General features: G+C 60.9%; 101 protein-coding genes and 2 pseudogenes. 54 read left to right on the top strand and 49 right to left on the bottom strand.

The features are described from left to right. Positions 1 to 198: c-type cytochrome (locus RISW2_RS24160; RefSeq protein ID WP_084615420.1), on the top strand; the 198-nt coding region annotated here is incomplete at its 5' end. Between the two features lie 291 nt (positions 199 to 489). Then, positions 490 to 1,152 carry a L,D-transpeptidase gene (locus tag RISW2_RS24155; protein ID WP_009503854.1) on the top strand — a complete coding sequence of 221 codons (663 nt, stop codon included), beginning with the start codon at positions 490 to 492 and terminating at the stop codon, positions 1,150 to 1,152. 47 nt (positions 1,153 to 1,199) lie between these two features. Here the strand turns inward: RISW2_RS24155 and RISW2_RS14635 are convergent, their stop codons facing one another. Beyond that, the gene (locus tag RISW2_RS14635; RefSeq protein WP_043772563.1) at positions 1,200 to 1,484 is read right to left on the bottom strand and encodes a hypothetical protein; all 285 of its coding nucleotides are present in this window, start codon (positions 1,482 to 1,484) and stop codon (positions 1,200 to 1,202) included. 182 nt (positions 1,485 to 1,666) lie between these two features. Here RISW2_RS14635 and RISW2_RS14630 point away from each other — a divergent pair, with 182 nt between their 5' ends. From RISW2_RS14630 to RISW2_RS24150, 3 genes are all read left to right on the top strand, one after another. Continuing rightward, positions 1,667 to 4,021 carry a heavy metal translocating P-type ATPase gene (locus tag RISW2_RS14630; RefSeq protein WP_043772560.1) on the top strand — a complete coding sequence of 785 codons (2,355 nt, stop codon included), beginning with the start codon at positions 1,667 to 1,669 and terminating at the stop codon, positions 4,019 to 4,021. A 34-nt stretch (positions 4,022 to 4,055) separates the two neighbouring features. Continuing rightward, positions 4,056 to 4,337, top strand: coding sequence for a TFIIB-type zinc ribbon-containing protein (locus RISW2_RS14625; RefSeq protein ID WP_043772558.1), 282 nt, complete (start codon positions 4,056 to 4,058; stop codon positions 4,335 to 4,337). 182 nt (positions 4,338 to 4,519) lie between these two features. Beyond that, a complete protein-coding gene (locus RISW2_RS24150; RefSeq protein WP_040618649.1) occupies positions 4,520 to 5,032 on the top strand; it encodes a L,D-transpeptidase family protein in 513 nt (170 codons plus the stop codon). Between the two features lie 219 nt (positions 5,033 to 5,251). Here RISW2_RS24150 and RISW2_RS14620 read toward each other — a convergent pair whose 3' ends face one another. From RISW2_RS14620 to RISW2_RS14565, 13 genes and pseudogenes are all read right to left on the bottom strand, one after another. Then, entirely contained in the window at positions 5,252 to 6,253 is a 1,002-nt protein-coding gene (locus tag RISW2_RS14620; protein WP_043772557.1) for a cytochrome c oxidase assembly protein, read from the bottom strand. After that, complete coding sequence (locus tag RISW2_RS24145) at positions 6,250 to 8,187, bottom strand: penicillin acylase family protein (RefSeq protein ID WP_068286412.1); 1,938 nt, start codon at positions 8,185 to 8,187, stop codon at positions 6,250 to 6,252. Before RISW2_RS24145 ends, RISW2_RS14620 begins: the two co-directional genes overlap by 4 nt. 24 nt (positions 8,188 to 8,211) lie before the next feature. Further along, entirely contained in the window at positions 8,212 to 8,379 is a 168-nt protein-coding gene (locus RISW2_RS25390) for a hypothetical protein (RefSeq protein WP_009815492.1), read from the bottom strand. Next, positions 8,370 to 9,983 carry an apolipoprotein N-acyltransferase gene (gene lnt / locus RISW2_RS14610; protein ID WP_043772545.1) on the bottom strand — a complete coding sequence of 538 codons (1,614 nt, stop codon included), beginning with the start codon at positions 9,981 to 9,983 and terminating at the stop codon, positions 8,370 to 8,372. Before lnt ends, RISW2_RS25390 begins: the two co-directional genes overlap by 10 nt. After that, complete coding sequence (lspA, locus tag RISW2_RS14605) at positions 9,950 to 10,408, bottom strand: signal peptidase II (RefSeq protein ID WP_009573591.1); 459 nt, start codon at positions 10,406 to 10,408, stop codon at positions 9,950 to 9,952. The genes lnt and lspA overlap by 34 nt, the downstream gene beginning before the upstream one ends. A gap of 28 nt (positions 10,409 to 10,436) precedes the next feature. After that, positions 10,437 to 11,219 carry a ZIP family metal transporter gene (locus RISW2_RS14600; protein ID WP_038008344.1) on the bottom strand — a complete coding sequence of 261 codons (783 nt, stop codon included), beginning with the start codon at positions 11,217 to 11,219 and terminating at the stop codon, positions 10,437 to 10,439. A gap of 12 nt (positions 11,220 to 11,231) precedes the next feature. Then, positions 11,232 to 11,687 (bottom strand): DUF411 domain-containing protein, encoded by a 456-nt coding sequence (locus RISW2_RS14595; protein WP_043772538.1) that lies wholly within the window; start codon positions 11,685 to 11,687, stop codon positions 11,232 to 11,234. A 3-nt stretch (positions 11,688 to 11,690) separates the two neighbouring features. Beyond that, entirely contained in the window at positions 11,691 to 13,064 is a 1,374-nt protein-coding gene (locus RISW2_RS14590) for a M23 family metallopeptidase (RefSeq protein WP_043772535.1), read from the bottom strand. Then, positions 13,061 to 13,687, bottom strand: a complete 627-nt coding sequence (locus RISW2_RS14585) for an SCO family protein (protein ID WP_043772532.1) — start codon at positions 13,685 to 13,687, stop codon at positions 13,061 to 13,063. The genes RISW2_RS14590 and RISW2_RS14585 overlap by 4 nt, the downstream gene beginning before the upstream one ends. After that, positions 13,687 to 14,154, bottom strand: coding sequence for a copper chaperone PCu(A)C (locus RISW2_RS14580; RefSeq protein ID WP_043772530.1), 468 nt, complete (start codon positions 14,152 to 14,154; stop codon positions 13,687 to 13,689). The genes RISW2_RS14585 and RISW2_RS14580 overlap by 1 nt, the downstream gene beginning before the upstream one ends. Before the next feature lie 23 nt (positions 14,155 to 14,177). After that, positions 14,178 to 14,837 (bottom strand): DsbA family protein, encoded by a 660-nt coding sequence (locus tag RISW2_RS14575; RefSeq protein ID WP_018001721.1) that lies wholly within the window; start codon positions 14,835 to 14,837, stop codon positions 14,178 to 14,180. Next, complete coding sequence (locus RISW2_RS14570) at positions 14,834 to 15,256, bottom strand: disulfide bond formation protein B (RefSeq protein WP_043772523.1); 423 nt, start codon at positions 15,254 to 15,256, stop codon at positions 14,834 to 14,836. The genes RISW2_RS14575 and RISW2_RS14570 overlap by 4 nt, the downstream gene beginning before the upstream one ends. 5 nt (positions 15,257 to 15,261) lie before the next feature. Further along, a pseudogene (locus tag RISW2_RS14565) lies at positions 15,262 to 15,827 on the bottom strand (SCO family protein). Positions 15,828 to 16,034: 207 nt separating this feature from the next. On the opposite strand from RISW2_RS14565, the gene RISW2_RS14560 reads away from it, so the two are divergent. The 16 genes from RISW2_RS14560 (at position 16,035) to RISW2_RS14510 (ending at position 25,967) form a co-directional block, all read left to right on the top strand. Next, a complete protein-coding gene (locus RISW2_RS14560; RefSeq protein ID WP_013959865.1) occupies positions 16,035 to 16,463 on the top strand; it encodes a MerR family transcriptional regulator in 429 nt (142 codons plus the stop codon). Between the two features lie 103 nt (positions 16,464 to 16,566). Next, entirely contained in the window at positions 16,567 to 17,145 is a 579-nt protein-coding gene (locus RISW2_RS14555) for a cation efflux transmembrane domain-containing protein (protein WP_043772518.1), read from the top strand. Positions 17,146 to 17,240: 95 nt separating this feature from the next. Next, a complete protein-coding gene (locus tag RISW2_RS24140; RefSeq protein ID WP_084615419.1) occupies positions 17,241 to 17,996 on the top strand; it encodes a transglutaminase-like domain-containing protein in 756 nt (251 codons plus the stop codon). Further along, the gene (locus RISW2_RS14550; protein ID WP_043772516.1) at positions 17,986 to 18,942 is read left to right on the top strand and encodes a cation diffusion facilitator family transporter; all 957 of its coding nucleotides are present in this window, start codon (positions 17,986 to 17,988) and stop codon (positions 18,940 to 18,942) included. Before RISW2_RS24140 ends, RISW2_RS14550 begins: the two co-directional genes overlap by 11 nt. 158 nt (positions 18,943 to 19,100) lie before the next feature. Then, positions 19,101 to 19,499 carry a hypothetical protein gene (locus tag RISW2_RS24135; protein ID WP_244437575.1) on the top strand — a complete coding sequence of 133 codons (399 nt, stop codon included), beginning with the start codon at positions 19,101 to 19,103 and terminating at the stop codon, positions 19,497 to 19,499. A 90-nt stretch (positions 19,500 to 19,589) separates the two neighbouring features. Next, positions 19,590 to 21,029, top strand: coding sequence for a multicopper oxidase family protein (locus RISW2_RS14545; RefSeq protein ID WP_084615416.1), 1,440 nt, complete (start codon positions 19,590 to 19,592; stop codon positions 21,027 to 21,029). Positions 21,030 to 21,054: 25 nt separating this feature from the next. Then, positions 21,055 to 21,522, top strand: a complete 468-nt coding sequence (locus RISW2_RS14540) for a DUF411 domain-containing protein (protein WP_203595078.1) — start codon at positions 21,055 to 21,057, stop codon at positions 21,520 to 21,522. A 66-nt stretch (positions 21,523 to 21,588) separates the two neighbouring features. After that, positions 21,589 to 21,723: a hypothetical protein gene (locus RISW2_RS25830; protein ID WP_009503829.1), complete on the top strand. Its 135-nt coding sequence runs from the start codon at positions 21,589 to 21,591 to the stop codon at positions 21,721 to 21,723. 202 nt (positions 21,724 to 21,925) lie between these two features. Then, positions 21,926 to 22,303 (top strand): c-type cytochrome, encoded by a 378-nt coding sequence (locus RISW2_RS14535; RefSeq protein WP_370526766.1) that lies wholly within the window; start codon positions 21,926 to 21,928, stop codon positions 22,301 to 22,303. Continuing rightward, positions 22,300 to 22,896 carry a DsbE family thiol:disulfide interchange protein gene (locus RISW2_RS14530; RefSeq protein ID WP_043772511.1) on the top strand — a complete coding sequence of 199 codons (597 nt, stop codon included), beginning with the start codon at positions 22,300 to 22,302 and terminating at the stop codon, positions 22,894 to 22,896. The genes RISW2_RS14535 and RISW2_RS14530 overlap by 4 nt, the downstream gene beginning before the upstream one ends. Then, on the top strand, positions 22,893 to 23,405 hold the full coding sequence (locus RISW2_RS14525; protein WP_043772509.1) for a TlpA family protein disulfide reductase: 513 nt from the start codon (positions 22,893 to 22,895) through the stop codon (positions 23,403 to 23,405). The genes RISW2_RS14530 and RISW2_RS14525 overlap by 4 nt, the downstream gene beginning before the upstream one ends. Before the next feature lie 82 nt (positions 23,406 to 23,487). Beyond that, entirely contained in the window at positions 23,488 to 23,769 is a 282-nt protein-coding gene (locus RISW2_RS24130; RefSeq protein ID WP_068286437.1) for a hypothetical protein, read from the top strand. 40 nt (positions 23,770 to 23,809) lie between these two features. Further along, on the top strand, positions 23,810 to 23,986 hold the full coding sequence (locus RISW2_RS24590; RefSeq protein WP_156943861.1) for a hypothetical protein: 177 nt from the start codon (positions 23,810 to 23,812) through the stop codon (positions 23,984 to 23,986). Between the two features lie 60 nt (positions 23,987 to 24,046). Beyond that, positions 24,047 to 24,742, top strand: a complete 696-nt coding sequence (locus RISW2_RS14520) for an SCO family protein (protein ID WP_244437574.1) — start codon at positions 24,047 to 24,049, stop codon at positions 24,740 to 24,742. Continuing rightward, positions 24,739 to 25,230: a hypothetical protein gene (locus tag RISW2_RS14515; RefSeq protein ID WP_043772505.1), complete on the top strand. Its 492-nt coding sequence runs from the start codon at positions 24,739 to 24,741 to the stop codon at positions 25,228 to 25,230. Before RISW2_RS14520 ends, RISW2_RS14515 begins: the two co-directional genes overlap by 4 nt. Then, positions 25,230 to 25,967, top strand: coding sequence for a cytochrome c biogenesis CcdA family protein (locus RISW2_RS14510; protein ID WP_043772503.1), 738 nt, complete (start codon positions 25,230 to 25,232; stop codon positions 25,965 to 25,967). Before RISW2_RS14515 ends, RISW2_RS14510 begins: the two co-directional genes overlap by 1 nt. 103 nt (positions 25,968 to 26,070) lie before the next feature. Here the strand turns inward: RISW2_RS14510 and RISW2_RS14505 are convergent, their stop codons facing one another. The 4 genes from RISW2_RS14505 to RISW2_RS14490 all read right to left on the bottom strand — a co-directional run bounded on the left by RISW2_RS14505 (position 26,071) and on the right by RISW2_RS14490 (position 30,808). Beyond that, positions 26,071 to 26,835 (bottom strand): MauE/DoxX family redox-associated membrane protein, encoded by a 765-nt coding sequence (locus RISW2_RS14505; RefSeq protein WP_211238706.1) that lies wholly within the window; start codon positions 26,833 to 26,835, stop codon positions 26,071 to 26,073. Between the two features lie 22 nt (positions 26,836 to 26,857). Then, positions 26,858 to 27,730, bottom strand: coding sequence for a DUF305 domain-containing protein (locus RISW2_RS14500; RefSeq protein ID WP_043772498.1), 873 nt, complete (start codon positions 27,728 to 27,730; stop codon positions 26,858 to 26,860). Between the two features lie 132 nt (positions 27,731 to 27,862). Next, positions 27,863 to 28,282 carry a Cu(I)-responsive transcriptional regulator gene (cueR, locus tag RISW2_RS14495; protein WP_043772496.1) on the bottom strand — a complete coding sequence of 140 codons (420 nt, stop codon included), beginning with the start codon at positions 28,280 to 28,282 and terminating at the stop codon, positions 27,863 to 27,865. An 18-nt stretch (positions 28,283 to 28,300) separates the two neighbouring features. After that, positions 28,301 to 30,808, bottom strand: coding sequence for a heavy metal translocating P-type ATPase (locus RISW2_RS14490; RefSeq protein WP_043772492.1), 2,508 nt, complete (start codon positions 30,806 to 30,808; stop codon positions 28,301 to 28,303). A gap of 140 nt (positions 30,809 to 30,948) precedes the next feature. Here RISW2_RS14490 and RISW2_RS24125 point away from each other — a divergent pair, with 140 nt between their 5' ends. From RISW2_RS24125 to RISW2_RS25665, 4 genes are all read left to right on the top strand, one after another. Further along, the gene (locus RISW2_RS24125) at positions 30,949 to 31,149 is read left to right on the top strand and encodes a heavy-metal-associated domain-containing protein (RefSeq protein WP_084615415.1); all 201 of its coding nucleotides are present in this window, start codon (positions 30,949 to 30,951) and stop codon (positions 31,147 to 31,149) included. A 298-nt stretch (positions 31,150 to 31,447) separates the two neighbouring features. Then, on the top strand, positions 31,448 to 31,918 hold the full coding sequence (locus RISW2_RS14485) for a peptidoglycan-binding domain-containing protein (protein WP_244437573.1): 471 nt from the start codon (positions 31,448 to 31,450) through the stop codon (positions 31,916 to 31,918). A gap of 141 nt (positions 31,919 to 32,059) precedes the next feature. Beyond that, positions 32,060 to 32,539, top strand: coding sequence for a thermonuclease family protein (locus RISW2_RS24120; protein WP_084615414.1), 480 nt, complete (start codon positions 32,060 to 32,062; stop codon positions 32,537 to 32,539). A gap of 121 nt (positions 32,540 to 32,660) precedes the next feature. Then, on the top strand, positions 32,661 to 33,416 hold the full coding sequence (locus RISW2_RS25665) for a hypothetical protein (RefSeq protein ID WP_043772490.1): 756 nt from the start codon (positions 32,661 to 32,663) through the stop codon (positions 33,414 to 33,416). Positions 33,417 to 33,519: 103 nt separating this feature from the next. On the opposite strand, the gene RISW2_RS24110 is transcribed toward RISW2_RS25665, so the two are convergent. From RISW2_RS24110 to RISW2_RS25660, 3 genes are all read right to left on the bottom strand, one after another. Beyond that, complete coding sequence (locus RISW2_RS24110) at positions 33,520 to 33,744, bottom strand: hypothetical protein (RefSeq protein WP_084615412.1); 225 nt, start codon at positions 33,742 to 33,744, stop codon at positions 33,520 to 33,522. Between the two features lie 167 nt (positions 33,745 to 33,911). Beyond that, complete coding sequence (locus RISW2_RS14475) at positions 33,912 to 34,169, bottom strand: helix-turn-helix domain-containing protein (protein ID WP_043772487.1); 258 nt, start codon at positions 34,167 to 34,169, stop codon at positions 33,912 to 33,914. Between the two features lie 124 nt (positions 34,170 to 34,293). Next, positions 34,294 to 34,545, bottom strand: coding sequence for a hypothetical protein (locus tag RISW2_RS25660; protein ID WP_084615411.1), 252 nt, complete (start codon positions 34,543 to 34,545; stop codon positions 34,294 to 34,296). Between the two features lie 210 nt (positions 34,546 to 34,755). Between RISW2_RS25660 and RISW2_RS14470 the strand changes: the two genes are divergently transcribed. The 18 genes from RISW2_RS14470 (at position 34,756) to RISW2_RS24580 (ending at position 50,771) form a co-directional block, all read left to right on the top strand. Then, positions 34,756 to 35,109 (top strand): hypothetical protein, encoded by a 354-nt coding sequence (locus tag RISW2_RS14470; RefSeq protein WP_043772484.1) that lies wholly within the window; start codon positions 34,756 to 34,758, stop codon positions 35,107 to 35,109. Between the two features lie 43 nt (positions 35,110 to 35,152). Beyond that, on the top strand, positions 35,153 to 35,773 hold the full coding sequence (locus RISW2_RS24100) for a lytic transglycosylase domain-containing protein (RefSeq protein WP_084615410.1): 621 nt from the start codon (positions 35,153 to 35,155) through the stop codon (positions 35,771 to 35,773). After that, positions 35,770 to 36,063: a TrbC/VirB2 family type IV secretion system protein gene (locus RISW2_RS14460; protein ID WP_043772479.1), complete on the top strand. Its 294-nt coding sequence runs from the start codon at positions 35,770 to 35,772 to the stop codon at positions 36,061 to 36,063. Before RISW2_RS24100 ends, RISW2_RS14460 begins: the two co-directional genes overlap by 4 nt. Further along, positions 36,056 to 36,334 carry a VirB3 family type IV secretion system protein gene (locus RISW2_RS14455; RefSeq protein ID WP_043772477.1) on the top strand — a complete coding sequence of 93 codons (279 nt, stop codon included), beginning with the start codon at positions 36,056 to 36,058 and terminating at the stop codon, positions 36,332 to 36,334. Before RISW2_RS14460 ends, RISW2_RS14455 begins: the two co-directional genes overlap by 8 nt. Then, on the top strand, positions 36,324 to 38,687 hold the full coding sequence (locus tag RISW2_RS14450; RefSeq protein ID WP_043772476.1) for a VirB4 family type IV secretion/conjugal transfer ATPase: 2,364 nt from the start codon (positions 36,324 to 36,326) through the stop codon (positions 38,685 to 38,687). Before RISW2_RS14455 ends, RISW2_RS14450 begins: the two co-directional genes overlap by 11 nt. Continuing rightward, the gene (locus RISW2_RS25385) at positions 38,684 to 38,851 is read left to right on the top strand and encodes a hypothetical protein (RefSeq protein WP_164490723.1); all 168 of its coding nucleotides are present in this window, start codon (positions 38,684 to 38,686) and stop codon (positions 38,849 to 38,851) included. The genes RISW2_RS14450 and RISW2_RS25385 overlap by 4 nt, the downstream gene beginning before the upstream one ends. Then, positions 38,841 to 39,995, top strand: a complete 1,155-nt coding sequence (locus tag RISW2_RS14445; protein WP_244437572.1) for a lytic transglycosylase domain-containing protein — start codon at positions 38,841 to 38,843, stop codon at positions 39,993 to 39,995. Before RISW2_RS25385 ends, RISW2_RS14445 begins: the two co-directional genes overlap by 11 nt. Continuing rightward, positions 39,995 to 40,804 carry a type IV secretion system protein gene (locus RISW2_RS14440; protein ID WP_043772573.1) on the top strand — a complete coding sequence of 270 codons (810 nt, stop codon included), beginning with the start codon at positions 39,995 to 39,997 and terminating at the stop codon, positions 40,802 to 40,804. The genes RISW2_RS14445 and RISW2_RS14440 overlap by 1 nt, the downstream gene beginning before the upstream one ends. Before the next feature lie 111 nt (positions 40,805 to 40,915). Then, positions 40,916 to 41,572 carry a VirB8 family type IV secretion system protein gene (locus RISW2_RS14435; protein WP_043772474.1) on the top strand — a complete coding sequence of 219 codons (657 nt, stop codon included), beginning with the start codon at positions 40,916 to 40,918 and terminating at the stop codon, positions 41,570 to 41,572. Between the two features lie 2 nt (positions 41,573 to 41,574). Then, positions 41,575 to 42,270, top strand: a complete 696-nt coding sequence (locus RISW2_RS14430) for a TrbG/VirB9 family P-type conjugative transfer protein (RefSeq protein ID WP_043772473.1) — start codon at positions 41,575 to 41,577, stop codon at positions 42,268 to 42,270. Further along, entirely contained in the window at positions 42,267 to 43,646 is a 1,380-nt protein-coding gene (locus tag RISW2_RS14425; RefSeq protein ID WP_043772471.1) for a TraB/TrbI/VirB10 family type IV secretion system protein, read from the top strand. The genes RISW2_RS14430 and RISW2_RS14425 overlap by 4 nt, the downstream gene beginning before the upstream one ends. A gap of 4 nt (positions 43,647 to 43,650) precedes the next feature. Continuing rightward, positions 43,651 to 44,637 (top strand): ATPase, T2SS/T4P/T4SS family, encoded by a 987-nt coding sequence (locus tag RISW2_RS14420; RefSeq protein ID WP_043772468.1) that lies wholly within the window; start codon positions 43,651 to 43,653, stop codon positions 44,635 to 44,637. Continuing rightward, positions 44,634 to 44,822 (top strand): hypothetical protein, encoded by a 189-nt coding sequence (locus RISW2_RS14415; RefSeq protein ID WP_043772467.1) that lies wholly within the window; start codon positions 44,634 to 44,636, stop codon positions 44,820 to 44,822. Before RISW2_RS14420 ends, RISW2_RS14415 begins: the two co-directional genes overlap by 4 nt. Then, positions 44,819 to 45,223, top strand: a complete 405-nt coding sequence (locus tag RISW2_RS24095) for a hypothetical protein (RefSeq protein WP_084615409.1) — start codon at positions 44,819 to 44,821, stop codon at positions 45,221 to 45,223. The genes RISW2_RS14415 and RISW2_RS24095 overlap by 4 nt, the downstream gene beginning before the upstream one ends. A 6-nt stretch (positions 45,224 to 45,229) precedes the next feature. Next, the gene (locus tag RISW2_RS14410; RefSeq protein ID WP_043772466.1) at positions 45,230 to 46,309 is read left to right on the top strand and encodes a TrbL/VirB6 family protein; all 1,080 of its coding nucleotides are present in this window, start codon (positions 45,230 to 45,232) and stop codon (positions 46,307 to 46,309) included. A gap of 221 nt (positions 46,310 to 46,530) precedes the next feature. Beyond that, positions 46,531 to 47,703 (top strand): ComEC/Rec2 family competence protein, encoded by a 1,173-nt coding sequence (locus RISW2_RS24090; RefSeq protein WP_084615408.1) that lies wholly within the window; start codon positions 46,531 to 46,533, stop codon positions 47,701 to 47,703. Between the two features lie 9 nt (positions 47,704 to 47,712). Then, positions 47,713 to 50,031, top strand: a complete 2,319-nt coding sequence (locus tag RISW2_RS24585) for a ThiF family adenylyltransferase (protein WP_156943860.1) — start codon at positions 47,713 to 47,715, stop codon at positions 50,029 to 50,031. Between the two features lie 23 nt (positions 50,032 to 50,054). Continuing rightward, on the top strand, positions 50,055 to 50,771 hold the full coding sequence (locus RISW2_RS24580; RefSeq protein ID WP_134016891.1) for a hypothetical protein: 717 nt from the start codon (positions 50,055 to 50,057) through the stop codon (positions 50,769 to 50,771). Between the two features lie 61 nt (positions 50,772 to 50,832). Here the strand turns inward: RISW2_RS24580 and RISW2_RS14405 are convergent, their stop codons facing one another. The 27 genes from RISW2_RS14405 to RISW2_RS14290 form a co-directional block, all read right to left on the bottom strand. Continuing rightward, complete coding sequence (locus tag RISW2_RS14405) at positions 50,833 to 52,833, bottom strand: type IV secretory system conjugative DNA transfer family protein (protein WP_043772463.1); 2,001 nt, start codon at positions 52,831 to 52,833, stop codon at positions 50,833 to 50,835. Positions 52,834 to 52,841: 8 nt separating this feature from the next. Beyond that, a complete protein-coding gene (locus RISW2_RS14400) occupies positions 52,842 to 55,175 on the bottom strand; it encodes a relaxase/mobilization nuclease domain-containing protein (RefSeq protein ID WP_043772461.1) in 2,334 nt (777 codons plus the stop codon). Continuing rightward, complete coding sequence (locus RISW2_RS14395) at positions 55,162 to 55,743, bottom strand: transposase (protein WP_043772460.1); 582 nt, start codon at positions 55,741 to 55,743, stop codon at positions 55,162 to 55,164. The genes RISW2_RS14400 and RISW2_RS14395 overlap by 14 nt, the downstream gene beginning before the upstream one ends. 562 nt (positions 55,744 to 56,305) lie before the next feature. Then, positions 56,306 to 56,512: a hypothetical protein gene (locus tag RISW2_RS14390; protein WP_043772458.1), complete on the bottom strand. Its 207-nt coding sequence runs from the start codon at positions 56,510 to 56,512 to the stop codon at positions 56,306 to 56,308. Positions 56,513 to 57,050: 538 nt separating this feature from the next. Further along, positions 57,051 to 57,980 (bottom strand): DUF2493 domain-containing protein, encoded by a 930-nt coding sequence (locus tag RISW2_RS14385; RefSeq protein WP_043772455.1) that lies wholly within the window; start codon positions 57,978 to 57,980, stop codon positions 57,051 to 57,053. A 670-nt stretch (positions 57,981 to 58,650) separates the two neighbouring features. Next, positions 58,651 to 61,998, bottom strand: coding sequence for a DEAD/DEAH box helicase (locus tag RISW2_RS14380; protein WP_084615406.1), 3,348 nt, complete (start codon positions 61,996 to 61,998; stop codon positions 58,651 to 58,653). Further along, a complete protein-coding gene (locus tag RISW2_RS14375) occupies positions 61,971 to 62,780 on the bottom strand; it encodes a hypothetical protein (protein ID WP_043772452.1) in 810 nt (269 codons plus the stop codon). The genes RISW2_RS14380 and RISW2_RS14375 overlap by 28 nt, the downstream gene beginning before the upstream one ends. 242 nt (positions 62,781 to 63,022) lie before the next feature. Further along, entirely contained in the window at positions 63,023 to 63,604 is a 582-nt protein-coding gene (locus RISW2_RS14370; RefSeq protein WP_043772449.1) for a rhomboid family intramembrane serine protease, read from the bottom strand. Between the two features lie 149 nt (positions 63,605 to 63,753). Then, a complete protein-coding gene (locus tag RISW2_RS14365; protein ID WP_244437569.1) occupies positions 63,754 to 64,290 on the bottom strand; it encodes a hypothetical protein in 537 nt (178 codons plus the stop codon). A 155-nt stretch (positions 64,291 to 64,445) separates the two neighbouring features. Further along, a complete protein-coding gene (locus RISW2_RS14360; protein WP_043772445.1) occupies positions 64,446 to 65,174 on the bottom strand; it encodes a DUF736 family protein in 729 nt (242 codons plus the stop codon). A 124-nt stretch (positions 65,175 to 65,298) separates the two neighbouring features. Beyond that, positions 65,299 to 65,601 (bottom strand): hypothetical protein, encoded by a 303-nt coding sequence (locus RISW2_RS24070; protein ID WP_084615405.1) that lies wholly within the window; start codon positions 65,599 to 65,601, stop codon positions 65,299 to 65,301. A 100-nt stretch (positions 65,602 to 65,701) separates the two neighbouring features. Next, positions 65,702 to 66,163 carry a DUF6915 family protein gene (locus RISW2_RS24065; protein ID WP_084615404.1) on the bottom strand — a complete coding sequence of 154 codons (462 nt, stop codon included), beginning with the start codon at positions 66,161 to 66,163 and terminating at the stop codon, positions 65,702 to 65,704. A 1-nt stretch (position 66,164) separates the two neighbouring features. Then, positions 66,165 to 66,551, bottom strand: coding sequence for a DUF6878 family protein (locus RISW2_RS14355; RefSeq protein ID WP_043772443.1), 387 nt, complete (start codon positions 66,549 to 66,551; stop codon positions 66,165 to 66,167). A 122-nt stretch (positions 66,552 to 66,673) separates the two neighbouring features. Next, positions 66,674 to 70,936 (bottom strand): strawberry notch-like NTP hydrolase domain-containing protein, encoded by a 4,263-nt coding sequence (locus tag RISW2_RS14350; protein WP_043772441.1) that lies wholly within the window; start codon positions 70,934 to 70,936, stop codon positions 66,674 to 66,676. 106 nt (positions 70,937 to 71,042) lie between these two features. After that, positions 71,043 to 71,318: a type II toxin-antitoxin system RelE/ParE family toxin gene (locus RISW2_RS24060; protein WP_071974127.1), complete on the bottom strand. Its 276-nt coding sequence runs from the start codon at positions 71,316 to 71,318 to the stop codon at positions 71,043 to 71,045. Continuing rightward, the gene (locus tag RISW2_RS24055; protein ID WP_044353023.1) at positions 71,305 to 71,604 is read right to left on the bottom strand and encodes a type II toxin-antitoxin system RelB/DinJ family antitoxin; all 300 of its coding nucleotides are present in this window, start codon (positions 71,602 to 71,604) and stop codon (positions 71,305 to 71,307) included. Before RISW2_RS24055 ends, RISW2_RS24060 begins: the two co-directional genes overlap by 14 nt. Before the next feature lie 104 nt (positions 71,605 to 71,708). Then, positions 71,709 to 72,365: a DUF6927 domain-containing protein gene (locus tag RISW2_RS14345; RefSeq protein WP_043772439.1), complete on the bottom strand. Its 657-nt coding sequence runs from the start codon at positions 72,363 to 72,365 to the stop codon at positions 71,709 to 71,711. 103 nt (positions 72,366 to 72,468) lie between these two features. Beyond that, on the bottom strand, positions 72,469 to 73,062 hold the full coding sequence (locus RISW2_RS14340; protein WP_009503761.1) for a hypothetical protein: 594 nt from the start codon (positions 73,060 to 73,062) through the stop codon (positions 72,469 to 72,471). A 72-nt stretch (positions 73,063 to 73,134) separates the two neighbouring features. Beyond that, on the bottom strand, positions 73,135 to 75,117 hold the full coding sequence (locus tag RISW2_RS14335) for a ParB/RepB/Spo0J family partition protein (RefSeq protein ID WP_043772437.1): 1,983 nt from the start codon (positions 75,115 to 75,117) through the stop codon (positions 73,135 to 73,137). A 155-nt stretch (positions 75,118 to 75,272) separates the two neighbouring features. Further along, a complete protein-coding gene (locus RISW2_RS14330) occupies positions 75,273 to 75,662 on the bottom strand; it encodes a DUF3768 domain-containing protein (RefSeq protein ID WP_043772434.1) in 390 nt (129 codons plus the stop codon). Positions 75,663 to 75,748: 86 nt separating this feature from the next. Continuing rightward, the gene (locus tag RISW2_RS14325) at positions 75,749 to 75,958 is read right to left on the bottom strand and encodes a DUF6330 family protein (RefSeq protein ID WP_043772432.1); all 210 of its coding nucleotides are present in this window, start codon (positions 75,956 to 75,958) and stop codon (positions 75,749 to 75,751) included. A gap of 23 nt (positions 75,959 to 75,981) precedes the next feature. Beyond that, positions 75,982 to 76,920, bottom strand: coding sequence for an ArdC family protein (locus RISW2_RS14320; RefSeq protein WP_043772430.1), 939 nt, complete (start codon positions 76,918 to 76,920; stop codon positions 75,982 to 75,984). Positions 76,921 to 76,960: 40 nt separating this feature from the next. Then, positions 76,961 to 77,446 (bottom strand): hypothetical protein, encoded by a 486-nt coding sequence (locus RISW2_RS14315; RefSeq protein ID WP_043772428.1) that lies wholly within the window; start codon positions 77,444 to 77,446, stop codon positions 76,961 to 76,963. 1,205 nt (positions 77,447 to 78,651) lie between these two features. Beyond that, positions 78,652 to 79,863: a plasmid replication protein RepC gene (gene repC / locus RISW2_RS24050; RefSeq protein WP_084615403.1), complete on the bottom strand. Its 1,212-nt coding sequence runs from the start codon at positions 79,861 to 79,863 to the stop codon at positions 78,652 to 78,654. A gap of 213 nt (positions 79,864 to 80,076) precedes the next feature. Further along, positions 80,077 to 81,006, bottom strand: coding sequence for a plasmid partitioning protein RepB (repB, locus tag RISW2_RS24045; protein ID WP_067268391.1), 930 nt, complete (start codon positions 81,004 to 81,006; stop codon positions 80,077 to 80,079). Further along, a complete protein-coding gene (gene repA / locus RISW2_RS24040; protein ID WP_040884156.1) occupies positions 80,990 to 82,183 on the bottom strand; it encodes a plasmid partitioning protein RepA in 1,194 nt (397 codons plus the stop codon). The genes repB and repA overlap by 17 nt, the downstream gene beginning before the upstream one ends. 134 nt (positions 82,184 to 82,317) lie before the next feature. After that, a complete protein-coding gene (locus RISW2_RS14290; protein ID WP_043772419.1) occupies positions 82,318 to 83,199 on the bottom strand; it encodes a recombinase family protein in 882 nt (293 codons plus the stop codon). Between the two features lie 226 nt (positions 83,200 to 83,425). Here RISW2_RS14290 and RISW2_RS24035 point away from each other — a divergent pair, with 226 nt between their 5' ends. Next, positions 83,426 to 84,496 carry a hypothetical protein gene (locus tag RISW2_RS24035; RefSeq protein ID WP_043872360.1) on the top strand — a complete coding sequence of 357 codons (1,071 nt, stop codon included), beginning with the start codon at positions 83,426 to 83,428 and terminating at the stop codon, positions 84,494 to 84,496. Between the two features lie 57 nt (positions 84,497 to 84,553). On the opposite strand, the gene RISW2_RS14275 is transcribed toward RISW2_RS24035, so the two are convergent. Beyond that, positions 84,554 to 84,970: a MerR family transcriptional regulator gene (locus RISW2_RS14275; protein ID WP_043772414.1), complete on the bottom strand. Its 417-nt coding sequence runs from the start codon at positions 84,968 to 84,970 to the stop codon at positions 84,554 to 84,556. Positions 84,971 to 85,045: 75 nt separating this feature from the next. Between RISW2_RS14275 and RISW2_RS14270 the strand changes: the two genes are divergently transcribed. The 10 genes and pseudogenes from RISW2_RS14270 to RISW2_RS24010 all read left to right on the top strand — a co-directional run bounded on the left by RISW2_RS14270 (position 85,046) and on the right by RISW2_RS24010 (position 91,496). Further along, positions 85,046 to 85,435 carry a mercuric transporter MerT family protein gene (locus RISW2_RS14270; protein WP_043772411.1) on the top strand — a complete coding sequence of 130 codons (390 nt, stop codon included), beginning with the start codon at positions 85,046 to 85,048 and terminating at the stop codon, positions 85,433 to 85,435. 18 nt (positions 85,436 to 85,453) lie between these two features. Further along, positions 85,454 to 85,759, top strand: a complete 306-nt coding sequence (locus tag RISW2_RS14265; RefSeq protein WP_038068071.1) for a heavy-metal-associated domain-containing protein — start codon at positions 85,454 to 85,456, stop codon at positions 85,757 to 85,759. Positions 85,760 to 85,763: 4 nt separating this feature from the next. Next, positions 85,764 to 85,997, top strand: a complete 234-nt coding sequence (gene merF, locus RISW2_RS24030; protein WP_082033411.1) for a mercury resistance system transport protein MerF — start codon at positions 85,764 to 85,766, stop codon at positions 85,995 to 85,997. A gap of 4 nt (positions 85,998 to 86,001) precedes the next feature. After that, entirely contained in the window at positions 86,002 to 87,426 is a 1,425-nt protein-coding gene (merA, locus tag RISW2_RS14260) for a mercury(II) reductase (RefSeq protein WP_043772569.1), read from the top strand. A gap of 58 nt (positions 87,427 to 87,484) precedes the next feature. Further along, positions 87,485 to 87,685: pseudogene (locus RISW2_RS25655) on the top strand (hypothetical protein); the annotation flags it as partial. A gap of 528 nt (positions 87,686 to 88,213) precedes the next feature. Continuing rightward, positions 88,214 to 88,879, top strand: coding sequence for a multicopper oxidase domain-containing protein (locus RISW2_RS14255; protein ID WP_235939874.1), 666 nt, complete (start codon positions 88,214 to 88,216; stop codon positions 88,877 to 88,879). 17 nt (positions 88,880 to 88,896) lie between these two features. Further along, a complete protein-coding gene (locus RISW2_RS24020) occupies positions 88,897 to 89,826 on the top strand; it encodes a WD40/YVTN/BNR-like repeat-containing protein (RefSeq protein ID WP_233128156.1) in 930 nt (309 codons plus the stop codon). Next, positions 89,826 to 90,320 (top strand): DUF411 domain-containing protein, encoded by a 495-nt coding sequence (locus RISW2_RS14250; protein WP_043772565.1) that lies wholly within the window; start codon positions 89,826 to 89,828, stop codon positions 90,318 to 90,320. Before RISW2_RS24020 ends, RISW2_RS14250 begins: the two co-directional genes overlap by 1 nt. Then, on the top strand, positions 90,307 to 90,681 hold the full coding sequence (locus RISW2_RS24015) for a c-type cytochrome (RefSeq protein ID WP_370526696.1): 375 nt from the start codon (positions 90,307 to 90,309) through the stop codon (positions 90,679 to 90,681). The genes RISW2_RS14250 and RISW2_RS24015 overlap by 14 nt, the downstream gene beginning before the upstream one ends. A 45-nt stretch (positions 90,682 to 90,726) precedes the next feature. Next, positions 90,727 to 91,496, top strand: a protein-coding gene (locus tag RISW2_RS24010) for an IS5 family transposase (RefSeq protein WP_240504185.1) whose coding sequence is annotated in 2 segments (ribosomal slippage) — positions 90,727 to 91,063 and positions 91,063 to 91,496 — 771 coding nt in all. Because the reading frame shifts where the segments join, the coding sequence is not laid out codon by codon here. The last annotated feature ends 30 nt before the right edge of the window (positions 91,497 to 91,526 follow it).

The raw sequence follows: 91,526 nt of genomic DNA, 5'->3' as shown, positions 1-91,526 counted from the left end.
CGACCCCGTTACCGAAGTCCTGACCCTAAAGGCGGGGTCGGGGCCGTCGTGCCGGGATACGAGAGCGACATGCCGGCCTTCGGAGAGGATCTGACAGACGCAGAGATCGCGGCTATCCTCGTCTACATCAAGAGCACCTGGCCTGAGCGACAACGTGAGTTCCAAGCCGAAGTTTCGGCCAATGACACGGGCGGGTGAAGATCGACAGGGTGTCAGGATAGTATCTTTCGACCAAAACCGATCCACCGGGGGACCAATTCGGCAAATCTGTCCTACTCCGCCCCCTGACTCCCGCTTTACCACGCTAATTCGGACCTGACCTGGTTGGCCGTTAACCCGCCCGCAAGGCAAGCATGTGCTACCAGGGTCGCGTGCATGCGTTCACGAAAATTTGCCCTTGAACCTCCAGCCACTAGAAGTCCTATCTATTCAAGGAGAACATATACCGTTCTTGCCATCAATCGTCGGCGGGAACCGAAAGGGTACGAAATGCTGACAAGACGACACTTCATTCAAACGACAACAGCGCTCTTTTCGGCGACTGTGGCCAACCCTGTGTTTGCCGATAGCTGGCCCACCGAAGCGCAGAAGGCTGAATGGGACGCGCAAGTCAGCCCGCCCGGCTTCGATCCGGCCACGTCAAACCCTTGGGGACTACACCCACGTTTCTTGCCTCAGCGTGTGGACGCGAAGGACGGCCTCGTGCCAGGAGACATCCATGTCGATGCGGTTGCGCGATATCTCTACCACATTGAGGAGGGTGGAACCGCGATGCGCTACGGCGTGGCGATCGCGCGGGGCAACCTCTACGAGCCAGGTGTTTATAACATCAAGCGCAAGGTCAGGTGGCCGCACTGGACGCCGACACAGAACATGATCGAGCGGGATCCTGAAAACGCAAGATGGGCCGACGGGATGGAACCCGGCCCTCAAAACGCCTTGGGATCGCGGGCGCTCTATCTCTATGTCGGAGATCGCGACACCTATCTTCGGATACACGGCACACCCTATCCGAGAAGCATCGGCGGTCGCGCGAGTTCGGGTTGCGTGCGGATGGTTATGGCACACATCAACGAGCTCTATCCGAACGTCGAGATTGGATCGACAGCACATCTTTATTCGGCTGAGGACAGTGTTACCGCGAGAAGTTGAATGAGGTAATTAGCTTTGAGCGAAATGATGTGACGTGCGGGTCGTCGTCACGCTTCCCGCGCGACGCAGATCGGATTGCCGTTCACCGTGCGCAGCGGCAACAAGGTCGTTTCAACGGGGCCGCTGTGTTCGTACCAGTAGCACCCGTCTTCCGGCACCAAGCGCGCGGTTGCAACATCCTGATCCGGGGCAGCCATTGCAATCACAGCTTCGGGAACGTTGCCCGGCTGGTCTGCCGAGTCGCCCGATCCAGTCGGCTGGATTGCGCACCCGGCCGTAAGCGACAGCGCCACTGCAAACATTATTTTTTGCTTCAGCATCAAAACCCGCATCAAGCTTCCTTTCGTGTCTGTTTTTCTTTGCATCGGCTTTTCATGCCTCAAGGCGTGATGGAGCCGGTCGCCGCATCCTCTAGCAATAAAACAAACTGAAATACCACCGTATTTTGCTCTTGAAGCTCTAGCTACTGTAGGGGCTATGTCATGGTAAAGCACCCGAATCCAGAGGTCCATTCATGCCGTCCGACACCCATCGTCACGACCACGATCACGCCGAAGATGCCCAGAAAAGCGGCGGCAGCTGCTGCGGGAGCGCCGGAACGTGCGGCGACATCGTTCCGGCGATCCCCGCGCCAGCGTGCGGGCGCAGTTTTCAGGTGTCCGGCCTCGATTGCGCCGAGGAGGTAGCAATCCTGAACAAGGTGGTCGGCCCGAAGATCGGCGGGGCCGAGCATCTCGCGTTCGACGTGATCAATGGACGGATGACTATTCTCGACAGCGCCAAGAGTGTATCGGACGGCGAAATTGCAGAACTGGTCGCAAGCACCGGCATGACCGCCAAGCCCTGGGATGCCGAAAACGCGTCGGTCGACCAGGCGGCCCATCTTGCACGCCAGCAGCTGTTTACGGCGCTCAGTGGCGGCTTCTGGGCCGCGGGATTTCTGTGGCACATCATCGAGACCGGCATGGGGGGGGCACTCGGCCTCTTCGCAGGGCACGGCGAAGCGCCGATGCCACTGGTCGAGGCAGGGCTATTCGCGGTTGCGATCCTGTTCGGTGTCTGGCTCGTGGCACCCAAGGCATGGTCGTCTGCACGGAGGCTGTCGCCCGACATGAACCTGCTGATGGTCGTCGCAGTCGCGGGTGCAATTGGCCTCGGCGAATTTTTCGAGGCGGCGACGGTCGCGTTCTTCTTCTCGCTCTCGCTTTATCTCGAAAGCTGGAGCGTCGGGCGTGCGAGGAATGCGGTTTCAGCTCTGCTCGACCTGGCGCCGCCGACGGCAAGAGTTCTTCATGATGACGGCTCGGAAGCGGACGTTCCGGCTTCTGCGGTTGCTATCAACGCACGTTTCATCGTGCGCGGCGGAGACCGCATCCCATTGGATGGTGAGGTTGTCGATGGGGCAGGGGCCGTCGATCAGGCGCCAATCACCGGAGAGAGTGCGCTGGTCCCAAAGGAACGGGGCGACGAAGTCTATGCCGGTACGATCAACGGCGAAGGCACACTGACGGTGCGCGCCACGAAGGCCGCCTCGGACACCGTGTTGGCCAAGATCATCCGCATGGTCGGCGACGCCCATGCCCGCCGCGCGCCGGTGGAACAGTGGGTGGCGAAGTTCGCCCGCATCTACACGCCTATCGTCATGGCTCTCGCCATTGCAATTGCCCTGTTGCCGCCGCTCATTTTCGGGGGGGCTTGGGATTATTGGTTCTACAATGCACTCGTGCTGCTGGTGATCGCTTGCCCATGCGCTCTGGTCATCTCGACACCGGTCTCCATCGTCGCCGCACTCACCGCCTCAGCGCGGGCCGGGGTGCTGATCAAGGGCGGTGCATATATCGAGGCACCGGGCAAGACCACTGCACTGGCCATGGACAAGACCGGCACGATCACCATGGGCGAGCCCGAGGTGGCGGCGGTGCATCCGCTGGGCAAAGCATCGGCGCGAGATCTGATGACCCTCGCCGCTGGGCTGGAGGCACGTTCCTCGCATCCCTTGGCGCGCGCCATTCTCGCGCGGGCAGAAGCCGACGGCATCAAGGTGTCCGCCGCGGAAGATACCCGAACCGTTCCCGGCAGGGGACTTGAAGGACGCACAGACGGCCGGTCGATCTGGCTGGGGTCGGACCGGTTTGCCGAGGAGAAGGGTTTCGGCGACGCCATTCCGAAGGATTTGCGCGACCGCATCGAAGGGGCTGGCAGCACCCTTGTTGCCGTGGGCGACGACACCGGTGTCACCGGCATCTTGGAATTGCGCGACCGTATCCGCCCGGATGCCAAAGGCATCGTGGCGCAGCTTCACGCGGAGGGTGTGAAGACCATCGTCATGCTGACCGGTGATAACGAGCGGACAGCGCGCGCTGTTGCAGCCGAGGTCGGCATCGACGAGGTCCGTGCCGAGCTTCTGCCCGAAGACAAGGTGACTGCCATCGAAGAACTGGTCGAAACGCATGACATGGTGGCCATGATCGGCGACGGGGTCAACGACGCCCCGGCCATGGCGCGCGCGCATTACGCCATCGCAATGGGTGCCGTTGGTTCGGACGCGGCAATCGAGACGGCGGATATAGCCCTGATGACCGACGATCTCGGCAAGGTGCCTTGGCTGATCGGTCATTCGCGCCGGACAATGTCGATTATCCATCAGAACATCGGTATTTCCTTGGCGACCAAGGGCGTTTTCGTCGTCGCTACTGCGTTCGGAGTGGCATCGATGTGGGGCGCTATTGCAGCCGATGTAGGAGTGTCATTGCTGGTGGTGGCCAACGCCCTGCGCCTGCTGAACAGCCAAGAGGCCAAGGCACCGCCGTCCGGCGGTGAGCAGGTTGGCGAAGGCTTGGCCAAAGGGGCGCTGGCACATGGTCATTGAACTGGGAGAACCCGGAAAGGAGCCGAGACGAGACATGAGCGTGAAGGGCAGGATGATGTGTCCGGTTTGCGAGGTGCCCTTGAGCATGACCGACCGCCAGGGGATCGAGATCGACTTCTGTCCCGATTGCCGGGGTGTCTGGCTAGACCGAGGCGAACTGGACAAGATCATCGAGCGTTCGGCACCCGATGTGGCGCCTCAGCGGGTGCCTGAGCCGCGCGGCTACGACGATGATCGCTGCTACCGGCGCGGAAAGCACGGCGGCGGCAAGCACGGCTATCGCCGCAAATCCTGGCTTCACGAGTTGTTCGATTAAGGCTTGCCGTGGCCTCCCTGCCGGTCGCCCTCAAGGCGCTGCGGTAGGCCCGCAAGGCATTCAGCGGTGAGCAGGTTGGTCCAGAGATGGCAAAGGCCGCGCTTGCCCACGGACATTGATCACGCAGCATTTGCAAGGTAACGTAATGTCCATATCAGACCTCACGAAAGAGGCATCGAGCAGTGAAAACCATCCGATTTCCCCGCCGCGCCGTCCTGTTGGGCGGGTTGGCAGCGTTTTTGTCTGGCTGTGCCAGCAAGTTCCGCAGCTATGGCGGACCCGAGGTGACCCGTGTTCGGCTTTACAAGGGGCAGCGTTTGCTTGTTCTGGACGGAGCCGATCGCGTATTGCAAACCTATCCGGTCGGGCTGGGTTTCGCTCCTGAGGGTCACAAGCAATTCGAGGGAGACGGCCGGACCCCTGAGGGCGCTTACGTAGTCGATAAGCGCAACCCCGAAAGTACGTATCATCTTTCGGTTGGCATCTCCTATCCGAATGAGGCCGACATCGCCTTTGCTGAAGCGCAGGGCCTTTCCCCCGGCGGCGACATCTTCATCCATGGTGGTCCACGCCCAGGCATCGACCCAACGGACGTCCGCGACTGGACAGCTGGCTGCATCGCGGTCACAGATCGGCAGATCGAGGACATCTATGCAATGGTGAAAGACGGAACACCGATCGACATCTACGCCTGATGGGAGGAGATGATCTTCCGTCAGATCAGGCAAATCGTCGGCACAGGGCCACGTTGATCGCTTCGATGGCGATCACGGCCAAAGTGACGCTCGCCGCCGTGGGCCAGCGCAAGCACCCGGTACGCGTAAGGACACTACAATATGTGTCCAGCCGTGGCAGTGGCGAAACAGGCGGGCCCTAGCGGGGAAGAATACGTCTGGTATCATGTCGAATTCAATCTATCCGAGGGCATAGACGATGGTCACGACGGTAATCATGACAACCATGAACATGGCGAATGCGCCAAGGGCGAGGGTACGGCCCATGTCCCGGTTCGGCTTCTCTACTTTCAGACGCAGTTCCTCCGCGGTTTCCGGAAACTCGAGCGCCGCCGCATTCGATTGGCGCATCAGGTCGTAGCGGGACGTCCAGCGCCGTTCCTCCGCCGCGTTCCAGCCGTTCAGCACCAGGATGATTGCCACGATGAGAACCATCGACGACGGGACCCAGATTACGTAGCCGCCGATTGTCTCGTCAGCCAGGGCGCGAAGTCGACCACCGCTCGCTGCGATGATTTCTGATCCATAGAGGGGCACCTCCTTGAGCGTTGTCAGGGAGCCCAGAAAGATGTTGGAAACGATCACCACGAACCCTGACATCAGTCGAGCACCGCGCCGCGCTCCTTCAGGCGAATCACGCGGATCGAACAGCATAGCAAAGTACCAAAGCCCCGCCAGCACCATAGACAGATGTGCCAGCGCTTCCATCGCCGCAATACGTTGTGTAAGGGCGTAGATCATCGGGATCTGCCAGACGAAAAGCGCGCCAATCAACAGGGAGGTGGCAGATGCAGGAAGCGCCAAGAATCGCGGGATGCGCGCACGCCCAATCGCGGCAAGGCGTCGGCGCCATTCCCTTTTCAATCCAGCTTGAAGGCCAAGCCAGGGCTGAGAAACCGCGATAAGAAGCGGTCCTACCAGTCGCAGAAGAAGATGCTCGACCTGATGTACCGAAAACAGACTGTGCCCCAATGGCGCGAGCGGCCCATTCGTCGCGACGAGGACGGCCGCGAGGCCGGCAAAGAAGGCGGTTCGACGCCAACCAGAAACCCTTCCGAGACAGCGAGCGTGTATTTTGAGCCCACGCAAAAACAGCCATGCTGTAAGACCGACAACAATGAGCGACACCGGTGACAGCACATAGCCGAAAGGGTCGTATAGGAATAAGAAGTTCGTGATCATTCGCTCTGGCCCTCGCTCATCCGAGGGTTGTCGGAGGTAGCTGGTGTGAGCCGCGAGATCCCGGAAGCGCCGCCACGGGCCAGTGACAGATCGGTCGACATGGCGAGGTATTCGCCTTGTATCCACGAGGGAAAGAGATTGTCGTAGAATCGAGATAGCGGATGTCCCGACTGTCCGGCGGGCGAGATGTAGTATGATCCCGCTGCTTCCGATATCGACATGACCGCCTGAAAATTGCTTCCGGCACTCACAAGGAATGGACGGTCTTCTACGACACCAAATGATGTTAAGAATTGCGTAAACGGATCGCCGGAAATCGGCGCTTGAAGGGACAGCAGGTTGGTCAGCAACCGACGTGAACTGATCGGCGACCACTGCATGTCCAATCTATGCTCTTCCCCCCAGGTCCACGTCGAGGGATCGCGCCCATATCGATCGAACAGCCAGCCAAGGGCATCATCCAGGGCCACGCGAACCTGCTCCTCGCATGTCTCGCGAGGTGAGGATAGGCGGATGTCACACCAGATCGCGCTACCGCGACGATCGCTGAGTACCGCAAAAAGAAAGTTCGAGTTCGGACGGGTCCAGAGTTGCTCCGCTGTCGGAAACTCGTCCTTCAAAATGCGCTGCTGCAAAGCCCGGACCCAGGTCCAGAACAGCAGAGGTTCCGGTGAATAGCGATCCATTTCGCCATTCCACGACGCAAGCCTGTCCAGTAGCTCACGACGAAGGTTGTCCGCATCGGTGCCTTCGGTGCTGTCTCTGGACTGCACGAACCAAAGCTCTTTCGCCATCAGGGGCAGGAGGGTTCGCGCCACGGAACTTACGGTGTCCCTTTGAACACCGATGGCGCCTTCCGTCGAGAAGATCGATTGCCGCGCTTCAAGCTCCGCCAGTCGAATGTCGCGAAAAGACGACGCCCGAACGGCCTCCGCTCTTGGCCATCGGGCAACGGTCTCTCGGTCAATGGCCAATGCCTCCATGCCCTTCGGCAACATGTCTGCGGCAACTCCGATGGCATCGGTCGCGTCGGCCGAACGCGCGAACAGCTCCAGCATCGTCAGGAAACCTGCCGCCTGCACGGGTGACGGCCCCCTTGGTGCCTCCTCGTCTGGCACGGGAAATGACCGGAAGGCCCAGGCGACGCGCGTATTGCGACCGACAATAACGAAAGGTACGCCCGGCATTGTGGCCCCTATGGCCGGCCCTGTCGAAAATTGAAGATCTGCGAGATACCATTCCGAGGGAAGCGACAGGGAACCGCTGGTATCGGCGGCTAGAATTGGCGTTCCGGTCGCTGTTCGGTCGCCGTCCATCGCCCATGCATCAAGGCGCTGCTCCGGATCAGTCGCAAACAGTTCGGGCACTCTCAGGCGATCCGCCGGTATAATGGCACCTGATATACTCGGCATTCCTTCCCGTGCGCTTCCCGGTCGCAGGCCATTCAGGAAAGACCGGGCAATCCTCAGGCTATCGCCGGGTGTCCAGGCCGCGATCGACCGTTCGTCTGCGATCAGCAGCTCCGGAGAGCCTCTGCCACGCCCGCCTTCTGACACAAGCTCGAGCCACGCATTGACGCCCGCGGCATAGGACGCGAGCGCGTCTGAGACCGCTGGCGCAACGGACAATGTCTCATCGGATGGCCACGATGCTTCCGCTTTTCGCCTTGCCCTTAACAGTTGACCGAGCCTGTCTTGGGCGTGAACGAAGCCGATCGCGAAGTAGACATCTGCAGCGGAAGTTGCGGAGATGTGCGGGACTGCCGAAGAATCTCGCAGAATGTCGACCGGTCCGCCTAAGCCTGCGACCGTGAAGTCCTCGTCGTAGTCGGGAACGGATGCGCTCAGCAGAAAATAGACCAACCCGGAACCAACCGATACCGTGATGCAGATTGCCAGAAACCCGTACAGCAATATGTTGAAAAGCCGTCTCATGTCGGTGCTGTTTCGAAACCCTTCTTAAAAAAAGATGCGCAAGAGGACCACCGATATGAAATAGGTGAGAAGACCGAAGGCGATCGCCGAACTCGCCGCATACTGGAGGATATCCAGCCGGTTTCCTTTTCGGCGTCGCGCCAGATATCCACCCCAGATCGCACCCGCGACAATGCCCGCGATTACCAGCATGACTTTTTCTCCGTTCTTGTTCTCTTGTTGCACCGGTGTGTGCCGACCAGATCTGCAGCCAGTCCCACGGCCCAAGTAGTGAAGATGAGAGCCAGCAGCGCCCAGTCGCCGAAGCGCGCATAGAGGGTTGACGGATGAGCAGAGGGCAGAGCCGCATCTATGACACCGGTTTCTCCGTTGCCGAGCCGCGCGACGAGGTCACCGTTTGCGTCGATGATCGCGGAGATCCCTGTGTTTGCGGCCCGGACGATGGGAAGCCCTTCCTCGACAGCGCGCATGCGTGCGGAGGCGAGGTGCTGCTCCGGTCCAATGCTGGTTCCGAACCAAGCATCGTTGGTCGCATTGAAAATCCAGTCCGGCCGGAACAGGTCGTCGACCACATGCCCTGGGAAGATGATCTCATAGCAGATCGCCACGGCGACCAGCGGCACACCCGGAAGCGCAAGCGTTCGCGGGCCCGGTCCGGGCGTAAAATCGCCCAGACCCGCCGTGAGCCGCTCGATGGGCAACCAGCCGCGGAATGGCACATATTCGCCGAAGGGTACGAGATGGTGTTTCGCGTATCCGGTCAGGATCTCGCCGGTCTCGCCAAAAGCCTGGACCGTGTTGAAATATCGCATGCCATCATCGCTCGGTACACGGTCCGGCACTCCGGTGAGCAGCACGCTGCCGTCCGGTAACGCAGCGGCAATGCGGGCCCGCGCCTCCGTATCCTCATCGAGGAAACCCGGAAAGGCGGTTTCCGGCCAGAGAAGCACGTCGAAATCGCCGGGCCGGGTTGAAAGCTCAAGATAGCGCGCGAAGGTCGCCTCGCGGTTCTCGGGAGCCCATTTCTCCTCTTGTGGAATGTTGCCTTGAACAATGCGCAGGTCGACAGTGGGTGGCTGTTGTGCATCCGACTGGAGGCGAAGCGTGCCGACAGCCCACATCGTCGCTATGCCGGCCAGCGCCATGAGCGAGATGGTCAATCGTTGCCGCCCGGACGCCATGGCAGCCGCGCCGGGGAGTACCGCAACGAACACGGTGAGAAAGCTTAACCCATAGCTTCCGACCCAGGCGGCGGGCTGGCGAAAAGCGGCGTAATCGACCAGAGCGTAGCTGGCGAGGTTCCACGGAAACCCTGTCAGAACGTGACCACGCAACCACTCGGCCACGGTCCAGGAGGTCGCGAACAGGAGGCAGGTCAAGAGACTGCCCATGACTCCGCGCCGCGCGATTTCGGCAAAAAGCGCGGCGGCAATGGCTGGGAAAATCGCGAGACCTGCGGACAATCCCGCGACCGCCGGGATCGCCATCGTCCCAAACCGCTCGGCCTCGACGTAGAAACTTTCCGCGATCCACGAAATCCCGAAACCGAACTGGCCAAGACCAAACGCCCAGCCGACGAGGAAAGCGCGCCCGAAGGAGAGATCGCGAAGACCGACAAACAACGCGGAATAGGCAACGGGAACAAGCAAGAGAAGCGAGAAAGGCGGGAAAGTCAGAACGGTCAGCGCCCCGGCGACGAAACCAAGCGTCATCCGCGAAAGAAAACGGTGGCGCAGAGCGATGCGGTTCAGAATTTCCGGCTTCACGACTTGATCGAACGCCGCGCGCTGATCCATGGCGCGGCGAGCAAGAGCCCCACGCCACTGACTACAAATACATCGGCCAAGTTGAAGGCAGGCCAATGTGTTGTGCCAATGTAGAAATCGAGAAAGTCTGTTACAGCCCGATACCGCACACGATCGATGACATTGCCCAGGGCTCCGCCAATGATCGCGCCATAGGCAAGTGTTTCGACCGCATTTTCGGCGCGAAACAGCATAACCCCCAGCCAAACACAGATGGCAAGAGCGAGAGCGATGAGGCTCCACCACGGCGCGCCGCCCAACATCCCGAAAGTCACGCCGTCATTACGATAAAAGACGAGGTTGAATCCCGGAAACACGGGAATCCCGGCGCTTAAAGTGACGGCATTCGCAACGACAATGGCTTTGGTGATCTGATCGATCGCGAACGCAGCAAGTGCTGCGAAGACGCCGATCATCGGAGATACCTTGTTTAGTGACATTGCCTCATCCCAACCAGACATCAAGGAACAGCATCAGAACGAGCCCGACTGCGAGACCGAGCGTCGCCCTGTTCTGATGGCCGCTGCGATGGGTTTCGGGGATGATTTCGTGGCTAATGACGTAGAGCATTGCGCCCGCGGCAAAGGCCAGACCCCATGGAAGCAGCGGTTCCGACAGTGTGATGATGCCGGCCCCGAGCAAACCGCCAATCGGCTCGACCATGCCCGTCAGCGCCGCGATGCCCCAGGCGCGCAGCTTCGGATATCCCTCGCCCAGCAGAGATACAGCGACGGCCAATCCTTCGGGCGCATTCTGAAGCCCGATGCCGATGGCGAGCGGCAGACCGCCCTCCATACCTCCGGATCCGAAGCCGACCCCCACGGCAAGGCCTTCAGGGAAGTTGTGGATCGTGATCGCAATGATGAACAACCAGACCCGCCGCAAAGACGCCGCTTCGGGCCCTTCGCGTCCCGTCTTGAAGTGCTCGTGCGGCAGCTTTTCGTTCATCAGGGCGACAGCCCCCATGCCCAGAAGAATCGAAACGCATACGATGGCCGCAGGCATCGCGCCGTTTTCGAACATCGGCTCCGCCGCATCCAATGCCGGGATGATCAGCGAAAAGAAAGAAGCGGCGAGCATCACACCGGCAGCGAAGCCGAGCGACAGATCGCGTGTGGCCCGAGACGGGATGCGCCCGAACAGCACGGGAACTGCTCCGACTGCTGTGAGCGATCCGGCGGCAAGACTTCCGAGAAAGCCGAGCATTATCGGAGACAAATTTTCCATGGGCGGGCCAGATTATCCTTCGGCGTAGCTCGAAAAGACTTCCGTCGACCCGTCCTTGCGGATGAGGAAGACATCATAGGCCTCGCGGTCGTCTTCTGGCCCCATGCCGGGCGAGCCATAGGGCATCCCCGGAACAGCGAGGCCGACGGCGTCCGGGCGCTCCTCGAGAAGGCGGCGGATGTCAGCGGCCGGTACATGGCCCTCGATCACGTAGCCGTCAATGAGCGCGGTGTGGCAGGAGACCATGCGCTGCGGCACGCCGTTGTCTAGCTTGAAGCGCACGAGAAGCCCGCCGAACATGTCCTGGCCGGTCGGCACAAACCCGTTCTCTTCGAGATGTTTCATCCACGAGAGGCAGCAGCCGCATCCGTTGGTCTTGCGGACGTCGATCGCCGTTGCCTCTGCGAGGGCCTGGGCCGCTGGGAACAGGGCGAGCGTGATGGCAAGAGCTTGGGTCATGCGTTTCATGGGTCAGAGCCTTTCGGTTGTCGTTTTGGCAATCTCGCTGCCGAGGTTTTCATTCAGAAGCGCCCGCGCCTCGGCCAGACGCGAGAGCGCGGCGGTATCATCCGCATCGCTCTCGGCCGCTTCGGCGAGCCGGTCGTCAGAGAGGGGGTCAGTCGGGCGCCCATCCACGAGCACCTCATAGTGCAGGTTCGGACCTGTCGCCGTGCCAGTCGCGCCGACGCGGCCGATCACGTCTCCCGCCGCAACGCGTTGGCCTTGTGCCAAGTCTTCCGGCACGGCGCTCAGATGCGCGTAGCGCGTCATGGTGTCGGAGCCGTGCAAGATTTCGACCACGCGACCATATCCGCCGCGCCAGCCGATGAAATTGACCCGCCCCGGTGCCGTCGCTTGAACCGGTGTCCCACGTGCCGCTGCAAAATCGACGCCGGTGTGCATCCGGACGTTGCCAAAGACCGGATGCGTGCGGCGTCCGAACACCGAGCTGAGGCGCGCGCCCTCGACCGGCTGTGCAAAGACGCGCAGCACCTCGCCATCGACGTAGATCGTCGCCTGACCGCTGCCGTCGTCCGGCCATACGATCTCGTAAAGCGAACCGCCGATCTCCAGTGCGGCGAAGGCGAGTTCGGGCTGTCCGATCCTGTCCTCGCCGACCCGCGCCTCACGCCAGAGAAGCCTTAGTGTTTCGCCGCCGGACATCTCGCGGCGGAAATCCACGGTCCCACCCAGCATCTGCGCAAGGTCCACGGAAAAACGGGCGGGTATGCCGGCTTCGTCGAGTGCCGCGAAGATCGAGCTGTCGATTACGGCTTCGCCGGCAAGGGTTACGATCTCCGGATCCGGAGCCACGACCTGTGTGGACAACTGCTCGCCGAAAACCACCTCGATCCGAACCCCGTCCTCGACGGCGAGTGAGACGGTGCGGGGGCTGCCGTCCATGGTCGAAGCAACAGTGACCGAGTGCCCCGGCCGCAGCCGTCGCAGATCGTATTCCGCGCCAAGCGCGAGGGCAACTTCGGCTCTGTCAGGTGCCGCAAGTCCAGCTTCGGACAGCAAGAAATCGAGCGTCTCGCCAGCTGCAACGTCGCGCGACCATGTCGACAGCGGTGGCTCGATCGCCCGTACCGGCCTGTCGGCAACAGCGACCTGCAGAAGGGGCAGCGGGCTGAGATTGTGTGCATCGTCTGCCCATGCCGTCACGGGCAGCGTCACGGGAATGTCAACGTTCTGGGGGACTTCAGGACGTTGGGGCATCCAGCTACCTGCCTGGACAAGTTCCGGCGGCACGGGTTCTTTCGACAAAAGATCGAAGATGGCGATAGCCGCACCCGAAACCGTCCCCGCAATTGCAACACAAGCCGCCAAAGTTCTGAGCCTCATGTCGCCCCCTCCGTTTCTTCTTCCAGCGCGCGGCGAATTTTCGGCACCGCGAATTCTCTGGGTTCGTGATAGTCGATCATGGTGACGAACCGCCCAGAGGCTGCGAACAGGAAGACGCTCGCGGTGTGGTTCATCGTGTAATCGCCGCTTTCCGTCGGCACCCGCACGTAGGTGGCGCGGAAGCCGTCCGCGACGCGCGCGATCTGCTCTTCCGGTCCCGTCCAGCCGCGGATCGCCGGATGGAAGTAGCCGACATATTCGGCCATCGTTTCGACAGTGTCGCGCTCGGGATCGACCGTGATGAAAACCACGTTCATCTCGTCGGCCTCGTCTCCCAGATCGTCGAGCCATCCCGAAATGTCCGATAGCGTGGTCGGGCAGACATCGGGACAGTAGGTGAAGCCAAAGAACGCCATCGTCGGTCGCCCGATGAGGGCTTCCGGCCCGACCACGTTGCCCTCATGATCCGTCAGACGGAAGTCCATCTCGGTCAGGGCCACAGTCAGCTGCCCGACAGGTGCGGGTGCACCGGGTCCGTCGACCCGCCACCAACCGACGAAGAGCATCAGGGCGACCGCCCCAACAACGGCCGCGCCGTACCCCAGGATCGCCCGTCGCCGCATCAGTCCTCCGGCCCCCGCGCGGCGATGCCGAGGATCGGCACCTCGACCGTCACTTCGCCTCCGTCGTCGAAAAGCAGGGTCAGCGGAAAAGTGTCCCCTTCCGTCATTGGTTCTTGCAGCCGCATCAGCATTGCGTGCAGGCCCCCCGGTTCGAGCGCGATGCTCTCGCCCGGGGCGATCACGATCTCCCCCGCCGGGCTCATGGAGCTCACACCTTCGGCATTGGTCTTCGTCTCGTGGATTTCGGGCATCATCGCGAGCGGTGTTGTAAGGCCGATCAGCGTCACCGGCTCGTCGCTAGTGTTGCGGATCGTCATGTAAGCGGCCCCGGGACGGTTCATCCCGATGGAGGCGCGGGACCACGCGTTCTCGACGACAACATCCTCGGGTCCGGCCAGCGCGGGCACCGAGAGCCCTCCAAGGGTCAAAAGCGCGGCCAGTGTGCCAGTCAAAATATACTTTTTCATCGTTCTGATCCTGCCCTTTCCATTCAGCTTTGCGCGGCAGCGACTTCGGCGGCCACCAGACGACGCAACTCTGCCTCCCCGAATGGATCGAGCGGCTTGCCGTTCACAAAGAATGTGGGCGTCTGGCGAATTCCCACGGCCTCGACGTCAGCACGATCCTGGTTAAGGATCGCCACGACACCGGGTGCCAGCATTTGCGTGCGCGCGGCTTCGGCATCGAGTCCGGCCGTGGCGGCGATCTGAAGGATCAGGCCAGGCGCCGGGGCACCGTGCGACGCCCATCTCGGCTGTTCCCGCAGAACGGCCTCGAGCACCGGCACGTAAACGTCCTGCATGCGCGCCGCCTCGAGCACGCGGATGGCTTCCTCGGATGCCGCGCCGTGGAAGGGCGTGTAGCGGATCACGACGCGGACAGCTTCCCCATGCTCGGCCATGATGTCCTTCACGATGGGATGAAAGGCGCGACAGGCCTCGCAGGCCGGATCGAAGAATTCGACGATCGTGACGGGCGCATCCGCAGGCCCGAGGATGGGCGAGTAGGGGCGGATCATCGCCTCCGCAAGTTCCGGAGCAACGGGCTCCGCTTCGGCCACTGGGCCGGGGCGGATTGCAAACCAGGTGGCTCCGCCGAAACCGGCGGCGCCGAGGGCAAGAACGGACAGGATCAGGCCGCGTCGATTCATGTTCGTGTGTCCTTCAATGAAAGGGCCGACAGCGCCCCGATCAGCGCGAAGGCGGCGAGCGCCATCAGCGGGATAGGGATGCCGACGACCAGTTGGTTGTCATCGGTGCAAGAGGGGCCGGTGGCCGTGCAGGGCTGGACGCGTTCGGGAACAAGACCGACGTACAGCCCCATGTGCCAGAGGGCGATTGCGCCGCCGCCAAGCGCCAATGCGATGCCGTAGCGCCCCACGCGGCCGTCCCGCCACCAAAGGCCGAGCCCGAGGACAATGGCCAAGGGGAACATGAAGGCGCGCTGGAACCAGCACAGCACACAGGGCGTCTGCCCCAGCACCTCGCCGATGAAAAGCACGGCAAGCGAGGCGACGAGCGCGATGATCCACGCCAGCCCGAGGGCTGTTTCTCCGGACATACGGTTCATGTCGGTCAGATCCTCTCTTCCAGATCGGCGAGGATCTCTTCGGCGGAGGTGCCGTAGGGCCACGAGTCGGCGAAGCCCGCGTCGGGATCGAAGAGGAACAGATGCGACGTGTGGCCCATCGTGTAACCATCCGGCGCCGCAGCCTCTTCGACGCGTTCGAAGAAGATCGGAAAGGTCTCGGATGTGGCGGCGATCTGTTCCGGCGTGCCGGTCAGCCCGATGATGCCCGCATCGAACAGCGGGACGTATTCGGCGAGTGCTGCGGGCGTGTCTCGTTCAGGGTCGATTGTTATGAAAATCGGCTGGACCTTGGCGGCATCGTCGCCCAGACCGTCCATCACCGCCGCGACCTCGGATAGGGTCGTCGGGCAGACGTCGGGGCAGTTGGTAAAGCCGAAAAAAACCAGCATCCAGCGCCCCGCAAAGTCCTCCTCGGTTCGAACCATACCCTGGTGGTCCGTCAGTTCGAACTCAGCGAAAAAGGCGGTTCGGCGTCGGTTCGGGCGCTATCGGCACGATAATCGGACCATAGCAAAAGCCATATGAAGGCAAGCGCTGCCACGCCTGCCAAAACCCAAAGAAACTTCTGTGCCGATGTAAGGGACAATCCTGTTCGCCTGATTTTGATTCTTATTGCCTGTGCGGATACATCCTCTAGCTGCTAGAGGTTCAAGCACGAAATCATGGTATAGCTTGAACTCACGCGTCTGTGAATCCGACACTTGTTTATTCCGACGGCAAAACCTACACAAACTGTATCTTTTTCATGGAGGCGAAAATGCTCACGATCGGTACTCTGTCAAAGAAGACTGGCACAAAAGTGCAGACCATCCGGTACTACGAACAGATCGGACTCATGCCCGAACCTGGCAGGACCGAAGGCGGACAGAGGCGCTACGACAATGCACAGCTTGATCGACTGTCCTTCATCCGCCACTCGCGGCAACTCGGCTTCTCGCTCGATGCGATCCGCGAGCTGCTCGACCTCAGCGACCATCCCAATCGGCCCTGTGATGAAGCTGATGCCATCGCGCGTCGCCAGCTCAAACAGGTGGAGCAGCGCATGGCCCGCCTGAAGGCGCTGCGCACGGAACTGAAACGCATGGTTCACGAATGCAGCGGCGGGCGGACGGGAGATTGCAAGGTGCTTGAGGTGTTGCGGGACCATTCGGAATGCCTGACCGAGCACGAGGAAATCGGGGCCTGAAGGAATTCAGCCAACATTCCGGCTGGAACGCAGATCAGCCGCAGAAGTTAATGTGTCGTACAACACAAGCTGGAACCACAAAATGGCCGCTAGACAAGATTCAATGGAGAGACGGACGCTTTGGATCGTTCTGGCGCTCAATATCGGTTTGGCCGTGGCCTTTTTCGCAACAGGCGCCTTCGGCGACTCAAGTGCCCTGATCGCCAACGGGCTCGATAACCTCTCCGACAGCTTCGTCTACGCGATCAGCCTTTTCGCTTTGTCCCGATCCGCCAAATGGAAACGCGGGGCGGCGAACGTTTCCGGCGGGCTGCTGATCCTGTTCGCTGCAGGCATCCTCTACGATGCGTGGCGCCGCTACATCGGTGGGTCAGATCCGCTCGGGACGATCATGATTGCAATGGCCCTGATCGCGGCGGCTATCAACGCAGTCTGCGTTTGGCTGCTCGCTAAGCTCAAAAATCCGGACGTCAACATCCGCGCGGCCAACACCTTCAGTTACAACGATTTCGCCGCGAACCTCGGTATCGTCGTGGCCGGTGGCCTCGTCGCCTGGCTAGGAACCAACTGGCCGGACCTCGTCGTCGGCGTGATTGTCGCCGGGATCGCGGCCTGGGGCGGTATCGATATTCTACGCGACGCACATGGCGAACACCACAAAGCGGTTCACACGGGCAAATAGTTGCGGGAGATTCTTTCTGAAGAAAGGGTTGAAGCTATAGTGACTATAGCAATTAGGTTTGTTCCAAGACGATTCGAGGAGCGACTCCGTTGCAGATGACCGACCCCCTACTTGCACCCACCAAACTACTGGATTTTGACGCCGCGCCTCTTGCGCATCTAATTGAGACCCGCGGCTGGCGCGGCTTATCCGAATACGATCGGATCGGAGCTGCCTATGATTTCGTTCGGAATGAAATCGCGTTCGGATACAATCGAGCCGACGACATCCCCGCATCCGAAGTGCTTTCCGACGGCTACGGGCAGTGCAATACCAAAGGCACGCTCTTGATGGCGCTGCTGCGTGGTGTTGGCATTCGTTGCCGGTTGCATGGGTTTACTATCCATAAAGGCTTGCAGCGCGGTGTTGTCCCTGAGCTGGTGTATCCGCTTGCTCCGCAGGAAATTCTCCACTCATGGGTCGAGATCGAATTTCAAGGTGCCTGGATCAACCTTGAAGGCTTCATCCTGGATGACGCTTTCCTCAAAGTCCTGCAAACGTCTTTCTCGGACACGGACAGTCTCTGCGGTTATGGCGCGGGCACGGATTGCCTTGGCGCGCCTCCCGTCGCCTGGAACGGAGAAGATACCTACATTCAGAAAACCGGCATCGTGCAGGATTTCGGCGTGTTTGATACGCCGGACGCCTTCTATTTGTCCCATGAGCAATCCTTTGGATGGCTGCGTGGCGCCCTTTACCGTCATATAATTCGCCACTGGATGAATGCGCGCGTACGTGGTTTCCGCAGCGGCCGCCTGAAGACTGACCGACGCGCGACACACGCGCACGCGGAGCCTGCCAATGCCACATGACCACGGGCACGCGCATTTCGATCCGGATTCCGGCGATCGGCGGGTTGCCATCGCCATCTGGGCAAACGGGCTACTTACCGTTGCGCAAGTCGTCGGGGGCATATTCTCGGGCAGTCTGGCACTGATCGCCGATGCGCTGCACAACTTTTCCGATATGGCCTCGCTTGTCATTGCCTTCGCCGCACGCAAGATCGCGCGCCGCCCAGCCGATGAGCGCATGACCTTCGGCTATGGTCGGGTCGAAATCGTCGCAGCCCTGGTTAACTACACCACCCTGATTTTGATCGGCTTCTACCTGATCTACGAAGGTGGCATGCGCATGATTGATCCACCCGAAGTCATGGGTTGGACCGTCGTCATTCTCGGTGGAATTGCGCTTGTGGTCGACACGCTGACCGCAATGCTGACCTATTCGATGCAGAAGGGCAGCGTGAACATCCGCGCGCTTTTCCTGCATAACCTGTCGGACGCGCTTGCTTCGGTCGCGGTTATCGTCGCTGGGTCGCTGATCATCCTTTACGACATGCGTTGGGTCGATCCTGCCATCACCATCGGCATCGCCATCTACATCCTGTATCTGTCTTTCACTGAAATAGGCGGCCCAATCCGAACCCTGATGCTCGGGAGCCCGCCGGACATCGACAACGAGGCCGTCGTCGAAGCGATGCGGAAAGTCGAAGGCGTCGCCGACGTCCACCACGTCCATCTCTGGCAAATGCAAGAGCACGAGGCTGCGCTCGACTGCCATGTCGTCGTGGCAGCCGAGGGGTGGTCGAAGATTGAAGAGATCAAGAGCGCGATCAAGAAGCGGCTGAAGGGAGAATTCGGCATCAGCCATTCCAGCCTCGAATTCGAGCACGAGGATCGCGCTCATCAGAACGCCGATCTCTATGGTCACGGTAATTCGAGAGATGGGGAGGAAACTCATACTCACGAGAAAAGATAACCGAGCATGAGGATATCATTTCCTCATTTGCGACGGCAAGTTGACGTCGACCAACGTCAAGTGGACTGATGAACCTTTGCATGAGCAACTGGCTGCGAAGGGCAGTAACGAAGGTCTGAGGCGGATACACTACAGGGGTATCACGTCCAAGTTACAGAATGTCACTTGACCTCCCCTTGCTGGAAGGTTGTAGCAGCAACTGTATGACCTGCGTTTTTCGCCTTGTTTTGATTCTCATGCTGACCTTCGGTGCAGTGACTGCGCCGGATATGTCGTCGGCCAGTATGTCAATCACGGCTATGGCGCAGATGGAACCCACCGAAAGCGCCGATGGCCTCTGCAATGGTTGCGATCCCGCTGGATTTGCTGACGGTACTGCCTGTGAAGGTGGGTGTCCTGTTCCTTGCGGCTCCAGCGGTACGGCTGGCCTCCTTGCCAAGATGCCGTCAGAGCGGCTCGCGATGCCCTTTGGTACTGCCATCCGGGGTGCCGAACCTTTGATCCCAGTCGGCGCAAATCCGTCGCTTGATCCGTTCCCTCCCAAACTGCCTGTTTGAACCTGATACCGGCCTCGCCTGCTGCGAGGCCTGATTGTTGCCTTGGTCGAAGCTGGCTGAGTGCGACCCTTTCAGATCAAGGCAGTTGCGATGATTCTCCACAGACCGATTTCACGAAGGCACGTGCTTCGCACAGGTGCCGCATTCACAGCCCTATCCGCTCTGTCACCTGCACGAATGGCAATGGCCGATCCAACTGGGGACCCATTCGTCCTACGCGCGGCATCCGGACAGGCCGCCCTGCGCCCGTCACCATACGGCCCGACTAATGTCTGGAGCTATAACGGGTCCGTCCCCGGCCCTGAAATCAGGGTCCGGCGGGGCGACCGCGTGCGGGTTCTGGCTCAGAATGGGTTGGATGAAGGGACCACAATCCACTGGCATGGCATTCGCACGCCCAATGCGATGGACGGAGTGCCGTTCCTCACGCAGGACCCGATCCCGGTTGATGGCGATTTTCTCTACGAGTTCGATGCGCTGGATGCGGGCACGTTCTGGTACCATCCGCACCAGCGCAGTTCGGAACAGGTCGGACGCGGCCTTTACGGGCCACTGATCGTCGAGGAGGCGGACCCGATCCGCGTGGATCGTGACCTGACCTGGATGCTGGACGACTGGCGCATGACCCGGGACGGGCAAATTGCGGATGACTTCGGCAACCGCCACGACGCGACGCACGGCGGTCGTATTGGTAATTCCGTGACCATCAACGGCCAGATACCCGACCGCATCGCGGTGCGGCCCGGTGAGCGCATCCGCTTGCGGCTAGTCAATGCGGCGAACGCGCGGATATTCGGGCTGGATTTCGGTGGTCTTGCACCGGTTGTGGTCGCTTTGGACGGTCAACCCGTGACTCCCCATGCCCCTGACAGCGATATTGTGGTGATCGGACCAGCCATGCGTGTTGATCTGGTGATCGACATGACTGGCAAGCCCGGAGAAGTCGTCACCGTCACCGATGTCTTCTACGAAGGCCTCGAATACCGTCTGGTCGACCTCGTCTACGGGCCTGACAGGCTGCGGGACAGTGTGCCGGATTGGTCGATGGACCTGCCGCCCAACCCGCTGGCCGAACCGGACATGGCGTCGGCCGCGCGGCACCAGATCGTCTTCAACGGCGGAATGATGGGGCAGATGATGATGGGCAGCGGTATGGGGTCGATGATGGACCAGATGCGCGAGGGCAACATGTGGTTCATCAACGGAGAAGCCGCGACGGGTCATATGATGGACCCCTTGCTGGTCCTGCCGCAGGGCACGTCGCACGTGTTCGAGATGGATAATCGCACCGCCTGGCACCATCCGATCCATTTTCACGGGCATTCGTTCCGTGTGATCGCCCGCAACGGACAACCGACTCGGTATCGCGAATGGCAGGACACCGTCCTGATGGCACCCGAAGAACGGGTCGAGATCGCCTTCGCCGCGGACAATCCCGGTGACTGGATGTTCCATTGCCACATTCTGGAACACCAGGCGGCGGGCATGATGGGCGTCATCCGTGTCGAACCTGGCACGACCAAAACCTGAAACTCACACACTTAGGACCATGAAAATGAATGAACCGATAAAGAAGATACTTGGATTTGCCAGCCTCGGCACGGCAGGTGCCGTCGCCGTCCTTGCGATGAGCCTGAATGCCGCGCCTGCCGCGGCGCAGGAGGTCACGCTCTACAAGAACCCACAATGCGGATGTTGCGAGAGTTACGCGGACTATCTGCGCGAGAACGGTTTCACGGTGGAGGTGAAGCCGACCCACGATCTGGCGCAGATCAGCCGCGATGCGGGCATCCCGGATGACTTCCAAGGCTGCCACACAGGCTTTTTGGACGATTACGTCATCAGCGGCCACGTGCCGATTGATGTCGTCAACAGGCTGCTGGAAGAGCGCCCGGAAATTGCCGGTGTGACTCTTCCCGGCATGCCATTGGGGTCGCCGGGTATGGGCGGCGCGAAACAGGAGCCCTTCAAGATTTACACCGTCGAGGAAGGTGTGAGCCCGACCGTATATTCGGTCGAATGATCAATCGCGCGGTCTGGTGCGAACCCGTGCCAGACCGGTTTCAAGGGAAAACAAAGGATGGAATGCATGATGATGGACGGTGGAATGATGGGCGGCGGCATGATGATTGCGATGGGCCTCGTCTGGTTGCTGATCGTGGGTGTGCTGGTGCTCGCGGCGATCGCCTTGGTCAAATACATCCGCTCGGACAGCGGAAAATAGAGATGTGCCAGAATGCGGATTGAGGGTGCCAGCAGCGGCGACAGCCTGTTGTCGATGGGGTTGGTCTGGGCGCTTTGCGTCCTGCTTGTCCTGTCGTCGCTCGCGGCACTCATCGTCCTCTGTAGGTGGCTCGTAACAAGAAGGCGGAAACTTAGTGAAAAACACGATTAGGCTCTCGGCTGTCCTGCTCGCCACAACGGTTTTGCCCGTAGCGGCGCAGAGCGACGTGCTCATGGGCGAGCGCCTTTATCAAGAGAATTGTGCCAGTTGCCATGGGGCAAACCTGGAGGGGCAATCAGATTGGCGCACACGATTGCCGAACGGCAGGTTGCCTGCCCCGCCGCACGACGCCTCCGGCCATACCTGGCATCACCCCGACCGCGTATTGCTCGACATCGTGAAACGCGGACCGGCGGCGATTGTCGGGAACGGGTACGAAAGCGACATGCCCGGATATGAGGATGTGCTGACAGACGATGAGATCACGGCGATCATTGACTACATCAAGAGCACATGGCCCGACCGGATCCGCGCGTCGCAGGAAAGCCGATCCCTTGCCGATGAGCAGGCGCAGCCATGACGGAAGAGGTCGAGGGAAATGCCGACCCTGTGTCGCGACGTAGTATCTCCGGGTTCGTGCTGGTTCCGCTGATAGCTTTTGCCCTCATGGTCCTGTTCGGTTGGGGGCTTTTCAGGGGTGGCGACGACTTGCCGTCGGCACTTCTCGGCAAACCCGTGCCCGACTTCGCGCTGCCCCCGGTGCTCGGCCGAGAAGAAGGTCTTTCGACGCAGGACCTGATCGGACACGTGTCACTGGTGAACGTCTTCGCCTCGTGGTGTGTGCCCTGCCGTGCCGAACACCCGTTGTTCATGGAGTTGAGTGCAACCGGTGAGGTGCCGCTCTACGGAATCAACTACAAGGACCCGCCCGATCAGGCGCGCGCCTGGCTCGACGAGTTGGGTGATCCCTACGCGCGCATCGGGGCCGACATCAACGGACGCGCCGGTATCGAATGGGGCGTCTATGGCGTGCCCGAAACCTACGTCATCGCGCCCGACGGCACCATCGCCTACCGCCATGTTGGTCCGATCACACGAGCAATCCTGCAGGAAACGCTGCTGCCGATCGTCCGTGACCACAAAACCCAATCCGCCAAGGAGAAAACGCCATGAAAAATCTGAAACCGCCGCTGATCGCCTGGGCACTGTCCGTCGGCGCGGCTTTCGCGACACCGCAAGGGTTTGCACTTCACGACACCCCGCAGCCTGTCGCCAATGTGCGCTACGAGAAAGATGACGGCAGCCGCGGAGACATGGAAGATTTTCGCGGCAAAGTGATCCTCGTGAATGTTTGGGCAACCTGGTGCGTCCCCTGCCGCGAAGAGATGCCGACGCTCGATGCGCTTCAGGCGGAACTTGGCGGCGACGACTTCGAAGTGGTTGCCCTTTCCATCGACCGGGCCGGATCACAAATCGTTCGGCGTTTCTACGACGAGATCGGTGTCACCAATCTCAATATGTATGTCGACCAGACCATGCTTTCGATGACCGCGCTGCGCACCGTTGGCCTGCCGACGACGATCCTGATCGACGCGCAGGGGCGGGAGCTCGGGCGACTGGTCGGCCCGGCCGAATGGGATGATCCCGAGATGGTGTCCTTTTTGCGAAGCTTTATTGAATGAATCCCAGCAAAAGTCCACTGCTCACCCTTGACCTTCCAGTTACTGGAATGACTAGCTTTTAATCATCGAAAGGACTTTCCGGATGACCGAAATATCACCTTCCAACATTGCGGGTGCCGCCAACATCGAAAGCGCAGGAAATTGGCCCCGGTGGTTGACGCGCAGACGATTGCTGTTCGTCGGTGCGGCAACCGTGATGGGGGGCGGCATGGCCCTGAACTGGGGATGGCTCACCGCGATCGGGCTCGCGCCTGTTCTGGTCTCGCTGGCCCCCTGTGCCGCGATGTGCGGCCTGGGTCTGTGCATGAAGGGCGGGTCTGGAAAGGGATGCTCCAACTCGCCGGACGGGGCGTCTCCCGACTGAGTTCTTTCGATAACCACACGATCAACCCAAGGAGAAAACCATGAGAAAAACACTTACAACTTTCGTCGTTGCGACGGCCCTTACCGCAAGTGCATTTGCCGTCAGCGCCCAGGAACAGACCACGCCGGAAACGGGCGAAATGATGCAGAATGAGGGGGCCATGCAAGGCGGCATGATGGACGGCGGCATGATGCCGTCGGAAAAGTCTGACGGCTAGATTTGCCCAAATGCCTGTCGGTAAACGGATCGGCAGGCATTTATTGTAAGGATACAAGAATTGACAGCACTGACACGGCGCGCCGCTTTAGCGATACTCGCGGCCACGATTTCGTCTCCGGCCTTCGCCAATCATCCGGGGGAAAACCTGGATGCGCGCATGTTCGAGATGGAGCCCTACTTCCAGGCCATCGATGCAGCGCAGGCTCCGAGTTTCGAATTGCAGGATCCCGAGGGGAATCCTGTGCGCCTGTCGGATTTCAGCGACAAGGTGGTCATCCTTCATTTCATCTATGCCAACTGCCCGGATATCTGCCCGCTCCATGCGGAAAAGATCGCGGCCATACAGGCCTCGATCAACGACGGGCCGATGAAGGAGCTTGTGCAGTTCATCTCGATCACGACCGATCCTGTGAACGACACGCCAGACGTGTTGCGCGATTACTCGGACCGGCATGGGCTCGATCCAAGCAATTGGGTTATTCTAACCAAACGTCCCGATCAGACTGAAAATGCAACGCGCGTTCTGGCGCGGGACTATGGGCTGGAGTTCACGATGACCGCCGACAGCGACATGATGATGCACGGAGCGGTCACCCATGTTGTGGACATCGGAGGGCGGTTCGCTGCAAAATTCCATGGCATGGACTTCAAGAACGTGAACCTGATCCTCTATGTCAGCGAGTTGATCAACAACGCCCAGCATCGACGCCGGGAGCTCAGCTGGTGGGACCGGCTGACAGGTGTGTTTCAATGAGTGTCGTCGCGACTGGCGTCAGGCTGTCCTCAACAGACGGAATTTCCCTGACAGCTCTGCGTCGGTATTTTTCGGTGGTCATCCCGGCCAACTTGATCTGGGAGTTCGCGCATATGCCGCTCTACACGATCTGGAACGAGGGCACCTGGGGTGAGATTGTCTTCGCAGCCGTCCATTGCACGGGTGGCGATATCCTGATCGCCATGAGCGCGCTGATGCTTGCCCTCATGCTGTCGGGCCGGGGCTGGCCCCTGGTCGCCTCGACGCGGCGGTCTGTGACCGTCCTGACGGTGGTGTTCGGGCTCGGATACACGCTGTTCAGCGAATGGCTCAACATCGTGATCCGCGCCGCCTGGGCCTATTCGGACCTGATGCCAATCATTCCGGTCCTCGATGCGGGCCTGTCACCTGTGTTGCAATGGATCGTGGTCCCGCTGGTCGCGTTCTGGTGGGCCGTGTGGCCCTTCAGCACCGAGCGTGACGCGTGATGGACATCTCCGGCATCGGCATCTTCGCGGCCTTCCTGGCGGGGGCCATTTCGTTCCTGTCGCCTTGCGTCCTGCCGCTTGTGCCGGGCTATGTCTCGTACATCGCAGGGCAGCCGGATTTGCGCATGACGCGGTCGGTCGGCTTGCGGGCGCGCGCCGGGGCGCTCGGGTTGAGTGCCTGCTTTGTCTTGGGCTTTTCGACGGTCTTCGTCGCACTTGGAGCCGGGGCCAGCGCGCTCGGATCGCTGCTGCTGACATGGCGCACCGAGCTGAATTATTTGGGCGGCGCGATCATCATCCTGTTCGGTCTGGTCATGCTGGGTGTCTTTCGACTGGAGGCATTCTCCCGTGACACCCGGTTCAATCTCGATATTCCCGGCGGTCGCCCGCTCGGGGCCTATGTGCTGGGGCTTGCCTTCGCTTTCGGCTGGACGCCCTGCATCGGTCCGATCCTCGGGGCTATCCTGACGCTCAGCTCGACCTCGGGCGGCATGTCGGACGGCATCTCGCTGCTGACGATTTATTCCGCGGGGCTGGGGGTGCCGTTCCTGTTGGCGGCGCTGTTCACCGACGCCATCGCCGCGCGGGTCAGGCAGATCGGCAAGGCCGGTCGCTGGCTCTACAAGGGCGCGGGTGTTGCCATGATCATCATGGGAGTTGCCATCATGACCGGGCAACTGTCACGGTTTGCCTATTGGCTTCTGGGGACGTTTCCCTTTCTCGCGACGATCGGCTGACGAACCTCGAACCAGCTCTTGGCGTGATGGCTGATAAGTGGGGATCATCTCCCCCACTCAAAAAGGTCGTACACGCCGCGCCCCTATAGAGGTCGCGGGGCCGTCAGCCGATCAGGTAGACCCGGATCGGCATCCAGATACCCATGATCATCATCATCAGGTTCTCGGTGAGCGAGACGAACCCTAGTGGCACGTTGCTGTCCCCCCCGACGCAGGCGCATTTCAACTCGCGCTTGTCGATGTACACGGCCTTGAAGACCGAAACCGCGCCGACGGTGCCGATGAACAAGGCCACGGGTGCCGACAGCCAGGTGAGCGCCCCGGCGACCATGAGGATACCGGCGAAGGCCTCTCCGAAGGGATAAAGATAGCCGTAGCGCACCCAGCGGCGCGCCAGCAGGTCGTAATTCAGGAACATGGTCGAAAAGCTCTCGACATCCTGAAGCTTCTGCACTGCAAGCAAGCACATCGAGATCGAGACGAACCATTCCAGCGCGCGCAGGCTGAGGATGGTTCCAAAGCTGTACCATGACAGGCCGAGCGCCATCAGAAACGCGACGGCAAAGATCGCGATCACCGGCTGATAGGAGGTGTCCGAGCGCTCGCTTTCCGGCGCGTCGAGGCCGAAATGGACCCGCAGATCGTCGTAGCCGCCAATCCGCTTGTCGCCGATCCAGGTCTGCGGCGTGGTCTCGACCCCGTGCTTTTCCATGAAGGCATCGGTTTCCTCACGTGTCGTCAGGTGATGATCCTCGACCTCGTACCCTTCCCGTTCAAGCAGGTCTTTGGACTTGAGACCATAAGGGCAAAGATGATCCTGCATGACCATCCGGTAGAGTTGGGCTGATTTCGATGCGTCTTTCGGCATGGTGTTTCCTCCAGTTTCTGGTTCAGGCACCGCAACCGTAATATCCGCGATACCCTGCACGCAGACCGGACCCAAGTTCGAGAACGAGATCGGCGTCCTGCATTTCGCCACTATTTGCGTCCAATGTGCCGGGTCCGCTCGGCGCGCTCAACGCCACTGTCATGCCTTCCGTGCCCCAAGTGCTTCCGGCGTCGCCAGCCTCCAGCCGCACCAGATCGCCGCTGATCTTGGCGAGAGCTACACTCCCACCGTCGATGCGGCCCACCGCCAGCGCAGGCCTGCTTGTGGTGGTGTAGGTGAACGTGCACGCGGCGCCGCCGGGAAACATCTGCGCAATGTCCTCCGAAGTAAGAAATTCGAGGTCGAGAATGGCGACTTCCGGGGTTGATAGCGCCTCGTCGAGGCTCACGATCTGCGCCGGTCCGCTTTCTGACTGTGCCGGACTGTCACCGTTGGCGTCGATATCGTTCACCAGATAACGCATCTCGGCGATTTCCTTGTCCTGCGCATAGATGATCTCATCCGCCAGCTTGCGCACGCGCGGGTCCGAGATATCGGCGCGGCTGGAGGTCATGATCGCGATCGAGTGGTGCGGGATCATTGCCCGCATGTAGCTGCTGTCGCCCACCGTCACCTGGCTGCGGACCAGCCAAAGCGAGGCGGCAAAGACCACAGCGGCACCGATGAAGATGGCGGCGTTAGCCATTTTGCTGGAATACATCGACAGCATGAAGCCCAGCATGATGATCGCCATGGTGGCTCCCATCAGGAGAGCCATGTAGGCCCGCGTTTCCGACCAGAACACATGCGTCCAGAGGTAGGTATTGAGATACATCAGACCGAACATGACGACGGTAGATGTGGCGATCATCGCGAAAAAGCGGCCATATGACATGAAGTTGTCCTCTCTCGAAATCGTGAAGTCTAAAGGTGGAACAACTTTCCCGCGCTGGAATGTTCCGAAATAGCTGCAGCCAGTCGCACCTTATGGGTGGCGCTGCCCGCTGCGGGACGTATCTAAGCCCGCTTAATCCGCTGCCCTGGCGGTCCGGGTCTTATCCTCTTCCATCGCCAGATCTGCGAGAATCGGACAATCAGGCCTGTGATCGCCAGCGCAGGCATCGACAAGGTGCGACAACGTCGCGCGCATCTCGGTCAGTTCTGCGATTTTCCGGTCGATCCGGTCGAGGTGTTCCTCGGCGATCTGCTTGACCTCCGCGCTGGCGCGGTCGGTATCGGCATAGAGTTTCAGCAGGCTCCGGCAGTCCTCGATGGTGAAGCCAAGCGCACGCGCTCGCCCGAGAAACGCCAACTTGTGGACGTCGCTCTGCCGAAAGCTGCGATAACCGTTCGCGCTGCGCAGCGGCTCGACCAGCCCGATGTCCTCGTAGTAGCGGATGGTCTTCGCAGGAAGGCCGGACAGGTCGGCCACGTCTCCGATATTCATGATCGTTTTCTCCTTGTTTCATTCCGCCGGGAGGGGGGACATGCGGGGGGCAGTCGCGGCCTTCGCCGCGTCGTCCATCGCCGGGCGGACACGGCGCAGGCGCAGCGCGTTCGTCAGTACGAAGACCGAGCTGAGCGCCATTGCCCCAGCCGCCAGCACCGGCGACAGCAGCAGGCCCGTTACCGGGTAGAGCAGCCCCGCCGCCACCGGAATGAGGGCTACGTTATAGCCGAAGGCCCAGAACAGGTTCTGGCGGATGTTGCGCATCGTACGCCGCGACACTTCCAGCGCGTTGACCACGCCGCGCAGATCGCCCGACATCAGCACCACGTCGGCCGATTCGATGGCGACGTCGGTGCCGGTGCCGATGGCGATGCCCACGTCCGCATGGGCAAGCGCGGGCGCATCGTTGATGCCGTCGCCGACAAAGGCGATGTGCTGGCCCGTGCCGCGCAGATCGTCCAATGCCGCGACCTTGCCATCCGGCAGCACACCCGCGATCACATGGTCGATGCCGGTTTCGCGCGCGATGGCTTCTGCCGTCTCGCGCTTGTCGCCGGTGATCATGGTGACTTTCAGGCCAAGATCGTGCAGCGCCCGGATGGCGGCCGCGCTGGATGGCTTCACCGGATCGGCCACGGCGATGACGGCGGCAACGCGTCCGTCGATGGCGGCGTAAAGCGCAGTGCGGCCCCGCTCGGCCAGGCGGCGCTCTTCGTCGACCAACGCGCCGATGTCCAGCCTTTCGCGAGCCATCAAACGGTCGGCGCCCACCAGTACGTCCCGGCCCGCGACTTCTGCCCGGACACCGTGGCCAGTGATGGACTTGAATTTCTGCGCGTCGTGCCGGGCAACGCCCTCGGCCTTCGCCGCCCGCAGGATGGCCTCGGCGATGGGATGTTCCGACCGCGCCTCGACCGCCGCGACCAGAGCCAGCACCTCGGCCCGTTCAAAGCCGTCGGCCAGCACCAGATCGGTCAGTTCGGGGCGTCCTTCGGTCACCGTGCCGGTCTTGTCCAGCGCGACCACATCGACGGTCGAAAGCTGTTGCAGGGCGTCGCCCTTGCGGAACAGCACACCCATTTCGGCGGCACGGCCGGTGCCGACCATGATCGACGTCGGCGTGGCCAGCCCCATCGCGCAGGGGCAGGCGATGATCAGCACCGATACTCCGGCGACCAGCGCAAAGGACAAGGCGGGCGACGGTCCGACCAGCAGCCAGATCATCACCGTCAGCAGCGCCAGCGCCATGACAGCGGGCACAAACCACAGGGTGATCCGATCCACCAGACCCTGGATCGGCAACTTGGCACCCTGCGCCTCTTCGACCATACGGATGATTTGCGCCAGCGTCGTATCCGCTCCCACGCGTGTCGCACGGAACTGGAAGGCACCGGAACCGTTGACGGTCCCGCCGGTGACGGGATCGCCCAACGACTTGGCCACAGGCACCGGCTCGCCGGTGATCATGCTCTCATCGACGCGGGCGCTGCCTTCGGTCACTTCACCGTCCACGGCAATCCTCTCTCCGGGGCGCACGAGCAGGATGTCGCCCGCGGCGATGCGCTCGATGGCCACGTCCTCAGGCTCTCCGTCCACCAGCACGCGGGCGGTCTTGGCCTGAAGGCCCAGCAGCTTCTGGATCGCGGCCCCGGTCCGGCCCTTTGCGCGGGCTTCCAGCCAGCGGCCCAGCAGGATCAGCACGACAATGACCGCCGCCGCCTCGAAATAGACCGCGCGCGACCCTTCGGGCAGCAGCGCGGGCGCGAAGAGCGCCACGAGGGAATAGAGATAGGCCGCCGAGGTGCCGACAGCGACAAGGCTGTTCATGTCCGGTGCGCCCTTGAGCAGCGCGGGAAACCCGCGCGTGTAGAAGCTGCGCCCCGGCAAGAACAGGACCATGGTGGTCAGACCGAACTGGATCAGCCAGCTGGCCCGGTGGCCAATGGTTTCGCCGATCAGGCCATGCATCCCGGGGATCAGGTGCGCGCCCATTTCCAGCAGGAACACCGGCAGGGCGAGGGCCGCCGCCATAGCGGTCCTGCGGGCCAGCCTGCGCGCCTCTTCATCCTTGCGGGCACTCGTGTCTTCCGGCGCGCTGTCCTGCGGCAGGGTCGCGGGATAGCCTGCGTCAACCGCCGCCTTGAGCAGGTCGGCGACCACGACCGCGCCTTCGAGATAAGTCACCGTGGCGGTTTCCGAGGCCAGATTGACGTTCGCGTCCAGCACGCCCGGCATCGCCGCCAGCGCCTTGTCCACCCGCCCGACGCAGGACGCGCAGGACATGGAGGCCACGTTCAGACGAACGCTCTGAGTCCGGACGGGATAGCCGATCTCTTCCAACTTCTCGACGATGTCCGAGATGCGCTCCGGCCCGTCGATCTGCGCCTGGGCCGTCTCGCTGGCGAGGTTGACGCGAACGTCGCTGACACCCGGCAGGCCGGAAAGCCCACGCTCCACCCGCCCGACGCAAGAGGCGCAGGACATGTTTTGAAGGGAAATTCGGACGCTGTGCGGACCGGACATGGAAAACTCCTGATTCTGATCCTCCCTCACATAAGGGTTCCATTCACTGGAAGGTCAACAGGTGCATCGAGGAATTTTTTCGGGCATTGACCTTCCCATAGGGCAGCGGCCTAGATGGCAGCAGCAAGAAGGAGATCGTGATGATCAGGTTAAGCGTGCCGGACATGAACTGCGGACATTGCAGCGCGTCGATAGAGAAGGCCATTGTGACGATAGACCCACACGCGACTGTCACCTTTGACCTGACTGCGCGTTCCGTCGAGGTAGATAGCGCATTGGATGAAAGCGCTCTGAAGGCAGCGATTCATGATGCGGGCTACGGATCGGAAAGACTGACTTAGTCCCGGCAATTCCAGTCAATACTGAAGTACTCACTACCATTTTCGCGTCTTCTGTCTGACTGGTGAACGTTGCTATGTATCTATTGCGCAACAGTTTTGAGCGCTCGCAGCGAGAATTCGCCTGCCTCGCTAGATTGTGCCAAACCTTCCCGCGCTGTAAGCGTTTGACGACAGCCCGTCGGTGGTGGCCGTCAACTACTCTGCCCATGACGCGCGCAGCTTTGGGGGTCCTACAGCCCTACTCGCGCAATGCCGTGAGGGCGAAACGTCTGTGGTATTCGTCCAGGACGACTTCTTGATGAGTGCCATACGCCGGGATTCGTTCGACATCACCTACCGAATCGACAGCAATCCTGCGCAATCGACGCGCTGGAACGAGTTGACCAATAACAAGGGTGCCGGGCTCTTTGGCTCTGGCTCGGAGGGGTTCCTGCGCGGCCTCTATGATGCCGAGAGTTTTTTCATCCGGCTCACGGACGGCAATGGCCGACGCTACGATGCAGAATTTGATCTCGCTGGAATCGAGGAAGCGATTGAGGCAGTGGCTGGCGCCTGCGGGTGGTCGACGCTAGATCTCTCGCCAGACGACTACCGCGCGATCCAGACTCTCCTGAACGCGGGCGGGTTTAACGCAGGCACCCCGGACGGCGTTTGGGGCAATGGATCACGCAACGCGATGCGGGCGTTCCAAAAACAAAGCGGCCTGCCCATCACCGGCGCAGCCGATCGCGCAACCCTGGAAGCACTGGGCGTCCAGCCCGGCGAATAGCAACCTTGCCCTACACAGCCCCGCCCGCAAATCATCCGTGACGTGATGCGGTGGCCCACGGGCGACTTCACAGGGCTTAGGTCTTCCGTACGGGATCATCCGTTTATGTCTCGTCACCTCTGCTCAAAACAGGTCTGCTCTATGCGCTTTCTACTCGCCCTCCTTCTGTTCTCGTTTGTTGCCGCCCCGCAGGCCCATGCTGATCGCTTGACCGGCGTTGCCAGCGTGATCGACGGCGACACACTGGAAATTCGTGGGCAGCGCATCCGGTTGCATGGGATCGATGCTCCGGAAAGCCGGCAGCTTTGCGCCACGGCTGAGGGTCAGCGCTGGCGGTGCGGACAACAAGCGGCACTGTCTCTCGCCGACAGGATCGGTCGCCGGCAGGTCAGCTGCACCGTGCGCGATATCGACCGCTATGGCCGCTTCATTGCGGTCTGTCATCAAGACGGCTCCGATCTGAACGGCTGGCTCGTGCGTGAAGGGTGGGCGGTCGCTTATCGCCAATACAGCCGCGACTATATCCGCGATGAGAACGAGGCCAGTTCCGCACGGCGCAATATCTGGTCCGGACGCTTTGACATGCCGTGGGACTGGCGCCGCGCGCAACGTGGCGGATGACGACGGGCGGCTCGGTCACCTCGCGATCTTGCTGACCGCCGCAACCGCAACACGCATCATCAATGTTGCAATAGTATATTTTCGTATGTATGCTGGATGAAGATTGTCAAGGGTTCTTGCCATGCGTTTCGAATTCAAAAACCTCCCTCTGGCGGCCCTTTTAGCTCTCGCCTTGACTGGGCCAACAGTTCCGACGCAAGCCCGCGCCCAAACCTATCAGATCGATTGCGCCATCCTGCTGTGTTTGTCCGGTGGGTGGCCGGCTTCCGTGCCATGCGCTCGCGCTCGGGCCGAGTTCATCCGGCGCATCACACCTTGGCCGGTGGAGCCGCCGCTGCAGATTTGGCGCTGCCCCATGGGTGCGTCTTACGATGGGCCTACCAGGTCGCGCCCAACAGACCGGATCTTCGATGCCCTATATGGTGGTGCAGGAACCCCATCAAACTCTTCAGCCTCGCTCTTTGATCAGGCCGCCACAGCAGGCGGCATGCTCGAGTTCAAAGGCTCAAACGCGGCCTGGGACAGCCTCGTAAGTGCTGATTATGCCCTCCAGCTCGTAGAAGACCGCGCCGACATCGATATCAGCGGGCCGGAATTCAACTTCGTGCGTTCCATCCGCGTCTTTGACGTTCGTTATGCCCGCCAGCACGAATCCGGGCGAGATGGCGTCTGCAACCGCAGCGCCGTCGTTGTCCTCGGCACCTACGGGATCCAGGGCGATTTTTCCTGGAGGTCGTCGTCTCCCGCAGCGCTTCCTGCTGCGCACGCCGGTCTCGAGCGGTGGGGCGAGCACTGCCCGAGCATTTATCACAGATCAGTCTTCGTTGAGTGGCGTGACTATAGCGGGAATTACGGCTTCGAGCAGGTCAATTACTGACTGTTGAGCCGCAGCGATGTCGCGCAGAGTCCTGTACGAAATCAAACCTGCAACGCAGGCATACTCACACAATCGAGGGCCATAGAGGCCATATTCTACCGTGTCAGTCGTTGCGACAGGGCAGCTGCGTGAGAGACGCGAAGTCGATTTCAGCTTTATCCGCATCGCAGAGATCCGGGAAAATCTTTGAGACGCGCTGCGGGCCATGCATGTCCCACCGGATTGCCAGAGCACCTGTGTTCCAGCGATAAATCCAGCCGACAATGGTTTCTTCATCGGCTGCAATCAAATTGGCAATCGCGACGCCTTCGATCTTATCTTCGTTCACTGTTTACTGACTTCCTGCTATTTGGCGTTGCGGATAGCAGCTCAGATCCCAGAGCGTTTGCTGCAACCGTATGCCGGGCCTCGTTAAAATCGGTTACTGTTTGTCCTCGCGGTAACGAATTCACACCGGGAGAAGTCAGCTCCCGTGTTCTCGATTGATGAAATTGCTCAAATCCGGTGGTCGGGCTCCGTCGCGGCTTCGACGGTCGCCAAAACCTCGAAAGGGTCAAAGCCGATGGCGCGCGCAAGGACGACCAGCTCGACGACGTCGACCCGGCGCTGGCCGCTTTCAATGCGCGCCACGAGGGATTGATGGCACTTGAGCTTGATCGCCAAGTCTTCCTGACCGAGTCCCGCCTTGATGCGGGCGTCGACCAATGCTTGGCAGAGTGCCACCTGTCCTGTGCTTCTGATTGTCTTTGCCACGCGTCACATACCTTTTGTGACGTCGCTAGCGGATGAAATCTGTTATCTAAAAAATGGATACTTACGGATGTTGTCGACATCGTATTTTCGTGAGTTGCCAATCTCGTGCTACCCACGCGACCCATCAATCCCCTACCAATTGCAGAAATCGACCATAGTCTTCACTGACTTCGCGCGCTTCTTCGAACGCACGAGCCCGTTCACTGTCGAGGCAGCGGAAGTAGCTCTGGATATCCTGAATATAGTCTTCGAAATCACCACGGATAATATCCGCATAGTTCCGCGCGGCCTGCGAATCGCTTGGCAGAAAAGGACGGGGTGGCGCGAAGCAGGATTCCGCCAAAACCGGTCTAGGAACGCAGGCCAGAAGGACCATAGCTTGTAGTGGAATCAGACTTTGCAACCTTGGGTTTCTCAAACCTGTTATCTCCTTGATCGCAAGCGTAGGCCGTGACTAGTGTTTGCGTGACCAAACTACAGCTAAAGCACGATATTATATCTTGCGGCTAATAGTATACTATCGTAACTCTGGGCTTCAAGTGGGAATGCCTGGGGTCGCGCCATTGGAGAAAGCGTGAGCCGGGCCATGAACTGGGACATCGAAGCACCAAATGTGGTTACGGAAGCCAGGTTCCGCGAGCTCGTGGAAAGCGGCTATAGCGCAGAAATCCTGTGCCAGGAGTCGGCACATAAGAAAGGCCCCAGCTATTACGGGGTCTGGATCATGCGCGTTGTCTCTGATGACGGGGTGGAAAAGCTCCTCGTCACCGCCCGCACGCGGACGACCTACAACGATATCAAGATCCGCGAGTTCAAGACGATCTCCGGCGTGGTGTCATTCTTCATTGGCCTTGGCTTTGCGCATGTCGACCTGCCGCTTGAAGCGGGGACAAGCCGGAGCCACAAGCTCGCCCAATCAGACAAGGACGCTGGCAGCTAACCTCGTCTGTCTCTGGCTGGTCGCAGCACCTGCCTCAGCTCAAATGGTCCTGGTCATGGAGAGCGACGGCTCCCTGACCCCATCCCGGTCTCAGAGCGGTTTTGCCCAGAACTACAATGACGGCGTTGGTCAGGGATCGGCGTCCGATGGTTTGGCTATCCTTGGTGAGACGGAAGCAGCGCCCAAACCTGACGCGCTGAGGTTTGCGGCACTCGCTCAGCCAGCACCCCTGCCCCGCGCAGACGTTCTCTTGGGCATCGAGGCAACAGCCCTGCGTTATGCCGGCCATCCCGGTTTGCGCCGCGCGAGACTGTCCGTCACGGATTGGCTGGCTCTCTACCGGGCCAATATCGAGGTTGAGAGCGCCTATCGGCAGGATGCGATCTCACATGCGGGCGCCATTGGCCTTGGTCAGCTGATGCCCGACACCGCGCGCGACCTCGGCGTTGACCCGCGTGACCCTCAACAGAACCTCGACGGCTCTGCCCGCTACCTCGCGATGATGCTGGAGCGCTTCGGCGATCCGCATCTGGCGCTGGCGGCCTACAACGCCGGTCCCGACGCCGTGCGCCAACACGGTGGCATTCCCCCTTACCGAGAAACCCAGAACCACGTGGCCCGCGTCATGGCTGTCGTGGCCCGATTGGAAGGATCGAATTCATGAAACAGATTTCAAACCTCTTGGTCGCCTCGCTGGCGCTATTCCTGCTGATTGCCGAACCCGCCCTCGCCCAGAGCATTGATCTCTCCCCGATCCAGAGCCTGTTGCAGGGCATCGTCGATGCGCTGACCGGCCCACTTGGCGTTGTCATCGCGACGCTTGCCGTTCTCGGGGTCTTTCTCAGTTGGTTCTTCAACATCATCGATCTGCGCCAGGCGCTCTGGGTCCTCGTGGGCATCGCTGGTGTTGCCGCCGCCCCCACCATCGTTGCCGCGGTCTTTGCCGGTGGCTGAGCGCGCGCCTCTCTTTCTCGGCCTCGTGCGCCCGCCGAAGCTTCTGGGCCTGCCCATCATGTACGCGATGGTCTGGCTCTTCGGTTCGGTGCTCTTGTTCGTCTGGGTCCAGCACATCGGGGTGCTGGGCGTGGCCGCCCTACTCTACCCGGTTCTCTGGAAAGCTGCCGATTGGGATCCGCGCTTCATCGACGTGATGATGACAGCCTTGCAGGAGACACCGCCCACGCGGAACCGCTCAATTCATGGCGGGGACAGTTATGCCCCGTGATGCTGCGCTCGATGCCCGCACAATGACGCCAGACTGGTATGCGCGCGAGACCCGCCTCGCGCATATGCTGCCCTATGTGAGCCTCGTCGACGACCAGACCGTGCGGACCCGGGTGAACGAACTCTTCCGCTGCATCCGGCTCGAGGGGATCAACAGCTATACGACGGACGACGCCTATCTCGACAAGGTGACGGCGCTTTTTGCCCGCATCGTCGCGCAGCTCGGTCCGGAATTCAGCTATTACGTCCACAAGGTCTCCAAGGCCATCAAACCTGATCTCGACCCGATCCGTGAGGACAGCTTCGCAGGCGAGGTTGACCGGCGCTGGCGCGCGAAACTCGAGACCAGCGGGCTCCGCGACAAAACACTGACGCTCACCGTCATTCACCGCCCGCCTCCGAAAAGCCTCCTGCCGTTCCTCAGCCGCAGCGCGCCGGACCGGCTGAAGGAAGAGACCCGCAAACGCCAGCAGCGCCTCGGTGAAGCCGTGAACGTCTTCCTCTCGGGCCTCACCGAGCTCAAGCCGCGCCTGCTGTCGGCTGCATCGGGGGAATTAGTGGGGTTTCTGGGCGCGCTCAACACGGGCACCGAGCTGCCGCTCTACCCGGCCAACACCTACGGCTTTTTGTCCGTCAACGTCGCCAATACCCGCGTGACGTTTCACGGCGACCATTTCGAGCTTTCCGAGGGCGTCGTGGGCCACCGCTACGGCAAGAGTTTCACCATCGGGGAATACTCGGAAGGCACCTCCTGCACCATGTTCGACATGCTGAACCTGCCGGTCGACATGATCGTGACGCACTCCTTCACGCCGATCAATTCGAACCTCATGGCGGGCCGCATCAAGCGGCAAAAGCGCCAGATGCAGGCCAGCCAGGATGCGGCCCTCTCCCTCCTGGAAGCCCTCGACATCGCCGCCGATGATCTCGAGGCCAAGCGCCAAAGCTTCGGCGAGCATCACATGGTCGTGACGCTCTTTTGCGACACGCTCGAAGAACTGCAAACCCTCAGCGCGGAGATCGTGAACGCCGCCGCAACCGAAGGCGTGAAGATGATCGGCGAGCGGGTCGCCGCAAAGGCCCATTACCTCAGCCAGCATCCCGGCAACCAGCCCAAGCGCGTCCGCGCCAGCGCCGTCACCAACCGCAACTTCGCGGATTTTGCGGCCTTCCACCGGACACAGCTCGGCAAACCTGCAGCACTTACCCCCTGGGGCCGGGTCGTCACATATTTGCCCACGCCGGAGCAGAGCGCTTACCGGTTTTCCTATCACGAGCAGGGATCGCCCGACAAAGAACCGACCAGCGGGCACACCCTGATCATGGGGCGGCCCGGGTCGGGCAAATCGGTGCTCTCGGCCTTCCTGATGACCCAGGCCCGTCGCGCGGGCGCCCGGATCATCGTTTTCGACTACCGCCTCGGGATGGAGATGGCGGTCCGCGCGAATGGCGGGCGCTACGCCTCCCTGAACGCCGGTCAGCCCACGGGCCTCAACCCACTCTGGACCGAGACCGATGCGCGCGGCACCGCCTGGCTCTCGGACTGGCTTGCCACGCTTCTTTACCGCGCTGACAAGCCGCTGACCCCGGCGCAGACCAACCGCATCCAGGAAGTCGTGCGCCAGAATGCCCAGGCCTCCAATCCGGCCCTGCGGAACTGGCGGGATTTCGCATCGCTTTTTGTGTCTACGGATGACGGCGGCGATCTGCACCAGCGCCTGCTCGAGTGGACCGAAGACGGCCGCTACGGCTGGATCTTCGGGCAGAGCCTCGAGGACACGTTCTCGCTCAAGGGCGATGTCGTGGGCTTCGATCTGACCGGCATTCTCGACAGCGAGGCCGACAAGGAACGGATGGCGGTCCTGTCCTATCTTTTCCGCCGGGTCGAGCGCGAGATCGAGGACCGCCGCCCCACCATCATCGTGATCGACGAGGCCTGGAAGGCGCTCGACAACGCATATTTCGCCGAACGGTTGTCGAACTGGCTCGTGACTGCGCGCAAGCAGAACACCGTCGCGGTGATGATGACGCAATATGCCAGCCAGCTTGAGCGCACCCGGACCGGCAAGACCATCGTCGAAGCCGTTCCGACGCAGATCCTGCTGCCCAATATCCGCGCACAGCCTGCGGACTACGCCATGCTGAACCTCACGGAGAAGGAGCTCGACGTCCTTCTCAACACGGGCAGCAACAGCCGCCTCGCGCTGATCCGCGACGATCAGGGCTCAATCGTCATCGATGCCGATCTGAGCGCGCTTGGGCCCAATCTCACCATCCTCGGCGGCATGGAGAAAGGCGAGGCGCTCGTCGGCGCCGATTACCGCGACCGCCCCGACTTCTGGAGGCTTTCATGATCCGTATTCTTATCGCTTTGGCTGCGCTCGGCGCGCTGGCCTCCTGCACCCAGTACCGGGAGCCGCAGGCGAACTGCTTCACATTCCTTGCGTCCACTGCACCCGTCGCGCCTGATTGCCACTTCACGCCCCTGGGTACCCCGGAGGGCGACATTGAAGTCTAGCCTGCCTCATATCCTGGCGTTTTGCCTGCTGCCCGGTCTCGGCATCGCCCAAGGCGTGCCGACCGATGACAGCGGGCTGACCGCGCGTGACATCGTCGAGACAGGCGATCGCGAGGCCGACTTGGCCGTTCAGGCGGACAAGCTTGCTGCGCGCGAACTCATTGCCGAGATCGAACGGGAGCAGCTGGAAACCCTGCAACGCATCCTCGATGCCCAGACCAGCTTCGGCGGTCAGGGCTTGCCGGCTATGGTCTCGGGGCTGGAAAGCGGCAGCGGGGATCCGGCCCGGTCAGTCGAGGCGGTCTATGGCAATGCCGACATCGACCCCAATCCCGGCGGTGCGCAGATGTTCGGCGACGCCGCCGAGAACATCGAGCAGCTCATCATCCGCGTCGCCCAGGAAACCAGCGGCTTTGCGGGAGTTGGCCGCGCAGGGCTCTCACCCGTCCAGTGGCGTGCGTTGCTGCAAGCGCTCATCTGGCAGGAAAGCCGTTTCACCATTGGGGCACAGTCTCCCGTCGGTGCCTATGGTCTCACCCAGATCATGCCGGGCACCGCCAGCGATCTGGGCATTAACCCGGAATATTACAACAGCCCTTACCTGCAGGTGCATGGCGGCGCGCGCTATCTCGCGACCCAGCTCAACACATTCGATGGCAATATCATCAACGCGCTCGCGGCCTATAACGCCGGACCAGGCCGGGTTTTCGAGTATGGCGGGGTCCCACCCTTCCGCGAGACCCAGCACTACGTCCAGGTGATCCCCGAACGCTATAACCTCTATTTGACCCGTATCGGCGGGATCGAAGCGCTTGGCACGATCGACCCCGCGCTTCTGGCCAATGCTAACCTCTCAATCACCGGACACGGCGCTGCCTTCTATGGCAACAACTCACCAGCCGCGATCCACCAAGCCGCCCTGCGCATCCGCGATATCGTCGAACGGATTTCCGAAACCGAGGACGTGCAGGAGAGCGTCGCGCTCAACACCTATGCCCGCGCCGAACTCGTGCGCCTCGTCGCTGCACGCATCCGGCTTCAGGCTGCACGCACCCGAGTCCTCTCTGCCGAGGAGCTGGCCCAGGCCAGCGCCCGCATGGCCGAAGGCGCGTTCATGGATTTTACGATCAGGGAGATTGAATGATGGGACATCTGCTCTTGAGAACAGCTTTGGTCACAACGCTTGGCATTGGCTTGCAGTTCAGCGCCCTACCCCCTGTCGCAGCACAAGGCGTGCCCGTCGTCGATACCCAGAACATCGCGCAAAACATCCAGCAGCTCCGGCAGATGATCGAGGACGAGATTCTGCAAAACGAGCAGCTGACGCAGCTCCGCGAACAGCTTGCCACGCTCACGGACCAACTCGCGGAGCTGCAAAGAACCTACGAGGCCCTCACCCGCCTCGCCGAGCTTCCAGAAATCATCCGGACGGAAATGGAAGACGAGTTGAACGGTCTGCTCGACCAAGAGTTCGGGGACATCCTCGCCACGATTGAGGCGATCAAGACTGGGGATTTCTCGGGCCTCTCGGGCTCCGGCGCAGGCGAGATCGAAACCCAGATGGACCGGGTGCTGGCCGATCTCGGCTTCGATGAAGACACCCTCTCGGACATGGCCACGAGCGGCAATCCCGGGGCCAACCGCGTGGCGACGCAGGCAACAACCGGTGCCCTTGTCTCGGCGGCGGCCCAGAACAGCTATGAGGACGCCGGCCAATCGCTCGAGCGGGTAGACCGCCTTGTCGGGCTCATCGACGACATGGACGAACTCAAGGAAAGTATCGATCTCAACACGCGCGTGACTGCGGAGCTCGCCATTGCACTGGTCGCCATGTGGCAACTCGAAGCCATCCAGACCGTGGGCGATGGCACCGGCGGCGTGATCGATGCCGCCACCATCGCCGAAGAACAGCGCTTCATGGATTTCACCTTGCCGGACCTCCGGGCAGACTAAGGCGTTTCGAAATTGATCCCCCAAAACAAATATCGGTTTTCGCGTTCGAGCGCAGCGAGAGGCAGCGAAGAACCGCTTCAACTCATTTCGAAACGCCGAGCGGGGGCATGAATGGTGGCGACTGAACAAGAAATCATCGAGGAAGAACTGGTCTACGGTGCCCTGCGCCGCGAACGGCTCTGGCAACGCCTTGGCCTGATGGGCCTTGTCTTCGGTATCATCGGCTGCCTGAGTGCCGCGGCTGTCTCGATCCTCGATGTCGACCCGCCCCCCGTCGTTGTCCCCTATGATCCCGCCACCGGCTTTGCACTCCCCGAAGCCTCGGTGGGCGCCTCCTCGGTGACCGCCAACCAGGCGATCATCGAGGCGGAGGTGTTCCGCTATGTGGCCGACCGGGAGGTCTATAACCAGCTCGACAACGATCTGCGCATCCGCGGCGTCCTGCGCCGCTCGGACGGAGCTGCCGAGAGCGGGCTGCGCCAGATTTGGAACAGCGCCAACGAGAATTATCCGCCGACGGTCTATGGCCCCAATGCTCGGCTCGACGTGGAAATCCTCAGCATCAACCGGATCGGAACCAACCGCGCGACGGTCCGCCTGCGCAAGCGCCTGACGTCCATTAACGGCACCCAGACCGGCCTCTTCACTGCGACGCTTCTCTTCGAGTTCCGCCCGGAGACCCGCCGCTCCATCGATGAGGTCTGGACCAATCCATTCGGCTTCACCGTCCTCGAATATTCCATCCGCTCCGACAGATTGGAGAACTGACGTTGTTGTTTATAAGATCGCTTATTTTTGTCATTGCCCTGTTGCCCGGCTTCGCCTCTGCCGAAGCCATCCCGCGTGGCGGTCCCAACGACAGCCGGGTGCGCTTGGCCACCTACCAGGAGGGTCAGGTCTACCGCCTCAGCGTCTCGCTCACCCATGTCACCACCATCGAGTTTGGTGAGGGTGAAAGCATCCGCTCGATTATCGCGGGCGACACGGAAGGGTTTGAGATCGATGGTGTGCCAGGTGGTCAGGCCTTCGCGATCAAGCCTGTGGCGCGCGGCGTCCATACCAATGTGACCGTCTACACGAACAGGCGCAGCTACTATTTCAACGTCGAGGAGGTCCGCAGCCCAACCTTCTATGTGGTGCAGTTCCGCTATCCGGAGGACGATGCGCGCCCGACCCGGGCCATCGCCGCCCAAGCGCCGAACTACAACTACGGCGCCAGCGCGCGGACCGAGTTCACGCCAACGCGCATCTGGGATGACGGGACGTTCACGTATTTCGCGTTTCCAAGAAACGCACCTGTGCCCGCGATCTTCCGCTACGCGGGCGGCCGTGAACGCACGGTCAACACGCAAACCCCTGAGGACGGTGTGATCCGCGTCAGCGGCGTAAACCGCCAATGGGTCCTGCGACTTGGCGAAGAGGTGGTCTGCATCGAGGCGATCCCGCCCGCGGAGGCCGCCTCATGAGCGATACCGAGAACACCGAGCTGGAAAGGCGCCTCGCCGCCCTTGAGAAAGGCAGTGCCCGCGCCCCCACGGCGGCGCAGCGCCGGTCGCCCCTTCTCGCGCTGATCGTGGTCCTCGTCATCGGCGCAGGTGGTGCCCTGCTTTATCTCCTCTCACAGCCCGACGAAGAGGAAGCCTTGCCGACGGCCACCCCGGACGTCTTCCAAAACGAAGGCGACGGCTTTGGCGCTATCGAGACCTTGCCCCCGCCGGAGCCCGAGGTTGTGTTTGTCGGACCCGATCCAGTCGAGCCCAACGCGGAGCTTCTGGCGCAGATCACCGCGCTGCAGGCTCAGATCGAGGAATTGCGCAACGCCCCCGAACCGGTCGTCGAGGAAGACACCGCCGCCGCAGAGGCGATCGACGCGCTGACCGCTCAGATCGCGGCGCTACAAGCCGCCTCGGAAGCAGCACAGCAACGATTTCAGGATGAACTGACGGCGCGGGATCGCAGCCTTGAGCAACTCCGCATGGATCTGGAACTGGCCCAACTCGAGGCCAGCCGACCGCAACCCGCGCCAGTGGGCCCCACGGAAGATGAGCTGCGCGCACGCGAGCAAGAGCGACTGCGCCGCGAGGAAGAAGCCCGGCGCATGGCCGAACTGGAGCGCCGCGCCGCGGAGGAACGCGCCTTCCAGGAGCGGCGCATCGCCTCGCCCACCATCGCCTTTGGCGGCACATCCGGAGCGAATGAAACGGCTCTGACCGAACGCACTTTTGGCGAGGTGACGGATTTCGTGCTGAACGGGGCGCTGCCCTCGACGGTGACGCAGGCCGAAGTGATTGCCAATCCCTCCAACACGATTCTACAGGGCACCATGATCCAGGCCGTCATGGAAACCGCCCTCGACAGCTCCCTGCCCGGCCAGACCCGTGCCGTGGTGTCCGAGGATGTCTACAGCGTCGATGGCGTGCGCCTCTTGATCCCCCGCGGATCCCGTCTCGTCGGGCGCTACCGCGCTAGCGTCGATATCGCGCAGCGCCGCGTCACGATCGCCTGGGACCGGATCATCCTGCCCGCGGGCCAAACCGTCCAGATCAGCTCCTTCGGAGGTGATGAACTGGGCCGTTCTGGCGTCACCGGCTTCGTGGACACACGCTTCGCCGAGCGTTTCGGGTCGGCCGCCCTGATCTCACTGATCTCCGCAGCACCCAGTGCCGCCGCCTCCGAAGTCCAGGATGAGACTGCCGCCGACGCTCTCGAAGACGTGGGCGATGATCTGGCGGATGCGACGGACAGCGTCATTGGCGATTACCTCTCCATCGGCCCCGTCATCTATGTCGACCAGGGCGCCCGCGTCACGGTCATGGTCGACCGCGATCTGGAGATATTCTGAGCCTATGTCACTAAGCTATCTCGAAACCTCGCTCGACCGGATCGACGCCGCCGCCCGCGACGATGTCATCGAGATTTGCATCAACCCAGACGGAACCTGCTGGGGCGAATTCCAGGGCGATCACTTCATGCGCGCGCTGGACCAGAGGCTGACGGGCGTTCAGGTCAGGGACCTCGGCAACCAGATCGCCTCATCGGCAAATACCACGATGAGCAAGGACCGCCCCATCGTCTCGGTCTCGATCACCTACAAGGGGCGCCCAATCCGCGCACAGGTCATCACCCCGCCCGCAGTGCTCTCGGCCATGTCGATCAGCCTGCGGTTCTTCTCAAGCCTGCCACTCGAGGGCATTGCGCTCGATTTCCTCTACGGAAAAGAGCGCAAGCTCGAAGACCTGCGCGTCGAAAAAAAGCGCGCCTTGCGCGCAGTGGTGGCCGCGGGTTTGATCGATGATGCGCTGGCCTTCTGCGTCGAGAACAAACTCAACATGATCGTCTCGGGTGGCACCTCCACCGGCAAGACCGTCGCCGCGCGCAAGATCCTCTCTCACGTACCGGCCGAGGAACGCATCGTGACCATCGAAGAAGCGGCCGAGCTTTTACCGACCCAGCCAAATGCCGTGACCCTCATCGCCAATCGTGACGCGGAATTCCAGACCGCCGATGTGCTTCTCACCGCCACGCTGCGCATGCGCCCCGACCGGATCATCCTGGGCGAGGTGCGCGGCAAGGAGGCCATGACCTTTCTGGAAGCCATCAACACCGGCCATGGCGGGTCCATGACCACGCTGCATGCCGAAACCCCGCAATTGGCCGTGCAGCGGCTCGCGATCGCAGCACTCAAGACCGAAATCCCGATGACCTATGCCGACATGATCCAGTACATCGAGAACTCCATCGACGTGATCATCCAGGCCGGGCGCCATGACGGCCGACGCGGCATCACTGAATTCTATCTTCCAAGCGCAACCCAGATCGGAGCTTCCCAATGAAGACCTTTGAGTACGACATTCTGTTCTTCCAGGTGAAGAAACAAAAGGACTACGACGCGATGCGAAGCGCCTTGAATGAGCGCGGCACAGAGGGATGGGAATTCATTACAGCTGAAGCCGGTGACTACGGCTATACCACGTTCTGGAAGCGTGAATCTTTGGCGACGAAGGTGGCTTCAGAATGATGCGGGTCGTTGCGACGGCAGGCTTTCTCGTCGTTTTCGGCGCGACCGCTGGCGTCGCTGAACGGAACCTGATCCCGACGCTCGACAACCCGCCAGATGTCTGTCCTGACCAGCCTCCAGAGCCACAGTGGATGCAAGGCATAGATGTGCGCGAGTCCCACAAACGGCTCCTGATTCAACAAATTTATCGTGCGCAGAGCATGCAACGCATTGTTGAAGCCCAAAGCTGTGAATGTCCCACGCGGTATCCGCCCTGGGAGGCAGCTGAAGGCGTCTTCGTCGAGAATTTCGCCGCATCTGAATACTGGGACATCGTGGAAGCGACGTCAGAATACCGACGGCAGGCAAATGATCTTCGGCGCGAAGCCATGCCAATCTGCGAAGCTGCTGGAAATTGGTAGGGTTTCATGAGCGTCGTCACCTACTTCGTGGAAACGGCTGAAGGCTATCTCAATACCGCTGCCGAGACGCAATTTGGCGCAGTCGCAGCAACAGTCGGAACGATGCTCGTACTCGGCACCACCCTCGTTGTCATTCTGGTTTTCATTAACACGATCTACCAGTATCGCGCCATGGACGGGCGCGCGGCCTTTTGGCTCGCCGTGAAAGTCGGGCTGATAGGTGTCTTTGCAACCAACTGGGTTCAGTTCAACATCGTTTCCGCGGCGATCTTGAATGGGATCGACAGTATTGCTGGATCGCTTGTAGCCTCGGTTGGCGGCGGATCACCCGGCCCGTCCGGCACCTTCGCAGAGGAGTTCGACGACCTGATCGCGGCGCTCGGGGACTATTTGAATGCCGCGGGGTCTGAACTGAACTGGATGGCCGGTGCCCTGTTGGACACCCTTGGGGTTTTGCTGCTCTCGATCCTCGGTGGCTTGGCGGCGTTCATCGTCGTTGCGTCACGGCTCATGATCGCGCTTCTGATCGGGATTGCTCCGGTCATGATCTTCCTGACCCTTTTTGAAGTGACCAAGGACTATTTCGCGCGCTGGCTTTCGGCGCTGATTTCTTTTGCGATATACCCCATCGTCGTAGCCGGCGTGTTCGCGACCATCACTGGTGTCTCGCGTGCACTTCTTGCTGAGTTGGGCGACCCGGAAGGCGCTTCCAACATCGGCGCGCTCATTCCCTTCTTCATGATGGTGCTCATGGCAAAGGGCTTCATCATAGCCACGCCCTTCCTGGTTCGGGCGATCTCCGGCAACATCATGATGCCAGCTCTCTCGGCCGGGTTCGGCGGCAGCTATGCATTCGCCAGAGGGCTTGCAGGTAGCCAACAGGTTTACAACCGATACGCCATCGGAGGTGCAACGGGGGCGGAGTATGCAGCCTTGCGTGCGCGCCAATTCTTCGGTGTACAAGCGTTGCCTACCCGACCCAATACTGCGGGAGGGCCAACCGCTGCTCCTCCCAGCGACGGGACCGGCACAGGAGCCCGAATGCTGGCGCAGCTTTCAAGGTTGGGACGCCTTGGCAAGCGGTGATGGCCCGAAACGAAGTGGACATCTGCGCATCCCATCAACGCGGCGGCGCAGGTTCTAAAAACAGACCTTTGTCAGTACTAAAATTTTGATGATGCCTATTGCGAGACACAACATGTTGTTGAAAGGTTATCCTCGATCAACTATGGTAAGAACAAAGCATAAACTTGTTCGATTCGGTGGGAGGCGCGTCACTCAGGTTTTCAAGCTAAGGAGCAGTACTGATGAGCGTCGAAACTTCGCATTTCAAAGTCGCCAATGGTGACATGAGCCTAATCAAAACACAGAGTGGCCGTTATATTCTCGTGGACATAAATATTACTGCCGCTGCTGATGATAAAGATGAGGTTGCGCCTGATGTTGGAGCACAGCTTCGCAAAGCGCTTGACCGTGACAGCGACGGACGTCTGTTTGTCGATGCATTCTTGCTGACGCATCCGGACATGGATCACTGCTCTGGACTGCAGAACCATTTTCATCTCGGCAAAATTGAGGATTGGTCGCCCGAAGACGACAAGATCGTAATTCGCGAGATGTGGTCTTCCCCAATTGTTTTTAGACGTGCCAGCAGTACCAACAAACTTTGCGCTGACGCAAAGGCTTGGGCGACAGAAGCGCGTCGACGCGTTGAAATGTTCCGCCAGGACAAAGATATAGAAGACGGAAGCAGAATTTTGATCCTGAGCGAGGATGCGGACGGTAAGACGGATGATTTGGCTGAAATTCTGATCAAGACAGGCGAGACATTTTCCGAGATTTGCGGCGTAGCAGATGACAGTTTCAAGGCGGTCTTGTTGGCTCCGCTGCCGGTCACGGACGATGAAGACGAAGAGGAGTTACTCAGCAAGAATAACTCTAGTGTCATCACTCAGTTTACGCTTGCGAAAGATGATACCGAAAACGCCGCACAGTACCTGTTTGGTGGTGACGCCGAAGTGGCGATTTGGGAGAAAATTTGGGCGGAATATTCTGAAACTCCCGAGGTTCTTGCATATGATGTATTGATCGCGCCCCATCATTGTTCTTGGCGGTCACTGTCGCACGACAGCTGGTCCAAAAAGGGAAAAGATGCGGTAGTTTCTGAAGATGCCCGATCAGCTCTTTCGCAAGCAAACGGCGGTGCAATAATCCTCGCGAGCAGTAAGAGTATCGTCGACGACGACAACGACCCGCCCTGTATCCGCGCAAAGGAGGAATATGAAGCCATTCTGAGCGAAGCGGATATCAATGGGGAGTTCCGGTGTTTAGAGGACGAAAAAGGTGACAAGCCGCTGAAGATGGAAATCACCGAACATGGTCCAAAAGTTGCCTCCCTGAAAATGGCAGCCGCTATCTCTTCATCGTCCGCTCTTGGAGTCGAGGCACATGCTCATGGTTGTGGGTCAGACTTGGCATGAGTCAGCTGCATGGTAACCGTCGATGATCTTCTAGCCGTTCCCGTAGCCATTGCCCGTGCCATTCGCACACTGGACAGGCACCCTCAAGTAATCGGCATAGCTATTGCGTCGCGGGCTGATGACGAAAGTCCGGTGGATGTGACTCTGCAAATCAAATCAGAACTTCCATCTCGGTTTCGAGGCGAAAGCCCGTCGGGAGTACGACGTGTTGAACCCGTCAAACTATCGTTTCCTGTCTCCTACCCTCTGTTTGCACCGCGCCCGAGTTTACGGGAAGACTTTGACCGGTCCCATCCTCACTTACAGCCAAATGCAGCCGGTTCAGCGCCCGAACCCTGCCTCGTTTTCGGATCTCCACGTGAGCTAATTCAGTCCGGGGGCGGTATTCTTGCGCTTCTCCAGCAACTTCTGGATTGGCTCGATCGAGCAGCGATGCTGAAACTAAATGATCCAAAACATGGTTGGGAATTTGTTCGGCGTGACCACTTGAACGACCTTATTGTTGGAGATGCCTCGCAGATCCGCAGTGTGGTCAAACGTAGGTCCGGCGGGACTTGGCACCGTACTTGGGTTTTTGCCCAGATGGGTCAGTCCGACCCCTACTATCGAATCTGTCTAAAGGGCGATGAGCAGGTCAAAATTGATGAAAAGACACTTAAATCCCTTGGACAGGTCCCGAAAAGTGACAACGAATGGACGGGATATAGCCTTGGACTGATTGTGTGGCCCGGCAAGCATCCAAACGGTAAGCCAATCATCTGTGACCGCTATCTCCCAGAGACAGTAGGCAATGTTGCGGAGTTATACGAACGCGCTGAACTCTACGGCTGCGGCAAGATGCTGGCAGAGAGGATGAAGTGGCTGCGTTCGAAGCTCGACGGCTATACCATCAAAAAGGCGTTGCCAGTCACAGTGATATTGATCGCCCGCCGGCCGTTCAATCTCATTGGCCAAGCCTCACCTCTTGAAATCTGCCCATATGTGATAGAATTCAAATCTGTGGATGATCTCAAGCCGACATCAAATGCGATTGTCCGTTTGGCGGGCCACAGAGATTCGATCTCGATCGATGTCTTAAGAAGAACCTCGCATGGTGATCCCAGCTCGCAATGGCTTTCATGGTCCATGCTAGGTTGTGGAAGCTTAGGTTCGAAAATTGCGATGCATCTCGCGCGGTCAGGCCGTGCCCCGATATCGGTCATAGACAACGACACCATGGAACCGCACAACTACGCGCGACATTCCTGCTTGCCGTATTCTGCTGATTTGGATTCGATGTTCTACTCTTCCAAGGCTGGGGAATTTGCACATGACGTCAGCAAACTTGCGCAGGAGACGGATGGGTATCGGATTGATGCCAACACTGTGCTGCGTACCAAAGAGTTTCGCAGAAAGCTGAAGCTCGAAAAATCCAAAGCAATATTGAACACTACCGCCTCTGCGGTTCTGCGGGAAACCCTGAGCTCTACAGATTGGGCGCAGGGCAAGACACCACGGGTGATGGAAGCAAGCCTGATGGGTGATAGTGACATTGGTTTCTTCTCGGTGTCAGGCCAGCGCGCCAACCCCAGTAGCAGCGACCTGATGACCGAGTTCTATCACCATTTACGTAGCGACGACGCTCTCCGATCTAAAGTGATGGGCCAAAGCGCAGACGAGATCATCATTGGTCAAGGATGCTCGAGCTTCTCGATGATCGCCTCAGACGCTCGGCTTTCTATGTTGGCGGCTCCGCTCGCGACGCTAACAAGCGACGTACTTTCCGGGAGGTATGTAGATGAAAGTGGGCAATTCAACATTGGGCACCTACAGGCCGATGGGCTTTCCCAGAATTGGGAAAGCCACAGCGTCGAACCCTATACCATCGTAAAAGGACCCAAGATGGATGGGCTTGAAACGCGGCTTGCCCGCCGGGTTACGACAGAGATTGACGCTGAAATTGCGCGCAAGCCGGGATCTGAAACCGGCGGTGTTTTGGTCGGGCGCTTCTCGGCCATCGGTAACGTCTTCCAAGTCGTAGATACGATTCCAGCTCCGCCCGATAGCAGATTTTCCAAAACGGAGTTTGTTCTGGGTACCGAAGGTTTGAGTGAGCAGCTCGCACAATTGTCCAAATTTTCGGGAAACACTCTCTACGCGCTAGGAACGTGGCACAATCACCTTGCGTCCACTGGTCCCTCTGCAATTGATTTCAGTACAGCAGCCAAGCTCGCGATTGGACAGCTGTTTCCCGTTCTGATGATTATTAGAACCCCAACTGGGTATCGTCAGCTTATCGCAGAGGCGGTGGGCTTGTCCTCCGAACACGGAGGAAACGAAAATGCCTAATCTTCATCGAGAAGGTCATGCAGATGGATAAGATGTTCGGTATGGACCGCTACGATAGGATTGCCCGTCTCAATCCGGCGCTTTTGACGCTGTTGCCCGCGCTCCTTTTTGTCTTTGTTTGGTTCCCAGCTGTTTGGACCCAATTGGGTGCCATAGCTGCATTTGTCATCACTTGCGGGGTCCTGTTCGCGTTGACGCGGTTGGCGCGTAAGTCTGGTCAAAATGTTGAGCGCAAACTGGGCAGCCGAGTTGGACGTCTCCATACTGCGTCTTTGCTTTCCCTTTCCGATGATCGTTTACCCAAGACCATGAAGACGAGGTGTCGCTCATACATTGAGAAACATAGCAAAATTATCTTGCCGAGTTTGGTTGATGAGACCCAGGACCCAAAGAACGCTCAGGATGACCGCTTGCTAGCAATACGTTGGTTGCTTGAGCACACCCGTCCGCAAACAGAAGCAAGCCTCTTGTTGAATGAGAACATTGCGTATGGGTTCGCGCGCAATTTGCTCGGGTTGAAACCATTGGGCATTGCAATCACCACCACGGTGGCTCTTGGCAGTGCATATTTCTTATATGATCTAGAGATCGGGTCGACTGCGTTCGTTCTCGGAGCACTGCTTTGCGGAGTCGCAATTATTGGACTTTTGATGTGGGTTTTTTTGGTGACGAAGAGCTCGGTAGAACACGCGTCTCAGGTCTATGCCGAAAAAATTCTGTCGCTGTGCTTAGAACACTGAGCGAATGCGACACGTCAGACCTAAATATGCGGCTGCAAACATCCTGAACGCGCCCGCCATCCTATCGAGCAACTAGCTTTTGACCTCCATCCTCTCGCAACATCGCTTCCATGTCGTCCAAGCCATCGACGGCGGAACGCATCTGCGCCTCATCTTCCACGCCCATTGTCTCGGCATCCGCGACCGGGCCCTCAAAAACCATCTCCATTTGCCGCTGTTCCTCTGCAATGACAGCTTGAACGACGGGCGCGGTCTTCTTTGAGACGACGTCGGGTTGGCCAGACGGTCGACCTTCAACAGCCTCGCGTGCCCGCTCCACATCAGCTTCAGAATCACGGGGCCCGCTTGACGGCGGTGTCATCGGCATGGCGCGCATACTCAACGGCAGATTGCCCTGCTCCCCCCCTCCCCCCGGCTTCGGAAACGGCAACTCGCCTGATTGCGCCGCGTGGATCGCCTTGAACAGCCGATCGTCAAAATATTGGATCCGCTTTGCCCGGACCGGCATCTGGGCATCGATCACCATGACGATCTCGTCGAGCGGCAGGCGGCGCGCCTCATCTTCAGGGAGCAGAGAACTTTCTTCGGTCCGTGTGGACTGGCTACGGCCCTCAAAGGGGTTCTTGCCGATGGATTGAGACCGCGTAACGACGGTTTTCGTGGTCTTGCCGACCGCCTTGCTCAGCTCCTCGACGGTCTTTTCATCGGAGGGTGTGAGGTAAAGTTTCACGCCCGCGTTGCCCTGCAGCGCACGGCGGGTGTTCTCGCCATAGATTTCATCGAGGGCGGGGATGGTTTGGGTGACCACAGCGAGGTGACCACGATAGGTCCGCAGCGTCTCGATGCTCTCGACCACGATGGGCATCTTGCCGAGGCGATTGAACTCGTCGAGCATGATCATCACGGGCCACGGCTCGTCTGGCCCGGGATCCTTTTCCTGCATGGCGGAGAGCAGATCGGAGAAGAAGAGTCGGATCAGCGGCGCGAGGGGTTTGACCATTAGCGGCTGGACCACGAGATAGACCGAAAAGGGCTTCTTGCGGATCGTCCGGAAATCAAAGTCCGAGACTGCCGTCGCCTCATCGATGGCCGGGTTCTGCCATTGATCGAGCCCCGATGTCATCAGGAGCGAGACATAGGAGGTCAGCGTGTCGTTGTTGGTCGAGGCCAGCCGCGTGAAGATCAGCTTGGCGGCCCTGTTGTCCACCTCATGGCCCCGCGCGAAATACTCCTTCTGCTTGTTCCCGCCCGAGGCGGCGATGCGGTAGATCTCGCCCAAGGTCGGACGCTTGCGCTGGAAGGCCAAGAGCCCTGCCGCCACGAAGAGATCGATTCCGCCCTTGAGGAGGCCCTGCACCCGGTCGTTGTCGCTTTGCAGGAACAGCGTCGCCAAGAGCTGCAATTCCATCTGCTGGCGCGCGGGATCTTTCAGCTCAAAAATGCGCAGGAGCGGGTTGTAACGATGCGTGCGCTTGCCCTCCCAATCGGTGGGGGCAAAGCGATAGACCTTGTCGCCTTGGGCAGCGCGATGCCGGGCCGTGGCCTCGAAACACTCGCCCTTCACATCGAGCGTCACGGCGGAGCCTTGCCAGGTCAGCAGGTTCGGAATGACAAAGCCCGTGGTCTTGCCGCGGCCCGTGGGGGCCACGATCAGCGCATGGGGGAAGACCTTGGAGCAGATGTAGTTGGCGCGGGAGCCCGGCGGCCCCAGCTTGCCGAGGATGAACCCGGTGCCCGGCGCCCCGAAGAAGCCATTGGCCTTCATCTCGCGCGGGGTCTGCCAATGGGTCTGGCCAAACCGTGTCAGGGCGGACCCCGAGAGGGCGAGGCTCAGCATCAGGCCGGCGGCGGCGAAGCTGCCGATGATCAGGTGAATAAGTTGCGCGTCCTCCGAGCGGCGATCGAGGATCGCCATGTAGTTCTGCGCGATATAAGCAAAGTCGATCTCGGCCCCGAACCCGAGATCCTGGTAGGTCAGCACCGCCGAGGCGATGGTATAGCCCATGGCCCCGGTCACAAGCGTCACCAGCAGGACGCCCGTGGCGATCCGCGCCTTTCCCATGGCGGCGCTCAATGGACCTGTCCCCGCTCGGTCTCGCCATCCACGTCTGTGGTGCGGTGTTTTTCGTATTCGGTGTCGGCAAGATCATCGACCACCTGGCGCAAGGCCTCCGTGTTGGCCGTCGCTGCATTCGATTGCAGGTAGACCTTGGCGACATAGAGCCGGTCGAGGCGGTCCTCGAGAACCTTGTCCAGCGCATCGGCATCGCCAGATGTGAGCCGGTCGAGTTGGCGAACGTCCAGCACCCGCGCGATCTCGCCACGGAAGGCGTCCCGCTCCGCCTCGGTCTCGAAGGGCGCGGACAACTCCCCCGCCCGCTCATGGTCCAGAACACGCGCAATCTCGTCTGCGAGGCGGTCGGTACGGGCAGACTGCGGCGCAGTTTCACCGCGGGCTGCGAGGAGTGCGTCGCGCGAGCCAGACCCGAGCCCGTCGCGCATCTCGGTTTCGCGGCGGACCTGATTGATGGCCTCCGTGTCGCGTATCTCGACGACGGCAGCGTAGGTCGCACCGAGCCCGCGAGCGAGGTGGGACGGCATGTCCGGATAGCGCGCGCGCAAGTCATCCGTGACTGCATCTGCAACGGGCATGCGGACGTCGCGTGCCTCCATGATCCGGTCGACCTCGCGGGTGATCTCGCTGGCGCGGGCCGCATCGGTGATGGTCTCCCTGTAGGGCTCAGACCGGTCGATCACATCGCCGGGACGTGCGAGCAAGTCCGGGTGTGCCGCGAGATATGCGCGCTGCTCGGTCTCGATTCGGCGCTCCGCCCTTGAGACAACCTCCCAGTCCCGGTCCTCGATCTGCTGTGTGGTCAGGCCCTCTGCGCGCATCTCCTGACGGATTGTCCCTTCCACCTCCCGGACCGCGTCCCGGTGATAATGGAACCGCTCGCTGACCGGTTCCGCTTCCATGACGCCATCCCGGCGCAGCACGTTCTCGCGCTCCAACAGCGTGCCAAGTTCGACGTGCACATCGTTGAGAATGTCGCGCGCCTGTTCCAGATCGGCGCGGCGTTCGAGGTTCAGATCCCGCGCCTCCGCCACCTTGGAGAGATCATTGGCGATCCATTGATGCTCGAGCGCTGCATTTGAGGCGCCCGTCTCGATCCGGGCCACCACTTCCGATGTGCTGATCCCGGTGCCCCGTAGTGCCGCGTCAATGCGCGATCTCAGGTCGGGCTCGGCCAGTCGCTCGCGCTGGCTGGCGTCAATATTGGCTTCGGAATAGATCCCGCCCTCCGAGGGGGTCTCTGACAGCGTGGATGATCGCAAACCGAGAGGCTGCATGTGCTGGACCTGCGTCTGGATCTCGATGAGGCGTTTTTCCAGCACGGGACGTTCCGCGTCAGACTTCTCGGCGATCATGCCCTGCACCCGCGCGAGCTTCTCCGCATAGAGGCTTCTCAGATCCTCGAAGCTTTGTTCCTCGGCCATATACACATCTCCTGTTCGGTCCATCTGTCCGCCATGCGCGAGCACCTCGCCCGCGCGGAAGAGTGCCGCGGCAATATCCTCGCGGGCCTCTCTGGAGGCTTCCGCAGCAAGCGAATGGTAGACAGTTCTGGTGTTGGCGATCTCCGCCAGCGTCCGGGTCAGGTCCTGCCCCACACGCTCCCGCTCAACAGGCGCGCGACCCTCTTCTTTCGCCGCATAAACCTCGCTGGTGCGGGCTGGGTAATGCACAACCCCGCGATCCACCCGGCGCGTGGCCTCCAGGCGCACACCATACTTCTCCGCCTCCTCGACCATGGCGAGGCGGAAGTCGTCATAGTTGAAGCGGTGGTTGCGCCCCAGAAAGAAGAACTCGCCTTCCTGCGAGCGGCGGTTCAGCACCAGATGCGCATGCGGGTGATCGCGGTCCTCATGCACCGCGATGATGTAGTCGAAATGCCCCGCGTCGGTCTGGAAGAACCGCTCGGCCACGTCCGTCGCGATGTCGCGCACATCCTCGCCGCGCGTGCCGATGGGGAAGGACATGAGCATATGGGTGGTCTGTCCGAGCTTGGGCTTGAAGCCCGCATCCCACCGTTTGGCAAAGCGCTCGGTCAGGTCCTTGATGTCACCCGCCTCGAGCTTCGCTTTGCCATCCAGGAACCCGCTACTGTCCACGATATGTGTGGACTTGGTTGTGAGGTACTCGAGCTGGTTTGCGAGCTGCGATTTGGTATGCGTACCCCCGCCTCTGATCGCCTTGAAGACCGCTGGCCGGTGGCCTGCTGCCGCGCGCGCAAGCTGGGTCTGCTTGGCCACGTGCAGCCCCTGCATTGAGCCCCGGACGCGGCTCCAGCCATCCCGAAAGACCTCGCCCGTGACGGCATGGACGGCATCATTCAGCCGCATGGGCAAACTCCCTCAGCGCGGCCGTGGCCTGCAGCTGCATTGCGTCCCGACGGCGGCGCAGGAGCAGGTCGATCTCGTCAGCAGAATCCAGGATGAACCGCGCCAGCCCGCGCATCTGCGCGAGGCGCAATTCGGTGAACTCCGAGCCAGCCCTCTGCCCCTGCCGGTTGGCCTGCGTCATCTGCTTGGCAATCTGCGCGACTCCATTGCCGACCTTGTGCAGCGAGGCGCGGTAGCGCGCCATCTCAGCAGCCATCTGCGCGTCCGGAACGAACACCCCACCCGCCGCCTGAATGAGCCGCCGCAGCCCCTCGGCCCGGCTCTCGATCCCCGCCTTCGCCAACACCGCGTCGAAGGCTTCAAGCTCCGCGGCCGTCACCTTCACACTGACCGCTGAGACCGGAATTGCGGCATCCGTCTGGCGCTCGGCATCGGCTTTCAGGACGTAGCGCACGGCCCGCGATGTGACCTCGAAACGCTCGGCCAGCTCGGACGTCGACACACCCTCCGCGGCCTCGCGGACGATCTGCATCTTCTCGATCTCTGTCAGGCGTTTTGTTCGGGACATGCGGAAGAAAGACCCCCTATTTCCTGCCACCTTCCACCAAGGCTGCCCCTACCTTACGATAATATATCATGCTGTCAATTATATACTTACGTCGCATTCAGGCTCAGGCAGCCTTGGTGTCCGCTTCCCCCGCGGCCCGCAGGGACGCGGCTCTGCCGCCTTCACCACCGGGCGACCGACCTGTCCTAGGGGTCCCGTCCACCAGCCCCGCCCGAGGATCTGGCCGAACACCACGTGTTCGGACGGAACCGCGGGCGGGCGCAAACCCCACCGACAGGGCGGACAGTCAGGGTCAAGGAGGGCCAGATTTGGGTCCCCAAATCTCTGCCGCAAAAACCGGGAGGCCCTGGCCGATAGGTTTTTGTGGATGGCCCCCTTGAGGCTGACTGGCCGGTCTGTCGCGGCCAGACTAATGCGAGCGGCGATCGTCCTTTGAGCGCACGGCGCCCGGCACCAGGGGGAGGTCGCTGTCGGCGATCACCCGCGCCGGTGACGGCATCCCTGGAACAGGGACAGGGCCGCCCCAAGATCGTCCTGGGGCGGCCCATCCTCGTCAGAGGATTTAGTCCTGGGGATCTTTCGCGCTCGGTGGGAACATCACCAGCTCCGAGACCGCGACCGGGAAGTCGAGCTTGAGGCTGAAGAACTCCGAGTCGTCCCCGTTGCGGGTGTTGCGGAACATCGCGCCGACGCGTTGGAAGCGGGTGCGCTCCTGGCCATCGGTATCGGTGAACTTGACGGGGACGGTGGCGACGTAGTGGTTGGTCATTTGGGTTACTCCTTGTTGCGATGGGGATCACCCGGCACGGGGGCAAGAGGCCCGGTCGCAAGCGCAAATGCGGAGGGTCCGCGGCCAGCCGTGGAAGCCGTATTTGTGCTTGCCGAAGCGTGAGCTGAGGGCACGATTGGGCCGACCCCGTGCGATCCACATCTATGAGCAAAAAGGAGTGATCCGGATGACCTTTGCCATCACGCAGCCGCCACCATCCGCGTCCGCGTCCCGCCGAGCCTGGCCGGGGTGCTGACGGAGCCCGCCCGCGTGGATGCGATGTTCCGAAACACGCCCCGAGGGACGTGCAGGTGTTCAGCCTCATATGCGACGTCTCGACCCCTCGCGTCTTGCGCTGCTGACGATGTGCGTGAGGTGCGTACCATCCCCAGCCCATACCGATGCGGATGGGCCGCACTCTGACGGACCGGGTAGAGGGATGACGGTGCTGGCTGCTGCGAGCTGCCGATCACACGTGACCGACCGCACGCGCCATGAGACATGACGAAAGGGCCGCGCCAAGCGCGACCCCCTCTCTTCAATCCTGTGCAGTCTTCTTAGCCGGGTCAGCAACCCGCATGACCGTCAGGCCTTTCGCTTCCGCCTTCTGCCCGAGGTTCAGCGCGACCCCGTTGCCGCCGAAGAGTACAACCCCCGTCGCCGCGAACTTGTCGTCCAGCATTTCGTCGTTGCACTTGAACGGCGCCGCCCGCCCATGCGCGGACCAGCGCGGATCGAAGCGCGCTTGTGCGACCCCGCGTGCCCGAGCCCACCGAGCCGCAATCATCTCCGCCCCGTGCTTGCCACCCTTGTGGCAGAGGAAGATCTCCTGATTGCGGTTCTGTTTGATCCGTTCGCGAACCTTGTCGAGTGTGTTGAAGATCACATCGACATCTGTCCAGTCGGTGGCTCCTGAGACGATCAGGGGCACCCCCTCGACTTTCGATTTCTCGGCAGTCTCGCGGTCGTGCTGCTCCAGGAGCTGCCGCGCCTCGAAGACCGCCCCGGTCTCTTGCGCCCGGACGCTTGCGCGCGAGCCGGCTGCCGGGATGAAGGCGTGACCGGTCTCGATCTCGTAGCATTCCGCCGCCGCCTCGCTCATCACCTCGATGGCGCTGACAATCTCGCGCAGGTGCAGAAAGCGCGCCTGCGCCTCTTCAAGCGCCGTCTCGGCAATCTCCGATCCGTCGTGGGATTTTGCCAGCGCGCCGATCTTGTCAGCGGTGCGGTCGACCTCCTTGCCAAGCGCCACCTTGCGGCGCTGCAGGATCGTCGCGAGCCCATGGGCCAGCGGTTCGATTTCTGCTTCAAGCCCGGTCCCGCGCAGCTGCCCGAGCAAAGCCTCGAAGCTCTCGCGGATGATGTGGTCGGTCAGGATGTGATCTTCCGGGATCGGCAGCTGCGCGTCCTTCTCGGTCAGTCCGAAAAGCTCGATGGTCTCGTAGGTGTTTGCGGTGTCGTAAGCCATGTTTGGTCTCCAGTATTCGGTTCCTAGGCCACCACGTGAGTGTGGGGGCATGGCCGAATGCCTGGTTTCCGAATCTGCCCGGGTCAGGGACGGCGTAGCCGCCGGCTTGCCGGGCGCAAAAGTTTTCCGTGCGCAACACCCGACACATGCGCGCCCTCACGCACGGGTCCGCCCCGCGCCACGGGCACCGCCCTCGCCGAAAAGTTTTGCGATCCTTGACGCGGGCTGATTTGGGGGCCATCCGGAGGATATGCTTCCACGCTCATGTGTGTGTGTTTTGACGGTAGGTTTGCCCGACCCGAGCAGGCAAACGGCCCGACCGGACGCGGAAGACGGATGGAGCGGCAGGATCGTTTTGGCCTCGGGCCAAAACAGACCGGAGCGCAATCCGGCGGAGCGGCCGGGGAGGGACGTGCTCGCGAGGCGGGCAAACCGGGATGCCAGGCGCAACGCCGCGGTGAGGCCGCATGGCCGAATGCGCGACGGACCGAAGGGCCGTTCTCCCCTGCGACACGCGAAGCCGAGCTGGGGAGGCCGCAAGGCTTAAGCCAAGGTTGAAGTGCAGGCGACCACGCCGCCAGCTATACAAAGTACCTACTCCAGCATGCGACATGATGGGCAGGAAAGCGGACTTTCGATGTGCCTGCTCGACGCTCACTGTACCCTTCTGTCACAACTGGGTGCTGTCGAACGGACCCAGGTCAATATTCGAGAACGCCTCTATTGCCTGCTTGAGGTCCTTGCCCGCGCGAACCCTTTCCTTGAGATTTTCGAGCGTCTCGCCGCTTTCTGCTGCAGCCACATGCGGGCGTACCTCATCGAACGCCCGATGGGTCGCCCTTCGAGGCAAGGCTCCCCCCGACATCGAAAATGCTGCCATCTCTGCATCTCGAAGCCCTCGTCGAACGCAGACATGAGCGAGGAGGAGGGGGCCCGCACCCTCCACCGTATTCGGCTCAGATCCTCCTGGCGTGAATATCTGCATCATACGAGAAGGCAAACCCATCACGTGCGCCAGGTCGGGGATCATGCGAATGACAAACTTGCGTGCGTCAGGCGAGAACTCCGCCGAAGCCCCATTCGGCGATATCGTCTGCTGGATTTCTTTCAGTGGCGCGCCGTCCATCCATTGTCGCAGAGTCGCCTCAAGCTTGGGAACCGCGTACCTCGCTTTCTCTTCATCCGATGCCAAGTCTCCATAGGTCTTCCCAAAGAGATCTTCGAAGGTCGAGGGCTTAATCATTCGGAAAAGGTGACCCGGATTGGCCTCCATCCATGAGAACATCCACTCGCAGATCCCGGCCACCGTGCTTGCCATGTCATCTTGGGCGTCGGCAAGCGCGTCAGACAAAGCTTTGAGCACGTCCTCTGGGAGACCCACCATGGAGGCGAGGTCTCGGTATCTCTGATCCAGCACGACAGCATCTTCATCGGCGCCGGACATGACAGACAGGGCTGCCTCCGTACGGCTCGCGACCCACTGTTCGTCACCCGCCTTACGCTTTAGGAACGCCGTGAGGCTCCGGGACAGATCGACCCGAGGCGAGCCTCCATCTTCGCCATCTGAGGGCGTTTCCATTAGACGGCTGACGACATACCGTTCCAGATCTCCGGCGTCCTCCGCCTTGTGATGGACACGGTCCATGACGGCTTCGAATGGATCCTCGAGCACCAAGCACTGATCGGACTGGCTGAAGACCTCCCGGAGCTGCGTCCATTGCTCACCAATCGTTCCCTCTTCATCTGACAGGGGAACAACCTTTCCAGGAACAATCAGCACGATACCCGACGCGCTTTGACCCGCGCGTCCTGCCCGCCCAGCGGCATTCAGCAACGCAGCGGCATCGAGAAGATCGCGACGGTTCGTTTCACGATCAAAGCGGCTGTCTTCAGCGATGATCACCAAATCGGCAGGAAGATTCATCCCCTGCGCCAAGGTCGGGGTCGCTGCGAGTACCCGCAGGCCGTCGTCCCTACCGTAAAGCCTCTCCGCCAAATCTCTTTCGTAGGGAAGCAAAAGGCCGTGATGCGCCGTGGCAGCGCTTTGCAGAAGACCGTCCTCGACGGCGAGATATACATCGCCCGCGTCGCCCATTTCATCGACTGCCGTTTCGTATAGGTCCTTTTCGGCTGTAGTGAGTTCGGTCGGTGGAGCGCCGATGAGCGCCGATGCCTTTTTGGCGATCGACCATGCGTTCGGGATTGACTGGGAGAAGACGAGGGTCCGGAGTCCAGCCTTTGATGCCGATGCCGCGATGTGCGACGCAAGCTCGCCTGAGTTTGGGGTTAGGCTCCAGTAGTTGTTCGCCGTCAGCAGAACCTGATGATCCAAGAGCGAGAGCAGGGCGTAATCGTCGCGTTTCATCGAGGCCCATGTCTGTTTCAGACTGAACAGTCCTAATGGGGACGCGTGTAGATCCCTCTTGAGCCCTACAGGCGGAAATTTTGTCGTCTTACTCCTCCACGCCTCCCCAATTTTCTGGTTCAGATGTTCGATTTCGTTTGCCTGATAGACGACGCAGCCCCGCAACTGCCGGGTTGGTTTCCAAACGTCGTCAAGGGGGATTGATCGACGCCCTTTCAGTTCTCCCCCAGTCAGCTCCCCAAGCCATTCAGCGATTTCTGCCGTGTTCTTCATCATCGCCGATAGGAGGACGAGGTCAGCCTCCGGGGCGATTCGCGTGAAGCGAATTAGGCAGAGCATCGCGTCGATGGCTCGCCGATCCCCGTCAGTCTTCGGATGAATCAAATGGCATTCGTCGAAGATCAGCAATCCGACATCCGCGAAGCTATCAGGCTCAATGTGACTCGCGTAGAGGCATGCCTCCGGGGTCATGACGAGTATGTCAGGCAACTCTTCGAGCAGCGTGCCTTCCTCAAACTCCTCTGCGCGCTGTCCCTTAACGTTGGTGTTCGGGAAGGCGGCCCGCAGATCCCGGGCCGTCTGATCGACCAGCGCATGGGTCGGCGCGAGGAAAACCACCTTCAGGTTTCGCAGGAGAGCTGCGTGGATCTTCAGTTGAGCGGTAGTCGATTTACCTGCGCCTGTCGGAAAGCCAACAGCACAGGATGTACCCGGTTCGAGATAGCCTCCCCTGATTGCGGCAAGATGGTTAGTCCAGAGGTATGGCCTCTTCTTCGCGATTCGTGCCATCGAATGATGCCAGCGATCCGCAGGCACACCGTCCGGCGGGTTGATATTGATGACTGCCGCCTCGAGAAGTGCCGAAGTCGCCGTTTCGAGAAGCCGCGCCAGGTGGAACGGACCTGGAAACGAGGCGATCGGCATCGGCGGCGAGCCTTCGATTGCAATGGCATCGTCTGGTCTCGCTGACCTGGCGACGCCACGAAAGATCGCGGCAGGTCGGTCCCGATCCGCGTCCGAAATGCCTCCCAAAACAGCCGCGAGGGCACGGACGCCTTCGAGAAGTCGATGGTACAACGCATTCGCGGCTCGCGTGCCATCGACGCCTTCGCCAGCGACCAGCTCGGTGACCGGACGTCGCTCCTGGTTGAGGATTGTCCCAATCATTCCGCGCGCTAACCAGCCGAGGTTCAGTACGAGTTCGTGCTGAAGCCGATCTTCCGCCGGTGACCGAAGCGCCCGCGCGACCTCGGTGGCGTCGGCAGACGAGCCTGCGATCAAAAAAAGCAGCATTGCGGAGACGTCGGAACTGATCGCGTCCGCTGTGAATGTAGTAGTCCTCGAAGCCAAGCCGAGAAGAGCTTCGGCCTGATGAACAAGTTGATGCGCGGACGCTGCCACGAAGCTTGCAGCGCGACGGTTTTCGCGCTCAGGACTCGTCGTAACCAACACCTCATTGGTCGCGGCAAGCCTACGCGCGAACGCGATGGTCTCGCTGATGTCGCCCGCAGGGGTCTCGGTATCGCGCAATGCGATGCGGGCAGACACGATCTCAGCAAACGCTTGCGACAGTTGTTCCGGCAACCGATTTCGATCGAGGCCGGGAAGGTCTGGGGCGGATCGGATCAGATCGGCCGTTCTCTCGTCATACATTGAATGGCGGCCTCCTCGGCATCGATGATGGCGGTTGCCCTGACGGCGATATTTTCGAACCAGGGCCGGAGATTCTGAACTTGGAAGGCCTCCGCCCGGCGACGGTCGATCGCGCCGGAGACTGCTGCCTCGTAGCCCTTGTAGAGAGCCTTGAGGCCTTTCTCCGAAGCGTGCGTGTCGTCGATCGTTACCGCAACCCGGTAGGCCCGCTTCTCCGTCCACAAGATGGCGGCAACCACGGCATCGGGATTAGGATGCCCGGCACCCGCAAGCAACGTTGAGACACCATCGACGAGTTCGGCATCCCGTCTGCCCGTCTCAAAGTCTTGAAACTCGGGCCAAACCCGATCCCGGACCATAGTTCGAGCATTCCCCGTTGCCTTCTCCTCAGAGATCACTACTCGCGCGATCTCCGTGTCTTCGAACTCAACCAAGAGCCCATCGAGGCCCTTGTCCGCATGTCGCATGTGTGGCGACCGGATCATGCCCGGCCTCCCTGCGCGGTGCGCGGCAATCCACGAGATCACTTGGAACATCCAACCATCACGATGGGCCGGATCACCACTTGTGCCAAGCTTGAGTAGGTTCCGCGCACTTTCATAGCCGCCCATTGGGTAGTTGATGTCAACCAAACCGTCCTCGTGCAGAATGCGCTCGGCAACTCTGGCTTGGCCGATGGCCACGCGAGCAAGCAGCCCGGCCAACGCATTTTCGTCTTCGACCGTCCATGTAGACCCGGACCATAGATCGCCCTCTCGGATCGGTGTCAGCGCAATTACCATAGTGATCAGTCATTCTGTTCGGGGTCGAGTATTGCCCAGAGGACATCGATGCGGTGAATGTTAATGGATATTCCTAACCTGGTTAACATTACGCGGAGAATGGGTCGCAAACACCAGAATTGCAACGATCGCAGGAAGCCTCGGTCAATTCGCAACTGAAATAGAAAAATTAGATATTTAATATCGTTGCGTCGCAGTATTGGACCTCTCATTGAGCGGCAGCTTTGGGCAGGTGTAGCGCTTCAGTCCAGATCGACACCGCCGAGGCGCGGCGCATGGACATGCGTCCGGACAAGGGCTGCAGCGGCCGCGCCCGCGATGGCGCCGAAGAGATGCGCCTCCCACGAGACGCCGGGTTGGCCCGGAAGAACGCCCCAGAGAATGGAGCTATAGAGGACACCGACCACCAGTGCCGCGCCCAGCGTGATCAATGAGCGATCCACGAAGCCGCGCGCGACGAGGAAGCCAAACCAGCCGAAGACCAACCCTGACGCACCGATATGGATGGCGGAGCTTCCGAACAGCCAGACGAGTCCGCCGCCGAGGCCGATCACCACTGCGTTCACCGACAGCAAGGCCCTCGTGGTCGTGGCCACCAGCAGCCCACCCATCACCAAGAGCGGCGGGGTATTGGCCATAAGGTGCGCGAAGCTTCCATGCAGGAGGGGCATGGTGATGACACCATCCAATCCGCTGACGTGCCGGGGGATCAGGCCGAAGGCCGGGTTCAAGCCGTAGCCGGTGATCCAATTGACGACTTGGACCGCCCAGAGCAGTGCGACAAAAGCGGCAAGCGCCGCGGCGCGCCGCAAGAAGGCGCGCATGTGATCCCGGTTCATCATGTTGGCGACAGTAGACGTCACCACAGCACCTTCAACGGCTTTCGCGCGCTGCACAGGATGCCACCTCCAGGAAAGGGGGGTTTGAGGCGGCCAACCTCGGTACGGCTCAAGCCAAGAGAATGGCTCCGATGTTACACGGTGTTCCCCGGGCGAAAGGGCTGCGGTTCACGCTCGGGGCGCTTCAGGGCTTCGGCATACTTGCGGGAATTGTCATCGATCGTGCTGTGCCACAGCTTCGCGACAAACGCCCGAGCGTCTTGGACCGTCATATCGTTCAGCGATGAGGACAACGCCATGAAAAGCTCATCCTCGCTAATCGCAGCGGCGCGGTGCATGGCGTCCGCGTAAAATGACGGGTCGTTCAGGACCTGTTCGTTTAGCGGCATCAGCGCAAGGTTCTCTTCCGGGATCGCCATGAAGATCGTGTCCTGCAGGTCGGTCAGATACGCACGCCGCGATGTGGACACCGGCTTTCCCGCCGCCTTGGCCTCCAGATATGCCTGCCTTGTCCTGTCGAGCTTTGCTCTTGCATGGGTCAAGATGACTTCACGCTTTCGGGCGGGTAGCGCGAATCCGGTGCAGCGCTCGATATGAGCAAGAAGCTCTGCAACCTCTGCTTCTACATCAAAGCTCTCGAACCACGGAGCTTTTCCCAGTCTCACCACCATGCGCCTACCCTCGTCCATTCAATAATATATTATCGTATATCATATTCAGCAGATCGCAAGCGGGTGGCGTCCTTCACGCCAACGGACATGGAAAAAGGGGAACCGTGATCCCACGGTTCCCCTTTCAGTGCAAATCGTCTAGTCTCGCGCGCTGATCATGCGACCAGCGACAGCCCCGCGCCTGCGTCCTGCGGCTGCTCACCGCTGTCGATGAACGGGATGATCGAGAAGGTCTGCCCGCCGCGCTGTTCTTCGTTCTGCACGGCGTTGACGCGCAGGTCGCCATCAGGCGTGCTGATCAGCAGCGACAGGTAGTCGTTGCCCGTGCGGCTGCTTTTCGCCATCCACGCCGAGCCGACGCGGATCGGCGTGCCCCGGGGCGAGCTGACCTCGACACGGTAATCGGGGTGGGTTTCCTCGGATTTGTAGCTGTTCTCGATCAGCATGAACTCCAGATCGAACATCATGTTGGCGATGTAGCCGGTGAAGGCGTTGTCGGCGTCCATGGCGGTGAGCTCCCCCGAGATCGAGCCGGATTTCATCAGGCCGTTCGAGACCAGCGGGATGATCTCAAACTCGCCGCTCTGGGCCGCGCGCGCTTCTTTCGTCTGCACCGCGTTGACCCGGAACGGACCCAAGCCGACATCGATCTGCATCGAGATGTAGGGGTTGCCGCTGGTATTGCCGGTCTCGTTCCAGGCCGTGCCGATGCGCACTTTGCGGCCTGATTTGTTGACTGCCGTCACGTCAAAATCCGGGCTGCGTTCAGACATCTTGGCCCGCGCCTCCAACTGGATGGCGATGTCAAAGCGCGTCGAGTGGATCATGCCGGTGTACTGAACGGCTGCGGTCTCGACATTGCGGGTGAGGGTTCCTGCGAACATGGGATGGTTCCTTTTGGATTGGCCGGTGCCTGACGTTCTTGCCAACGCATCCGGGATTGCTTTCTCGACCCCTTGAGGGATCACAAATCAGAAAGCCTGCTTTACTTTCAGCCCCGCCCACGGGTCAGATCTGCCGTCCGAGTGGGAATGCACCCACGCCTCCGGGTGCTACGCCCCACCCCTGGCCGTCTGGTCTTGATTGGCTGCCCGGATTTTCCGCGCCGTCCTCCAATCGCGCGATGAAGAACTCCGCCTCTTTTCCGTTCAACCGGTGCCCGCCCCGGTCGGTCAGACCGATGCAGCTACCATTCGGCACATAGGTGATGAGGTACTGACCAAGCCGGTCCTTGTGGACAATGTAGCCGGTATTGGCCCAATGCACTGTCTGGCCGGCATCGACGGCCGCCTTGATGTCATCGAGTGTCATGGCGTCCTCCTTACGAAGAATGGTGGGGAAACGACGCAAGAAGCCCGATCGTCCAACCGGGCTTCCATGCAGCATTCGTTTGGCAAACGACCGAGATCTGTCAGGCACCTTGCGCGGCTTGCGTCGCGCGTGCCGCCATCCAATCCTTCAGGCCAAGAACCGTTCTTCCGGCGGCGACCTCGGAGGCCCAGGCAACCCTTGGGTCGCCGCAGGGCTCATCGCCAGAATGCCGGTCGATATGGCCATTGGCCATCCATGGCTCAGGCTGGATCCGTCGCAGCCAGTCCGCCATGCTCGGAATGCGGCCCTGACAGTCTTCGCGGACATGCTGCTCGCCGATCCAGCGCACGGGGATTTCTCGACCAGCGCTATTGGTCAGGGTCAGGCCGAAGACACGTTCGGCCTCGAACAGGCCTTGAGCGTGGTGGCGCATGGCTCGGTGCGTGAAGAGCGCGAGATGCTCTTTCGAGGCATCGAACCAATCGTGCACAGCCTGATAGTCAGACGGCACCCCGCCGAATTTCCGGGCAGAGCTTTCGGCATGATGAAGCGGATGGGCCATCTCAAAGACCCTCGACATAGCTGTGCGAGCATTCGACATAGCGGTCGGCATGATCCAAGGTGATACTGTCGGCGGTGATGTCCCAGGACAGCGTGCCGTAGCCGCCCTCGTTGTTTTCGAACCCCGGGTGATGGTGATAGGCGAGCGACCAGGCGAAATCGCCAACTTCTGTGACAAGCGGCTCCGGCAGGTTGACCTCTGCAGGCTGCACCGTCACATCCTCGACACTGCCGGAGTCGCCATAGCCTTCGTAATCGACAGCGACCTCGCTGATGCCAAGCGCACGTAGTTGCGCGAGCAGCTCCACTCTGGATGCCTTCAAGGTGGTTTCGCGCTCTACACGCCACTGAGCCGCCATTGCGGCATAGTCGATCTGGGGATTGGTCATGGGTCTGTCCTCTTATCTGAATTTGGGGGGGCCGGGCCTGGCATTGGTCAGCGCGCGCCCGGAAAGCGCAGCCCGGGCAAACCCCGATCCGCGACGCCCGACCGAAAGCTCGCTTTGACTTTTCAGGCGGCTTGTTCTGACGTCATGGCGGCTTCCTGCCCCACGATCCGGGCCAGAATGCTTCCCGTGTCGATCCCGTCCCCATGCGGCAGGAACACCCGCAGCTGGAAGGCGATGATCTCGGTGAAGCAGCCGAGCGCCTTGAGGCCATCAATCATGCTCCGATCCGCGCCGCCCAGCTCGAGGCGCATCTCGCCTGCGACACGGCGACGGGTCAGGGTCAGACCCCGGCCCAGATCGACAGGCGCGGTGGTGCCGAGGGCGGCGGTCAACATCTCCTGCGGTGCTTGCGGGTTGGACACGAGGAAGCTGGCGCGCAGCGCGGCCGCCCCTTCCTCGCTCAGCGTGCGCCCGATCATGGCGGTCGCCCCATCGGGCGTGACCCGGTAGATGCGCTCATTGGATATCGGAATGTCCTTCCAGATCGGCAACAAGAGCCCGGTCAGCAGGTAGAGCTTGGTTGTGGTGGTTTTTGGCAGGGACGCTGCCTCGGCATCCCAAAGCCGTGAGAACTCAGGCTTGCCGATGTCTTCCCAGGCCGAGGACTCGAACCGCGTCTCCTCCAGGTAGCTCGACCCGTTTGGCCGCACAACCTTGCGCATCAGCGTGACGATGTCTTCGTCATACATCTGCATCGGGCGTGCCGAGATGAGCGCCGCGCGACCGGAGGCGCGATTGACCATCGGCAGCTTGTCGGGGTTGCGCGACAGGGCTTCATCCGCTGACAGCACGTGGACCGGGTCCGTCACCTCAAGTCCGATGATCCGCGTCACGGCGCCGGATTTCGGGCAGGTCCAGAGATCCTCCGTGGAGACCTGTTCGATCTTTTCGCCACGCAGGGTTTCGACGCCGAGATCGAGCATGCCCGCCGCGCGCGCCCGCTCAGACTGATCGGCAATCCGCCTCATGAATTCCGCAAAGAGCGCGTTCTGCATGTGGATCGGCAGGGCCAGAACCCGGTTGAGAAAGCGCTGGATCGGGGGAAGCTCCTCAAGGAGCACCCCGTCCTTGTCGATCAGCCGCAGGGCTGTCCAGTCCGTGAAGTTCTCGTAGCTCATCGCCTCAGCGCGCCCGGCGGCAAGATCGGCGAAATACCCACGCAGCGCCGCCCGCGCGATCGGGCTTTCGAGATTATCCTCCTCGCGGAACATGCCTTGCGAGCCGGTCTCGCGCTGGCCCTTGGTCAAGGCCCCCAGCTGGTCGAGGCGCTTGGCTATAGTCGAGGTGAAACGCTTTTCGCCATGCACATCCGAGGTGCAGACCCGGAAGAAAGGCGCGCTGACCTGGGCAGAGCGATGCGTGCGGCCGAGCCCCTGGATGGCCGCATCGGCGCGCCAGCCGGGCTCCAGTAGATAGTGCCGCCGCCGTTTCTGGTTCTTCGCCGTTTGCGCCGCATGGTAGGACCGGCCCGTACCGCCCGCATCGGAGAAGATCAGGATATCCTTTTCGCCGTCCATGAAGGCTTGGGTTTCGGATGAATTGCTGCTGGCGGCGCGCTTCTCGATGAAGAGATGACCATCCTCGGCCTTGAGGGGCCGGATCGACCGCCCCGTGACTTCTGCCACGGCCTCATCGCCAAAGGCCCAGAGGATCTGATCCAGCGCCGAGGGGATCGGGGCAAGCGTCATCAACTCCATCATGGCCGCATCGCGCAGGGCGAGCGCCTCGCGCGAAACAACGAGCGCGCCGGTCTCATCCCGCAAAGGTTCCGCCACCATGTTGCCGTCGATCTCGACCAGCTTTTGCGCATGAATCGGGAAGGCCTGTTCGAGGTATCCCAGAACATAATCGCGCGGCGTCAAGGCACCCTCGACGAGTTCATCCTCCGGGTCCATTGTCTCAAGTCGGCGTTTCAGCAGGCTCTCACCCGTCGAGACTACCTGGATGACGCAAGCCTTGCCCGCCGCCAGATCGTCCTTGATGGCGTGGATGATGCTTGGAGCCTTCATGCCCATTAGGAGATGGTTGAAGAAGCGCTGCTTCGTGCTCTCGAAGCGGGACTTGGCCGAGGCGCGTGCGGCCGACGCATTAGTTTCCCCCGAGGCGTCGTTGACGCCGGTCGCAGTCAACGCCGCCTCGAGATTGTGGTGGATCGTCCGAAACGCGCCCGCATAGGCGTCGTAGATCTCGATCTGGGCCGGGGTGAGCGCGTGTTCGAGCACGTCATATTCCACCCCATCAAAGCTGAGGGCACGCGCCGTGTAGAGCCCGAGCGTCTTGAGATCGCGCGCCACCACCTCCATGGCGGCGACACCGCCGGCTTCCATCGCCGAGACGAAACTCTCGCGGCTCGGGAAGGGGTATTCCGGCCCCTGCCCCCAGAGCCCCAGCCGCGCGGCATAGGCCAGGTTGTGCACGCTCGTGGCCCCCGTGGCCGAGATGTAGAAGACGCGGGCGCGGGGTGCTGCCAGTTGCAGCCGCAGGCCAGCAAGGCCCTGCTGGGAAGGTTTGACCCCCCTGCCCTGCTCGGACCCGGCCGCGTTCTGCATGGCATGGGCCTCATCGAAGGCAAGAACGCCGTCAAAGTCTTCACCCATCCAAGCGAGGATCTGGCTCAGTCGCGTGGTGCCGCATTTGCCCGCGGACCGCAGCGTGGCGTAGGTGACAAAAAGGATCCCGTCGCCCATCGGGATCGGCTGGTCCGGTTTCCATTTGGAGAGCGGCTGGATGTCGGCGGGCGAGCCGCCGAGATCGGTCCAGTCGCGGATGGCGTCCTCGATGAGCGTGGCGGATTTGGAGACCCAGATCGCCTTTCTGCGTCCGGCCAGCCAGTTCACGAGAATGAGCCCTGCGCATTCGCGCCCCTTGCCGCAACCGGTGCCGTCGCCAAGGAAATAGCCGAGGCGATAGGCCCGTGCATTAGGGTCATCATCGGCGCGCGTCAGCTTGGTCTGGTCGTCATCGATGGTAAACCGACCGGGCAGATCGCGCCCATGGGCATCATGCGCCATGATGATGGTTTCCAGCTGCGCCTCGGAGAGATGTCCCTCCCCGATCAACCGTGCGGGCAGCCGCAAGTCATCACTGCCCGTGTTTGAGGGCATGGGCGGGGCCACAGAGGCCATGGCGATGCTTTCAACGAGCGGCGTGGGATGTTCCTGCGCACCCGCAATCTCGATCCGCTGAGGACGGTAGCGCGCATAGATGTCCGAGATGGGCGTGTTGTCGCGAGGGGTCTCAAAGCTTGTGAAGCTGAGCGGACAGACGGCATTGGCCAGGGGTTTGGAGGCGGCGACAGGCGCAGCGGCGGCCTTGCGCGGAGTAGATGATGGAACGGTCGGCTGAGCATGAGGGATCGCCGCTGCCTGTTGTACGGGGCGCATCTCGGGCCGGGTCGCGGCCACGGCGTCGACAAAAGGAAGGGCTTCATCCAGATCCCGCACACTGGCGCGGATCATCTCGCCGTCCTCCTGCACCTTGTCGAAGACCATGAGTTGGGTTTCGACAGAGGTGCCAAGCTTGCGGTAGACCTGCCCCGGCATCGTCAACGCCAAGCGCAGCGTCAGGAGACCGCAGGCGCGTGACCAATGCGCGGCATCGCGTTCGGGCGTGAACCCCGGCGGCATGATCGCCACCAGCCGCCCACCGGGCGCGAGACGCTTTGCAGCCGCGATGAGATGTTTGGCGGCGATGTGCTTGTCCCGCGACCGATCGACCGAGGAGGCGAAGGGCGGATTCATCACCACGACGTCGGGTAGAACCGGCGTCTGCAGCAGATCATCGATATGCTCGCCGTCATGGCCCGTCACCTCGCCGCCGAAGAGGGCCCGTAGGAGGCGCTGGCGAAAGGGGTCGATCTCGTTGAGCAGAAGCGTGGCACCGGCCCGGGCGGCGAAAGCAGCCAGGGCACCGGTGCCAGCCGAGGGCTCCAGCACGGTCTCGCCCTTGCGAACGGCTGCCGCCCGCACCGCCATGGTCGCGAAAGGCAACGGCGTGGAAAACTGCTGCAGCCGGATCTGCTGCTCTGACCGGCGGGTTTCCGTCAGCAGCCGCGAGGCAAGCAGCTTTGCAGCGGCGATGTCACCTGCCACGCCGTTCCCACGCAGCAGCACCTGGACAGCCGCGGCCTGCATCAGGTCATATGCCATGCGCCAGTCCCAGGCACCGCCGGCATCGCTGCCAAGAAACGTCTCGCGCATGATGCGCGCCAGCGCTGAACTGCGCAGGGGTTGGTGGTCGACCTCCGCACCGATCTGCACGAGGGCAGAGGCGAGGTCAGTGTCGGAGATTGAGAGAGCCGGATTTGCCGGTTTGGGCTTGGACATGGGGGTTTCCTTTGGATCAGGGTCTGAGTTCCAAAGGACAAAAAGCCCGCTCTACACTTTGAAGGCGTAGAGCGGGCAATTTCTTAGCGGGGGGCCGGCACCCCGATCATGGCCACTGCTGCGCAGCATGAAGAACGCGCAAAATGGTCACCATCTCAGGGCTTTCAGCATAAACCACGATGTAGTTCGGCCGAACAACCATCTCCCTAGTCCCGTCCACACGGCCCGCGCGGTACATCTGAGGGCGTTCTGGAAGGAGGGACGTTTTGTGTTCAATCTCGTCTTTGAGAACTTGGGCGGCATCCGGGTTGTCGTCAGAGATGTAGTCAATGATTGCCAGCAAGTCGGCTATGGCCGTGGCTTTCCATTCAAGATTTGGCAAGGCGCTTCCCGTCAATCAATGCCTGGGCGTCTTGCATCGCCTTGGCATGGGGCGTTGTGGGCCTTGGATCGTCCAGCGCTTCCTGTACCTTCGCCCTGAACCAGGCGTCATAGGCATCCGGATCAGCGGTCAATCCGGCAGGCAATCCGCCTTCTGCGGCCACGCGGGTCAGAAGAATACGCACCGCATCGGAGAGCGTCAGACCGACGCCCGCAAGTGCGTCCGAAGCCTGTGCTTTCAGCTGATCGTCAACACGAACATGAAGCATGGATGTTTGGGCAGGCATGGATGGTCCTCCAGTTGATGGGAGTGATGTATCTCATTTGAGATACGATTTCAAGTCGGCATTATGTGCGCGCGTGGTTCCGTGGTGTTGTCTCAGCGAGAAACTCAACCACCCTGCCTCGCCAGGAACTCCGCCAGCACCGGGCTGGCAGCACCTTTCGCGGAGCTGAGTAGCTCCGAGCCCGCCAGCGTCGCTTTCGACAGGCGCACGAGCCCACCGGTTTCCTCGATGCGGTAGCAGCGGCGTTTTTGCCGCCCCCGCTTGTAGTGCGTCGCGGTGACGATCTGGCATGTACTGCCATCGGTGAGCGTCACGGGCGTGGCGAGCCTGATCTTGTCGCCTTCCTCGTAGTCCGGGATCGCAGCCCAATCCCGGCAGCGCTGTCGCCAGTCCTGGGCGTAGCTGTCCGGGTCTTTCAGGTCGGAGAGGAGCTCGATCAGCCCAAGCGGAGCACGAGACTCGTTCGGGCCAGCACTTTCCTCCATGTCCTTGTAGCCCCAGCAGCCGTCATCGTATCGGGTGAGGAAGACAGCCCCGAACGTGATGGAGCCATCCGCATCGGTGACATAGGTCGCGTCTTCGACAGCGGTGCCGTCGAGATTGGTGACCCTTGCCGCCGCGTACCAAGTCGAACCCACCTTGCAGGCTTTGACCAGTTCCGTCTTGCGCCTTTCGCCCTCGAAGGTGCACAGCCGAGCAATCTCCGCTTTCTCATCCGCGTAGGTCTGGACGCGGCCGTCGGTGTAGAAAAGCCATCCCATCTCAGAGTCCTTTCTCTCGTTTGGGAAAATTGTTGTCGCCAATGTCCCGAGAGGGCCGCAGGCCCGGCAGGGTATTGGCGATGCTTTTTTGAGAAAGGGCGCGTTACGCCGCCCTCCGGTCATCGATTTCCATCAGCGCATCGAGCGGCACGCGGTAGGGCTGCATTGCGTCGAAATCCTCGCAATTGCCGCAGTTCTGCACGATCGCGAAGGTGTCGCAGGCATCTTTGAGGATGACCCGGAAGGTGCCGCCGAGGCCCGAGGGCACCTCGTAGGTCCCGCCGATGAGATAGTCCGAGGCCCGGCGCACGAAGACGCGGATACTGTGGCCATCGGTGGCGAGCCGGATCGCCCCCTGCCCTCGGTCGATGAGCACCTGCACATCGTCCAGGATGTCGGTGTAGAACTGGCCGGTCAGATCGCGAAACGCCATGCGGCGCTGCGCCATCCAATCGGTGTCGCGAAACGGGTTCATGCCGTCGGCAAAGGCGAAGGACGGATCGGCCTGTTCGGTGGTGACGATGCGGGTGGTTGTGCCGTCGATGCCGTTCGAGCGCAGATGCACGCCGTTGCCGACGATGAGGATCAGGGCGGGCCTGTCAACGGGCCCGTTCCAGTTGGGCAGGAAGGTTTTGCAGGCACGCGCGTGGGCGATCTGCGCTGCGACAGCGGAGGCAGAGAACTTGAGAATAGCCATGGGGATGTCTTTTCGTTGGGTGTGGGAGGGTCGACCCGCGCAGGGAATGCCTCGCGCGGGTCGCGTGAGGACTCAGGCCGCGTGCGAGACCTCGCTGTCAGGCTCGGGGGTTTCCGCAGCGGGCTCCGCCTCATCAAAGGCGATACCGGCGGTCTGCATCATCGGCGGGCACCAGGCGGCTACTGCAGCGCGCTGCGCGTCCGTCAGTGTGGCGAAGGGTTCAGCGAAGAGCTTGTCGCAGAAGGCGACGATCTCCTTCTTGCTCGATGAGGCGAGCGTCACCGCCTCCTGGGCAAGACCCAGATCTTCGCCGAGGATCTTCAGGAGCCAGGCCTTCTTGAAGCGGTTGAAGAGCGCCGCGTTCGGCGTCCAGTGGGCGCGGATATCGGGCATGATCTCGATCTCGAACGCATGCATCAGGCTGTCGCGCGATCGATCCCGCGCGAAGCAGGACTGCGTGGTGCTGGCCGTGGCATAGGCGACGAGCTTGGCCTTCTCGCCGGCCTTCAGCGCGCGAAACGCCGCAAACTGATCGGCGGGCGCGCGGGCCTCATCGAGCCAGGACAGATCAAGCGCATCATGCGCCGCCGCCACCTGCTCGAGCGAGGTCTCGTCGATCTCGTCCATCTTGGCATGGCTGCGGTATTCCTTGCGGGCATCGATCTTGATCGCCTGCGTGACACTGATGCCGCTGGCCAGAACGTCACTGACCAGCTTGAAGAGCGTGAGATCGAGCGTGGCCTCAGGATGCAACGCCATCGCGGCCCCAAGCGCCATGGCTCGCTCGGTCTTGAGGTCCTCAGCCAGTGAGGCTGGATAGGTGATTTCGCCGGCGTCCGGGGCCTCCTCCCCGGTCGGGCTAGCCGAGGAGCCGCGCGCGCCCTCCTCTTTGACGGTGTCCTCGGGGCGGACGAGACCAACATGGAGCGTGATCTGCCCACCCTGCCACGACGCGATTACCCCAGACCGCGCTAGGTCCTCGGCGCTGTAGGCCTCCTGCAGGTCGCGGGCTTCCTCTTCCAAGGCGTCCACGCGCTCGTAAAGCGCGTTGTAGGCACCGTCCTCGAGCCCCTCATCCTCCATCTCGAGTTGCAGTTTCTCGAGTTCGGCGGTGATCTCATCGATGCGCTTTTGCGCAGCCTCATCAGGCTCGATCGGGCCGGGATAAACGCGGCCGTAGTCGGCCATGGTCGCGTAATCATAGCGGACCATCGCATCGGCCCAGGCAAAGCCCAGCTTTATGCGGGCCTCTTCGGCGGCGGCACCGAGCTTCTCGAGCAGGATGGTTTCGACCAGCGCTGCATCCTCCAGCACGGAATGCTCTTCCAGAAGGTCAGCCGCGACGGCGCCGCCGCGGGCCTCGTAGTCCGCGCGCACGAAAGCCCCGATATCATCGCTGACCTGCACACCGCGGGATTTGAGCGCCTGACGGACCGTGTAGGCCTGCAGATAGCCGCCGTCTTTTGTGAGCGCCTCGAAGACCTCGCGCTGCGCCTCCTGGCTCGGGTGCTCGGCGAAGGCTTTCATCGTGTCGAGCGTGATCACCTTGCCCCGGGCCGCGGCGCGGATGTCGGGGTGGATAAGGCCATAGCGCAACCGGCCTTTCACGGCCGCCACCGTGGTGCCGAAGGTCTTTGCGATCGTCTCGGGCGTCTGGCCGTCGACCTCCATCATCCGGGCGAAGGCCTCGAACTCGTCGATGGCATTCATCGGGGCTTGCGTGATGTTCTCAGCGAGTGACAGCGCTGTGGTCACGTCGCAATCCTCCGGCACAAGGCGGCAGTCGATCTTGGTTTTCGCGGTGAACCCCTTGGCGGCCTTGTCAGCGACCAGTTCCTTCAGGGCGGCATGGCGACGACCGCCTGCGAGTACGGCATATTTACCGTCGATCCTCTGAACCAGGAGCGGCTGGAGGAGACCCAGCACGGCGATGCTGGCTTTCAGATGCGCGATGTTCTCGGTGTCGTAGGTTTCCGGCGAGTTGCTGCGCACATTGGCGGGATGCGGGACCAGATCGCCAATGGCGGCGATGAGAGGGGCAAAGCTTGTGGTCATGGGATATCCTTCCAGGTGGGTGAGGTGTGGCCCGCGCCTTCACGCGCGTAACCAATCCCCGGCTTCAGGGATCACCACGACAAAAGGCCCGCTTTGCCTTTTTGGGGGCAGCGGGCCTTCAACGTCTGGGGTGTCAGTGGGAGGAGTCCCCTACCCTACCAGTCGCGCGCCATCATGATGGTCAGCACGCGCATGGTGGTGGCGGGGTTGTCCGGGGTCTCAGCCCCGTAGCGGAAATCCGAATCTGCCTCATAGAGATCGATCTTCCAGAACACGGTCTCGCCCCGGATCTCGACCGCGCCAAAATCGTGCCATCCCTCGGGATCATTCTCAGGCTCGAATCTATCGAACGCACCGGTGGCCTTCACCGCCTCGGCCATGAAGCCGTCACCGGCCTCCATAAGCGAGCGGGTGACATGCATTCGGCCCTGGGTGGGCTGCGCGGGCGGCACTCCAAGGCACGCGAGCTTGCGAAACGCGTCGTTTTGCGCCGCGATCACGGTCGGATCCGGACGGTCTGGCTGGGATTGAACGGTCATGGACATGGGATCTCCTTTGAGAAGTTGAAACACCCTTCCCGAAGCCCGCTTCCACTTTTCCGCACGGCGGATGAATCGAGGCCGAAGGCGCCCTACCCTAACAGCCCTTTGGGTCGGTAATTCGGGTTGGGGATGGTTTCGATCCAGCCGCCCTGTTCCTTGATGGTCTCGAGCGCTGCCGAGAGTGGATAGGCACCCTCGGACGCGCTCCACCAATAGGCACTGCGCTTGAAGGCGATGATCTTGCGGCGGCCGTCAGCGAAGCAGGCCACCCGCAGCGTCTTGGGTTCCTTGCGTGGCATAGGTGTCTCCGTTCTCGCTGTGGTCAGGCGGCCTCGGCGCGGCCCCCTGCCCTGCCCGCCTCCGACCGTGCGATCAGGTAGTCGCAGGCACGTTGCGCATCGGCGGCGTGCTTGAAGATCGCTCCCTTGTCCGACCGAAGAACGCGCAACCAGTTGTGGAGGTAGGCGGCATTCATCTCGAGCGTATGCGCCGTGAAGCCGAGCGTCTGACCCAGGAACACCGAGGTCAATTCCGCGACGATCTCCTCGCGCGCATAGGACGTGTTGCCAAACTTCGAGAACCCGAAATCGCGGTTCAGCCGATGGCGCGCCTTGGTGGCATGGGCCAGCTCATGGGCCCAGACCCCGTAGAAATTCCGCGGGTTCTCGAAACGCGCGATCGACGGCATGTAGACCTTATCCACGGGGGGCAAATAGTACGCCTCCGTTCCTGTGAAGACGGTCGTGATGTCGATGGCATCGAAAAACGCCTGCATATGCGGGATGGGCTCGAAGGGTGGATGTTCAGGCACGGGCTCCGGGTCGGGGTAGAAACTGTCGGGCAGACCCTCGATCTGGCAGGCATTGAACACGCGGTAGGATTTCTGGAAGCGGAAGATCCGGGCCTCCTCGGAACGATCATCGTTCTCCCTGTGCTGATCCTCATCGCCGGCGTCTTTCCGGCTTTGACCATAGTAGACCACGACGGAGGATTTCTCTCCCTTGCGCACCTTTGCGTCCAACGCATTGGCCTGCGGCAGCGTCATCCAGAAGGGCGAGCTGTGGCCCGCCATCACGGTTCGCATGGTCAGCAGGAAGTTGTTCACTCCCTGGTAGGGTTCACCGCCCACGCGCAAGGGTCTGGAGCTACCGCCAGCCGTCCAGGGCTTGCGCCAAGGCAGAACGCCGCGCTCGATGATACGGATGATTTCGTTTGTGATGGCCTCAGAGGCATCGAATTTGGGCGTGCGGGATCGGGCCATGGCTGGCGTCCTTTCGTGTGTTGGTGAGAGGGAATGGTGATCAGATTGACTGACGGGGCCGCGGATCGTTGATGATCCTGGCACCGAGCTTTTCGACCATATCGATGTAGTCGGTCAGCGACACGGACCTGCCGGGCCCCCAGGGTTCAGAGTCGTCCGATCCGTCCCGCGTCACCCGCGGCAAGTTCGCGAAGGCGATGACATCGGTGACGGGTCGGATATCGATGAACGGGGTCCCTCGTGCGACCGCAAGAGTGGCCAAGGGAAAGCGCTCGATCGGCGCGAGGGTCGACACGGTGGTCCAACCGAGATGGATGAATGTCCCGCCCTCGCCGCAGATCACATGCGCATTCGGCAATGTCGCCGCCTGCCTGAGATGGACGAGATCACGCAGGACAGTCTCGCGTTCGAGCCGCCGTGCCAATTCTAGCTGGCCAGTTCGGCGCAGTTCCTTGTGTCGCCACCACGAGGCAGCGATTGCGCGCAGCACGCGCAAGACACCTGTTTGCATGGGAATGCCCTTCATCAGGAACGGCAGACCGGAACCCGGCCCGGACCCATCTGAGGGACCCCAAAGGCCCTCATCCGTCAGTCACAAAACCCGAAGAACACTTTTACTTTTCGTGGACCAAACCCATGAAACACCCAACCGCCACCGAACTGTACTGGTACGACGGGATCAGAACTTCCACAGGGCCCATCGGCTAGACCTGTGGCGGTTCCTTCTTCACGAGATAGCCCAGACCGCTCAATCGGTCCGCAACTGCCAACTTCTTCGTAAAGCGTGCTGATGCTTTGGCTTCCCGTCGATGTAGCGGATCGGCACCCTGGAAAGGGAAATCATGTCGATGAAGGCTGTTATGGGCATGATTTCTCATCGCGAATACCAAAAAACGCAATAACCTATTGTTATTAAATCATTTTCCTCCATCTGACGGATCAGATCATTCCGCAGCCAACATCAATGCACTCTTTTGAAGAGTTCGGGTGTCATGAAATCAAGAGTTTGAGTTGCAACCGCTGTTCTGCGATGTCCTCGTCGTCCACTACGACCAAATCAGCGGAACGCCGGACCGCTGGCAACCAGCTGCTGCGCTTGAGGAACCGATTGCGTCGTTGGCCATGTCGCCATTATTGAAGTGACTGAGAAGTTACCGGCTCCCCCTTCCCCGCGCGCGGGAATTCGAGGATCGAGCCCTTGGTCAAACGGTTTTGGCAACCATCGATCGTCTGCTCCTTGTGCGCTACGGCCCGTAGCCACGATATCATGCAACAGACATCCACAACCTACCTCTCAGGCATTAGCACCGATGAAGGCCAAGCGAATATCCGAGGCCAGGACCCAAATCGCCGTCAGCAGGCGCCGGATAGCGTAGAGCCAATTGTTGAGGGTATTCATCATCAGATCTCAGGCATCGAAAAGGGCAGGGGCCGCGGAGGCGCGCAACTGCTAGGTTGGCTGCAGCGCAACGCTCTGTATGTTCTTCGCTAGCCGCCTTTGCGCTACTAGCAGCGATGGTCACCAGCTGAGGTTTTACCATGATGATCGGGATGCCCTCGTCATCAGAGCTTCGCCGGGACGAAGGCGAAAGCCACTTTCACGATCTCAAATACCGCCACACCTCAACCCCCTAACTTTTCTCTCTCGAACACCGTTTGTGTGCCGAGAGCCTACTTAACAGCTGTTAAGTTATGCCATGCCAGCCGCACGAGATCGGAGTTTAACAGCTGTTAAGCCGCGTTCCGCCGGCCAATCAATGCCATGACCATTGGGCCACAGGAAAACTCGCCTGCCGCAGCTTTGGCAGTCAGAGCTCGCAAGTATCCACCAGGCGATCTTATGTCGGCGAAGCGTTCCAGCATGGCAGCAACGACGATCGACGCTTGCTCCGGACCCATGAACCGCTGTGCTTCTTCCCATGCAGACGCACTGATTCCCATGGCTGGCCGCACATGGCACGCCGCATCGAAGAGCTGATGCCAATGCCGGATCTCACCTTGGTAGAAGGTCTTAAGCGAGGGACATGCCGCGATCACTAGGTGCAGCGGGATCTTTGGCAGGTGTCTTGTGTCCTGTTCATCGACGTCAGCCACAGGCTCATCCGTGTCCACATCTGGCACACCCGCCGCCGCCCCGCTTTTTTCTAAAGCAGGTTCAAGATCTATAGATTCTTTATTTGAATTATGATGGTGACGCTCAGAATGGGCATCATTGGTGTTCATTTCTTCTGTTTCAGGGCCATCAATGATGTTGCGTGCCTGGTCAAGGAGAGCTTCAAGGTCGGCTCGATAGGCCGCGAGGTCCTCAATTGAAAGCTTGCGGCGAAGCGCGCGGGCTGTGAGTGCAGCCTTGTCGCGAAGCTGATCCCAGAAGCCTAGGCCGGGCTGTATCTCGTCTCCGAACTCGGCGAGGGCCGCGAGGTCGCGTCGCATGAGGCTTACGACCTCTCTCAGGCGCCTGACGCGCTCCTCAGCCTCACGTACGGCCTCTGCGGCCCGTGCTATCTCCTCGGACTGACTGTAGAGCGGGGAAAGATCGAAGCCAAAGGCAACGCGATCTTCGCCGTGCTTGCGGACGTAACGCTTCCCATTGGGGCTATCGCGCCGCTGGAGCAAGCCAGCCTCGACAAGACGCGCGAGGTGACGACGCATCGTGGAGCAGGGCATACCATTCAGGCGCTCACAGATCGCCTTGTTCGAGGGGAAGACGACCATCTCGGCGTTCCCGCCAAGCGCATCGTCCGGAAAGAAGCTGAGGAGCCCCTGCAAAACCGTCAGATCACGTTCCGAGACCCCAAAGGCCGCTTGCGCCTTGGAGAGCTCGCGCAGGAGTTCCCACTTGTTAACGGGTCTGGCTGGAACAGATGCCTCGGGTCGCTCAATGACGCGCAAATGGGCCTGCGAAATCGGCCGCATAAACGGCGAGATTGGTGTGTACTCCATGAAAATATCCACGAAGACAAAAATTCTAGGGCCCGCGAATCGCTTTGCGCTTGCGGGGTAGGGGCCAGAACGCTACATTCAGAAGTGCGAAAACTGAGATTTTGTAGCGGGCTGATCCCGGTGCGAAACCTTACAAAGGTCTCGTGAAGCTAGCTTCTCGGGGCCTTTTTCTTTTTGCCTGTATCGTGCCTCCTTCTTGTTGGTTGCTCTTCCTCAGTCTCCTGAACGCTTCCAGCGCTCATGAAGCTCGGTAATCAGCTTTGGGGCGTTGCCCTCCAACCAGCTGATAAAATCAGGTTCATCCGTAGTTAGATCAAGTTTGAGCTGCTTGCCTTGGCGGCCGGTCTTGACCGTCGCAGCTCCAACACCGGGGATCGCCAAAGCAGGCACACCCTTTCTAGACGGGCTTGCTTTCTTCTCTGCTCTCTTCGCAGCTGCCAGAACTGCGAGAAACGCACGCTCAGAAACCTCATCGACCGAGCCGGAACTTTCGGACTTGGCTGCATGAGCTACGGCTTGCAGTTGGTCTCGATCACCGTCGTAGGCACCCAAAGCCTTTTTGAGCTCTTCCCATCTCGGGCGACCAATCCCGGGAGCCGCACCAATTGCCTGGATGAGTTCCTCGCCGACCGTCCGAACGACACTCAAGAGTTGTGAAACCCCAGCTTCGTGGAGGTTAAGGACTTCGGCGACACCTCGATTGGTGCGCTCAGCCCCTTCCAAATGATCACCGTCCAGAAGTGCCGTCGCAACGAGCGCACGCTCAATAAAGCTCAGATCACGACGCTCTTGGTTCTCGAGAAGCTGATCTCGAAGCGCTTGATCACCTTCAACCTCTGTGACGATGGCTCGAACTTTGATACCGAGTTCGCGACATGCTTCCAAGCGTCTGCGGCCATAGATCAGGTTGTAGCGATCGCCTTCCAGTGGGCGGACCAAGACAGGCACACGCTGACCGTTCTTGGAAATAGAGTTCTTCAGGCCCTCAACGTCAATCTGAAGCCTGTCATCCAACCGTCCTTCGGTAACAATCTGCGCCGGATCGATCTCAAAAACACCGCCACGCAGTCGGCGCCCTTCAAGAGCGTCAGGAGCGTTGCGAAGGGTCTGCAGCGGCAGGCCAAGTTTAGGCTTTCTTGCCATTCCGCCCCCATGTGTTCTGGATGATTTCAGCGATCTCATCGTTCACTGCGTTCATAGATTCGATCGCACGATCAAACGTCTGACGCGTGAAGTCCTTCTTGTCAGCTTCGTAGAGCGTTTGCTTGGTCAAGCCGGCATCAGAAATTGCGGTCGACTCAACCATGTGATTGGTCAGGACCGACCTCCCAAAGAGCCCGCGAATGAAGGCGATGACTTCGGTCTGTGGCGCGTCGCCGACTTTGTATCGCGTTGGCAAGAAGCGAAGCCAATCGAAGCGCAGATTGGCGCCTGCATCCCTGATTACTCCAAGGAGATCCGCAGTCATTCGCAGGAATTGGGACATCGACATAAGGTCAAGCATCTGCGGGTGAACCGTCACGAGCACACCCGAGGACGCGGAAAGTGCTGACATCGTCAAGAAACCAAGTTGCGGCGGACAGTCGATCACAACAACGTCGTAGTTCGCTTCAACACTATCGAGTGCGTCATGAACTCTCGCGAAGAACGCCTTCGCTCCGCCTCGCTGGATCGCAGCAGGCGTCTCGTGCTCGAACTCCATGAGTTCAAGGTTGCCCGGGATAAGATCAAGGCCGCGGATGTAGGTTTTGCGGATCACTTCGGCGATCGGAACCGGATCGTCATAGCGAACGGCATCGTAGAGGGTTCCGCCCTCCATGAGGTCGAGTTCTGGCTGGATTCCGTGAAGAGCCGAAAGAGATGCTTGGGGGTCGAGATCGATCGCAAGAACCCTGTACCCCTTGAGCGCCAAGCGCTGAGCGAGGTGAGCAGACGTCGTCGTTTTGCCCGATCCGCCCTTGAAGTTCACCACTGAAACGACTTGAAGCTCGTCACCGTCGCGACGTCCAGGCACGTAAGTTCCAGACTTCTTTGCATTTCCTTCAAGCGTCTGACGGATTTCCCAGATATCGTCGAGCGTATAGCGACGATGACTTCCAGCCGTCGTCTCGACGTCAACGATCTTTCCTTCTCGATGAAGCTTCCGAAGATAGGTATGGTCGACACCAAGGAGTTCAGCAGCTTCGCCGCTGGTCAAAGTGCGCATCACCTTCTTTGCATCCGGTGGGAAGTGTGCAGCGCGCTGAGCATGCAGGTTCGACGCGAGAAGTTCCGCGTAGTGCCCGATGGCGATATCTAGATCCTGTTCTGCTTCGCTCATGTCTGCCCCGATCCGTGGGCGCGTTTTTTATGTGACCGCGCGTTATTTTTCGAGACTATTGCCCGACCACCCAGATTCGTGCAAGCACTTTCTAGATTTAGTGGCAATCCGTCAGGCCAACACAAGTGTCGTGTTCAGAGGAGCCCCAACTTTTCCGCACGCTCAAGCAGCATTTTGACCGAAGACGGCTGCCAGCTAGTGCGGCCTCGAGGGGTGCGCTCACGCATCGATTCCAGCCGGTCGCAGATCGCCTGCAGTGTGATTTCCGGGTCCGAGCCTTTGATGGCAGCCACGATAGCTGGCAGGCGGTCATCGGTTTCGCGGCGTCCGGCGCGGCCAAGCACTTCATCTAGCAGAAACCCGTCACGGACATAGGCTTTCACAGCACGGAGTAGGCGGCTTTGGGTCCAGTGCCGGTCGTGGGGCAGGGGGCCATTAATGATTCGCAAGACATCTTCCCAGGCCATATCCGGCCGTAGGCGTCGCACGTGGGGCACCCAATCCTGCGCGGTTTCGTTCAGGCGCTCCATGTAGCCGTCCTGTCGCGCCAGCCGCACCTTGCGCAGCGCGGCGGGGTCTTTGGTGCGAAGCCCAGGATTGCCACCAACGCGACCCTTGGCGCGCGCAGAGGCAAGCCCGGCCTTTGTGCGCTCACGTATCAGCGCGCGCTCGAACTCGGCCGCGGCGCCCAGAACCTGCAATGTGAATTTTCCTTGAGGGGAGGCGGTGTCGATTGGATCCTGCAGCGAGCGGAAGAAAGCTCCCTTGGCCTCCAGACGTTCGATCACCTCCAGCAAGTGCGACAGAGACCGCGCAAGCCGATCAATTCGCACGACAACCAATGTGTCGCCGCTCTGGACGCGTTCGAGCACGCGCGCAAGCACAGGACGCGCGCGATTGCTGCCTGAGGCGTGCTCTTCAAAGATCTCGGCACAGCCCGCCGATTGCAGCGCCTCGGACTGGGGCAGGGGGGTCTGATCCTCTGTGGATACGCGCGCATAGCCTATCAGGGGCATGAAATCGGGCCGTTTGCAATTTAAGGTATGGCTACTAAACGACCGTTTGTAAACGAATGCAAGAGCGTGCTCTGTGGCACTGCTCATCAGAAATCCCTTAGTTTGCATAGGCTGAGCGCGATCAGAGAGTTCTGGCAGACCGTGCCGCGCGCATGCAATATAAGGAGCGCGGGCGCATTCCGACAAAACCCTTGGGTAAAAAGCAAAATTCCAGTATTTTGCACATATGAAGCCTCAAGTGCCTGCCTTTCATGATGAATCGGACGCTCTCTTCCTCGACGCTGAGGAGGTGGAACAGTCGTCCGAAGACGATCTTTGGTTCCTGCCCGGTCCGATGGAAGAGGAGCCGGATTACTTGCCACCAGGACCACGGGCCGAACTGCGTGAAGGCGAGGTCCTCGACGATTGGCGGAAAGCAGAGGCAGGTCATGCCGCGCGTCTTGCCCGTGTGGCCGGTCGCGTCGGCGCGCTGGACGACCGCCTGAAGCGCAGCCCGGAAGGATGGCGGCACAGGCTTGCCCTGATCGAGGCTGCCGACCTCAGCTGGTTCGCGGGTGACCGCATTGGCCCGGATCGCATTGCTATTTGGATATCCATGCGCCTGTCAGGCGTTCAAGAGGACCCCGCAGCACTGGCGCGTGTCGGTTGGGCGGTACGTCGTCTGACAGGGGGACCAGGCCCAGAGGTGGACCTTTCTGCCTTCCTCGATCGTCGCGATCCCGAGAACATGGTCGATGACGCCGAGCCTTTCGCGGATCGCGCGGGCGGTTGGCTGAACCTGATGGCGCAAGCCGCCGAGCTGCACCCGATAACCCGTGCCTGCGCGGGTTATCACCTCTGGAGCCTTGCGGGCCTTGGGCAGCAGGGCGATCGAATGGAAGCGGCAGTCACGGCCGCGCGGATCGCGGCCAGCGAGGGCAAGGGAGCAGTCTTTGCACCTCTGGCCATGGGTGGGGCAGGGGGGCTGCGCGCTGGCGGCCCACCCGCTGATCGTTTGGCGCGTTGGCTTGAGGGGATGGAGACGGCATGTCTGACAGCAATGCGGCACCTAGACGATGTCGAAGCATGGTCAGCGCGGGCGGAAGCCGAAATGACACCGCTTTCGGGCAAGACCCCGCGCGCCTTGCGCGCTGTGCTTACCGAATGGCCCCTTGTCTCTACCCCGATGGGCGAGGTCCTGACCAACGCTAGCCGTGCCGCCGTTCAACGCAATATTGCCTGGATGGAAGCGCGAGGCCTGATCCGCGAGGTGACCGGCCAGGGGCGATTCAAGATATGGGTAGCGGCACGATCTTGAATCTTCCAGTTCGATGCATGGGAGCTTCAAGAGTTCGGGAAGTTCGTGTCATAGTTTTCAGTTTCCAGAAATCGCGTCGAGCACCGGACAGTTGGGGACTTCGGCGCCAGAACACCTGGATGCCGTTGCAGCGAGGACGGATTCGATCCGCCGGAGATCCGCGATCTTCGCCCGCACGTCCGCAAGGTGACGTTTTGTCCGCTCCTTGACCTCGGCGCAGGTCGGCGCGGCACCATCGTCGAGCCCCATCAGCCCGCGAATGTCCTCCATCGAGAACCCGAGCTCGCGGGCGCGCAGGATGAAGCGAAGGCGCGTGGCGTGTGCGGCGGAATATATCCGGTAGCCTGCGGCGCTGCGCGGCGGGTCGGGCAGCAGGCCGGTTTTCTCGTAATAGCGGATCGTCTCGATGTTGCATCCGGTCGCCCGGGCCAGGTCGCCGCGTGTTAAGCTGCTCTCGCTTTCGTGATCGATCATGGGGGTTTTCCTCTTGAGCCTGTAGCTACTACAGACCCTACACCCATCGTCAACCACAGACGAAAGGTGCGCGACATGGCGCTGACAGACGACAGAACTGACACCTCAGCAGCGGATCGCCCCGCCCGAAAGGGCTGGCTTGCGGCGGGCGGGGTGATGGGCGCCTTTCTCGCCTCGGCCTGCTGTGTCGGACCATTGGTGCTGCTGACCCTCGGTATCTCGGGGGCCTGGATCAGCAACCTGACGGCGCTGGAGCCCTTCAAGCCGATCTTCGCCGTGATTTCGCTCGGCTTCATCGGGGCGGGATTCCGGCAGGTCTATTTCCGCAAACCGACCGTCTGCGAGCCCGGTTCCTACTGCGCGCGCCCATCCTCGGCGCGCATCACCAAGTCCGCTCTCTGGACCTCCCTGATCCTCGTCCTCGCTGCACTCACCATCGACTGGTGGGCTCCGCTTCTCTACTGATCTCGAAAGGACACCCTCATGAAGACGATCCTTGCCCTTGTTCTGTTCGGCCTGACCGCCACAGCACCCATCACGGCCATCCCTGCCGTCGCGCAAACCGTCGCCGCCGAGCAGACCCTCACCTTCGCGGTGGACAATATGACCTGTGCGCTGTGTCCGGTCACCGTGAAGCGCGCGATGGAGGGCGTCGAAGGCGTGCACGCGGTCGAGATCGACTTCGAGGCGCGCACCGCTACTGTCGTCTTCGACACCGCCGCGACCAGCGCAGAGGCGATCGCCACCGCGTCGGCCAATGCAGGCTACCCGGCGCGCGTCTCGGGTTGACGGGATGACCGAGCGGACAGACCGCAAGCTGATTGCAACAGGTGTCGTCGGCACCGTCATCGCAGCGCTCTGCTGCTTCACGCCGATCCTGGTCGTTCTTCTCGGCGCCGTGGGCCTGTCGGCCTGGCTGGGTTGGCTCGACTATGTGCTGCTGCCCGCGCTGGCGTTTTTAATCGGCCTAACCATCTATGCCGTCTGGCGGCGGCAGCGGCGCAGGGCATCTCAAGAAAATGGATGAGTTCATGAAATTCGAAACCAAGGCGCCCACGGGCGATTTCGACCTCGCCGTGATCGGCGCCGGATCGGCTGGCTTCTCCGCCGCGATCACCGCCGCCGAGGGCGGCAAGCGCGTCGCGCTGATCGGGCATGGGACCATCGGCGGCACCTGCGTGAACGTGGGCTGCGTGCCCTCCAAGACGATGATCCGCGCTGCGGAAGCCCTGCACAGTGCGCAGTCGGCGCATCGTTTCCCGGGCCTCAGCGGAGAGGCGCAGGTCGCCGACTGGTCGGCGCTGGTTGCGGCCAAGGACGATCTTGTCGCTACACTGCGCCAGAAGAAGTACGCCGATCTGCTGCCGGGCTACGAGGGTGTGACCTATCTCGACGAGGGTCCAGGCCGTCTCGTCCCCGGCGGGGTCGAGGTCGGCGGGCGCAGGATCACGGCTCCCAAGGTGATCGTCGCCACCGGCGGTCGACCGGCCAGGCCCGACATCCCTGGGGTCCGGGACGTACCAACGCTCGACAGCACGTCGCTGCTGGATCTGGACCAGTTGCCCGAAAGCCTGATCTTCCTCGGCGGCGGCTATATCGGCGTGGAGCTGGCGCAGATGATGGCGCGGATGGGCACGCGGGTTACCATCGTCTGCCGTTCGCGCCTGTTGCCGCGCACCGAGCCGGAGGTGGCGCAAGCGCTCACCGAGGTCTTGCGCGCCGGGAGTGTCACGGTTCTTGACGGCGCAACCTATCACGCCGCGCGGCGCGACGGAGACCGTGCGGTGCTGACCGTGACGGTGAATGGCGCGGAGCGCGAACTGACGGCCGACCGCCTCGTCCTGACGACGGGGCGCGCCGCCAACACCGAGGGGCTGGGCCTCGCGGAGATGGGCGTCGAGACCGACGCACGCGGTGCGATCCGGGTTGGCGACGACATGCAGACCACAAAGCCCGGGATCTTTGCCGCGGGTGACGTCACGGACCGCGATCAATTCGTTTATATGGCCGCCTATGGCGCCAAGTTGGCCGCCCGCAACGCCGTCATGGGCGGGGCCGAACAATACGACAATGCGGCGATGCCCTGGGTGGTGTTCACTGATCCGCAGGTCGCCGGGGTCGGGCTGACTGAGGCGCAGGCGCGCGCGGCGGGTCATGACGTCAAGACCAGCGTGCTGACCCTCGACAACGTGCCTCGCGCGCTTGCCGCGCGCGATACGCGCGGGCTGATCAAGCTGGTCGCGGACCGGGCGACAGACCGTCTGCTTGGCGGCGTGATCATGGCGCCGGAGGGGGCAGACAGCGTGCAGACGCTGGTCATGGCGCTTAAGATCGGTATGACGACGAAGGCACTCGGCGAGACGATCTTCCCCTATCTGACAACGGTCGAGGGGCTGAAACTCGCCGCGCAGACTTTCGACAAGGATGTCGCGAAGCTGTCGTGCTGCGCTGGATGAAACGAGCAGATTTATCCAGCTTGGACCCTCAAGCGTGTCTAAGACGAGCAAGGCAGGCGAAATGACCCCACTTTCGGGCAAGACCACGCGCGCCTTGCGCGCCGTGCTTACCGAATGGCCCCTTGTCTCTGCCCCGATGGGCGAGGCCCTGACCAACGCTAGCCGTGCCGCCGTGCAACGCAATCTCGCCTGGACGCAAGCGCGAGGCCTGATCCGGGAGGTGACGGGGCAGGGGCGGTATCGATTGTGGCGCATGTGAGCAACCAAATGGGCACCACCAGGAGCGTTTTTGCACAAGTAGAGACAAATGGCAGTAAAGGTTCGCTGAGCACTATTGCACGGGTTGCGGCAAAGTTAAAAAGCGGTGCTTGGGGTAGGTCAGGGGCGTCCTGATACCGGATGCGAAGGGGTGACAATTAAGCTTATTGTGCAAAACTCGATGGATCTGGGCCTGATGCTGATCACGGACTAGATCCCCAGCTGCAGGAATATTGACAAGATCTTCGCCAGTCATCTGACCGCACAATACAACAAGGGCCAGTATTCCAACGAATAACCGGTGCGCATGTCAAAATCATGAGGACCGTGAACGGGATCGGCTACCCGAATGGGTTTTCCGGTGGCATCGATCGATCGGTTGAGAAATAACAGCGTCGATTTTTGCTATGACATTGGTGTAATAGACCCACCTGAAAGGCTATCCTTCCTTGACATGATTGCTCAATTAAGGGCTACGTGACACCCCGTGGACAGACGGGGTCAGTTTATAGAGTTGGGCGACCGCCCCATGAAGCCGAAACAGCTGGGCCCGGCGATGCGTGCCGACATAATGCTCGATTGCCCTGCCGACCCGGGAACCACGCTTCCAATCGTCGACCGCGCCTATCGCGATAATGAATTCAACCTGCTGGATGTCGTCTTTGACGACACGCCCTTGCGTGCCGCGCCGCCGGAATGGGAAATTGCCCTTCCAGCCAATCCGCTTGCCGAACCTGATCTGAACGCGGCCCGTCGTCACGAAATCTTGTTCACCGGGGGTATGATGGGAGCAATGGTCGAGCGCCAGATGGGCCTAAGCCAGTCCGGCAGTATGATGGGCGGAATGATGGGTGGCGTCGTGGGCGGCGGCATGTGGTTCGTCAATGGCGTTGCGGCCGAAGGGCACATGCTCGATCCTTTCCTGACATTGGAGCGCGACGCGAGTCATGTCCTCCAGATGACGAACGCCACGGCCTTCGACCATCCGATCCATCTGCACGGCCACTCCTTCCGCGTCATCAGCCGCGATGGGGTGCCGACCGATTTCCGCGAATGGCAAGATACCGTGCTGATCGCGCCACGCGAGCAAGTGGAAATCGCCCTGGTCGCCGACAATCCCGGAGACTGGATGTTCCATTGCCACATCCTCGAGCACCAGGCGGCCGGGATGATGGGCGTGATCCGCGTCGCATGAGCAGAGGAGCAAGCAGATTGAAATCGATTGAGATTGGATGTCGGCCAAACCGGCGCAAGGTTCTTGCTGCCGTCCTCGGTAGCGGCTTAGCCACGGTGTTGCCAAGGCTTGTGCAGGCTGCAGTCGATGGTGATCCAGCGGCTCTGGCCTTTGATGGTGATACCATCCTGCTGGCAGATCGAGGGTTGTTCGTCAGTGACGATGCCGGCCAGACTTGGACCGCGGCAGAGACACTGGGGAACGTGCTGTCGCTGGCGACCCATCGCGACCGGCCCGGCCGTGTGGTTGCGGGGTTGGCCGAGGGCGGTGTCAGCATTTCCGAAGACGGGGGCGCTTCGTGGCGTATCTTTGAAGCTAGGCTGCCTGACGGAGAAATCACTGCCGTTGCTATCGCCTCGCGGAACCCGGACATGATCTATGCCTCGCTTCGCGGCGACGGGTTGTGGAAGAGCGAAGACGCCGGTGCAACCTGGTCGCTCGCCATGGACCGCCCCTGGCTCGACGACGCAGAGCGGGAACTTCTTTCTCTGGCTTCGGTCGAGCTTGAGACCGGCATGGGCGGGATCTGGATCTATGCGGGCACCGAGGTTGGCCTAACGCGGGTGCCCGATTGCTTTTGTCGCTGGCAGGACGTGCAGCCAGGCAATGCGATGGACGCATTGGTTGCGGGTGAAGCCCCACCGTCCGAAGCGCCATTGCCAGGAGGTGAACCGATCCTGTCGCTGGCCAGTGCCCCCTCGGCGCCGGAAGTGATGTATGCCGCGCTGCGTTCGGGCCTCTGGGCATCGCAGGACGGCGGAGTCATCTGGCAAAAGCGGGCGAGCAAAGCTGCGACCGCTGTTGCGGTTCATCCAAGAGACGAGACCTACATCGCTGCCCTGTTGGGCGGCATCTTGAAAATCAGCCGTGACGGCGGCGCAACCTGGATCGAAACAGGAGAACGATGATGGAGAAAATGATGCAGAGAAGAAACGCGCTTGGTCTGATTGGCAGCGGCATTGTCGGAATGGTGGGCCTGACCACATCGGCCTGGGCGCAAGCGACAGGCGATGTGGCGCCCGGTCTGGCGGGCAGCGAAAGGCAGATCACCATCTGGCGCGATCCGGGCTGCGGCTGCTGTGATGCCTATGGGGATTATCTCGAAGAACACGGCTTTACCGTAACGCGTGTGGATGACCGCGACTTCGACAAACGCTCGGTCGAAGTCGGTGTGCCCGCCCAGGGCATCGGCTGCCACTTGGCCGAGATCGACGGCTACTATGTCAGCGGTCTCGTCCCCGTCGACATCATCGAGCGGCTGCTGGAAACCCGTCCGGCGATAACGGGTATCACCTTGCCGGGAATGCCCGCGAACGCACCGGGCATGGCTGCGGTCAAGTCAGGCACGCTCAGGACCTACGCCTTTGGCCCGGAAGGAATCTCAATCTATGCCGATGAATAAGGGGCCGAAAGATCGATCGGCGAAGTGTACGGTCAGGCGGTCAGTGCACCTCGCTGCCCTAGTGTCCGCGCTCGCGACCACCGGCGTTGTGGTGCTGGCCCAATCGGAACCGGTTGACCCGCGTGTCGAGGGACTGACGTTTTTGGGAGAGCCCGTGCTTGCATCCCAGGTCATGGCAGGGCAACAGCTTTATGCGGACAACTGCGCCAGTTGCCATGGTGCCAGCCTCGAGGGTCAGCCCGATTGGCGTCGTCGTCTTGACACAGGAAGAATGCCGGCCCCGCCGCATGATGACTCAGGCCACACTTGGCACCATTCAGACCGCATGCTTTTTCAGATCACTAGGGTCAGGACCCATTGATCTTCCTTTTTCGGCATGATTCAGCCTCCGCAAGGAGACCGATCAATGAGCAACCTTTTCTGGCTGACGGATGCGCAGATGGCCCGTCTGGAACCATTCTTTCCCAAGAGCCATGGCAAGCCGCGTGTCGATGACCGGCGAGTGCTGAGCGGCATTATCTTCATCAATCGCAATGGCTTGCGGTGGTGTGATGCACCGAAGGAGTATGGTCCACCCAAGACCCTCTACAACCGTTGGAAGCGATGGGGCGACAAGGGTGTCTTTGCCCGGATGATGGAGGGGCTGGCCTCCGAGGCGGCCGTTCCGAGGACGGTGATGATCGACGCGACCTATCTGAAGGCGCACCGCACGGCGACCAGCCTGCGGTCGAAAAAGGGGGGCCAAGCGATCAGAGGGGTCGTTTGATCGGCCGGACCAAGGGCGGCATGAACACCAAACTGCACGCCGTTACCGATGCCGATGGACGTCCGATCCGCTTCTTCATGACCGCAGGCCAGGTCAGCGACTACACGGGTGCTGCGGCCCTGCTGGATAGCTTGCCATCTGCAGAATGGCTGCTCGCCGACCGCGGCTATGATGCCGACTGGTTCAGAGATGCGTTGAAAGACAAGGGGATAAAGCCCTGCATCCCGGGCAGGAAGTCGCGCGGCAAGCCTGTCAAATACGATAAGCGCCGCTACAAACGCCGCAACAGGATCGAGATCATGTTCGGCCGCCTGAAGGACTGGCGCAGGGTTGCCACGCGCTACGACAGGTGCCCGAAGGTCTTCCTCTCCGCCGTCGCCCTCGCCGCAACCGTCATGTTCTGGCTATGACGAGAGAATGAGATGCCGTAACGGGGCCTG

It is taken from the genome of Roseivivax isoporae LMG 25204 (assembly GCF_000521865.1).
Lineage (GTDB): Bacteria > Pseudomonadota > Alphaproteobacteria > Rhodobacterales > Rhodobacteraceae > Roseivivax > Roseivivax isoporae.
This window is presented reverse-complemented; position numbering and strand designations above follow the sequence as displayed.

What these genes read in the sequence shown, in the direction of transcription:
- RISW2_RS14255 (WP_235939874.1), top strand. Translation starts at nt 88,214, where the DNA reads ATGAAGCCGAAACAGCTGGGCCCGGCGATGCGTGCCGACATAATGCTC.
- RISW2_RS14505 (WP_211238706.1), bottom strand. Translation starts at nt 26,835, where the DNA reads ATGCCGAAAGACGCATCGAAATCAGCCCAACTCTACCGGATGGTCATG.
- RISW2_RS24140 (WP_084615419.1), top strand. Translation starts at nt 17,241, where the DNA reads ATGACCGACCCCCTACTTGCACCCACCAAACTACTGGATTTTGACGCC.
- RISW2_RS14580 (WP_043772530.1), bottom strand. Translation starts at nt 14,154, where the DNA reads ATGAAAAAGTATATTTTGACTGGCACACTGGCCGCGCTTTTGACCCTT.
- RISW2_RS24135 (WP_244437575.1), top strand. Translation starts at nt 19,101, where the DNA reads ATGTCACTTGACCTCCCCTTGCTGGAAGGTTGTAGCAGCAACTGTATG.
- RISW2_RS14335 (WP_043772437.1), bottom strand. Translation starts at nt 75,117, where the DNA reads ATGACCACAAGCTTTGCCCCTCTCATCGCCGCCATTGGCGATCTGGTC.
- RISW2_RS14345 (WP_043772439.1), bottom strand. Translation starts at nt 72,365, where the DNA reads ATGGGATGGCTTTTCTACACCGACGGCCGCGTCCAGACCTACGCGGAT.
- RISW2_RS14315 (WP_043772428.1), bottom strand. Translation starts at nt 77,446, where the DNA reads ATGAAGGGCATTCCCATGCAAACAGGTGTCTTGCGCGTGCTGCGCGCA.
- RISW2_RS14390 (WP_043772458.1), bottom strand. Translation starts at nt 56,512, where the DNA reads ATGACCAACCACTACGTCGCCACCGTCCCCGTCAAGTTCACCGATACC.
- RISW2_RS14460 (WP_043772479.1), top strand. Translation starts at nt 35,770, where the DNA reads ATGAAACAGATTTCAAACCTCTTGGTCGCCTCGCTGGCGCTATTCCTG.
- RISW2_RS25830 (WP_009503829.1), top strand. Translation starts at nt 21,589, where the DNA reads ATGATGATGGACGGTGGAATGATGGGCGGCGGCATGATGATTGCGATG.
- RISW2_RS14270 (WP_043772411.1), top strand. Translation starts at nt 85,046, where the DNA reads ATGGCGCTGACAGACGACAGAACTGACACCTCAGCAGCGGATCGCCCC.
- RISW2_RS14550 (WP_043772516.1), top strand. Translation starts at nt 17,986, where the DNA reads ATGCCACATGACCACGGGCACGCGCATTTCGATCCGGATTCCGGCGAT.
- RISW2_RS24155 (WP_009503854.1), top strand. Translation starts at nt 490, where the DNA reads ATGCTGACAAGACGACACTTCATTCAAACGACAACAGCGCTCTTTTCG.
- RISW2_RS14440 (WP_043772573.1), top strand. Translation starts at nt 39,995, where the DNA reads ATGGGACATCTGCTCTTGAGAACAGCTTTGGTCACAACGCTTGGCATT.
- RISW2_RS24015 (WP_370526696.1), top strand. Translation starts at nt 90,307, where the DNA reads ATGCCGATGAATAAGGGGCCGAAAGATCGATCGGCGAAGTGTACGGTC.
- RISW2_RS14530 (WP_043772511.1), top strand. Translation starts at nt 22,300, where the DNA reads ATGACGGAAGAGGTCGAGGGAAATGCCGACCCTGTGTCGCGACGTAGT.
- RISW2_RS14590 (WP_043772535.1), bottom strand. Translation starts at nt 13,064, where the DNA reads ATGAGGCTCAGAACTTTGGCGGCTTGTGTTGCAATTGCGGGGACGGTT.
- RISW2_RS14625 (WP_043772558.1), top strand. Translation starts at nt 4,056, where the DNA reads ATGAGCGTGAAGGGCAGGATGATGTGTCCGGTTTGCGAGGTGCCCTTG.
- RISW2_RS14570 (WP_043772523.1), bottom strand. Translation starts at nt 15,256, where the DNA reads ATGAACCGTATGTCCGGAGAAACAGCCCTCGGGCTGGCGTGGATCATC.
- RISW2_RS14425 (WP_043772471.1), top strand. Translation starts at nt 42,267, where the DNA reads ATGAGCGATACCGAGAACACCGAGCTGGAAAGGCGCCTCGCCGCCCTT.
- RISW2_RS14275 (WP_043772414.1), bottom strand. Translation starts at nt 84,970, where the DNA reads ATGATCGATCACGAAAGCGAGAGCAGCTTAACACGCGGCGACCTGGCC.
- RISW2_RS14630 (WP_043772560.1), top strand. Translation starts at nt 1,667, where the DNA reads ATGCCGTCCGACACCCATCGTCACGACCACGATCACGCCGAAGATGCC.
- repA (WP_040884156.1), bottom strand. Translation starts at nt 82,183, where the DNA reads ATGAGCGAAGCAGAACAGGATCTAGATATCGCCATCGGGCACTACGCG.
- RISW2_RS14375 (WP_043772452.1), bottom strand. Translation starts at nt 62,780, where the DNA reads ATGGTAATTGCGCTGACACCGATCCGAGAGGGCGATCTATGGTCCGGG.
- RISW2_RS14595 (WP_043772538.1), bottom strand. Translation starts at nt 11,687, where the DNA reads ATGAAACGCATGACCCAAGCTCTTGCCATCACGCTCGCCCTGTTCCCA.
- repC (WP_084615403.1), bottom strand. Translation starts at nt 79,863, where the DNA reads ATGGAGTACACACCAATCTCGCCGTTTATGCGGCCGATTTCGCAGGCC.
- RISW2_RS24130 (WP_068286437.1), top strand. Translation starts at nt 23,488, where the DNA reads ATGACCGAAATATCACCTTCCAACATTGCGGGTGCCGCCAACATCGAA.
- RISW2_RS24145 (WP_068286412.1), bottom strand. Translation starts at nt 8,187, where the DNA reads ATGAGACGGCTTTTCAACATATTGCTGTACGGGTTTCTGGCAATCTGC.
- RISW2_RS14325 (WP_043772432.1), bottom strand. Translation starts at nt 75,958, where the DNA reads ATGCCACGCAAGGAACCCAAGACGCTGCGGGTGGCCTGCTTCGCTGAC.
- RISW2_RS14360 (WP_043772445.1), bottom strand. Translation starts at nt 65,174, where the DNA reads ATGTTCGCAGGAACCCTCACCCGCAATGTCGAGACCGCAGCCGTTCAG.
- RISW2_RS14555 (WP_043772518.1), top strand. Translation starts at nt 16,567, where the DNA reads ATGGAGAGACGGACGCTTTGGATCGTTCTGGCGCTCAATATCGGTTTG.
- RISW2_RS14500 (WP_043772498.1), bottom strand. Translation starts at nt 27,730, where the DNA reads ATGTCATATGGCCGCTTTTTCGCGATGATCGCCACATCTACCGTCGTC.
- RISW2_RS24055 (WP_044353023.1), bottom strand. Translation starts at nt 71,604, where the DNA reads ATGCCTGCCCAAACATCCATGCTTCATGTTCGTGTTGACGATCAGCTG.
- RISW2_RS14545 (WP_084615416.1), top strand. Translation starts at nt 19,590, where the DNA reads ATGATTCTCCACAGACCGATTTCACGAAGGCACGTGCTTCGCACAGGT.
- RISW2_RS14450 (WP_043772476.1), top strand. Translation starts at nt 36,324, where the DNA reads ATGCCCCGTGATGCTGCGCTCGATGCCCGCACAATGACGCCAGACTGG.
- RISW2_RS14620 (WP_043772557.1), bottom strand. Translation starts at nt 6,253, where the DNA reads ATGATCACGAACTTCTTATTCCTATACGACCCTTTCGGCTATGTGCTG.
- RISW2_RS24065 (WP_084615404.1), bottom strand. Translation starts at nt 66,163, where the DNA reads ATGGCCCATCCGCTTCATCATGCCGAAAGCTCTGCCCGGAAATTCGGC.
- RISW2_RS14385 (WP_043772455.1), bottom strand. Translation starts at nt 57,980, where the DNA reads ATGGCTTACGACACCGCAAACACCTACGAGACCATCGAGCTTTTCGGA.
- merF (WP_082033411.1), top strand. Translation starts at nt 85,764, where the DNA reads ATGACCGAGCGGACAGACCGCAAGCTGATTGCAACAGGTGTCGTCGGC.
- RISW2_RS14290 (WP_043772419.1), bottom strand. Translation starts at nt 83,199, where the DNA reads ATGCCCCTGATAGGCTATGCGCGCGTATCCACAGAGGATCAGACCCCC.
- RISW2_RS25390 (WP_009815492.1), bottom strand. Translation starts at nt 8,379, where the DNA reads ATGCTGGTAATCGCGGGCATTGTCGCGGGTGCGATCTGGGGTGGATAT.
- RISW2_RS24590 (WP_156943861.1), top strand. Translation starts at nt 23,810, where the DNA reads ATGAGAAAAACACTTACAACTTTCGTCGTTGCGACGGCCCTTACCGCA.
- RISW2_RS24585 (WP_156943860.1), top strand. Translation starts at nt 47,713, where the DNA reads ATGGTAACCGTCGATGATCTTCTAGCCGTTCCCGTAGCCATTGCCCGT.
- repB (WP_067268391.1), bottom strand. Translation starts at nt 81,006, where the DNA reads ATGGCAAGAAAGCCTAAACTTGGCCTGCCGCTGCAGACCCTTCGCAAC.
- RISW2_RS14600 (WP_038008344.1), bottom strand. Translation starts at nt 11,219, where the DNA reads ATGGAAAATTTGTCTCCGATAATGCTCGGCTTTCTCGGAAGTCTTGCC.
- RISW2_RS14250 (WP_043772565.1), top strand. Translation starts at nt 89,826, where the DNA reads ATGGAGAAAATGATGCAGAGAAGAAACGCGCTTGGTCTGATTGGCAGC.
- RISW2_RS14340 (WP_009503761.1), bottom strand. Translation starts at nt 73,062, where the DNA reads ATGGCTATTCTCAAGTTCTCTGCCTCCGCTGTCGCAGCGCAGATCGCC.
- RISW2_RS14365 (WP_244437569.1), bottom strand. Translation starts at nt 64,290, where the DNA reads ATGGTGGTGAGACTGGGAAAAGCTCCGTGGTTCGAGAGCTTTGATGTA.
- RISW2_RS24125 (WP_084615415.1), top strand. Translation starts at nt 30,949, where the DNA reads ATGATCAGGTTAAGCGTGCCGGACATGAACTGCGGACATTGCAGCGCG.
- RISW2_RS14395 (WP_043772460.1), bottom strand. Translation starts at nt 55,743, where the DNA reads ATGTCCCGAACAAAACGCCTGACAGAGATCGAGAAGATGCAGATCGTC.
- lspA (WP_009573591.1), bottom strand. Translation starts at nt 10,408, where the DNA reads ATGATCGGCGTCTTCGCAGCACTTGCTGCGTTCGCGATCGATCAGATC.
- RISW2_RS14415 (WP_043772467.1), top strand. Translation starts at nt 44,634, where the DNA reads ATGAAGACCTTTGAGTACGACATTCTGTTCTTCCAGGTGAAGAAACAA.
- RISW2_RS14420 (WP_043772468.1), top strand. Translation starts at nt 43,651, where the DNA reads ATGTCACTAAGCTATCTCGAAACCTCGCTCGACCGGATCGACGCCGCC.
- RISW2_RS24035 (WP_043872360.1), top strand. Translation starts at nt 83,426, where the DNA reads ATGAAGCCTCAAGTGCCTGCCTTTCATGATGAATCGGACGCTCTCTTC.
- RISW2_RS24090 (WP_084615408.1), top strand. Translation starts at nt 46,531, where the DNA reads ATGAGCGTCGAAACTTCGCATTTCAAAGTCGCCAATGGTGACATGAGC.
- RISW2_RS14265 (WP_038068071.1), top strand. Translation starts at nt 85,454, where the DNA reads ATGAAGACGATCCTTGCCCTTGTTCTGTTCGGCCTGACCGCCACAGCA.
- RISW2_RS24100 (WP_084615410.1), top strand. Translation starts at nt 35,153, where the DNA reads ATGGTCCTGGTCATGGAGAGCGACGGCTCCCTGACCCCATCCCGGTCT.
- RISW2_RS24070 (WP_084615405.1), bottom strand. Translation starts at nt 65,601, where the DNA reads ATGACACTCGATGACATCAAGGCGGCCGTCGATGCCGGCCAGACAGTG.
- RISW2_RS25660 (WP_084615411.1), bottom strand. Translation starts at nt 34,545, where the DNA reads ATGGTCCTTCTGGCCTGCGTTCCTAGACCGGTTTTGGCGGAATCCTGC.
- RISW2_RS24120 (WP_084615414.1), top strand. Translation starts at nt 32,060, where the DNA reads ATGCGCTTTCTACTCGCCCTCCTTCTGTTCTCGTTTGTTGCCGCCCCG.
- RISW2_RS14370 (WP_043772449.1), bottom strand. Translation starts at nt 63,604, where the DNA reads ATGCGCGCCTTCTTGCGGCGCGCCGCGGCGCTTGCCGCTTTTGTCGCA.
- RISW2_RS14485 (WP_244437573.1), top strand. Translation starts at nt 31,448, where the DNA reads ATGAGTGCCATACGCCGGGATTCGTTCGACATCACCTACCGAATCGAC.
- RISW2_RS14525 (WP_043772509.1), top strand. Translation starts at nt 22,893, where the DNA reads ATGAAAAATCTGAAACCGCCGCTGATCGCCTGGGCACTGTCCGTCGGC.
- RISW2_RS14540 (WP_203595078.1), top strand. Translation starts at nt 21,055, where the DNA reads ATGAATGAACCGATAAAGAAGATACTTGGATTTGCCAGCCTCGGCACG.
- RISW2_RS14405 (WP_043772463.1), bottom strand. Translation starts at nt 52,833, where the DNA reads ATGGGAAAGGCGCGGATCGCCACGGGCGTCCTGCTGGTGACGCTTGTG.
- RISW2_RS14575 (WP_018001721.1), bottom strand. Translation starts at nt 14,837, where the DNA reads ATGAATCGACGCGGCCTGATCCTGTCCGTTCTTGCCCTCGGCGCCGCC.
- RISW2_RS14355 (WP_043772443.1), bottom strand. Translation starts at nt 66,551, where the DNA reads ATGACCAATCCCCAGATCGACTATGCCGCAATGGCGGCTCAGTGGCGT.
- merA (WP_043772569.1), top strand. Translation starts at nt 86,002, where the DNA reads ATGAAATTCGAAACCAAGGCGCCCACGGGCGATTTCGACCTCGCCGTG.
- RISW2_RS14515 (WP_043772505.1), top strand. Translation starts at nt 24,739, where the DNA reads ATGAGTGTCGTCGCGACTGGCGTCAGGCTGTCCTCAACAGACGGAATT.
- RISW2_RS14490 (WP_043772492.1), bottom strand. Translation starts at nt 30,808, where the DNA reads ATGTCCGGTCCGCACAGCGTCCGAATTTCCCTTCAAAACATGTCCTGC.
- RISW2_RS14350 (WP_043772441.1), bottom strand. Translation starts at nt 70,936, where the DNA reads ATGTCCAAGCCCAAACCGGCAAATCCGGCTCTCTCAATCTCCGACACT.
- RISW2_RS14560 (WP_013959865.1), top strand. Translation starts at nt 16,035, where the DNA reads ATGCTCACGATCGGTACTCTGTCAAAGAAGACTGGCACAAAAGTGCAG.
- RISW2_RS25665 (WP_043772490.1), top strand. Translation starts at nt 32,661, where the DNA reads ATGCGTTTCGAATTCAAAAACCTCCCTCTGGCGGCCCTTTTAGCTCTC.
- RISW2_RS14510 (WP_043772503.1), top strand. Translation starts at nt 25,230, where the DNA reads ATGGACATCTCCGGCATCGGCATCTTCGCGGCCTTCCTGGCGGGGGCC.
- RISW2_RS14435 (WP_043772474.1), top strand. Translation starts at nt 40,916, where the DNA reads ATGGTGGCGACTGAACAAGAAATCATCGAGGAAGAACTGGTCTACGGT.
- RISW2_RS14635 (WP_043772563.1), bottom strand. Translation starts at nt 1,484, where the DNA reads ATGCGGGTTTTGATGCTGAAGCAAAAAATAATGTTTGCAGTGGCGCTG.
- cueR (WP_043772496.1), bottom strand. Translation starts at nt 28,282, where the DNA reads ATGAATATCGGAGACGTGGCCGACCTGTCCGGCCTTCCTGCGAAGACC.
- RISW2_RS25385 (WP_164490723.1), top strand. Translation starts at nt 38,684, where the DNA reads ATGATCCGTATTCTTATCGCTTTGGCTGCGCTCGGCGCGCTGGCCTCC.
- RISW2_RS14585 (WP_043772532.1), bottom strand. Translation starts at nt 13,687, where the DNA reads ATGCGGCGACGGGCGATCCTGGGGTACGGCGCGGCCGTTGTTGGGGCG.
- RISW2_RS14470 (WP_043772484.1), top strand. Translation starts at nt 34,756, where the DNA reads ATGAACTGGGACATCGAAGCACCAAATGTGGTTACGGAAGCCAGGTTC.
- RISW2_RS14410 (WP_043772466.1), top strand. Translation starts at nt 45,230, where the DNA reads ATGAGCGTCGTCACCTACTTCGTGGAAACGGCTGAAGGCTATCTCAAT.
- RISW2_RS24095 (WP_084615409.1), top strand. Translation starts at nt 44,819, where the DNA reads ATGATGCGGGTCGTTGCGACGGCAGGCTTTCTCGTCGTTTTCGGCGCG.
- RISW2_RS14380 (WP_084615406.1), bottom strand. Translation starts at nt 61,998, where the DNA reads ATGTATGACGAGAGAACGGCCGATCTGATCCGATCCGCCCCAGACCTT.
- RISW2_RS24580 (WP_134016891.1), top strand. Translation starts at nt 50,055, where the DNA reads ATGGATAAGATGTTCGGTATGGACCGCTACGATAGGATTGCCCGTCTC.
- RISW2_RS14320 (WP_043772430.1), bottom strand. Translation starts at nt 76,920, where the DNA reads ATGGCCCGATCCCGCACGCCCAAATTCGATGCCTCTGAGGCCATCACA.
- lnt (WP_043772545.1), bottom strand. Translation starts at nt 9,983, where the DNA reads ATGGATCAGCGCGCGGCGTTCGATCAAGTCGTGAAGCCGGAAATTCTG.
- RISW2_RS14330 (WP_043772434.1), bottom strand. Translation starts at nt 75,662, where the DNA reads ATGTCCATGACCGTTCAATCCCAGCCAGACCGTCCGGATCCGACCGTG.
- RISW2_RS14400 (WP_043772461.1), bottom strand. Translation starts at nt 55,175, where the DNA reads ATGCGGCTGAATGATGCCGTCCATGCCGTCACGGGCGAGGTCTTTCGG.